The 112,221-nt window shown below is 71.5% G+C and carries 111 protein-coding genes, 1 tRNA gene and 2 pseudogenes (1 of these 114 cut by a window edge); 66 read left to right on the top strand and 48 right to left on the bottom strand.

The window, feature by feature from the left end; all coding sequences use genetic code 11:
* Nucleotides 1–456, bottom strand: a complete 456-nt coding sequence (locus ACGFIW_RS07080) for a gamma-glutamylcyclotransferase (RefSeq protein ID WP_130407236.1) — start codon at nt 454–456, stop codon at nt 1–3.
* A 106-nt stretch (nt 457–562) separates the two neighbouring features.
* Between ACGFIW_RS07080 and ACGFIW_RS07075 the strand changes: the two genes are divergently transcribed.
* Nucleotides 563–1,966 (top strand): NAD(P)H-quinone dehydrogenase, encoded by a 1,404-nt coding sequence (locus tag ACGFIW_RS07075; RefSeq protein WP_393311558.1) that lies wholly within the window; start codon nt 563–565, stop codon nt 1,964–1,966.
* On the opposite strand, the gene ACGFIW_RS07070 is transcribed toward ACGFIW_RS07075, so the two are convergent.
* Together ACGFIW_RS07070 and ACGFIW_RS07065 are read right to left on the bottom strand one after the other, a co-directional pair.
* The gene (locus ACGFIW_RS07070) at nt 1,944–2,573 is read right to left on the bottom strand and encodes a DUF998 domain-containing protein (RefSeq protein ID WP_393311556.1); all 630 of its coding nucleotides are present in this window, start codon (nt 2,571–2,573) and stop codon (nt 1,944–1,946) included. The two genes, ACGFIW_RS07075 and ACGFIW_RS07070, sit on opposite strands and share 23 nt — an antisense overlap.
* Nucleotides 2,574–2,764: 191 nt before the next feature.
* Nucleotides 2,765–3,379, bottom strand: a complete 615-nt coding sequence (locus ACGFIW_RS07065; protein ID WP_393311554.1) for a DedA family protein — start codon at nt 3,377–3,379, stop codon at nt 2,765–2,767.
* A gap of 520 nt (nt 3,380–3,899) precedes the next feature.
* Between ACGFIW_RS07065 and thrS the strand changes: the two genes are divergently transcribed.
* Nucleotides 3,900–5,117: a threonine--tRNA ligase gene (gene thrS / locus ACGFIW_RS07060; RefSeq protein ID WP_393311552.1), complete on the top strand. Its 1,218-nt coding sequence runs from the start codon at nt 3,900–3,902 to the stop codon at nt 5,115–5,117.
* A gap of 59 nt (nt 5,118–5,176) precedes the next feature.
* Here thrS and ACGFIW_RS07055 read toward each other — a convergent pair whose 3' ends face one another.
* From ACGFIW_RS07055 to ACGFIW_RS07040, 4 genes are read right to left on the bottom strand one after another with little or no spacing between them, the layout of a single operon-like run.
* The gene (locus ACGFIW_RS07055; RefSeq protein ID WP_393311550.1) at nt 5,177–7,261 is read right to left on the bottom strand and encodes an ABC transporter ATP-binding protein; all 2,085 of its coding nucleotides are present in this window, start codon (nt 7,259–7,261) and stop codon (nt 5,177–5,179) included.
* Entirely contained in the window at nt 7,258–8,991 is a 1,734-nt protein-coding gene (locus ACGFIW_RS07050; RefSeq protein WP_393311548.1) for an ABC transporter ATP-binding protein, read from the bottom strand. Before ACGFIW_RS07050 ends, ACGFIW_RS07055 begins: the two co-directional genes overlap by 4 nt.
* Nucleotides 8,985–9,467, bottom strand: coding sequence for a MarR family transcriptional regulator (locus tag ACGFIW_RS07045; RefSeq protein ID WP_357555644.1), 483 nt, complete (start codon nt 9,465–9,467; stop codon nt 8,985–8,987). Before ACGFIW_RS07045 ends, ACGFIW_RS07050 begins: the two co-directional genes overlap by 7 nt.
* 25 nt (nt 9,468–9,492) lie before the next feature.
* The gene (locus tag ACGFIW_RS07040; RefSeq protein ID WP_393311546.1) at nt 9,493–9,939 is read right to left on the bottom strand and encodes a DoxX family membrane protein; all 447 of its coding nucleotides are present in this window, start codon (nt 9,937–9,939) and stop codon (nt 9,493–9,495) included.
* A gap of 83 nt (nt 9,940–10,022) precedes the next feature.
* Between ACGFIW_RS07040 and ACGFIW_RS07035 the strand changes: the two genes are divergently transcribed.
* A complete protein-coding gene (locus ACGFIW_RS07035) occupies nt 10,023–10,616 on the top strand; it encodes a TetR/AcrR family transcriptional regulator (RefSeq protein ID WP_393311544.1) in 594 nt (197 codons plus the stop codon).
* 66 nt (nt 10,617–10,682) lie between these two features.
* Here the strand turns inward: ACGFIW_RS07035 and ACGFIW_RS07030 are convergent, their stop codons facing one another.
* Together ACGFIW_RS07030 and ACGFIW_RS07025 are read right to left on the bottom strand one after the other, a co-directional pair.
* Entirely contained in the window at nt 10,683–12,122 is a 1,440-nt protein-coding gene (locus ACGFIW_RS07030; protein WP_393311542.1) for a GuaB1 family IMP dehydrogenase-related protein, read from the bottom strand.
* A gap of 99 nt (nt 12,123–12,221) precedes the next feature.
* Nucleotides 12,222–13,973, bottom strand: a complete 1,752-nt coding sequence (locus tag ACGFIW_RS07025; RefSeq protein ID WP_393311540.1) for an acetyl/propionyl/methylcrotonyl-CoA carboxylase subunit alpha — start codon at nt 13,971–13,973, stop codon at nt 12,222–12,224.
* Between the two features lie 140 nt (nt 13,974–14,113).
* Here ACGFIW_RS07025 and ACGFIW_RS07020 point away from each other — a divergent pair, with 140 nt between their 5' ends.
* The 3 genes from ACGFIW_RS07020 (at nt 14,114) to ACGFIW_RS07010 (ending at nt 16,641) form a co-directional block, all read left to right on the top strand.
* Nucleotides 14,114–14,728 carry a PadR family transcriptional regulator gene (locus ACGFIW_RS07020; protein ID WP_393312732.1) on the top strand — a complete coding sequence of 205 codons (615 nt, stop codon included), beginning with the start codon at nt 14,114–14,116 and terminating at the stop codon, nt 14,726–14,728.
* Nucleotides 14,729–14,884: 156 nt separating this feature from the next.
* Nucleotides 14,885–15,844: an ATP-binding cassette domain-containing protein gene (locus tag ACGFIW_RS07015; RefSeq protein ID WP_393311538.1), complete on the top strand. Its 960-nt coding sequence runs from the start codon at nt 14,885–14,887 to the stop codon at nt 15,842–15,844.
* 41 nt (nt 15,845–15,885) lie between these two features.
* The gene (locus ACGFIW_RS07010; RefSeq protein WP_357076433.1) at nt 15,886–16,641 is read left to right on the top strand and encodes an ABC transporter permease; all 756 of its coding nucleotides are present in this window, start codon (nt 15,886–15,888) and stop codon (nt 16,639–16,641) included.
* Between the two features lie 256 nt (nt 16,642–16,897).
* Here ACGFIW_RS07010 and ACGFIW_RS07005 read toward each other — a convergent pair whose 3' ends face one another.
* The 3 genes from ACGFIW_RS07005 to mycP form a co-directional block, all read right to left on the bottom strand.
* Nucleotides 16,898–17,551: an O-methyltransferase gene (locus tag ACGFIW_RS07005; RefSeq protein ID WP_393311536.1), complete on the bottom strand. Its 654-nt coding sequence runs from the start codon at nt 17,549–17,551 to the stop codon at nt 16,898–16,900.
* A complete protein-coding gene (locus ACGFIW_RS07000; RefSeq protein ID WP_393311534.1) occupies nt 17,548–18,216 on the bottom strand; it encodes a Maf family protein in 669 nt (222 codons plus the stop codon). Before ACGFIW_RS07000 ends, ACGFIW_RS07005 begins: the two co-directional genes overlap by 4 nt.
* Nucleotides 18,217–18,406: 190 nt before the next feature.
* Nucleotides 18,407–19,555: a type VII secretion-associated serine protease mycosin gene (mycP, locus tag ACGFIW_RS06995; RefSeq protein ID WP_393312730.1), complete on the bottom strand. Its 1,149-nt coding sequence runs from the start codon at nt 19,553–19,555 to the stop codon at nt 18,407–18,409.
* Nucleotides 19,556–20,418: 863 nt separating this feature from the next.
* Between mycP and ACGFIW_RS06990 the strand changes: the two genes are divergently transcribed.
* Nucleotides 20,419–20,877, top strand: coding sequence for a hypothetical protein (locus ACGFIW_RS06990; protein ID WP_393311532.1), 459 nt, complete (start codon nt 20,419–20,421; stop codon nt 20,875–20,877).
* Between the two features lie 74 nt (nt 20,878–20,951).
* Here the strand turns inward: ACGFIW_RS06990 and ACGFIW_RS06985 are convergent, their stop codons facing one another.
* On the bottom strand, nt 20,952–21,416 hold the full coding sequence (locus tag ACGFIW_RS06985) for a hypothetical protein (RefSeq protein WP_393311530.1): 465 nt from the start codon (nt 21,414–21,416) through the stop codon (nt 20,952–20,954).
* An 88-nt stretch (nt 21,417–21,504) separates the two neighbouring features.
* The gene (locus ACGFIW_RS06980; protein WP_393311528.1) at nt 21,505–21,702 is read right to left on the bottom strand and encodes an acyl-CoA carboxylase subunit epsilon; all 198 of its coding nucleotides are present in this window, start codon (nt 21,700–21,702) and stop codon (nt 21,505–21,507) included.
* A 90-nt stretch (nt 21,703–21,792) separates the two neighbouring features.
* On the opposite strand from ACGFIW_RS06980, the gene ACGFIW_RS06975 reads away from it, so the two are divergent.
* Together ACGFIW_RS06975 and ACGFIW_RS06970 are read left to right on the top strand one after the other, a co-directional pair.
* The gene (locus ACGFIW_RS06975) at nt 21,793–23,805 is read left to right on the top strand and encodes a protein kinase (RefSeq protein WP_393311526.1); all 2,013 of its coding nucleotides are present in this window, start codon (nt 21,793–21,795) and stop codon (nt 23,803–23,805) included.
* A 65-nt stretch (nt 23,806–23,870) separates the two neighbouring features.
* Nucleotides 23,871–24,098, top strand: a complete 228-nt coding sequence (locus ACGFIW_RS06970) for a hypothetical protein (protein WP_393311524.1) — start codon at nt 23,871–23,873, stop codon at nt 24,096–24,098.
* An 82-nt stretch (nt 24,099–24,180) separates the two neighbouring features.
* Here the strand turns inward: ACGFIW_RS06970 and ACGFIW_RS06965 are convergent, their stop codons facing one another.
* A complete protein-coding gene (locus ACGFIW_RS06965) occupies nt 24,181–24,933 on the bottom strand; it encodes a GH25 family lysozyme (RefSeq protein ID WP_393311522.1) in 753 nt (250 codons plus the stop codon).
* A 126-nt stretch (nt 24,934–25,059) separates the two neighbouring features.
* Nucleotides 25,060–25,605: a Uma2 family endonuclease gene (locus tag ACGFIW_RS06960; RefSeq protein WP_393311520.1), complete on the bottom strand. Its 546-nt coding sequence runs from the start codon at nt 25,603–25,605 to the stop codon at nt 25,060–25,062.
* A 99-nt stretch (nt 25,606–25,704) separates the two neighbouring features.
* Between ACGFIW_RS06960 and ACGFIW_RS06955 the strand changes: the two genes are divergently transcribed.
* The 4 genes from ACGFIW_RS06955 to ACGFIW_RS06940 all read left to right on the top strand — a co-directional run bounded on the left by ACGFIW_RS06955 (nt 25,705) and on the right by ACGFIW_RS06940 (nt 29,029).
* Nucleotides 25,705–26,448, top strand: a complete 744-nt coding sequence (locus ACGFIW_RS06955) for a M50 family metallopeptidase (RefSeq protein ID WP_393311518.1) — start codon at nt 25,705–25,707, stop codon at nt 26,446–26,448.
* A gap of 160 nt (nt 26,449–26,608) precedes the next feature.
* The gene (locus ACGFIW_RS06950) at nt 26,609–27,592 is read left to right on the top strand and encodes a ketopantoate reductase family protein (RefSeq protein WP_393311516.1); all 984 of its coding nucleotides are present in this window, start codon (nt 26,609–26,611) and stop codon (nt 27,590–27,592) included.
* 62 nt (nt 27,593–27,654) lie between these two features.
* Complete coding sequence (locus tag ACGFIW_RS06945) at nt 27,655–28,155, top strand: SigE family RNA polymerase sigma factor (protein ID WP_393311514.1); 501 nt, start codon at nt 27,655–27,657, stop codon at nt 28,153–28,155.
* Nucleotides 28,148–29,029, top strand: a complete 882-nt coding sequence (locus tag ACGFIW_RS06940; protein ID WP_393311512.1) for a hypothetical protein — start codon at nt 28,148–28,150, stop codon at nt 29,027–29,029. Before ACGFIW_RS06945 ends, ACGFIW_RS06940 begins: the two co-directional genes overlap by 8 nt.
* 126 nt (nt 29,030–29,155) lie before the next feature.
* Here the strand turns inward: ACGFIW_RS06940 and ACGFIW_RS06935 are convergent, their stop codons facing one another.
* Entirely contained in the window at nt 29,156–30,739 is a 1,584-nt protein-coding gene (locus ACGFIW_RS06935) for an acyl-CoA carboxylase subunit beta (RefSeq protein WP_393311510.1), read from the bottom strand.
* Between the two features lie 84 nt (nt 30,740–30,823).
* Between ACGFIW_RS06935 and ACGFIW_RS06930 the strand changes: the two genes are divergently transcribed.
* Both ACGFIW_RS06930 and ACGFIW_RS06925 read left to right on the top strand, forming a co-directional pair.
* Complete coding sequence (locus ACGFIW_RS06930; protein ID WP_393311508.1) at nt 30,824–31,699, top strand: biotin--[acetyl-CoA-carboxylase] ligase; 876 nt, start codon at nt 30,824–30,826, stop codon at nt 31,697–31,699.
* A gap of 207 nt (nt 31,700–31,906) precedes the next feature.
* The gene (locus ACGFIW_RS06925) at nt 31,907–32,479 is read left to right on the top strand and encodes a PH domain-containing protein (RefSeq protein ID WP_393311506.1); all 573 of its coding nucleotides are present in this window, start codon (nt 31,907–31,909) and stop codon (nt 32,477–32,479) included.
* A 49-nt stretch (nt 32,480–32,528) separates the two neighbouring features.
* On the opposite strand, the gene ACGFIW_RS06920 is transcribed toward ACGFIW_RS06925, so the two are convergent.
* The 4 genes and pseudogenes from ACGFIW_RS06920 to ACGFIW_RS06905 form a co-directional block, all read right to left on the bottom strand.
* Nucleotides 32,529–33,371, bottom strand: a complete 843-nt coding sequence (locus ACGFIW_RS06920) for a MaoC/PaaZ C-terminal domain-containing protein (protein ID WP_393311504.1) — start codon at nt 33,369–33,371, stop codon at nt 32,529–32,531.
* Complete coding sequence (locus tag ACGFIW_RS06915) at nt 33,368–34,075, bottom strand: GtrA family protein (protein WP_393311502.1); 708 nt, start codon at nt 34,073–34,075, stop codon at nt 33,368–33,370. The genes ACGFIW_RS06920 and ACGFIW_RS06915 overlap by 4 nt, the downstream gene beginning before the upstream one ends.
* 63 nt (nt 34,076–34,138) lie before the next feature.
* A complete protein-coding gene (locus ACGFIW_RS06910) occupies nt 34,139–34,675 on the bottom strand; it encodes a GtrA family protein (RefSeq protein ID WP_393312728.1) in 537 nt (178 codons plus the stop codon).
* Between the two features lie 212 nt (nt 34,676–34,887).
* Nucleotides 34,888–34,977 (bottom strand): annotated as a pseudogene (locus ACGFIW_RS06905) (GtrA family protein); the annotation flags it as partial.
* Nucleotides 34,978–35,113: 136 nt separating this feature from the next.
* On the opposite strand from ACGFIW_RS06905, the gene ACGFIW_RS06900 reads away from it, so the two are divergent.
* From ACGFIW_RS06900 to ACGFIW_RS06870, 7 genes are all read left to right on the top strand, one after another.
* Nucleotides 35,114–36,958 (top strand): phosphoenolpyruvate carboxykinase (GTP), encoded by a 1,845-nt coding sequence (locus ACGFIW_RS06900; protein WP_393311500.1) that lies wholly within the window; start codon nt 35,114–35,116, stop codon nt 36,956–36,958.
* A 37-nt stretch (nt 36,959–36,995) separates the two neighbouring features.
* On the top strand, nt 36,996–37,841 hold the full coding sequence (locus ACGFIW_RS06895) for a hypothetical protein (protein WP_393311498.1): 846 nt from the start codon (nt 36,996–36,998) through the stop codon (nt 37,839–37,841).
* Nucleotides 37,842–38,088: 247 nt separating this feature from the next.
* On the top strand, nt 38,089–38,232 hold the full coding sequence (locus ACGFIW_RS06890; protein WP_393311496.1) for a hypothetical protein: 144 nt from the start codon (nt 38,089–38,091) through the stop codon (nt 38,230–38,232).
* A gap of 10 nt (nt 38,233–38,242) precedes the next feature.
* Nucleotides 38,243–39,397 (top strand): sensor histidine kinase, encoded by a 1,155-nt coding sequence (locus tag ACGFIW_RS06885; protein WP_393311494.1) that lies wholly within the window; start codon nt 38,243–38,245, stop codon nt 39,395–39,397.
* Nucleotides 39,394–39,999 (top strand): response regulator transcription factor, encoded by a 606-nt coding sequence (locus ACGFIW_RS06880; protein WP_393311492.1) that lies wholly within the window; start codon nt 39,394–39,396, stop codon nt 39,997–39,999. The genes ACGFIW_RS06885 and ACGFIW_RS06880 overlap by 4 nt, the downstream gene beginning before the upstream one ends.
* A gap of 300 nt (nt 40,000–40,299) precedes the next feature.
* On the top strand, nt 40,300–41,496 hold the full coding sequence (locus ACGFIW_RS06875) for an NAD(P)/FAD-dependent oxidoreductase (protein ID WP_393311490.1): 1,197 nt from the start codon (nt 40,300–40,302) through the stop codon (nt 41,494–41,496).
* Between the two features lie 31 nt (nt 41,497–41,527).
* A complete protein-coding gene (locus ACGFIW_RS06870; protein WP_030486708.1) occupies nt 41,528–42,298 on the top strand; it encodes an isoprenyl transferase in 771 nt (256 codons plus the stop codon).
* 25 nt (nt 42,299–42,323) lie between these two features.
* Here ACGFIW_RS06870 and otsB read toward each other — a convergent pair whose 3' ends face one another.
* The 3 genes from otsB to ACGFIW_RS06855 all read right to left on the bottom strand — a co-directional run bounded on the left by otsB (nt 42,324) and on the right by ACGFIW_RS06855 (nt 44,175).
* Nucleotides 42,324–43,148 (bottom strand): trehalose-phosphatase, encoded by an 825-nt coding sequence (gene otsB, locus ACGFIW_RS06865; RefSeq protein ID WP_393311487.1) that lies wholly within the window; start codon nt 43,146–43,148, stop codon nt 42,324–42,326.
* A 67-nt stretch (nt 43,149–43,215) separates the two neighbouring features.
* Entirely contained in the window at nt 43,216–43,569 is a 354-nt protein-coding gene (locus ACGFIW_RS06860; RefSeq protein ID WP_393311485.1) for a hypothetical protein, read from the bottom strand.
* A 162-nt stretch (nt 43,570–43,731) separates the two neighbouring features.
* Nucleotides 43,732–44,175, bottom strand: a complete 444-nt coding sequence (locus tag ACGFIW_RS06855; RefSeq protein ID WP_357076513.1) for an XRE family transcriptional regulator — start codon at nt 44,173–44,175, stop codon at nt 43,732–43,734.
* 264 nt (nt 44,176–44,439) lie between these two features.
* On the opposite strand from ACGFIW_RS06855, the gene ACGFIW_RS06850 reads away from it, so the two are divergent.
* The 7 genes from ACGFIW_RS06850 to ACGFIW_RS06820 all read left to right on the top strand — a co-directional run bounded on the left by ACGFIW_RS06850 (nt 44,440) and on the right by ACGFIW_RS06820 (nt 51,695).
* The gene (locus ACGFIW_RS06850) at nt 44,440–44,784 is read left to right on the top strand and encodes a hypothetical protein (RefSeq protein WP_354995764.1); all 345 of its coding nucleotides are present in this window, start codon (nt 44,440–44,442) and stop codon (nt 44,782–44,784) included.
* A gap of 31 nt (nt 44,785–44,815) precedes the next feature.
* Entirely contained in the window at nt 44,816–45,151 is a 336-nt protein-coding gene (locus tag ACGFIW_RS06845) for a hypothetical protein (RefSeq protein WP_393311483.1), read from the top strand.
* A gap of 387 nt (nt 45,152–45,538) precedes the next feature.
* A complete protein-coding gene (locus ACGFIW_RS06840) occupies nt 45,539–46,954 on the top strand; it encodes a PhoH family protein (protein ID WP_393311481.1) in 1,416 nt (471 codons plus the stop codon).
* A 276-nt stretch (nt 46,955–47,230) separates the two neighbouring features.
* Nucleotides 47,231–47,908, top strand: a complete 678-nt coding sequence (locus tag ACGFIW_RS06835) for a lytic transglycosylase domain-containing protein (protein ID WP_393311479.1) — start codon at nt 47,231–47,233, stop codon at nt 47,906–47,908.
* 107 nt (nt 47,909–48,015) lie between these two features.
* Complete coding sequence (locus tag ACGFIW_RS06830) at nt 48,016–48,669, top strand: rhomboid family intramembrane serine protease (protein WP_357076525.1); 654 nt, start codon at nt 48,016–48,018, stop codon at nt 48,667–48,669.
* Between the two features lie 105 nt (nt 48,670–48,774).
* The gene (locus ACGFIW_RS06825; protein ID WP_393311477.1) at nt 48,775–49,743 is read left to right on the top strand and encodes an NAD(P)/FAD-dependent oxidoreductase; all 969 of its coding nucleotides are present in this window, start codon (nt 48,775–48,777) and stop codon (nt 49,741–49,743) included.
* 65 nt (nt 49,744–49,808) lie between these two features.
* Nucleotides 49,809–51,695 carry a hypothetical protein gene (locus tag ACGFIW_RS06820; protein ID WP_393311475.1) on the top strand — a complete coding sequence of 629 codons (1,887 nt, stop codon included), beginning with the start codon at nt 49,809–49,811 and terminating at the stop codon, nt 51,693–51,695.
* Between the two features lie 106 nt (nt 51,696–51,801).
* Here ACGFIW_RS06820 and ACGFIW_RS06815 read toward each other — a convergent pair whose 3' ends face one another.
* Together ACGFIW_RS06815 and glpX are read right to left on the bottom strand one after the other, a co-directional pair.
* Nucleotides 51,802–52,791: a DMT family transporter gene (locus ACGFIW_RS06815; protein WP_393311473.1), complete on the bottom strand. Its 990-nt coding sequence runs from the start codon at nt 52,789–52,791 to the stop codon at nt 51,802–51,804.
* Nucleotides 52,788–53,819: a class II fructose-bisphosphatase gene (gene glpX, locus ACGFIW_RS06810; protein ID WP_393311471.1), complete on the bottom strand. Its 1,032-nt coding sequence runs from the start codon at nt 53,817–53,819 to the stop codon at nt 52,788–52,790. Before glpX ends, ACGFIW_RS06815 begins: the two co-directional genes overlap by 4 nt.
* A gap of 159 nt (nt 53,820–53,978) precedes the next feature.
* Between glpX and ACGFIW_RS06805 the strand changes: the two genes are divergently transcribed.
* Both ACGFIW_RS06805 and ACGFIW_RS06800 read left to right on the top strand, forming a co-directional pair.
* Nucleotides 53,979–54,626 carry a DUF4245 domain-containing protein gene (locus ACGFIW_RS06805; protein WP_393311469.1) on the top strand — a complete coding sequence of 216 codons (648 nt, stop codon included), beginning with the start codon at nt 53,979–53,981 and terminating at the stop codon, nt 54,624–54,626.
* Nucleotides 54,627–54,817: 191 nt separating this feature from the next.
* Complete coding sequence (locus ACGFIW_RS06800; protein ID WP_393311467.1) at nt 54,818–55,666, top strand: hypothetical protein; 849 nt, start codon at nt 54,818–54,820, stop codon at nt 55,664–55,666.
* Between the two features lie 43 nt (nt 55,667–55,709).
* Here ACGFIW_RS06800 and ACGFIW_RS06795 read toward each other — a convergent pair whose 3' ends face one another.
* Complete coding sequence (locus tag ACGFIW_RS06795) at nt 55,710–55,931, bottom strand: exodeoxyribonuclease VII small subunit (RefSeq protein WP_030328827.1); 222 nt, start codon at nt 55,929–55,931, stop codon at nt 55,710–55,712.
* 45 nt (nt 55,932–55,976) lie between these two features.
* Complete coding sequence (gene xseA, locus ACGFIW_RS06790) at nt 55,977–57,191, bottom strand: exodeoxyribonuclease VII large subunit (RefSeq protein WP_393311465.1); 1,215 nt, start codon at nt 57,189–57,191, stop codon at nt 55,977–55,979.
* Nucleotides 57,192–57,357: 166 nt separating this feature from the next.
* Here xseA and ACGFIW_RS06785 point away from each other — a divergent pair, with 166 nt between their 5' ends.
* Nucleotides 57,358–58,344, top strand: coding sequence for a 4-hydroxy-3-methylbut-2-enyl diphosphate reductase (locus ACGFIW_RS06785; RefSeq protein WP_393311463.1), 987 nt, complete (start codon nt 57,358–57,360; stop codon nt 58,342–58,344).
* 40 nt (nt 58,345–58,384) lie between these two features.
* Complete coding sequence (locus ACGFIW_RS06780) at nt 58,385–58,819, top strand: hypothetical protein (RefSeq protein ID WP_393311461.1); 435 nt, start codon at nt 58,385–58,387, stop codon at nt 58,817–58,819.
* 9 nt (nt 58,820–58,828) lie between these two features.
* Here ACGFIW_RS06780 and ACGFIW_RS06775 read toward each other — a convergent pair whose 3' ends face one another.
* Nucleotides 58,829–59,992, bottom strand: a complete 1,164-nt coding sequence (locus ACGFIW_RS06775) for a DNA recombination protein RmuC (RefSeq protein ID WP_393311459.1) — start codon at nt 59,990–59,992, stop codon at nt 58,829–58,831.
* A 54-nt stretch (nt 59,993–60,046) separates the two neighbouring features.
* Here ACGFIW_RS06775 and ACGFIW_RS06770 point away from each other — a divergent pair, with 54 nt between their 5' ends.
* Nucleotides 60,047–60,889, top strand: a complete 843-nt coding sequence (locus tag ACGFIW_RS06770; RefSeq protein ID WP_393311457.1) for a hypothetical protein — start codon at nt 60,047–60,049, stop codon at nt 60,887–60,889.
* Between the two features lie 67 nt (nt 60,890–60,956).
* Here the strand turns inward: ACGFIW_RS06770 and ppc are convergent, their stop codons facing one another.
* Nucleotides 60,957–63,743: a phosphoenolpyruvate carboxylase gene (ppc, locus tag ACGFIW_RS06765; RefSeq protein WP_393311455.1), complete on the bottom strand. Its 2,787-nt coding sequence runs from the start codon at nt 63,741–63,743 to the stop codon at nt 60,957–60,959.
* Between the two features lie 193 nt (nt 63,744–63,936).
* Nucleotides 63,937–64,848, bottom strand: a complete 912-nt coding sequence (locus tag ACGFIW_RS06760) for a cyclase family protein (RefSeq protein WP_393311453.1) — start codon at nt 64,846–64,848, stop codon at nt 63,937–63,939.
* 1,040 nt (nt 64,849–65,888) lie between these two features.
* On the opposite strand from ACGFIW_RS06760, the gene mfd reads away from it, so the two are divergent.
* The 4 genes from mfd to ACGFIW_RS06740 all read left to right on the top strand — a co-directional run bounded on the left by mfd (nt 65,889) and on the right by ACGFIW_RS06740 (nt 72,696).
* Nucleotides 65,889–69,056, top strand: a complete 3,168-nt coding sequence (gene mfd / locus ACGFIW_RS06755; RefSeq protein ID WP_393312726.1) for a transcription-repair coupling factor — start codon at nt 65,889–65,891, stop codon at nt 69,054–69,056.
* Nucleotides 69,057–69,207: 151 nt separating this feature from the next.
* Nucleotides 69,208–70,014: a hypothetical protein gene (locus ACGFIW_RS06750; RefSeq protein ID WP_393311451.1), complete on the top strand. Its 807-nt coding sequence runs from the start codon at nt 69,208–69,210 to the stop codon at nt 70,012–70,014.
* Between the two features lie 2 nt (nt 70,015–70,016).
* Nucleotides 70,017–70,982: a nucleoside triphosphate pyrophosphohydrolase gene (locus ACGFIW_RS06745; protein ID WP_393311450.1), complete on the top strand. Its 966-nt coding sequence runs from the start codon at nt 70,017–70,019 to the stop codon at nt 70,980–70,982.
* Nucleotides 70,983–71,076: 94 nt separating this feature from the next.
* Nucleotides 71,077–72,696, top strand: a complete 1,620-nt coding sequence (locus ACGFIW_RS06740) for a DUF885 domain-containing protein (protein WP_393311448.1) — start codon at nt 71,077–71,079, stop codon at nt 72,694–72,696.
* Between the two features lie 124 nt (nt 72,697–72,820).
* On the opposite strand, the gene nudC is transcribed toward ACGFIW_RS06740, so the two are convergent.
* Both nudC and ACGFIW_RS06730 read right to left on the bottom strand, forming a co-directional pair.
* Nucleotides 72,821–73,582, bottom strand: a complete 762-nt coding sequence (nudC, locus tag ACGFIW_RS06735; RefSeq protein WP_393311446.1) for an NAD(+) diphosphatase — start codon at nt 73,580–73,582, stop codon at nt 72,821–72,823.
* Between the two features lie 176 nt (nt 73,583–73,758).
* A complete protein-coding gene (locus ACGFIW_RS06730; protein ID WP_393311444.1) occupies nt 73,759–74,451 on the bottom strand; it encodes a hypothetical protein in 693 nt (230 codons plus the stop codon).
* Between the two features lie 213 nt (nt 74,452–74,664).
* On the opposite strand from ACGFIW_RS06730, the gene eno reads away from it, so the two are divergent.
* From eno to ACGFIW_RS06710, 4 genes are read left to right on the top strand one after another with little or no spacing between them, the layout of a single operon-like run.
* On the top strand, nt 74,665–75,948 hold the full coding sequence (gene eno / locus ACGFIW_RS06725) for a phosphopyruvate hydratase (protein ID WP_184181511.1): 1,284 nt from the start codon (nt 74,665–74,667) through the stop codon (nt 75,946–75,948).
* A gap of 31 nt (nt 75,949–75,979) precedes the next feature.
* Entirely contained in the window at nt 75,980–76,621 is a 642-nt protein-coding gene (locus tag ACGFIW_RS06720) for a septum formation initiator family protein (protein WP_393311442.1), read from the top strand.
* A 35-nt stretch (nt 76,622–76,656) separates the two neighbouring features.
* Entirely contained in the window at nt 76,657–77,214 is a 558-nt protein-coding gene (locus ACGFIW_RS06715) for a DUF501 domain-containing protein (RefSeq protein ID WP_393311440.1), read from the top strand.
* Nucleotides 77,211–77,747 (top strand): amino-acid N-acetyltransferase, encoded by a 537-nt coding sequence (locus ACGFIW_RS06710; RefSeq protein ID WP_393311438.1) that lies wholly within the window; start codon nt 77,211–77,213, stop codon nt 77,745–77,747. The genes ACGFIW_RS06715 and ACGFIW_RS06710 overlap by 4 nt, the downstream gene beginning before the upstream one ends.
* Before the next feature lies 1 nt (nt 77,748).
* Here ACGFIW_RS06710 and ACGFIW_RS06705 read toward each other — a convergent pair whose 3' ends face one another.
* Nucleotides 77,749–78,585: an alpha/beta hydrolase family esterase gene (locus tag ACGFIW_RS06705; RefSeq protein ID WP_393311436.1), complete on the bottom strand. Its 837-nt coding sequence runs from the start codon at nt 78,583–78,585 to the stop codon at nt 77,749–77,751.
* Nucleotides 78,586–78,727: 142 nt separating this feature from the next.
* On the opposite strand from ACGFIW_RS06705, the gene ACGFIW_RS06700 reads away from it, so the two are divergent.
* From ACGFIW_RS06700 to ACGFIW_RS06685, 4 genes are all read left to right on the top strand, one after another.
* On the top strand, nt 78,728–79,723 hold the full coding sequence (locus tag ACGFIW_RS06700) for an ArsR/SmtB family transcription factor (protein WP_393311434.1): 996 nt from the start codon (nt 78,728–78,730) through the stop codon (nt 79,721–79,723).
* A 52-nt stretch (nt 79,724–79,775) separates the two neighbouring features.
* Nucleotides 79,776–80,714: an exopolyphosphatase gene (locus ACGFIW_RS06695; protein WP_393312724.1), complete on the top strand. Its 939-nt coding sequence runs from the start codon at nt 79,776–79,778 to the stop codon at nt 80,712–80,714.
* Nucleotides 80,715–80,858: 144 nt separating this feature from the next.
* Nucleotides 80,859–81,191, top strand: a complete 333-nt coding sequence (locus ACGFIW_RS06690; protein WP_393311432.1) for a PadR family transcriptional regulator — start codon at nt 80,859–80,861, stop codon at nt 81,189–81,191.
* Nucleotides 81,188–82,246 (top strand): HAAS signaling domain-containing protein, encoded by a 1,059-nt coding sequence (locus ACGFIW_RS06685; protein WP_393311430.1) that lies wholly within the window; start codon nt 81,188–81,190, stop codon nt 82,244–82,246. The genes ACGFIW_RS06690 and ACGFIW_RS06685 overlap by 4 nt, the downstream gene beginning before the upstream one ends.
* A 78-nt stretch (nt 82,247–82,324) precedes the next feature.
* Here the strand turns inward: ACGFIW_RS06685 and ACGFIW_RS06680 are convergent, their stop codons facing one another.
* Nucleotides 82,325–82,885 carry a hypothetical protein gene (locus tag ACGFIW_RS06680; RefSeq protein ID WP_393311428.1) on the bottom strand — a complete coding sequence of 187 codons (561 nt, stop codon included), beginning with the start codon at nt 82,883–82,885 and terminating at the stop codon, nt 82,325–82,327.
* On the opposite strand from ACGFIW_RS06680, the gene ACGFIW_RS06675 reads away from it, so the two are divergent.
* The 9 genes from ACGFIW_RS06675 (at nt 82,869) to ACGFIW_RS06635 (ending at nt 90,691) form a co-directional block, all read left to right on the top strand.
* Nucleotides 82,869–83,246, top strand: a complete 378-nt coding sequence (locus ACGFIW_RS06675; RefSeq protein WP_393311426.1) for a porin — start codon at nt 82,869–82,871, stop codon at nt 83,244–83,246. The genes ACGFIW_RS06680 and ACGFIW_RS06675 overlap by 17 nt on opposite strands.
* A 197-nt stretch (nt 83,247–83,443) precedes the next feature.
* Nucleotides 83,444–84,130 (top strand): dienelactone hydrolase family protein, encoded by a 687-nt coding sequence (locus tag ACGFIW_RS06670; protein ID WP_393311424.1) that lies wholly within the window; start codon nt 83,444–83,446, stop codon nt 84,128–84,130.
* Nucleotides 84,123–84,863, top strand: coding sequence for a uracil-DNA glycosylase (locus tag ACGFIW_RS06665; RefSeq protein WP_393311422.1), 741 nt, complete (start codon nt 84,123–84,125; stop codon nt 84,861–84,863). Before ACGFIW_RS06670 ends, ACGFIW_RS06665 begins: the two co-directional genes overlap by 8 nt.
* A gap of 21 nt (nt 84,864–84,884) precedes the next feature.
* Complete coding sequence (locus ACGFIW_RS06660; protein ID WP_393311420.1) at nt 84,885–85,667, top strand: DUF4129 domain-containing protein; 783 nt, start codon at nt 84,885–84,887, stop codon at nt 85,665–85,667.
* Nucleotides 85,664–86,248 (top strand): hypothetical protein, encoded by a 585-nt coding sequence (locus ACGFIW_RS06655; RefSeq protein WP_393311418.1) that lies wholly within the window; start codon nt 85,664–85,666, stop codon nt 86,246–86,248. Before ACGFIW_RS06660 ends, ACGFIW_RS06655 begins: the two co-directional genes overlap by 4 nt.
* Entirely contained in the window at nt 86,248–87,255 is a 1,008-nt protein-coding gene (locus ACGFIW_RS06650; protein WP_393311416.1) for an AAA family ATPase, read from the top strand. The genes ACGFIW_RS06655 and ACGFIW_RS06650 overlap by 1 nt, the downstream gene beginning before the upstream one ends.
* Entirely contained in the window at nt 87,255–88,697 is a 1,443-nt protein-coding gene (locus ACGFIW_RS06645; protein WP_393311414.1) for a DUF58 domain-containing protein, read from the top strand. Before ACGFIW_RS06650 ends, ACGFIW_RS06645 begins: the two co-directional genes overlap by 1 nt.
* Complete coding sequence (locus ACGFIW_RS06640; RefSeq protein WP_393311412.1) at nt 88,694–89,257, top strand: hypothetical protein; 564 nt, start codon at nt 88,694–88,696, stop codon at nt 89,255–89,257. The genes ACGFIW_RS06645 and ACGFIW_RS06640 overlap by 4 nt, the downstream gene beginning before the upstream one ends.
* 102 nt (nt 89,258–89,359) lie before the next feature.
* The gene (locus tag ACGFIW_RS06635; RefSeq protein ID WP_393311410.1) at nt 89,360–90,691 is read left to right on the top strand and encodes an NAD(P)/FAD-dependent oxidoreductase; all 1,332 of its coding nucleotides are present in this window, start codon (nt 89,360–89,362) and stop codon (nt 90,689–90,691) included.
* A gap of 100 nt (nt 90,692–90,791) precedes the next feature.
* Here ACGFIW_RS06635 and ACGFIW_RS06630 read toward each other — a convergent pair whose 3' ends face one another.
* The gene (locus tag ACGFIW_RS06630; protein WP_393311408.1) at nt 90,792–92,651 is read right to left on the bottom strand and encodes a hypothetical protein; all 1,860 of its coding nucleotides are present in this window, start codon (nt 92,649–92,651) and stop codon (nt 90,792–90,794) included.
* A gap of 102 nt (nt 92,652–92,753) precedes the next feature.
* On the opposite strand from ACGFIW_RS06630, the gene ACGFIW_RS06625 reads away from it, so the two are divergent.
* The 4 genes from ACGFIW_RS06625 to ACGFIW_RS06610 all read left to right on the top strand — a co-directional run bounded on the left by ACGFIW_RS06625 (nt 92,754) and on the right by ACGFIW_RS06610 (nt 95,155).
* Nucleotides 92,754–92,837: transfer RNA gene (locus ACGFIW_RS06625), tRNA-Leu, on the top strand.
* 107 nt (nt 92,838–92,944) lie between these two features.
* Nucleotides 92,945–93,760 carry a Bax inhibitor-1/YccA family protein gene (locus tag ACGFIW_RS06620; protein ID WP_393311406.1) on the top strand — a complete coding sequence of 272 codons (816 nt, stop codon included), beginning with the start codon at nt 92,945–92,947 and terminating at the stop codon, nt 93,758–93,760.
* A 149-nt stretch (nt 93,761–93,909) separates the two neighbouring features.
* Nucleotides 93,910–94,668, top strand: coding sequence for a Bax inhibitor-1/YccA family protein (locus tag ACGFIW_RS06615; protein WP_393311404.1), 759 nt, complete (start codon nt 93,910–93,912; stop codon nt 94,666–94,668).
* A gap of 166 nt (nt 94,669–94,834) precedes the next feature.
* Nucleotides 94,835–95,155 carry a hypothetical protein gene (locus ACGFIW_RS06610; RefSeq protein WP_393311402.1) on the top strand — a complete coding sequence of 107 codons (321 nt, stop codon included), beginning with the start codon at nt 94,835–94,837 and terminating at the stop codon, nt 95,153–95,155.
* Between the two features lie 156 nt (nt 95,156–95,311).
* Here the strand turns inward: ACGFIW_RS06610 and ACGFIW_RS06605 are convergent, their stop codons facing one another.
* The 3 genes from ACGFIW_RS06605 to ACGFIW_RS06595 form a co-directional block, all read right to left on the bottom strand.
* A complete protein-coding gene (locus tag ACGFIW_RS06605) occupies nt 95,312–96,574 on the bottom strand; it encodes an acetyl-CoA C-acetyltransferase (RefSeq protein WP_393311400.1) in 1,263 nt (420 codons plus the stop codon).
* A 79-nt stretch (nt 96,575–96,653) separates the two neighbouring features.
* Nucleotides 96,654–97,466, bottom strand: coding sequence for an SGNH/GDSL hydrolase family protein (locus tag ACGFIW_RS06600; RefSeq protein WP_393311398.1), 813 nt, complete (start codon nt 97,464–97,466; stop codon nt 96,654–96,656).
* Nucleotides 97,463–98,512 (bottom strand): SGNH/GDSL hydrolase family protein, encoded by a 1,050-nt coding sequence (locus tag ACGFIW_RS06595; protein WP_393311396.1) that lies wholly within the window; start codon nt 98,510–98,512, stop codon nt 97,463–97,465. Before ACGFIW_RS06595 ends, ACGFIW_RS06600 begins: the two co-directional genes overlap by 4 nt.
* Before the next feature lie 150 nt (nt 98,513–98,662).
* On the opposite strand from ACGFIW_RS06595, the gene ACGFIW_RS06590 reads away from it, so the two are divergent.
* Nucleotides 98,663–99,019, top strand: a complete 357-nt coding sequence (locus tag ACGFIW_RS06590; protein ID WP_393239242.1) for a YkvA family protein — start codon at nt 98,663–98,665, stop codon at nt 99,017–99,019.
* 72 nt (nt 99,020–99,091) lie between these two features.
* Complete coding sequence (locus ACGFIW_RS06585; protein ID WP_393311394.1) at nt 99,092–100,462, top strand: cystathionine beta-synthase; 1,371 nt, start codon at nt 99,092–99,094, stop codon at nt 100,460–100,462.
* Nucleotides 100,463–100,604: 142 nt separating this feature from the next.
* On the opposite strand, the gene ACGFIW_RS06580 is transcribed toward ACGFIW_RS06585, so the two are convergent.
* From ACGFIW_RS06580 to ACGFIW_RS06550, 7 genes and pseudogenes are all read right to left on the bottom strand, one after another.
* Nucleotides 100,605–101,114 carry a GNAT family N-acetyltransferase gene (locus tag ACGFIW_RS06580; protein WP_393311392.1) on the bottom strand — a complete coding sequence of 170 codons (510 nt, stop codon included), beginning with the start codon at nt 101,112–101,114 and terminating at the stop codon, nt 100,605–100,607.
* Nucleotides 101,111–102,040 (bottom strand): ribonuclease Z, encoded by a 930-nt coding sequence (locus ACGFIW_RS06575; protein WP_393311390.1) that lies wholly within the window; start codon nt 102,038–102,040, stop codon nt 101,111–101,113. Before ACGFIW_RS06575 ends, ACGFIW_RS06580 begins: the two co-directional genes overlap by 4 nt.
* 295 nt (nt 102,041–102,335) lie before the next feature.
* Nucleotides 102,336–102,530 (bottom strand): annotated as a pseudogene (locus ACGFIW_RS06570) (peptide-methionine (S)-S-oxide reductase); the annotation flags it as partial.
* Nucleotides 102,488–103,141 (bottom strand): nucleotidyl transferase AbiEii/AbiGii toxin family protein, encoded by a 654-nt coding sequence (locus ACGFIW_RS06565; RefSeq protein ID WP_393311388.1) that lies wholly within the window; start codon nt 103,139–103,141, stop codon nt 102,488–102,490. The gene ACGFIW_RS06565 and the pseudogene ACGFIW_RS06570, both read right to left, overlap by 43 nt.
* 3 nt (nt 103,142–103,144) lie before the next feature.
* Nucleotides 103,145–103,486 (bottom strand): hypothetical protein, encoded by a 342-nt coding sequence (locus tag ACGFIW_RS06560; RefSeq protein WP_393311386.1) that lies wholly within the window; start codon nt 103,484–103,486, stop codon nt 103,145–103,147.
* A gap of 40 nt (nt 103,487–103,526) precedes the next feature.
* Nucleotides 103,527–104,189, bottom strand: coding sequence for a peptide-methionine (S)-S-oxide reductase MsrA (gene msrA, locus ACGFIW_RS06555; protein WP_393311384.1), 663 nt, complete (start codon nt 104,187–104,189; stop codon nt 103,527–103,529).
* 76 nt (nt 104,190–104,265) lie between these two features.
* Nucleotides 104,266–104,688 (bottom strand): HIT family protein, encoded by a 423-nt coding sequence (locus ACGFIW_RS06550; protein ID WP_393311382.1) that lies wholly within the window; start codon nt 104,686–104,688, stop codon nt 104,266–104,268.
* A gap of 250 nt (nt 104,689–104,938) precedes the next feature.
* Between ACGFIW_RS06550 and ACGFIW_RS06545 the strand changes: the two genes are divergently transcribed.
* From ACGFIW_RS06545 to ilvA, 5 genes are all read left to right on the top strand, one after another.
* Nucleotides 104,939–105,988, top strand: a complete 1,050-nt coding sequence (locus ACGFIW_RS06545) for a hypothetical protein (RefSeq protein ID WP_393311380.1) — start codon at nt 104,939–104,941, stop codon at nt 105,986–105,988.
* A gap of 112 nt (nt 105,989–106,100) precedes the next feature.
* Entirely contained in the window at nt 106,101–107,243 is a 1,143-nt protein-coding gene (locus ACGFIW_RS06540; protein ID WP_357078985.1) for a cystathionine gamma-synthase, read from the top strand.
* A gap of 12 nt (nt 107,244–107,255) precedes the next feature.
* The gene (locus ACGFIW_RS06535) at nt 107,256–108,665 is read left to right on the top strand and encodes an amidase (protein WP_393311378.1); all 1,410 of its coding nucleotides are present in this window, start codon (nt 107,256–107,258) and stop codon (nt 108,663–108,665) included.
* A gap of 45 nt (nt 108,666–108,710) precedes the next feature.
* Entirely contained in the window at nt 108,711–109,583 is an 873-nt protein-coding gene (locus ACGFIW_RS06530) for a DUF4328 domain-containing protein (RefSeq protein ID WP_393311376.1), read from the top strand.
* Nucleotides 109,584–109,738: 155 nt separating this feature from the next.
* Nucleotides 109,739–110,959, top strand: coding sequence for a threonine ammonia-lyase (ilvA, locus tag ACGFIW_RS06525; RefSeq protein ID WP_393311374.1), 1,221 nt, complete (start codon nt 109,739–109,741; stop codon nt 110,957–110,959).
* A gap of 226 nt (nt 110,960–111,185) precedes the next feature.
* On the opposite strand, the gene greA is transcribed toward ilvA, so the two are convergent.
* Entirely contained in the window at nt 111,186–111,683 is a 498-nt protein-coding gene (gene greA, locus ACGFIW_RS06520) for a transcription elongation factor GreA (protein WP_357555726.1), read from the bottom strand.
* Between the two features lie 156 nt (nt 111,684–111,839).
* Nucleotides 111,840–112,221, bottom strand: the 3' portion of a protein-coding gene (locus tag ACGFIW_RS06515) for a DUF4307 domain-containing protein (RefSeq protein WP_393312722.1). It continues 59 nt past the right edge of the window; only the last 382 of its 441 coding nucleotides appear in the window; its start codon lies beyond the right edge, outside the window; it ends in the stop codon at nt 111,840–111,842.

Here is a 112,221-nt window from a genome sequence, read left to right as displayed (position 1 = left end):
CTACGCCGACGCGGTGCCGGTGGGGCGGGACCGCAGTTCGGTGACGTAGTCGTCCGGGGCGCCCGCCTTCTCGGCGGCGTTCGCTATCTCGGACAGATACCACGAGGTCGGCAGGCCGCCCTCGTACCCGTTGAAGACGTAGATCCACGCGGTCACGTCGCCGTCGAGGGTGGAGACCCGCACGTGCAGCTTGCGGTACGTGCCGGCGGTCACTCCCTCGATCTCGTCGAGCTGCCCCGCGTCGTACGGGTGGATGTCGTAGAGCGCCACGAAGACCCGGTCACCGGGCGACTCGACGAGGGTGCTCACCGCGCCCTCCCAACCGATCACGTCCGCCCCGGCGAAGGTCAGCCGCCAGCCTTCCAGCCAGCCGGTGCCCACCATCGGCGAATGCGGGCAGTAGGCACGCATGCGGGCAGGGTCGAGATTTGAGCCGTAGGCGGCGTGATGACGCACGGCGATGACGATAGCCCGGCGGACGGGTGGGGGAGAATACGACAGTGCGTGTCGAATGCGCTCGGGAGAACAAAGTCACTGTGACCATGGACGAAGGGCGAACGCTGTGAGCCAGATCGTGATCATCGGCGGGGGGCCGGCCGGGTACGAGGCGGCCCTGGTCGCCGCCCAGCTGGACGCCGATGTCACCGTGGTCGAGGCCGACGGGGCGGGCGGAGCGTGTGTGCTCTCCGACTGCGTACCGTCGAAGACCTTCATCGCCAGCTCGGGGGTGGTCACCGGCTATCGGGACACCGAGGAGTTCGGGGTGCACTCGGACGGCCTGGAGGCGGTCACCGTCGACGCACGGGCCGTGCACGAGCGGGTCAAGCGGCTGGCGCTGGCGCAGTCCGCCGACATCCACGCCAAGCTGCTCAAGGCCGGCGTCACCGTCGTGGCCGGCACCGCGCGGCTCGGCGAGGACGCCCTCGGGCACACCCACCGGGTCGTCGTGACTCCCGCGGACGGCGGTGCGGAATACTCCATCGCGGCGACCACCGTGCTGGTGGCCACCGGCTCGACACCCCGCCAGTTGCCCACCGCCGTCCCGGACGGCGAGCGCATCCTGACCTGGCGCCAGGTGTACGACCTACCGGAGCTGCCCGAGCACCTGATCGTGGTCGGTTCCGGTGTCACGGGGGCGGAGTTCGCCAGCGCGTACCTGGCGATGGGGGTCCAGGTCACCCTGGTGTCCAGCCGGGACCGGGTGATGCCGCACGAGGACGCCGACGCCGCGTCCGCCATCGAGCGGGTCTTCCGCAACCGGGGCATGGAGATCCTCAACAACTCGCGGGCCGACGCGGTCCGTCGTACCGCGGACGGCGTCGAGGTGGAGCTTTCCGACGGCCGCAGGGTCACCGGCTCGCACGCGCTGATCACGGTCGGGTCCGTTCCGAACACGGCCAACCTGGGCCTGACCGAGTACGGCGTGGAGCTGGGCCGGGGCGGCTACGTGACGGTGGACCGGGTCTCCCGGACCAACGTGCCCGGCATCTACGCCGCCGGCGACTGCACGGGGGTGCTGCTGCTGGCAAGTGTCGCCGCGATGCAGGGTCGGATCGCCATGTGGCACGCCCTCGGTGAGGCGGTACGCCCGCTGCGGCTGCGTACCGTCGCCGCGAACGTCTTCACCGACCCGGAGTTGGCCACGGTGGGCGTCTCGCAGGACGAGGTGGACGCGGGCAGGACCCCGGCCCGGCAGGTGATGCTGCCGCTGTCCGGCAACGCCCGGGCGAAGATGGACGATCTCTCCGACGGGTTCGTGAAGTTGTTCTGCCGTCCGGCCAGCGGCCAGGTGATCGGCGGTGTGGTGGTCGCGCCGAAGGCCAGCGAGCTGATCCTGCCCATCACCATGGCCGTGGAGAACAACCTGACGGTCAACGAGCTGGCCCAGACCATCACCATCTATCCGTCGCTGTCCGGCTCGATCACCGAGGCGGCCCGCCAGCTCATGCTGCACGAGCTGGAGTAACCCGCTCTCCTTCCCGTCCGGTCTGGAGGACCGCCACCGTGGCCAGCACCGCTACCTCGGTGAGGATGAGCAGGCGTTCGGCCAGGCCGATGAGCACCCGGTCGCCGGGGTAGGCGGACCAGGCCATGGCCGCTGCCAGGGCCAGGCTGACCAGGACGAGGGTGCGTAGCGTCCGGGCGGCGGGGGCCAGTTCCGTCCGGCGGGCGAGCAGCCAACCGCCGATCGGCAGCGCCAGGAAGGCGACGACCGACGCGTACCGGTGGACGTACGCGGCGGTGGTCATGGCGGTGCCGGGCTCGTTCGTCGGCACCAGTGCGGCCAGCAGCAGCCCGCCCACCCACGCGCCGAGCAGCAGCTCGTCGGTCCCGGCGCGCGGTCGGGGCGGGCCGGTGCGACGCAGCCCGTACAGCAGCGCCACCGTGGCGAGCGCCAGCACCACCATGGCGGCGTCGATGGCGCCGCCCCGGTCGGAGACCGCGAAGTCGCTGATGGTCAGCGCCCACGGGTTGAGGTCGTCGTTGACTTCGAGGTGACCGATCAGGGTGAGCAGCGCCGCCAGGGCGATCCCGCCGAGGGCGAGCACGCCGGTGTTCCGGGTTCCAGGCATGACTCAGCCTGTCGCCGCGGACACCCGAGCCGGATCCGGGAAGCCCACCGAAATCGCCCCAGGGGACCACCCCTAGATGAATGGGTTGGGGCACACCTTCCGCGATCTTGCACTTGCGGTCGCCCTTATGTAGCTATACAACCCATTTGCGGGGACAGTAAGTGCAAGATCGCGGGGCGGGGCGGGGCGAGTTAGTCGATCGGGATGTTTGTGGCGGCGCGGGCGTGGCGGGCGCTCAGCAGGGTCATGGCCCAGCCGGCTGCGGCGAACCCGGCGGCGGCGGCGGTGGCGATGATGGCCAGCCGCCACGCCGACTCGGTGAGCGCGGTGCCGCCGAGGTGCCCGACCAGCGCGCCGTAGGTGGCCCAGCCCAGCGCGGCGACGGCCTCGTAGAGCACGAACAGCCGGTACGGGTAGCGACTGCGGCCGGCCGAGAAGCAGGCCGCCATCCGGCCGCCGGGCACGAACCGGCAGAGCAGGATGACCATCGGCCCGGGTTGGCGGAGACCCTTGGTGACCCGACTGGCCACCCGTCGGGCGCGGCTCAGCTCGGCGTGCCGGGGTGCCCGCCGGTCCGGTGCGTTTCGCCCGAGCAGGTAGCAGGCCAGGTCGCCGGCGAAGACGCCGAGCGCGCCGACGGCGATGGTGACCGGCAGGTTGAGCCCGCCGTAGACGGTGAGAGCACCACTGGTGATCATGACGATCTGGGTGGGGATCACCGGGACGAAGGCGTCCGCGACCAGCAGTGCGAGCAGCAGCAGGTACGCCCACGTCGGCGATGCGACGTCAGTCAGTAGTTCGGGCACGCCTGCCACCTCGCCGAATGCGGCCGATTGGGTGCCCTGAGCCTGACGGCGTGTCCGGCGTCACGGTGGACGGGCCCGGCCCGTCGTGACGGTCGACACGACAGGACCCACCCGGATACAACGAGGCGAGCCAGTCTCGGGTGACGGGTCCGGGGCCTGTCCCACCCGTCCCAGGCCGGTCGGCAGATCGGCTGACGTCGGCGTACCGTTGACGCGCGCGGCCCACGCCCGTCGGGTCCCCCGTTCCTGACGACTCGGGCCGCGAGGGCCGCCGGCGGGTCCCGCGCCGGCGGCCCACCTCTCCCCTCGCCGCCGTGAATCCGGGTGCGCCCCCGGTCGTCCGGGGAGTACGGTCGCCGTATGCGCAGCGCGGTAGTGGTGACCACGACGCCGGGAATCCCCGGCGCGCCGCTCTGACGTAACCACCGTCGACCAGGCCCCGGGGCGATCCGCCCCGGAGGGCCGCGCGCCGAACGGAGCCCAGGTCGTCTCCGGGTCCTCCCCGATCCAGGAGCCCGACATGATCGACCACCGTCAGCTCGGCCGCGAGCTGGACCTCTTCGTCTCCGATCCGTTGGCCGGGGCCGGCCTGCCGATCTGGTTGCCGGCCGGAGCCGCCGCCCGGCATGCCGTCGAGGAGTACGTCCGGGAGTTGGAACGCGGCTCCGGCCACCAGCACGTCTACTCGCCCCCGCTGGGCAAACGCCAACTGTTCGAACTCTCCGGGCACCTCGGCTACTTCGTCGACGACATGTTCCCGCCGATGCGACTGAGCGCGGACGACGAGTTCGTGCTCCGGCCGGCGCTCTGCCCACACCACGCCCTGGTCTTCCGTGCCCGGGGCCGCTCCTATCGCGAGCTGCCGCTGCGGATCGCGGAGTTGGGCGGAATGTACCGCTCGGAGCGTTCCGGGGTGCTCGGCGGGCTGTCCCGGGTACGCGCCATCTCGCTCAACGACGCGCACACCTTCTGCGCCCCCGAGCAGGTGGGCGGGGAGGTCGTCGAGATCCTCCGACTGATCCGCGCCGCGCACGCCGCGCTCGGCGTCCGCCCGGCCGGCTTCCGGCTGTCGCTGCGCGGACCGGGCGAGAAGTACGTCGGTGACGACGCGCAGTGGGCCGTCGCGGAGGACCTGCTCCGCGGCGCGCTGGCCGGGGTGGAGTACGTCGAGGCACCGGGGGAGGCGGCCTTCTACGGCCCGAAGATCGACATTCAGATCGTCGACGCCGCCGGCCGGGAGTCGACCATCTCCACCATTCAGCTGGACTTCGACAAGCCGGAACGGTTCGACCTGTCGTACACCGACTCGGACGGCAGCCGGCGTCGACCGGTGATGGTGCACCGCAGCCTGGTCGGCAGCATGGAGCGGCTCTTCGCGTACCTCATCGAGGTGCACGAGGGCGCCTTCCCGGCCTGGTACGCGCCGGTCCACCTGGTGCTGCTGCCGGTCGACGACGGGCAGGCCGACGCGGCGGCCGACCTGGCCCGGCGGGCCGTCGACGCCGGCCTGCGGGTCGAGGTGGACGTCGCCGGTTCGCTGGGCTCCCGGATCCGGGACGCGGCTCGCCGCCGCGTCCCGTACCTCGGGGTGTTGGGTGCCCGCGAGGCGGCCGACGGGCACCTCGCGCTGCGCCTGCGCGGCGGCCGGACCCTGGATCCGATGCCCGCGGACGCGGCGCTCGCCCTGATCGGCGGCCAGGTCGCCGCGCGCGCCGCCGAGCTGCTTCCGGCCGGCTGACCCACCCGCCGAGCTGGGGTGGGTCGCCGTCGCTCGCGTGGCGCGCACGGCGACCCGCCTCAGACCGCAGCGGGTTGGGCGGCCGGGTCGGCCGCTTCCTCGTCGGCGACGGCACCGGTGAACTGGGAGCGGTACAGCCGGTGGTACGCGCCATGGGCGGCGAGCAACTGCTCGTGGGTGCCCTGCTCGACGATCCGACCGTCCTCCATCATCAGGATCAGGTCGGCGTCGCGGATGGTGGAGAGCCGGTGGGCGATGACGAAGCTGGTCCGGTCCGAACGCAGCGCGGCCATCGCCCGTTGCAACAGCACCTCGGTGCGGGTGTCCACCGAGCTGGTGGCCTCGTCCAGGATCAGCAGCGACGGCTCGGCGAGGAACGCGCGGGCGATGGTGATGAGCTGCTTCTCACCGGCGCTGACGTTGCTGCCCTCCTCGTCGATGACCGTGTCGTAGCCGTCCGGCAGGCTGCGCACGAACCGGTCCACGAAGGTCGCCCGAGCCGCGGCGAGGATCTCCTCCTCGGTCGCGGCCGGTCGCCCGTAGGCGATGTTGTCGCGGATGGTGCCGCCGAACAGCCAGGTGTCCTGGAGCACCATGCCGATCCGACGGCGCAGGTCGTCGCGGCGCATCGTGGTGATGTCCACCCCGTCGAGCGTGATCCGGCCGGCGTCCAGCTCGTAGAAGCGCATGACCAGGTTGACAAGTGTGGTCTTGCCGGCGCCGGTCGGGCCGACGATCGCCACCGTGTGCCCCGGCTCGGCGACCAGCGACAGGTCGTCGATCAGCGGCTTGTCCGTCTCGTAGCGGAACGAGACGTGCTCGAACTCGACCCGACCGTGCGGGTCGGCCACCCGGGCCGGCTGGACCGGGTCGGGCGTCTGCTCGTCGGCGTCGAGCACCGCGAAGACCCGCTCGGCCGAGGCCACCCCGGACTGGAGCAGGTTGGCCATCGACGCGAGCTGGGTGAGCGGTTGGGTGAACTGTTGGGAGTACTGGATGAACGCCTGCACGTCACCGAGGCTCATCGTCCCGGAGGCGACCCGCAGCCCGCCGACCACGGCGATTGCCACGTAGCTCAGGTTTCCGATGAACATCATCGACGGCATGATGATCCCGGAGATGAACTGCGCCCCGAAGCTCGCCCGGAACAACTCCTCGTTCTTCGCGTGGAACGCGGCCTCCACCTCACGCTGCCGGCCGAAGACCTTCACCAGCTCATGACCGGTGTACGCCTCCTCGATCTGACCGTTCAGCTCGCCGGTGTGCGTCCACTGGGCGATGAACTGCTTCTGCGAGCGCTTGGCGATTCGCTGGGTGACAAGCACCGACAACGGCACGGCGACCAGGGCCACCAGGGCCAGCAGCGGTGAGATCCAGAACATCACGGCCAGCACGCCGACGACGGTCAGCAGCGAGGTGAGCAGCTGGCTCAGCGTCTGCTGGAGGCTCGTCGCGATGTTGTCGATGTCGTTGGTGACCCGGCTGAGCAGCTCGCCGCGCGGCTGCCTGTCGAAGTACGGCAGCGGCAGCCGGTTGATCTTCTCCTCCACCTCGGCGCGCAACCGCAGCACGGTGCGCTGGACCACCCCGCTGAGCAGCCAGCCCTGCCACCAGGACAGCACGCTCGCGGCCAGGTAGAGCCCGAGCGCCAGCAGCAGCACCCGACCCAGGGCGGTGAAGTCGATGCCCACACCGGGCACCACGTCCATCCGGGCGAGCATGTCGGCGAAGCTGTCGTTGCCGCTGGCCCGCGCCGCGGCGACGGCCTGGTCGGCGGTGGTGCCGGCGGGCAGTTCCCGGCCGATCACCCCGCTGAAGATCAGGTCGGTGGCGTGGCCGAGGATCTTCGGCCCGGCCACGCTGAACCCGACGCTCACCACGGCCAACGTGATGATCGCGGACAGGTGCACCCGGTGCGGGCGCAGCCGGCCGAGCAGCCGTCGGGCGGACGGCCCGAAGTTCATCGACTTCTCGGCGGGCATCCCGGCGCTCATCCAGCCCGGGCCACGGCCGGGCGGCAGCCGCTTCGGCGTCGCCCCGCCACCGCCGGGCTGCTGCGCGGCGTCGCCTCCCGGCGTCCGTCCGTCGGCGGCCGGCTTCTGACTGGGTACGGCCGCGCCGCGCGGCTCGTCGCGCTCGCTCATGCCGCCACCTCCGTGGTCTGCTGGGACGCCACGATCTCGGCGTACGTCGGGCAGGTCTCCAACAGGTCCGCGTGTCGTCCCACTCCGACGACACCTCCGTTCTCCAGAACGATGATCTGGTCGGCGTCGATGATCGTGGACACCCGCTGGGCCACGATGATCACCGCGGACTGCGCGGTGACCGGCCGCAGGGCGGCTCGCAGCCGCGCGTCCGTGCCCAGGTCCAGCGCCGAGAACGAGTCGTCGAAGAGGTAGATCTCCGGCTGCCGGACCAACGCCCTCGCGATGGCCAGGCGCTGTCGCTGCCCACCGGAGACGGTGGTGCCGCCCTGCGCGATCGGCGCCTCCAGGCCGCCGGGCATCTGGGCCACGAAGTCTCGCGCCTGGGCGATCTCCAACGCCGCCCACAGCTCCTCGTCGGTGGCGTCCGGGTTGCCGTAGCGCAGGTTGCTGGCGACAGTCCCGGTGAACAGGTACGGCCGCTGCGGCACGAGGCCGATCCGCCCCCACAGCTCGTCGGGCGCCAACTCGCGCACGTCCACCCCGTCGACGAGCACCGCGCCGGCGGTGACGTCGACCAGGCGGGGAATCAGCGACAGCAGTGTCGTCTTGCCCGCGCCGGTGCTGCCGATGATCGCCGTGGTGGTGCCCGGGGTGGCCCGGAAGGAGATGTCCCGCAGCACCGGCTCCACCGCGCCCGGGTACTGGAAGCGCACCCCGCGCAGCTCCAACTCGGCCCGGGCGGCCAGCTCGCTGACCGGCGCGGCGGCCGGGACCACCGAGGAGTCGGTGTCCAGCACCTCGACGATCCGCTCGGCGCAGACCGCGGCCCGGGGCACCATCATCAGCATGAAGGTGGCCATCATCACGGCCATCAGGATCTGCATCAGGTATTGCAGGAAGGCGATGAGCGCGCCGACCTGGATCGCGTTGGCGTCCACCCGCTGCGCACCGAACCAGAGCGCCGCCACGCTGGAGACGTTCAGCACCAGCATGACCACCGGGAAGATCAGCGCCAGTAGCCGGCCGGTCCGCAGCGCGGTGGCGGTCAGGTCGGCGTTGGCCACGCCGAAGCGGTCCGTCTCGTACGGCTCGCGGACGAACGCGCGGACCACCCGGATGCCGGTGATCTGCTCGCGCAGCACCCGGTTGACCGTGTCGATGCGGGTCTGCATCAGCCGGAAGCCCGGCACGATCCGGCGGATGATCGTGCCGAGCGTGATGGCCAGGACCGGCACGCTGACCAGCATCAGCCAGGAGAGCCCGACATCCTCACGCAGCGCCATCACCACGCCGCCGACGCTCATGATCGGCGCGGCGACCAGCATGGTGCAGCTCATCACGACGAGCATCTGCACCTGTTGCACGTCGTTGGTGTTGCGGGTGATCAGTGACGGCGCTCCGAACCGGGCCACCTCGCGGGCGGAGAAGCGGTTGACGTGCTCGAACAGCGTGGCCCGGACGTCTCGGCCGAAGCCCATCGCGACCCGCGCGCCCAGGTAGACCGCGGCGATCGAACAGACGATCTGAACCAGGCTGACCAGCAGCATCCACCCGCCGGTGTGCACGATGTAGTCGGTGTCGCCCCGGGCCACGCCCTTGTCGATGATGTCGGCGTTGAGACTGGGCAGGTAGAGCGAGGCCATGGTGCCCACGAACTGGAGCAGCACCAGAGCCAGCAACGGTCGTTGGTAGGTGCGCAGTTGGTTGCGCAACAGTCGGATCAGCACGCCGGGTCCTTCTGCTCGGTAGGGCGGCCGGTCATCCGCGGGTCGTCCCCGCTGCCGATGACCTCTAGCAGGAACTCGCGGATCACCTGTGCCTTCGCCGGATCGCTGTCGACCGAGGTGAGTGGGCGTCCGGCGTGCATCAGCGTGCTGAGCGTGGCCGCTCGCTCCCGCCCGGCGGGGGTGAGGACGATGCGTACGCTGCGTCGGTCACTGTCGTCGCGCTGCCGTTCGACAAGTCCGTCGCGGACCAGCGTGTCCACGATGCCGGTCAAGGTCGCCGGCCGGACGAAGCCCTTCTCGGCGACCTCACGGTGGGGCAGCTCGCCGTGTCGGGCGAGCGTCATCAGGGTGACCATGCCGGCTTGGGTGAGGCCGTGCTCCTCGGCGAGGTAGCGGTTCCACCGCTGCCCGACCAGGTGTCCGGCCACCACCAGCAGCCGGGCCAGCGGCACATCCTGGAGAGTGACGAGTTCCACGGGAAGCAGATTAGCTCCCTGATAGTCAGGGGCCAAACGAAATTGCCGCGGCAGTGGCCACGAACACGATCTGCAGGACGGTGCGCGGCCCGAGCGCGGTGACCGGACGCCCGCCCAGGGGCAGCCGCCGACGCGCGGCGGAGACGTTGGCCGGGAACATCGCGAGCATGAGCAGGCCGAGCCCGGCCGCGGCCAGTCGTGCGGTCGCCGGGATCAGCAGTCCGACGGCACCCGCCAGTTCGAGGACGCCGGTGAGCGTCACCAGCAGGGCCGGGTGGGGTAGGCGGGGCGGGACCATCGCGATCAGGTCGGCACGGCGCTGACCGGCGAAGTGCGCGAGACCGGTCAGCACGAACATCGTGGCCAGCCCGACCCGCAGCGCGGGGTGCCAGCCGTCCAGTGCGGAGCTGCCGGTCGCGCCGGCGAGGCGGGCCAGTGCGGTGCCGGCGATCAGGGCGATCAGGGGTGCCATCGGAATCCTCCTCGGAGAAACTTGTCAGTGACAAGATTGCGAGGCGGGATGGCATCTTGTCAATGACAAGATAGGATTCGGGTATGACCGGGACGCGCGCCTACCACCACGGCGACCTCCGCCGCGCCCTGCTCGCGGCGGCCCTGGAGGCCATCGAGGAGGTGGGACCCGCCACGCTGAGCCTGCGCGACCTGGCTCGTCGGGCCGGCGTCTCACACGCCGCGCCCGCACACCACTTCGGCGACAAGGCCGGCCTGCTCACCGCGCTCGCCGCTCAGGGCTTCGAGCTGCTGGCCCAGACGTTGGTTGCCGCGAAAGACGACTTCCTGGAGGCCGGTGTCGCGTACGTCGACTTCGCTGTCACGCACCGCGCGTACTTCGAGGTGATGTTCCGGCCCGAGCTCTACCGGGCCGACGACCCCGAGCTGATCGCGGCACGGGAGCGCTCCGGTGCCGCACTCCGCTCCGGAGTGGCCGCCCTGGCCGGCGACAGTGGTCCGGTCGACGCCGACCGGCACGCGCTCGCGGCCTGGTCGATCGCCCACGGCTTCGCGACCCTCTGGTTGTCGGGCGCCCTGCCGGACCGCGTCGGCGACCACCCGGGCGACGCGGCCCGAGCCGTGCTGAGCCGCCTGCCCACCCACCAGCAGGCCCCCGGCCCGGCCCCGGGCTCGTGAGGCTACTGCCACGACACGTCGACGCGGACGGCGACAACCTCATGATCAACAGAGGTTGGGCGGGGGTTACCAACTGGTGGGCAGGGGCATCCCCTCGGTGAAACCGGCGGCACTCTGGACGCCCACGATCGCCTGGTCGTGGAACTGCGTGAGGTTGCGTGCGCCGGCGTAGGTGAAGGCGCTGCGTACCCCGGCGATGATCTCGTCGATCAGGTCCTCGACGCCGGGCCGGGCCGGGTCCAGATACATCCGGGCCGAGGAGATGCCCTCCTCGAACACCGCCTTGCGGGCCCGGTCGTACGGGCTGTCGTCGGCGGTTCGGGCGCTGACCGCCCGAGCCGAGGCCATCCCGAAGCTCTCCTTGTACCGCCGGCCGTCCGGCTCGGTGTAGAGGTCACCGGGGGACTCGTAGGTGCCGGCGAACCACGAGCCGATCATCACGTTCGACGCCCCCGCGGCGAGTGCGAGCGCCACGTCCCGGGGGTGCCGCACCCCGCCGTCGGCCCAGACGTGTCGGCCCAGTTGCCGGGCCGCTGCCGCGCAGTCGAGGACGGCGGAGAACTGTGGTCGACCCACGCCGGTCATCATCCGGGTGGTGCACATCGCGCCCGGCCCGACGCCGACCTTGATGATGTCCGCTCCCGCCTCGACCAAGTCGCGTACCCCTTCGGCGGTGACCACGTTGCCGGCCGCCACGGGCACCCCCGGGTCCAGCTTGCGGACCGCCTGAAGGGCGGAGATCATCCGCGTCTGGTGGCCGTGCGCGGTGTCCACGACCAGCGTGTCCACCCCCGCCTCCAGCAGCGCGGCGGCCTTACCTGTCACGTCGCCGTTGATGCCGACGGCCGCGGCGATGCGCAGCCGGCCCCGGTCGTCCACGGCCGGCGTGTACAGGGTGGCGCGCAGCGCGCCCTGCCGGGTCAGCACCCCGACCAGCCGGCCGTCGGCGTCCACCACCGGAGCGAGCCGGCGACGACCCGCGGAGAGCAGGTCGAAGCCGGTACGCGGGTCCGCGTCCGCCGGGACGGTGTGCAACTCGGTGGACATCACGTGCCGGAGTTGGGCGAACCGGTCCACGCCCGTGGTGTCCGCCTCGGTGACCACGCCCATCGGCCGACCGGCGTCGTCGACCACGATCACCGCCGCGTGCGAGCGCTTGGGCAGCAGGTGGATGGCGTCACCCACGGTCTCGGTCGGGCCCAGGGTGATCGGCGTGTCGTAGACCAGGTGCCGCTGCTTGACCCAGGCGACGACGTTCGCGACGACCTCGATCGGGATGTCCTGCGGGATCACCGCGATCGCACCGCGCCGGGCCACCGTCTCGGCCATCCGCCGGCCGGCGACCGCCGTCATGTTGGACACCACAAGCGGGATGGTGGTGCCGGTGCCGTCACCGGTGGACAGGTCGACGTCCAGCCGGGAGCCGAGGTCGGAACGGGCCGGCGCCATGAAGACGTCGGTATAGGTCAGGTCGTGCGCGGGGGCCGCGCCGTGAAGGAACCGCACCCGACCATCATTCCCGCTCCCGGCCGCCGCCGCCGGGTCCGGTGCCGCAAACCACTCCCGCCGCGCGCCCAGCCCGCCTCCGCGCGGGGTGCCGTTCCGTCAGGCGATGGTGCAGATGGGGGCACCGGCGGTGAGCACCGCGCCGACCTCGGCGGTGAGCCCGCTCACCGTGCCCGACTTGTGGGCGTGCAGCGGCTGCTCCATCTTCATCGCCTCCAGCACCACCACCAGGTCCCCCTCGGCCACCGTGTCGCCGTCGGCTACCGCGATCTTGACGATGGTGCCCTGCATGGGTGAGGTGAGCGCGTCGCCGCTGACCGGTGCGCCCGCCTTGGCCGCGCCGCCGCGTCGAGCCGGCTTACGGGTGGCGGGTGCCGCGGTGGTCGTACTCCCGCCGAAGCCGGCGGGGAGGCTGACCTCCAGGCGCTTGCCGCCCACCTCGACCACGACGGTCTGGCGTTCCGCCGGCGCCTCGGCGGTGCCGGCGGCGGCGGCGAACGGCGGCACGGTGTTGTGGAACTCCGTCTCGATCCAGCGGGTGTGCACGGTGAACGGTTCGGCGGTGAACGCCTCGTCCCGCACGACCAGCCGGTGGAACGGCAGCGCGGTCGCCATCCCGTCGACGATCATCTCGTCCAGGGCCCGGCGGGCGCGCTCCAGTGCCTCGGCCCGCGTCTCACCGGTGATGATCAGCTTGGCCAGCAGTGAGTCGAAGTTGCCGCCGATCACGTCGCCGGCCGAGATGCCGGTGTCCACCCGCACACCCGGGCCGGTGGGCAGTCGCAGCGCGGTGACCGTGCCCGGGGCGGGCAGGAAGTTGCGGCCCGGATCCTCGCCGTTGATCCGGAACTCGATCGAGTGCCCGCGCGGCGTCGGGTCCTCGGTGCTCCGCAGCTTCGCGCCGTCGGCGATCCGGAACTGCTCGCGCACCAGGTCGATGCCGGCGGTCTCCTCGGTGACCGGGTGCTCGACCTGGAGTCGGGTGTTGACCTCCAGGAAGGAGATGGTGCCGTCCTTGCCGACGAGGTATTCGACAGTGCCGGCACCGTGGTAGCCGGCCTCGCGGCAGATCGCCTTGGCGCTGTCGTGGATCTGGGCCCGCTGGGCGTCGGTGAGGAACGGCGCGGGTGCCTCCTCCACGAGCTTCTGGTGTCGACGCTGCAACGAGCAGTCCCGGGTGCCGACCACGATCACGTTGCCGTGCTGGTCGGCGAGGACCTGCGCCTCGACGTGGCGGGGTTGGTCCAGGTAACGCTCGACGAAGCACTCGCCCCGCCCGAACGCGGCGACCGCCTCCCGGGTGGCCGACTCGAAGAGCTGGGGGATCTCCTCCATCGTCCGGGCGACCTTGAGGCCGCGCCCGCCGCCGCCGAAGGCGGCCTTGATGGCGACCGGCAGGCCGTGGTCGACGGCGAACGCCATCACCTCGTCCGGGCTGGCCACCGGGTCCGGGGTGCCGGGCACCAGCGGCGCGCCGGCACGCTGCGCGATGTGCCGGGCGGTGACCTTGTCGCCCAGGTCGCGGATCGCCTGCGGGGTGGGGCCGATCCAGGTCAGCCCGGCGTCGATGACCGCCTGGGCGAAGTCGGCGTTCTCACTGAGGAAGCCATAACCCGGGTGTACGGCGTCCGCGCCGGCGCGGGCGGCCACGTCGAGCAGTTTGTCGATGCGCAGGTAGGTCTCGGTCGCGCTGTCCCCGCCGAGTGCGTACGCCTCGTCCGCGAGGGTGGCGTGCAGGGCCTCGCGGTCGGAGTCCGCGTACACGGCGACGCTGCCCAGGCCGGCGTCGCGGCACGCACGGATCACCCGAACGGCGATCTCGCCGCGGTTGGCGATGAGTACCTTGCGCACCTTCGTGGCTCCTCCCCGGGCAGGTTACTGACGGGGAGTGTATCGGCCGCCCCGCTGACCCTAACGATCGCTCAGTGTGGAATGCGGCACTCATCATAGTCAAACTTGGCTATTACGCTTGCGGGGTGTCTGCGACTCGAATGATGATCCTCGGTCTGGTGCGGTGGATGCAGCCCGTGCACGGCTACGACGTGCGCCGCGAGCTGTTGAGCTGGAGCGCCGACAAGTGGGCGAACGTGCAGCCTGGCTCGATCTACCACGCCCTGCGCAAGCTCACCGAGGAGGGACTGCTCCGCGCCGTCGCCACCGAGCAGGTCGGAGCCCGTCCGGCCCGGACCACCTACGAGGTGACCGCCAAGGGTGAGGACGAGTTCGAGACCATGCTGCGCAACCTCTGGTGGAACCTCGTCGAGCCCTCGGACCCCTTCGCGGTGGCCTTCTCGTTCCTGCCGGCCATGCCGCGTGCCGAGGCCGCCGCGGCCCTGCGCAATCGGGCCAATCTGCTGCGTGCCGGCGTCGAGTCCATGCGGGCCTCCCTTGAGTCGGACTGGGTGCGTCATCGCAAGCCGGTGCACGTGGGCTGGATGTTCGAGCTGTGGGCGGCGCGGGCGGAGGCGGAGATGGGGTGGTGCGAGCGGATCGCCGAGCGGATCGACTCCGGCGTGTCGTACCTGCCCGCTGAACTGGAGAGCGTCGAGGGTTGGTCGGGGTGGAAGGAGCGCCGGGAGTCGGAGCCTCCGACACGAGCGGAATAATCAACGTTGACTACAAGAGTTATATCGCGTTAGCCTGCTGTCGGCACAGCGGGGGAGTGCGCCGTCCGGCGTTCGTCCCACTCGACGGCCGGCGCGCGGCCGGCCCGAACGACACTCGACGGCCGGCCCCGCCGGCCCGAACGACCAGGAGCAGAAATGATCGAGACCAGGGGGCTGCGGAAGTCGTTCCGCTCCCGCGCGGGTCGAGAGACAAAGACGGTGGACGCCGTACGCGGTGTCAACCTTGAGGTCGCCGAAGGCGAGATCTTCGGCTTCCTCGGCCCGAACGGCGCTGGCAAGACCACCACGCTGCGGATGCTCGCCACGCTCATCGAGCCGGACGGCGGTGACGCCACCATCGCCGGTGCCGACCTGCGTAAGGACCCAGCCGAGGTGCGTCGGCGGATCGGCTACGTCCCGCAGGGCGGCAGCACCTGGGACGAGTCCACCGCCCGCGACGAGCTGGTGCTGCACGCCCGCATGTACGGCATCAGCAAGGCCGACGCGCAGCGGCGCGCGGTCCGCGCGCTGGACGCCTTCCAGCTCACCGAGTACGCGGACCGCAAGTGCAAGACCTACTCGGGAGGCCAGCGCCGACGGGTCGAGATCGCGCTCGGCATCATCCACGAGCCGAAGATCGTCTTCCTGGACGAGCCGACCACCGGCCTCGACCCGCAGAGCCGCGCCCACATGTGGGACGAGATCCGGCGGCTGCGCAGCGACGGCATGACCGTCTTCATCACCACGCACTACCTGGACGAGGCCGACGCGCTCTGCGACCGGATCGCGATCATGGACAACGGCGAGGTGGTGGCCGAGGGCACGCCAGCCGAACTCAAGCGCGAGATCTCCGGCGACGTGGTGCTTGTCGGTCTCGACCTGGCCGCGACCCCGCAGGCCACCCAGGTGCTCGACGGCGAGCCCTACGTCAACAAGCTGGAGGCCATCGACGAGGGCGGCCTGCGCCTCTACGTCGACGAGGGCGCCACCGCCATCCCGCAGGTGCTGCGCAGGCTCGACCAGGCCGGGCTGGAGCTGCGCTCGATCGAGCTGCACCGACCCAGCCTGGACGACGTCTTCCTCACCAAGACCGGCCGCTCGCTGCGCGAGTCCTGACCACCACTCGCTGCGCGAGTCCCGACCACCGGAGACCACTCATGAAATTCGCCCGTGACACCTGGTTGATCTTCCAGCGCCAGACGCAACTCCTGCTGCGCAACCCGGTCTGGGTCTTCGTCGGCGTGTTCCAGCCGGTCATGTACCTGCTGCTCTTCGCCCCGCTGCTCAAACCGGCACTGAACGCGCCCACCCAGGCCGCCGCCTACAAGATCTTCGTTCCCGGCCTGTTGGTGCTGTTGGCGATCTTCGGGGGGCTGTTCCAGGGCTTCGGCCTGATCGCCGAACTGCGCGCCGGCGTCATCGAACGCTCCCGGGTCACCCCGATCAGCCGGCTCGCCCTGCTGCTCGGCCGCTCACTGCGTGACGTCGTGTCGCTCGTCGTGCAGGCGATCATCATCACCCTGCTGGCGCTCCTGTTCGACCTGCGGGTGTTCATCGGGGACCTGCTGCTGGCGTACCTGATGCTCGCCCTGATCGCCCTCATGACCTCGGCCGTCTCCTACGGCGTCGCGCTCAAGGTCAAGAGCGAGGACGCGCTGGCCCCCCTGATGAACACGGTGGCGCAGCCGGTACTGCTGCTGTCCGGCATCCTGCTGCCGCTCACCTTCGCCCCCGGCTGGTTGCAGGGCATCGCCAACTGGAACCCGTTCTCCTGGGCGGTCGACGGCACCCGTGCGCTGTTCGCCGGTGACCTCGCCAGCGACAAGGTCTGGCAGGGCCTCAGCATCACCGCGGTGCTCGCCGCGCTCGGCGTCTACTGGGCCGCCCGCCAGTTCGCCCGCAGCGTCCGCTGACGCGATCTGCCTGCGCGGCCCGGCCGCTCCGGTCGGCCAGGCGGCGCGGGCAAATCGACGGCGCGGGCGGTCGACGCGGGCGGTCGGCGCGGCGCGGGCGCTTGGCTCGGCGCCGCGCGGCGGTCGGCGCGGCGCGGGCGGTCGACGCGGCGGCGCGGGCTTGATCGACTCGGGTTCCTGGAAGTCGGGGTGTCCTACCGCTTGGGAGGCCGCGACCTTCAGGAACCCGAGTGGATCAAACGCCGGGCGTGGCCGCTCAGAGCACCCGGGCGAGGGTGAGGCCGTCCGCGATCGGCAGCATCACCGGGTCCACCCGTACGTCGGCCAACACCTCATCATTGAACGCGGCGATCGCCCGGTCGCCCTCGTTCTGCGGCGCGACGATCCGCCCGCCGCGCAGGACGTTGTCGACAGCGATCACCGCACCGGGCCGCATCCGGGGCACCAACTCGGCCCAGTAGACGGGGTAGCCCGTCTTGTCGGCGTCGATGAACGCAAAGTCCAGGTAGCGCTCGTGCGGCAACTCCCGCAACGTCTCCCCGGCCGGGCCGATGCGCAGCTCGATCCGGTCCTGCACGCCGGCCCGTTCCCAGTAGCGCCGGGCGATGCCGGTGAACTCCTCGGAGATGTCGAAGCAGGTCAGCCGCCCACCCTCGGGCAACCCGCGGGCGATCGCCAGCGACGAGAGCCCGGTGAACGTGCCGATCTCGACGGCCTGCCGTACGTCGAGCAGCCGCGTCAGGAACGTCAGAAAGGCGGCCTGCTCCGGTGCCACCTGCATGGTGGCGTGCTCCGGCAGCACCGACCGGGTTTCCTCGGCCAGGTCCAGAATGATTTCGTCGGGCGGGGAGCCGTGCGAGACCAGGTACGCGTGCAGTTCGTCAGTGAGCGGGATCGACTTGGTGGTCATGACCGGACGTTACCGAGTGGCTCGACCGATTGGCCGCCCGGCGCGACCTTCGTCCACAGGTCGGTGATCCGCAGATCCAACTCGGCGAGGAGGCGGCGCAGCAGCGGCATCGACAACCCGATAACCGTCCCCGGGTCACCCTCGATCCGTTCCACGAACGGCCCGCCCAACCCGTCGATGGTGAACGCGCCGGCCACCGCCAGCGGCTCGCCACTGCCCACGTACGCGGCGATCTCTTCGTCGCTGATATCGGCGAAGTGGACAGTGGTCGAGGCGACCGCCTCCGCGCGCCGCCCGGCGGCAACGTCGATCAGGCAGTGCCCACTGTGCAGGACGCCGCTGCGCCCCCGCATCCGCAGCCAACGCCCGGTGGCATCCGCCGGGTCCGCTGGCTTGCCGAGGATCTCCCCGTCGAACGCGAGCACGGAGTCGCACCCGATCACCAACGTCCGCTGGTCGGCACCAGGGCTCAGCCGGGTCAACACCGCCTGCGCCTTGAGGCGCGCCAACTCCAGGCACAACTCCTCGGCCCGCTCGGTCACCACCAACGACTCGTCCACCCCGCTGACCAGCACATCTGGCTCAATCCCAGCAGCCTGGAGCAACTTGCGACGGGCGGGGCTCGCCGAGGCGAGCACAAGGCGGAGCGGCAGAGTCTCAGACACCCACCCGACGTTACCGGCTAACCACCCACACAACGCCCCCCACCACGCAGCAACACCCGCGCCGGCCCAAGCGGCGTCGCCCGTGCAGCGTCGCCCGTGATCGACTCGCTTTCCTTGAAACCGCGGTGTCCCACCGCCCCCGACACCGCGACATCAAGGAACCCGAGTCGATCACGGCGCCGTCTGCCAATCAGCGACTGATCCTGGGCGGTGGATCATCGCCGCGCCGCCGCCGCCGCGCCACCACCGCCCATCCGACCCCCACAGCCAAGATCACCCCAAGGGTGACCACGCCACGCACCGTCGCATCGCCGTCATCACCCGGCTGGGCATCAACGGCCGTCTTCGGGCCAGCATCAGCCGGCGCGCTCACAGATTCAAACCCCAGCGGCGGTACGTCCGCAGTCAGCGCCGCCACAAGATCGATCACGCCATAGCCGTACTCGTCGTCACGCCCAGGCGGGCCCTTGTCCACAGCCGTCGCCGTGAGTCGATGCGCCACCTCCCGCGCTGGCAGATACGGGTACTTGGACCGGATCAACGCAGCCGCCCCCGCCACGATCGCCGTGGCGTCAGACGTGCCGGTGCCTTTGCGGTACTTGCCGTCGATACTCGTGCTGTAGATATCGACCGCCGGCGCAACCACGTCAATCTCCGGCCCGGTCACCGAAACGGCAGCGTGGTTGCCGTCCCGGTCGATTCCGCCGACAGCTATTACCCCCTCCTCGGATGCGGGATAACCAACTGCGGCGTCCTGGGGGTGGTTGCCAGCTGAGGCTACTACAACTACATCCGCCGCAAGTGCTGCCTTGATGGAACGCTGGAGTGGAATCCCGGCCCCGCCTACTGAAGATATGCTGATTATGTCAGCCCCATTGCGGATGGCGAAGTTGATGGCAGCAGCCAGATTGTCGGGTTCCTCTTTACCGTCAGCAGGTGTGTCACGAATTGGCAGTATACGCGCTTCTGGAGCTATTCCTAGCACGCCCAAGTTGGCGCCTTGGCCATGTGCAGCAATTAAGCCAGCCATTCCGGTGCCGTGACTGTGCTGGTCGCTCTGGCCGTTGCCATCACCTCCGGCGAGGATGTCGGTTCCTTGAAGAAGATTCCTGCGAAGGTCGGGGTGTGGTTGGACGCCGGTATCCGGGACTGCGACGATTACTCCCGCTCCTCGGCAAATTTGCTGGGCTTCGGAGGTTTTGAGGTAGGTTAGATGCCATTGATCAGACCGGACTCGTTCAATACCGCCGGGCTTATAATTCGTAGGTTGGGCACTAGTTTTGAGGGGATAAACCGTCGACAGCGTCACCAGCAGGCTGATCACTGATATCTTGGGGATTTGTCTGGCTAATGTCATTACCTGTTAAAGCCGATGGCCGGGCCAGGGTCATGCGGACCGTGTTCCTCTGAAGGTCGCACGACAGGATCTACTCCCTGCTCAGTTTCCCATGGATGGTCAGGGTCCCAGCCGTGCCGTCCTTCGTTCTGCCCCTGCCTGTTGGTGCGGCCGGGCGGGTAGTTTGCGCCTGGGCTCGTGGTGGCAGTGCCACCGAAGCCGGGGGCACCACCGATCGGTGGCAGGTGCTGTCCTCCGACCAAACTCCGACCTCCGCCTGGACGGGAGCCTGCTCCACCGGTTGGAGCAGTCCCGGCGCCGCCGCCGCCGATTACGCCGCCGATCGGATTTACTCTTCGTGTCGGGTTGGAGCCGGACCCAGGCTGTCCGAGTCCAGGGTTAGGCGCTCCACCAATAAGGCCACCTGGCGGCATCGGTCGTGTTGTTGGCGGCGGGGTATGCGGAGCGAAGTTGTTGCTCCCATTGAACGGCCGACCACTGGTTGCGGGATTTCCGTTTAAGGGCGAAGTTGGGGGATGAGCTATTGGTCCCGGCTGCAGCGGTGCTGGGCCGATGCCGGGCGCTTGAGCGGATATTCCAGCCACGGGTGCCGCAGCGCTCGTCGGAGGCGAGGCAACTCCGGCACTGGTGCCGCCAAGGACTGGCCCTATCACGGGGGCGGATTGGGTGGGTTGTGGGCCGCTCGGCGAACTGGGCCTGGGCGAAGGAGGGCTTGAGTCGACGGCTATTGGCACCGACAGGATTGGAGGGATTATCGGCGCGGCGGAGCCATAAGCGTCCGAGTCTGAGGGATCCCGTCTCGGGCGTGGAGGTGCTGCTGGTGGTTTTTGGAGGGTTGCTTGGGCTTGTTGGAGTTCGCCACTGAGGTTGAACATGGCCGTCCGTGCCTGAGTATTCAGTCGTTCCAGGTCCGCGTCAGTAACAGGCGCCTCGGCCATCCGGTTGCCCATTATCGCTTTCGGGTCGGTGGCCATCGACTCGTACGCCTGCTTCTGTTGGGACTTGGTCGCGTACTCCTCGTGGATCTTGCGGAGCGCGGCGCGGGTGGTGCCGATGGCCTGGGTGGCGGCGGCGAGCGCGGTGTAGTTCGCGGCGGCGGCGTCGTGGGTGCGCTGCACCTTGTCGATCAGTTCGTCGAGCTCGGCCAGATACGTGCTGGAGGCGGCGCTGGTCTCGGGGGGCCACGCCTCGGCGAGCCCGCGCCGGTATTCCCGGAGGCGGCTGAGGTGGGTTTGTGCCAGGTCGCAGACCTTGCGCCAGCCGGCGACCTGCTTCCAGTGGTTGGTGGTGTCGTGGTCCTGTAGGCAGGCCCACATGCTGTTGACGTCCATCAGGTGCCAGTCGGTGAGGGCGGAGGTGCGGCCGGTGCCTCGGTCGATCATGGCAGGACCACCGGCCCTCCGGCATCGGCGTCGGCGCCGGTCGGGTCGGTCAGCATCGGTGTCGGACCGCCGGGCAGCATGCTGGTGGGGTCGGCGAGGGCCTGTCGCACGTCCACCACTCGCGCGGCGGTGAAGGCGTCGCTGTCGGCGTATCGGCTGGCGACCTGGTCGGCGGCGGCGGCCAGGTGGCCGGTGGCGCCGCGGACGGCGTACACGATGTCGGCGGTGGCCTGCTGCGTCTCGTGGTGCGCGTGCAGGAACGTGACCAGCTCGACGAAGGCGTCGCACGGGTTGGGCAGCTTCGCGGACATGTCTTCGGCGATGTACGACAGGTGCGGCGCGTAGTTGCTCTCGACCTCGGCGGCGAGCCGGTCGGCGAACTCTCTGAGCTGGCTGATGTCGGCCTCGATGCCGCCGTAGCCGCGCAGCCAGGGCGCTGGCCGGTCCTCCTGAGGGATCACGGGTCCTCCCTAAGTGTCACCGCACCGTCTCCCTGAGTGAGGGTAACCGCTCCACGTGCCCCTGACAGCCCCCGCCCGGCCGGTCGGGTCAGCTGCGGGGCAGGCCGGAGGTACGCCACCCGCCGGAGGCGACCGGCCGACCGCTGCGAGCCCAGGCGGACGTGGTCGTCGGCGCGAGAGCGGCGGCGGGGCGGGATCGGGTGATGATCGCTCCCACCAGGGCGGCCAACTCCTCCGCGGTGGGCACGCCGCGAACGACCCGGAACAGCGGCTCTTCAGCAGACATGCCGCCAGGGTACGCGGCCGAAAGTTACGGGGACCGCACAGTGGCGTGCCGGCGGTGTGAGCGTCAGCGGGTCCGGGTACCGTCTCAGCGATGTCGAACGCGCTTCCCCAACTCGTCGCTGACCGATACCGGCTCCTGTCGCCGCTCGGCCAGGGCGGCATGGGCCGGGTGTGGAAGGCACGCGACGAGGTGCTGCACCGGGACGTCGCCATCAAGGAGTTGGTGCCGCCGCCCGGTCTCACCGATGAGGAGCGCCGCGAGATGCGCGAGCGCTCGCTGCGGGAGGCGCGGGCCATCGCCCGGCTCAACCACGCCAACGTCGTCCGCATCTTCGACGTGCTGCGCACCGACGGCGATCCGTGGATCGTGATGGAGTACGTGGCGTCGAAGTCGTTGCAGGACACTCTCGCCGAGGATGGCCCCGTCTCGGTGGCCCGCGCCGTGGAGATCGGCCTCGGCGTGCTGGGTGCGCTGAGTGCGGCGCACAAGGCGGGCGTGATGCACCGCGACGTGAAGCCCGGCAACGTGTTGCTGGGCGAGGACGGCCGGGTGGTGCTGACCGATTTCGGTCTCGCGACCATCCCGGGTGACCCCAACGTGACCCGCACCGGCATGGTGCTCGGCTCGCCTGCGTACATCTCGCCGGAGCGTGCCCGGGACGGCACCGCCGGCCCGGAGGCGGACCTGTGGTCGTTGGGCGCGACGCTCTACGCGGCGGTCGAGGGCAAGTCGCCGTACGCCCGGCCGTCGGCGATCGGGACCCTGGCCGCGTTGGCCACCGAGCCGATTCCGCCGCCGAAGAACGCCGGTCCGCTGAAGGCCGTCCTCAACGGGCTGCTGCGCAAGGACCCGAACGAGCGGATCACCGCCGAGGTGGCGGAACGCCTGCTGCGCCGCGCCGGTGGCAAGCGTGCGCGTGGCATCTCACTGCTTGATGGCGTACGCCGGCCGGGGCCGAACGGTCCGCGCGAGCCGCGTCCGCCGCACGTGCCGGCGCCGCGACCCGCCGAGAGTGTCGACCGGCCGGTGTCGCCGCCGGCCTCCGCTACCTCCGCCGCTGCCACGACCTCCGCCGCCGATGCCACGCCGACGGCCGTCGTTCCCTCCGGCGCGCACGGCGACCCGACCGCGCCGGTGACTGCCGACCCGACCGCGCCGGTGCCGGCCGAGCCGACCGCGCCGATCGACCGCCCGTCCGATGCCGCGCCGTCCGATGCCGACCCGACCGCGAAGGTCACGGCCGCGGCCGACACGACCGGCGACGGTACGACGAGCGCCGTCGACGGTACGACGAACGACGACGAGCCGACGGCGGTCGACGGCCCGCCGGTGGCTCCGGAACAGCGCAGGCCGACGACGCCGACGTCGCTCATGCCGCCGGTGAGTCCGGCGGGTCGCGCGTCGGTGCCGCCGTTCGACGGCACGAAGCCGAACAACACCCGACGTAACCTGCTGATCGGGGCCGTGGTCGCCCTGCTGCTGATCGGCCTCGTGGTGGTGGTGCCGATGCTCACCAAGGGCGACGACACGACCCCGCAGACCGAGCCGACCGGGGGTGGCGGGACGTCGGCAGCGGCGCCGAGTTCCGCTGCGCCGGCGCCCACCACCGGTGCCCCCAGCGCGACGCCGTCGGCCTCGCCCTCGGTCGACCCGAACGCGTTGCCGGCGGGCTGGAAGCTGCACCGGGACCCGGCCGGCTTCAGCCTGCCGATCCCCGACGGCTGGGTGCGCGAAGAGGCCAGCAGCGACACTGTCGTCTTCGACGATCCCGACGGCCCGGGTGAGCTGCTCGTGCAGTGGACGCCGAGGCCGGAGAAGGACGCCTACGCAAACTGGGTGCGGATCGAGCCGGACCGCGCGGGCATCGTCAAGAACTACCAGAAGCTCGGCATCGTGCGCTGCAACTTCTGGAAGACCTGCTCCGACTGGGAGTGGCTGGAGACCCGCGACGGCACCAGGATCCACGTCCGCAACCGTGGGTTCGTGACGGCCAGTAACCGGGGCTACGCCCTGCGGTGGGAGATCGCGGAGAAGGACTGGCAGGCCAACCTGCCGAACTTCGACCGGATCGCCAAGGGTTTCGTGCCCGACCGGCAGGACTGAAACTCATTCGCATGACCCTCCGTCGTCCGGGGTACTTGACCTTCGACGACGGAGGGAGGCACGACATGGGTTACCGACGGAGGGACACCCGGCCTCGGCTGGCACTGTGGATGCTCGTGGCGCTCGGCGACGCGATCCTGCTGCTTGTCACCATGGGGATTCCGGCGCTCATCGCACTGCTCAGCGTGGTGCTGGTTGTTGGTTCCGGGGTGGCCGCCTGGCGGTTGACCCGCCGGGGCGCGCTGGCCCGCGAGGAAACTGTGGTGTCGGCGTTGAGCCGGCGGCGGGCCTGACCCGTGACCGGTGGTGTGGCGGCAGCCGGACCGATTGTCGACCGTGTGGTGACAGTCGATCCCGCTGCCGCCAACGGCCCGGTCAGGTGTTGTTGGCCAACGCGGTAAGCCGACTGCGGTCACCGTTCCAGTAGTTGCGGTCCACGTTGCCGCTGATTCCGGAGACGACGCCGGAGCTGGTGTACTGCCAGAAGCTCCACACCGACGCGCCGGCCGGCAGGGCGCCGGGGGTGCTCGACCAGCGGGCCAGCCAGAGCGGGTGGTTCGCCCACGGGCCGGTCCAGCTGCCGGTGCACTGGTTCCACCAGCTCGTGGTGGTGTAGATGACGGCGTACCGGCCGGTGCGCGACCGGTAGGTGTTCAGGAAGTCCTGCACCCAGTTGCGCATCCCGGTGGTGCTCAGGCCGTAGCAGTAGCCGCCGCTGTACGGGTTGGCCTCGATGTCCAGCGCCGCCGGCAGGGTGCGGCTGTCCGCCGACCAGGCGCCGCCGTTGGAGGCCAGGTAGTTGGCCTGGGTGGAGCCGGCGGAGATGTTGGGCCGGGCGAAATGGTACGCCCCACGGATCACCCCGGCGTTGTACGCGTTGACGTAGTTGGCGTTGAAGTTCGGGTCCTTGTAGGTGGTGCCCTCGGTCGCCTTGATGAAGGCGAACTCGATGCCCGCGTTGCGGACGCTCGTCCAGTTGATGGTGCCCTGGTAACGGGACACGTCGATGCCGGCTGTGGTGGCCGCGGCCGCCGGTCCGGCGGTCGCGACCAGGGCCGCCGCCGCGGTGGCGAGGACGGTGAGGCCGGCCGCGAGCGCGCGGCGCAGCGTTGACGAGGTACGGGCCATGAGTGCCTCCAAGGACGTCGCTCTATCGACAACCATCTTTGGAGGTAAGTGCCCTAGATCACAAGGGCGACTGAAAAAAGCTTCATCGACGGGTGTGTGTCGCCCCGGTTGCGAGAGTCGAACGGATCAGCGCAGCGTGGCCGGGTCGAGCTGCCAGCGGAACGGCTCGACGACGGTCAGCGTCTCGCCCGGCTTGGCCACCTGGTCCTCGACGTAGTGCTCACCGTCGAGCCGGTAGAGCCGCAGCGAGTGACCGTCGCCGTCCTGCTCGACCAGCAGATACCAGGGGATTCGCGCGATGGCGTAGAGCTGCATCTTGACCAGCCGATCGGCAGCGGCGTTGCCGGGCGAGACGATCTCGCCGACGAGGACCACCCGGTCGGGGTCGAGGAAGGTGCCGTCGTCATCGACATCTGTCACGACGAGGTCCGGGATGACGACTCGATCGACGCCGAGCCGAACGTTGACCGCCCCGAAGACTGCGAGACCTTCTGCTGCGCGCTCGACCTGGTCTGCCAGCCGGCGCGACACCAACTGGTGACGCTTACTCGGGACCGGGCTCAGAAGCAGGCTCCCGTCGAGCAGTTCGATCCGGCCCGGAGTCTCACCCAGGGCGAAGTAGTCGGCCTCGGTCCAGAGCCCGACATGGTGTTCCAAGGGCAACGATGCCATCTGCAATCACCTCTACCCTCGATGGCCACCCGAAGTCTCAGGCATCACGAGGCGGTGCTCCGGGAGCGACACGGAACGCCGCCGGTAGGCTCGCGCCCCATGATGTCGATCGACGGGCTGGGCGAGACGTGGGACACGCTGTTCGGCGCGCAGCCGGACCCGCCCCCACTGCTGGTGCTGATCACCGCGGCCATCGCGCTGGTGGTGGTGTCCACGCGGCTGCCGTGGCGGATCGCCCGCAACGCCATCACCATCGCGCACGAGGGCGGGCACGCGCTCGTCGCCCTGCTCACCGGTCGCAAGCTGCGCGGCATCCGGCTGCACTCGGACACGTCGGGGCTGACGCTCTCCGCCGGCCGTCCCACCGGGCCCGGCATGATCCTCACCCTGCTCGCCGGTTACGTCGCCCCACCGCTGGTCGGGCTGGCCGGTGCCTGGCTGCTCGGCGGCAACCGGATCACGCTGCTGCTCTGGGTGGCGGTGGTGTTGCTGCTCGCCATGCTCATCATGATCCGCAACGCCTTCGGCGTGGTGTCGCTGCTGGTCACCGGCGCGCTGGTGTTCGCCGTCTCCTGGTACGCGACACCGCAGGTCCAGGCCGCGTTCGCGTACACCGGGGTGTGGTTCCTGCTGCTCGGCGGGGTGCGGCCGGTGGTGGAGCTGCAACGGCTGCGGTCGCGGGGCCGGATGCCCGCCTCCGACGCGGACCAGCTCGCCGGGCTCACCCCGTTCCCGGCGCTCTTCTGGGTGGGGCTCTTCGCCCTGGTCAACCTGGCCGCCCTGGTTGCCGGTGCCCTGCTGCTCGCCGGCCCGATCCTCACCGACGCCGGCCTGACGCTCTAACCCGCCTCAACCCCGCCTCCGCCCGGGTCGATCAAGGAGTTGTGGTGGGCCGCGAAAGCCGCGATACCCCCGCAGCCAGGCACCACAACTCCATGATCGACGGCGGAAGGGGCGGAAGGGGCGGAAGGGGCGGGAAACGCGCGGGCGGCAGAATGAGGCAATGCGATACGTGATCATCGGGGCGGGTGCGGTCGGCGGGACCATCGGCGTACGGCTGGCCCAGGCCGACCGGGACGTGACAGTGGTGGCCCGTGGTGCCCACCTGGAGGCGATCCGGGCGCGGGGATTGACCCTGCGGCAGCCCGACGGGGAGGCCACCGCCCGGCTCGCCGCCGTGGACGGGCCCGGCGAGCAGCCGCTGCCGGCGGACACCGTGCTGATCCTCACCGTCAAGTCGCAGGACACCGCCGGCGCGCTGGCCGCCTGGGTGGACGCGCCGGTGGTCGGCGGCGGTACGGCAGGTGAGCGGTTGCCGCTGGTGACCGCCCAGAACGGCGTGGCGAACGAGCGGGCCGCGCTGCGCCTCTTCGCCGACGTGCACCCGGTCTGCGTCTGGTTGCCGGCCACCCACCTGGACCCGGGCGTGGTGGTGGCCAACGGCCACCCGCACCCGGGCATGCTCCACATCGGGCGACACCCCGCAGGCGCCGACGACACCGACCGGGCGATCGCCGCCGATCTGAGCGCCGCCGGGTTCGTCGCACCGGTCCGCGAGGACGTGCTGCGCTGGAAGTACGGCAAGCTGCTCAGCAACCTCGGCAACGGCCTACAGGCGCTGCTCGGACAGGACATCCCGGACGTGTTGGTCGAGCGGGTGCGCGCCGAAGGTGTCGCCGCGCTCGCCGCCGCCGGGATCGCGCACACCTCACCGCAGGAGGAGAAGGCCGAACGCGGTGACCTGGTGCAGCAGCGCCCGGTCGACGGGGAGACCCGCTCCGGCGGCTCCACCTGGCAGAGCCTGGCCAGGGGCACCAGCTCGACCGAGGTCGACCACCTCAACGGCGAGATCGCGCTGCTCGGCCGGCTGCACGGCGTGCCGACGCCGGTCAACGTGGCCGTGCAGCGGGCCGTCCGCCGGGCGGCCCGGGAGCGGATCGGGGCGGGCGCGTTCCCGCTCGCCGAGCTGGAGAAGATGATTCCCTGATCCCGGCAACCGACGACCCTGCTCGGCGCGTGTTCCCTGCGACCGACACGGGGAGGTAACGGGTGCCGGACATCGACGGGTTCGACGAGTTCTACCGGGGGAGCCGACAACGGCTGCTCGGGTTCGTCTACGTCCTGACCGGCGACCGGGTCGAGGCTCAGGACGCCGTACAGGAGGCGTACATCCGGGCGTGGCAGCGCTGGTCGACGATCAGCGCGTACGACGACCCGGAGGCGTGGGTGCGGGTGGTGGCCAGCCGGATCGCGGTCAGCCGGTGGCGCAGCCTGCGCAGCCGTGCCCGCGCGTACCTGCGGCACGGTGCCAGCGAGACCGTTCCCGGCCCGGGCACCGACACCGTCGAGGTGGTCGCCGCGCTACGCCGGCTGCCCGAGGAGCAACGCGTCGCGATCGCCCTCTACTACCTGGTCGGCATGCCGGTCGCCGACGTGGCGCGGGAGACCGCAGCCCCGGTCGGCACCGTCAAGGCTCGACTCTCTCGGGGGCGCGCCGCGCTCGCCGGCCTGCTCGCCGTCTCTGATCTGGAGGAGGCCACCGATGCGTGACGACCCGACCTTCGTCGAACACATCCAGCGGGAACTGCGCGACGTGCACTGGCCCGGCCCGGAGGAGATCCGCGCCCGGGCCCGCCGCCGCAGCCAGCGCAGGATCGTGGCGGCCACCGTCGTCCTGGCCCTCGCCGGGGGCACCGCCGTTGCGCTCGTCGCAACCGGCGGGTCTCCGGCGCCGTCCACACCGGCCGCCTCGGCCGCGCCCGACGCCACGCCGACCCAGCACGAGATCACCACCGACGCCCTGCTCCAGCCGGCCGACCTGACGCGCCCGATCGAGGTGCAGTTCAGCCAGGCGGGCATGGGGGAGCCGGTCCGGGTCGACGCGATGCTCGAACAGTGCCGGGCGAACCTGGGGCTGCCGGCGGGGTGGCGGTTCTCCCGCCTGTCCCGCTCACAGACCCTGTTTCGGGCACGTCCCGCCGGAACCGAGCCCGGCAACGCCGACGTCCTCGTGATGCAGGACGTCTACCGGATGGCAACACAGGACGAGGCGACGTTGGCCCTCGTGACCCTCCGGGGTCTGGTGGACCCGTGCGACGAGTGGCGCAGCCGCGGGCCGTACGAGCGGAAGGGGCAGACCGGTACGGCGGAGGCGGTGCATCGGTGGCAGGTCCGGCCGCTGGACACAGGGGGGCAAGGCGGCGTCCTGCTGACCCACACGGTTTCCCGGGCCCGGGACGTGAACACCGGCGCGACGGTCAACGACGAGACGCGCCCGACCAACACTGCGGTGGTGCAGGTCGGCGATCTCGTCTCGGTGCTCAGCCTCGGTCGCGACGGCACCGAGGCGGAACTCCAACAGTTCGCCGTCGCGGCCGTGGCGCGCCTGTGCGCGAACGCCAACGCCCCACCCCCGAACTGTTGAGGGCGATGCGGTCCCGGTCGATCGCGAACCAGGGAGATCGCGCCACGTCAGGGAAAGTGTCCTCTCCGGACAGTGAGAGGCAAGTCTTCGCCTGACGTTGCGCGGATCGAGGGAACCGGACCCGCGTTACAGTGGGATGTTGCCGTGCTTCTTGGGCGGCAACGTCTCCCGCTTGGTACGCAGCACGCGCAGCGCCCGGACGATCTGGGTGCGCGTCTCGTGCGGCGCGATCACCGAGTCGACGTAACCGCGCTCCGCCGCCACGTACGGGTTGGCCAGGGTGTCCTCGTACTCGGCGATCTTCTCGGCGCGGACCGCCGCCGGGTCGTCCGCGTCGGCCAGCTCGGAGCGGTAGAGGATGTTCACCGCACCCTGTGCGCCCATCACGGCGATCTGGGCGGTCGGCCAGGCGAAGTTCAGGTCCGCGCCGAGGTGCTTGGAACCCATCACGTCGTACGCGCCGCCGTACGCCTTGCGGGTGATCACGGTGACCTTGGGGACGGTGGCCTCGGCGTACGCGTAGATGAGCTTGGCGCCCCGGCGGATGATGCCGTCCCACTCCTGGCCGGTGCCGGGCAGGAAGCCTGGCACGTCCACGAAGGTCAGCACCGGGATGTTGAACGCGTCGCAGGTGCGCACGAACCGGGCCGCCTTCTCGGAGGCGGCGATGTCCAGGGTGCCGGCGAAGTGCATCGGCTGGTTGGCGACCACACCGACCGGACGCCCCTCGACCCGGCCGTAGCCGACCACGATGTTCTGCGCGTAGAGCGGCTGGACCTCCAGGAACTCCCCGTCGTCGAGGACGTGCTCGATGACCGTGTGGATGTCGTACGGCTGGTTGGCCGAGTCCGGGATCAGCGTGTCCAACTCCCGGTCCTCGTCGCTGACCTCAAGCGAAGCGGGGGCCTCGAAGACGACCGGCTCGTCGAGGTTGTTCGACGGCAGGTACGACAGCAGCGCCTTGACGTAGTCGATCGCGTCGTCCTCGTCGCTGGCGAGGTAGTGGGCGTTGCCGCTGCGCGTGTTGTGCGTGCGCGCCCCGCCCAGCTCCTCCATGCCAACGTCCTCACCGGTCACCGTCTTGATCACGTCGGGGCCGGTGATGAACATGTGTGAGGTCTGGTCGACCATCACGGTGAAGTCGGTGACCGCCGGGGAGTAGACCGCGCCGCCCGCGCAGGGCCCCATCACCAGCGAGATCTGCGGGATGACCCCGGAGGCCCGCACGTTGCGGAAGAAGATCTCCCCGTAGAGGCCGAGCGACACCACGCCCTCCTGGATGCGGGCGCCACCGGAGTCGTTGATGCCGACCACCGGACAGCCGATCTTCATGGCCAGGTCCATCACCTTGACGATCTTTTCCCCGAAGACCTCACCGAGCGAGCCGCCGAAGACCGTGAAGTCCTGCGCGAACACGCACACCTGCCGGCCGTCCACCGTGCCGTAGCCGGTGACCACGCCATCACCGTACGGGCGGTTGCGCTCCAGCCCGAAGGCCGTGGAGCGGTGCCGGGCCAACTCGTCGAGCTCGACGAAGGAGCCCTCGTCGAGCAGCATCTCGATCCGCGCGCGGGCGGTCTTCTTGCCGCGTGCGTGCTGCTTCTCGACGGCACGGGCCGACCCGGCGTGCACCGCCTCGTCGACCCGGCGCTCCAGGTCCGCCAGCTTGCCCGCGGTGCTGTGGATGTTGGTCCCGGTCTCGGTAGTCACCCAGGAAATATAACGATGGTTCAGGTCGGTGCCGGCGTGCCGTACCCCTCAGTGTCGGCACCGCCACCGCCGTAGGCTGGCGGAATGTCGGGCTCCCCGTACACCGATCTGGACCGGCCGCCGCTGTCGGCGGCCCGGCTGCGCCGCGCGTTGGTCGCGCCGAACGGGCCGTGGGCCCGCCTGGAGTTGCGCACCGAGACCGGCTCCACGAACGCCGACGTGGCCGAGGCGGCCCGAGCCGACGAGCCCGAGGGCCTGGTCGTGGTCGCCGAGCGGCAGACCGCCGGGCGTGGCCGGCGCGGCCGGGTCTGGCAGTCGCCGCCCCGGGCGGGCATCGCGACGAGCGTGCTGCTGCGGCCCGGCGAGGCCGTGCCGGACCGCGGTTGGCTGCCGGCGACACCCGCGGGGTACGGGTGGCTGCCGTTGCTGGCCGGCGTGGCGCTTGTCGAGGCGGTGGCCCGGCTGGCCGAGCTGGAAGCCACCCTGAAGTGGCCCAACGACCTGCTGATCGGCGACGCGAAGTGCGCGGGCGTGCTGGCCGAGGCGGTGCCCGGGCGTTCGCCGGACCAACCGCCGGCCATCGTGCTCGGCATCGGGCTCAACGTGACGCTGCGCGCCGAGGAACTACCGGTGAATCCGACCGGGCTGCCGGCCACCTCGTTGCAGTTGGCCGGTGCGACGGCCACCGATCGGGACCCGCTGCTGCGGGCGCTGCTGCGCTCGGTGGCCGACTGGTACGACAGGTGGCGCTCCGCCGGCGGCGACGCGGTGACAAGCGGCCTGCGCGACGCCTACCTGGCGGCGTGCGCGACTGTCGGCCGCGAGGTACGCGTGCTGCTCCCCAACGGCGACTCCCTGACCGGCACGGCCACCGGAGTGGACCCGGACGGCCAACTGGTGGTCGCCACCCCCACCGGCCCCCGAACCCTGACCGCCGGAGACGTCCTCCACCTCCGCTAACCCACCCACCCCACCCCCTCGCCCCCGCCCCCGCCCCCGCCCCCGCGATCTTGCAGTTTCTGTCGGGGTAAATCGGGGTGAAAGTCGCGTAACGGCGACAGGAAGTGCAAGATCGCGGAGAACCGGGTGGGGCCGCGTGGCGGATGTTGTGGTGGGGCTTGGGGGGTTTACCGTCTGCGCGTCTAGAAAATCGCGATGGAGGTTCCCGTGGCGTTTCCTGAAGACGTGCTCACCGAGGACGAGCATGTCGTGCTGCACCTGCACCCGCACTGGAAGGCGTTGATCCAGCCGATCGCGGTGCTGGTGCTGGCCATCGCCGCGGTGGTGGTGGGGTTGCTCCTGCTGCCCGAGAGCGGCGGCGGCTCGGTCGCGCTGGCCGTTATCGGCGTGATCGCCCTGGTCGGGGTGCTCTGGCTCGGCCTGTGGCCGTTCCTGGTCTGGCGTACCACGCACTACCTGTTCACCAACGAGCGTGTGCTGATCCAGCAGGGTGTCTTCTCCCGTGACCGGCGGGACCTCCCGCTCACCCGGGTCAACGACCATTCGATGAACCAGCGCTTCGTCGAGCGCCTGCTCGGCTGCGGCACGCTCACCATCGAGTCGGCCGGCGAACGAGGCCAGTCGGTGCTCGCCGACGTGCCCGGTGTCGGAAGGGTGCAGACCACCCTCTACGAGCTGGTCGAGGCACAGCACGACAAGCATTCGCTCGGCGACGGGGAGATGCGCGACATCCTCGCCGACATGCAGGACGGCAAGCCGCTGCGCGACACCACGACCTGACCCGGGGTCGACCGAGGCCGTGGCCCGCCCCGGGCAGTGTCGGGGCGGGTCAGGCGTGTGGTTCGGCCCTGGGTGAGACGGTTTCGGGTCGTGCGGGACCCGGTGGGCTGGTCTCGGCCAGGTGGGCGTCGGGCGGCCCACTCTCCGGCTGATCGCTCCCGGCTGGGCCGCTCCCGGCTGCGCCGGCTTCGGATGGGCCGTGACCGGCTGGGCCGCTCCCGGCTGGGCCGACACTGGCTGGGCCGCTCCCGGCTGCGCCGGCTTCGGATGGGCCGTGACCGGCTGTGCCCCCTCCGGCCGGGCCGGAGGCGGCTATTCCGGGTCCGGTTCCGGCTTCGGACCCGGCTTCGGCGGAGTCTGCCTCGGCCGGGTCGGCCTCGCTGGGGTCGGCTTCGGCCGGTCGCAGGGCGAACCAGCCACGGAAGCGGGTGCGCAGCACCTCCTGCTCGGGCCTGTCGTCCGGGCCGAGGCGCAGCATGGTGCCGGTGAGGCTGACGGTGCCGAGCCCCGGGCGGGCCGTCGACGGTCGCGCGCCCATCACGTCGACCCGGACGGCGAGCCGGTCGCCGGCGCGCACGGGGGCGAGCCAGCGCAGCTCCTCCAGGCCGGGGGACGCGTCCGCGGCAGCCCGGGACAGCAGATGGTCGACGTACGCCCGCATGAACAGGCTGACCGTGTAGAAGCCGCTGGCGATCAGCCCACCGTGCCGACTGGCCCCGGCCAGTTCGGGGTCGACGTGATACCACTGCGGGTCGAAGCGGCGGGCGAAGGCGACCATCTCGTCGCCGTCCACGGTGACCACGCCGAGGTCGACGGTGAGCCCCGGAACGAGATCCTCGAAGAACAGCTCGGCGGGTTGCCCGGTGCCGGAGCGGGCGTCGGGTGTCGTCACCGGCGGGGCGCGCGGCGAGTGCTGACGTGCAACTCCGCGGCGAGCTCCGCGTCCAGGTCGGCAGCGGGGCTGACGCTCAGCCGGGTGGGCCGGCCCTGGGTGGGAGCGCCGGGTGGTGGGTCGGCGCGGTCCGCGGACTTCGCCTCCTCCTCCAGCTCCGACACGGTCTCGGCAAGCTCGGCGACCGGGTCCATCTCGGCCAGGGTGTCCCACTCGTCACGCGGGATGTCGTGCCAGGTGGGCTCGGGTTTCGTCTCGCCCTCGGCCGGCACGACCGGCTGGAAGACGAAGGTCCGGTAGGACCAGAACCGGAAGAGCGTGCCCAGCAGGACACCGACGGTCTTGGCCACGTTCAGTGCGAGGAGGCCGTGGACGCCGAGGCCGTACTTGGCCGCCGCCACGGCACCCAGCTCGATGAGCAGGCCAACCCCGTTGAACAGGAAGAACAGGACGTACTCGCGGCGCAGCGCCGACTTCGGGCGATCCCGGTACGTCCAGTGCCGATTCATCAGATACGACGTGATCGTGGCGACCAGGGTCGCGATCACGTTCGCCTTCAATTGACCATTGACGAAAACGGTCAGTGCAAGGGCATTGAACACCGCGTAATTGATGACGGTGTTGACGCCGCCAACGATGCCGAACTTGAGCGCCTCGTGGATGAACTTCTGCCAGCGCTCAGGCAGCAGACGGACAAGACGCATGCGAAACACCTTAGGGCAGTCGGTGCGGCCGGCGATCACCGGCCGAACGGGGTGAGCGGCAGGTCACGCCCTGCGATCGGGGTCGGGTCTTACCTGCGGAACGGTCCGGGTTCCCGCTTCGACGAAGACGAACCGCCGGTACGACCAGAATCGGAACAGTGTGCCGAGGCCCGTGCCGACGACGTAGCTGGCGACGTTGTCGGCCAGGCGCGTCTCGAACACGGCGGGCCAGATGCTGCCGAGCCCGTACCGGCTGATCGCGAGGCAGGCCACCGCGATGCCGAGGCCGACGATGTTGAAGAAGAAGAACAGCGCGTACTCGCGGGCCGGGTTGCTGCGCTGCCGGTGCCGCCAGGTCCAGAAGCGATTGCCCACGAAGGCGACGGAGGCCGCGATGATGGTGGAGATCGTCTTCGCCGTCAGCTCCTCGACGCCCCGCGTGCTCGTCAGATAGTTGAAGAGCGCGAAGTCGACGAGGAAGGCGGCGCCACCCACGGTGGCGAACTTGCTCATCTCGCGGACGAGGTGACCGAAGCGGTCCAGCAGCCTGCCGACCAGACCCCGTGGGGTCTGCCGGGGACCCGGTTGCTCCCCGGTCATCGTGGCGGCCACGGGGCGAGCCTACCGGCTGTCGACCAGTCAGAGGGGTAGCAACGGCGAGCGGGCGTGGTCTCCCGGAACGGCGGATCACCGTGTGCGGGGCCGTTGTACGCAGCGTAACCAATTGGGAGGACTGACGCGCCCCGGAACGGGAATCCACGCACCGGTCGGCGGGGCAGGTCACGGCCCGACCGCAACAAGCGTCCGCCGGGGTGCACAACAAGATTTGCGTGAAACTGCGCAGGAAAGCGGGTATCAGCTCGTGATACCGCAGCGTGGCCGTAGCTTGTGCAGTTCTTCACAACCAGTCCCACTGACTCGGAAGGCTGCCCGGTTTACGCTGAGGCCAATCCCAGGTTTCCACGAAGGCGACGCATCGCGCCGCTGAGTCTCGTGCATCCCATAGATCGGTCAGCGTCGACCACAAGGAGATGTGTCATGGTTGCTCCGGCTGTTGTGCGGGGTATTGATCAGGCCCCGACGTCCCATCCGAAACTGCTCGCCTGGGTCCGTGAGGTCGCGGAACTGACCACCCCCGACCGGGTCGTCTGGGTGGACGGGTCCGACGAGGAGTGGCGTCGCCTCACCGACGAGCTGGTCGAGGCCGGCACGCTGATCCGGCTGAACCCGGAGAAGAAGCCCAACTCGTTCTACGCGCGTACCGACCCGACGGACGTCGCCCGGGTCGAGGAACGCACCTTCATCTGTTCCGTCGACGAGGCGGACGCCGGCCCCACCAACAACTGGATGGCGCCGCCGGAGATGAAGCGGACGATGACCGAGCTGTACCGCGGCTCGATGCGCGGACGCACCATGTACGTCATCCCGTTCGTCATGGGCCCGGTCGAGGCCGAGAGCCCGATGTTCGGTGTCGAGATCACCGACAGCCCCTACGTGGTCGCCTCGATGCGCATCATGACCCGGATGGGCACCCGCGTCCTGGAGGCGATGGGCGACGACGCGAACTTCGTGCACGCGTTGCACTCGATCGGCGCCCCGCTCGCCCCTGGGCAGCAGGACGTCGCCTGGCCGTGCAACGAGACCAAGTACATCTCGCACTTCCCGGAGACCCGGGAGATCTGGTCGTACGGCTCCGGTTACGGCGGCAACTCGCTGCTCGGCAAGAAGTGCTACTCGCTGCGGATCGCCAGCGTGATGGGCCGGGACGAGGGCTGGCTCGCCGAGCACATGCTGATCCTCAAGATCACTTCGCCGGAGGGCAAGGTCCACCACATCGCCGGCGCCTTCCCGTCGGCCTGCGGCAAGACCAACCTGGCCATGGTGGAGCCCACCATCCCGGGTTGGAAGGTCGAGACCATCGGCGACGACATCGCCTGGATGCGGTTCGGCCCGGACGGCCGCCTCTACGCGGTAAACCCGGAGTACGGCCTGTTCGGTGTCGCGCCCGGCACCGACTGGAAGACCAACGCCAACGCCATGCGCACCCTGGACCGGGGCAACTCCGTCTTCACCAACGTGGGCCTCACCGACGACGGCGACATCTGGTGGGAGGGCATGGGTGAGCCTCCGGCGCACCTGATCGACTGGAAGGGCAACGACTGGACGCCGGAGAGCGAGGGCCTCTCCTCGCACGCGAACAGCCGGTTCTGCACCCCGATCACCCAGTGCCCGATCCTCGCCGACGAGTACTTCGACCCCAACGGGGTGCCGATCGACGCGATCCTCTTCGGTGGCCGGCGTAAGGACACCATCCCGTTGGTGACCGAGGCCCGCGACTGGGTGCACGGCGTCTACATGGGTGCCACGCTCTCCTCGGAGACCACGGCCGCCGCGTCCGGCGCGGTGGGCGTGGTCCGCCGCGACCCGATGGCGATGCTGCCGTTCATCGGCTACCACGCGGGCGACTACTTCCGGCACTGGATCGAGATGGGCAAGGGCACCGACGGCGACGAGGCCAAGCTGCCGAAGATCTACTACGTCAACTGGTTCCGCAAGGACCCCGACGGCTCGTTCCTCTGGCCGGGCTTCGGCGAGAACTCCCGGGTGCTCAAGTGGGTCGTCGAGCGGATCGAAGGCACGGCCGACGCGGTCGAGACCCCGGTGGGCATGGTTCCGACGCCCGAGTCGCTGGACGTCGAGGGCCTGGACATGACCCCGGAGGACGTCCGGATCGCGCTGAAGGTCGACCCCGACGAGTGGCGCGACGAGCTGCCGATGATCACCGAGTGGTTCGAGAAGTTCGGTGACAAGCTGCCCGGCGTGCTCTGGGCCGAGTTGGACGCGCTGCGCGCCCGCCTGGACGCCGCCCAGCCGCAGCGGTAGGTGTGAAGATCGCCCCGCGCGGGCATCATCTGATCCCATGAGGACGGCCGCCGAGACCCAGGTCCGGCGGCCGTCCGCCGTCCGGGTGCTCACCCTCCTGCTCGCGACGACGGCGGCGGCCACCGTCGTGGTCGAGCTGATCAATTGGTGGTACGCCCCGGAGCAGGGCTTCGGTCTGGCGGTGCGCACCGGCTGGGCGATGCTGCGCTCGTTCGGTTTCCTGCTGCTGATCGGGCACGTCCGCCGGGGCCGTACGGTGGCTCGTCCGTTCGGGCTGATCCTCGCGGTCACCACGGTCTTCGCCGTCGGCCGGTTGATCGTGCCCCGCGCGGGGGTGCCGCCGCTGCCCGGCCTGCTCGGCTTCGCCGTGCTCACCGCGCTCTGTGCGGCGGTGGTCTGGCTGCTGTACCGTTCGTCGGCGCTGGCCGGGCATCTCGTCCGGCACCGGCCACGGCTGGTCCTCGACCGGGCCGGCCTGTCCTGGCGGGAAACCCCACCACGCCGACCGGAGGCGAACGCCTGGCTGTTGACCAGTCGGGTGGCGGCGTTCACCTACAGCCCGCTGATGCTGGTGCCGGCCCTGGTGGCCGGTGGTGCCATCCTGGACGGTCGGCTGTCTGCGCTCCCGGCCGTCCTGTTCTGGTTCGGCGCCGGCATCGCGGCCAGCTACGCGGTGCTGTTCTGCACCGCGTTCCTGATGCGCGGCAAGGACTGGGCGCGGGGCCTGCTGGTCGGCGTCACCCTGGTCGTGCTCGCCGTGGACCTGCCGCTGTGCTGGTGGCTGCTGGGCGTGGACGGCCTGGTCCGTGACGGTGCCCCCCTGCTGGCCGCAGCCGGGCTGGCCCTGTACAGCCTGCGCCGCGCAACCCAAACCCCACCCTGACCCCCACCCCACCCCACCCCCACCCCCACCCCCACCCCCACCCTGACCACCCCGCCCCCACCCCACCCCACTCGCCGTCGATCTTGCACTTTCTGTCGCGACATAAGGGGGTGAAAGGTGTGAAGCGGCGACACAAAGTGCAAGATCGCGGGGGTTGGTGGTGGCGACGGTCCGGGACTTTTGTCACCGCGCACCGAGTACCGCTGGCGCTGTCCGGTGGCATCCGCCCTTTCGTAGCGTGGAGGGCATGGTGACTTCGCCGTGCGTCTCACTGGATTACGTCGACGTCGCTGCCCGACAGGAGTTCTGGGCTGTCCTGCAGCGGTACGCCGCCGAGGACCCGCGGCGGGGGCCGACCGGCGCGCGCCCGTACGCGGTCGACCACCACTAGCGTGTCCGTCGTGCCCGGTGCCAGCGAGGTGACCCGTACCGTCGACCGCAGCCTGCGGCGTCGCGGCCTCATGCTGGTGGCGGCCCACACGCTGTGGCTGTGGCTGCTGCTCCCGCCGGCTGCCACGATCGCGCGCGGGCAGGTCCACCCCGTGCCGGTGGCCATGGTTGGGCTGGCCGTCTTCGCGTCGCTCTACCTCGCGCTGGTGGCGGTGCCGGTGGCCGCACTGGCCGTTCGGCCGGCCGTGCACCACGCCGGGCTGGCACTGCTGGCGCTGCTCGGGGTTGCGCTCGCCGCAGCGTACGGCAACGCCACGACCGGCTGGCTGGCCCTGCTGATCTACGTGTGCTCCGCGGGCGCCGTGGGGCTGCTCCGGGTGAACCGGGCCTTCGCCTGGGTCGGTGGCAGCGTGGCGGCCGTGCTGGTGATCGGGGCGGCGCGACGCCTGCCCGCCGACGACACCGCCCAGATCGCACTGATCACGCTGCTCGCCGGTGCCATGACACTGGCGTTCGCGCGGGTGGCCCGCCTGGTCGACGAGTTGCGCCACACCCAGCGGGAGTTGGCCCGTTCGGTGGTGGAACGGGAACGGCTCCGGTTCGCCAAGGACCTGCACGACCTGCTCGGCCACACGCTGTCGCTGGTCGTGGTGAAAGCGGAGGTGGTCCGTCGGCTCGCCCAGACGGATCCACTCCGGGCGGCCGCCGAGGCGGCCGACATCGAGCGGATCGGCCGCACCGCCCTCACCGAGGTCCGCGAGGCGGTCACGGGCTACCGCGAGCACAGCTTCGCCCGGGAGCTGGACAACGCCCGGACCGTCCTGGGTGACGTCGGCATCACCGTCACCGTGCGGGGAACGGCGAATCTCGACGTCGAGGCCGACGACGCGTTCGGTTGGGTCCTCCGGGAGGGAGTGACGAACGTGCTGCGACACAGCCGGGCGTCGCGTTGCGACATCGACATCGACACCGATGCCGACGGATCGGTGCTGACCATCCGGGACGACGGGGTGGGCGGCCGACCGCGGTTCGGAAACGGCCTGCGGGGTCTCTCCGAGCGGCTTGAGCAGACGGGCGGCACCCTGCGGGTCGGTCCGGCGCACGGCGGTGGTCTGCTGCTCACGGTGCGGATTCCCACTCGCCCGCTGGCGACGGTGACCGAATGATCCGGCTGCTGCTCGCCGAGGACCAGGGCATGATGCGCGGGGCGCTGGCCCTGCTGCTGAACCTCGAACCCGACATCGAGGTGGTGGCGGAGGCCCGGACCGCCGCCGAGGCGTTGGAGGCGGCCCGGAGCAGTCGTCCGGACGTGGCGCTGCTGGACATCGAGATGCCCGATGGCAGTGGCCTGGACACCGCGGCGACGCTGCGGGAGCAGTTGCCGGACTGCCGGGTGCTGATCCTCACCACGTTCGGTCGGCCCGGCTACCTGCGTCAGGCGATGGAGGCTGGCGCGGCCGGTTTCCTGGTCAAGGACGGTCCGGTGGAGGAACTGGCGGTGGCCGTCCGGCGGGTGCTGGCCGGTGAGCGGGTGATCGATCCGACGCTCGCGGCGGCGGCCCTGTCGGCCGGCCCGAATCCGCTCACCGAACGGGAGCGGCATGTGCTGGCGGCCGCCGTGGACGGTGCGACCATCGCCGACATCGCCGCCCGTCTGCACCTGTCCGAGAGCACGGTGCGCAACTACCTGTCGTCCGCCATCGGCAAGACCGGTACCCGTAACCGGATCGAAGCCGCCCTCAGCGCCCGAAGCAACGGCTGGATCTGACGCTGCCGAGCTCCGCACGGCGTCGACGGAATGCGGGCCGTGCGGCGTCGCGCCGGGTGAGTGGCCGCGGGCAGGAATCCCGGCCGTGCGGCGTCGACCCGGCCGTGCGGACGGGGTAGCGAGATTCGGCCGTGCGGCGTCGCGCCGGGTGAGCGGCAGGGAAATTCGGGCCGTGCGGCATCGGCCTGGGCGGGCGGCCAGCGGGCAGGATGGGGTGGTGTCGGTCACAGTGATCGGCGCCGACGGCCCAGGGCCAGAGCAAGCCGGAACTGGCCGGCCGGCTGGATGCCGGTGCCGCGGATGGCCGGGCGGGTGGCGAACGGGCCGTGCCGCCGAGGGGGAGGGAGGCGCGCGGTGAGCGACGACTTCGATGTGGTGGTGGTGGGAGCGGGGCCGGCCGGGGCAGCCGCCGCGTTGACGGCGCGCCGGGCGGGTGCCAGCGTGCTGCTGCTGGACCGCGCCGACTTTCCCCGGGACAAGGCGTGTGGCGACGGGATCGCCGCGCACTCGGTGGACGTGCTCTCCGAACTGGGGGTGCCCGAGGCGGTGGCCGGCTACGCGCCGCTGCCCGCGTTACGCATGATCGCGCCGGGTGGTGGTGCCGTGGCCCGGGCGCTGCCCCGACCCGCGTACACCGTGCCCCGGGAGGTCTTCGACGCGCGTCTCGTGGCGGCTGCCGTGGCGGCCGGCGCGCAGTTGCGCCGGCACTCCGTGCGCCGGGTCGAGCCGCGCGCCGACCGGGTGGTGCTCGACGGGGAGGTGTCCGGTCGGGTGGTGGTGGGTGCCGACGGCGTCGGCTCGGTGGTGCGTCGGACGCTCGGCCACCCGCAGAATCCCGACCGGCACCTGGCGCTGGCCATCCGGGGGTACGCCCCGGCTCTGCCCGGCCCGTCCGAGCAGCTCATCGTCACCTCGAAGGCGCGCTGGCCGGCGTACGCCTGGTCGTTTCCGATCGGCGACGGACGGGCGAACGTCGGGTACGGGGAGGTGCTGCGCGGTGAGCCGCTGAGCCGGGCCTACCTGCTGGACCGGCTGGCCGCGTTGCTGCCCGGCACCGACCTCGCGACGGTGAGCGCGTTGCGTGCCCACCACCTGCCGCTGTCCACCCACCGGCCGGCACCGGGGCGTGGCCGCACGTTGCTGGCCGGGGACGCGCTGTCACTGATCAATCCGTTCACCGGGGAGGGCATCTTCTACGCGCTGCTCTCCGGTGCGCTCGCTGGTGCGGCAGCGGCCCAGGCGCCCGAGGCGGCCGCCGCCCGTTACGCCCACGGGTTGCGTCGCCGCCTCGGCACCCACCTGCGGCACAGTTCGTTCGCGGCCTGGTTGGCGCGGCGTGGCCGAGTGGTGGACGCGGCGGTCCGGGCCGCCCGGCGGGACGACCGGGTGTTCTACGACGTGGTGGAGTTGGGGCTGGGTGACGGACGCCTCACCGCCCGTACGCTGGCGATGATCGGCATCGGTCTGCCCGGCGGGGATGGGGCTCCGAGGCGGTGATCTGGCCGAAGGGTCGCTACGCTGCTAGGTGATGACGCTGCGGGACCTTATCTACTCCGTGTACGAGCGCCGGCTCACGGCGAAGCTCGCGGGTAAGCCGGTGCCCCGGCACGTCGGGGTGATGTGCGACGGCAACCGCCGATGGGCGAGGGAGATGGGCTTCGTCGACCCGAACGACGGCCATCGGGTCGGGGCGGCCAAGATCAAGCACGTGCTCGGCTGGTGTGACCAGGCCGGCGTCGGGCACGTCACCCTCTACCTGCTGGCCACCGACAACCTGCGCCGCCCGGCCAGTGAGCTGGACCCCCTCCTCAAGATCATTGAGGATCTGGTGGTGGAGCTGGCGGAGGAGGGCAACCCCTGGCGGCTGCGCATCGTCGGGGCTCTCGACCTGCTCCCGGCGCAGACCGCGGCGGCGCTGAAGGGTGCCGAGGAACGCACCCGCGAGCGCACCGGCGGCGCGGAGGTCAACATCGCGGTGGGCTACGGCGGTCGCCGGGAGATCACCGACGCGGTCCGCTCGCTGCTGTTGGAGCACGCCGCCTCCGGCGGCACGATCGAGGAGTTGGCCGAGGTGCTGGACGTCGAGCACATCGCCGAGCATCTCTACACCCGTGGCCAGCCCGATCCCGACCTGGTCATCCGCACCAGCGGGGAGCAGCGGCTGTCCGGCTTCATGCTCTGGCAGTCCGCGCACTCGGAGTTCTACTTCTGCGAGCTCAACTGGCCGGATTTCCGGCACATCGACTTCCTGCGGGCACTGCGCTCGTACGCGACGAGGCAACGCCGCTACGGCGCCTGACCCGGCGGTCTGCGACCGGCCGGGGTCAGGGCAGGTGGGTCAGTGCCTCGGTGAGGAAGTCACCCAGGGCTGCCGGGGACTCGATCGTCAGGTCGGCGGCGTTGGCGACCTCGTGGCCGGTCTCCGGGTTGGCCACCGCCACGCAGACGCCGAGGAAGTCCGGGTCGGCGGCGGCGCGGGCGCGCAGCGCCGCGAATGCCTTGATGTCCGAGACATCGTCACCGAAATACCAGGCACCGGTGGCGCCCTTGATCGCCTCGCCGATCACCATGCCCTTGTCCCTGTCGACGGGCGGTTTGAGCTCCAGCACCATCCGCCCGGCCTGCACCCGCAGGCCCAGCCGATCGGCCTGCGCCTGCCCCCACTGCTGCACGGTCGTGCCGAGCTGGGGGGCGGTCCGCCAGTGCAGTGCCACGGAGAGCCGCTTGTATTCCACGAGCGTGCCGGGCGGCAGCTCCGCCCGGGCCAGGTCGGCCAGCTCCACCATGGTCGGCACCCAGGGCAGCGCGGCCGGCTCGGTGACGGTCTCCCCACCGGAGTGGCTGTGCTCCAGCCCGTACAGGCCGTAGAGGTCCACGCCGGTGAGCCCGCCGAGCTGATCCCGTAGGAACTCGACGGGCCGGGCGGAGACGATCGCGACCCGCTGCACGACCGGGGCCAGCGCCTCGATCGCGGCCATCGCCTTGGGCGCCGGGCGGACCGCGGTCGGATCGTCGTCGACGGGCGCGAGCGTGCCGTCGAAGTCGAAGAAGAGCACTGTCCCGGCCGCCCGGCTGGCGGTGGTTCGCCAGGCCTGGTCGGCGTTCAACGGGGTTCTCGGCTGGTGGTTGCCCACATTCAACGACGGCACGCGCGTCAGCGTACCCCGGCGATGAAGGCTCATTCCTGGCCGAGCGGACCCGTTGCGCGGTGGGCGATCAGCGTTCGGCGGCTCCTCGTCCACGCCGACCGAACGGCACCACCGCCGCTTCCTGGCCGTGGCTCAACAGGTAACCCTCCACGAACCCGGTGTTGCGATCACCGGTGTGGGTCTCGATCTCGTTGAGCCGTGCCACCAGGAACTCGGTGAGTGCGCTGATCCGGTCGTTCAAGCGTTCGTGCAGCTCGGCGACGACGGCCAGGACGACCGCGGTGCCGGCGGTGATGAGCACGAAGAGGTTGACGAGCAGCGGCAGCTGCCCGCCGTCGACCGCGAGGGTCACTGTGTTACCGGTCGCCCACAGTGTCATCGACACCGTCGCGACCACGACTGCCAACCACTTCAGGGTCATGGACAGACCCCTCCTTTTGTCCCGCAGGGCTGGGTTCGGCCTTGTCCCGTCCCCCCGCCGATGACGAGCCCAAGCAGTACGAATAGGGACGCTAGCGTGCCCGTTCCGACCCCGGAGGCAAACGAATGAACCTGACCAGGCGTTCTTTCGCCATCTGAGGAACTACCCTGCTTGATTGCCTCTATTTCGGACATCGACCGGCAGCGTTGGGCGGTATGCGAGGTATCTAATGGTTTCCCGGATGTGGAACTTCTCCGCGTCCGAAACGTTCGGATCGACCAGCCGGCGCAGCAGAGCCTCCACGTCGGGGTCCATCGGAGGGGCGGGCTGGCCGCTGCGGGGGCCGCTCGCGGTGCGGTCCCAGCCGAGTGCGGCGAAGGCCGCCGCCGGGTTGAGCCCCAGGCCCTCGCAGAAGGCGACCACCCGTTCGGCCTCCGGGTCACTGGCCCAGTCGCCCCGGACCCACCGGTTGATGGTCTGTCGGGAGACGCCGGTGCGCCGGGACACCTCGGTGCCACTCCAGGCCCGGGTCGCCCGTGCCTCGTCCAGGGCGCGGCGGACGAAGGTGGCGAAGGCGATCTTCCGCGCATTGGCCGTCTCGGTCACCCCGTGACGGTACGGCCACGCGGCGCTGGGCGCGCGCCCCGGCTCGCCACTGTCACGCATACGTGACGGGAGCTTCGGATTTCCGGTAAACGATTCAGTGCCACTGTTGAGGGGTGTCACGCGGGCAGAATAGATGCCCGTAGTGGCAAACGTAAGCGGACGAAAAGCTGATACTGTCACGTCCATGGGACAATCTACGGTGTGTCACGTGCATGAGACGATTGGTGCTCACATGCGTCATACCCCCGACGCCAAGGGGGTGTGGTGACCGAGCTCGCCACCCGCGCCCAGGCCTTCGGGCTGATCGCCGAGGGGGTCGCCGCGGGGCTGACCGCCCCCTGGCGTCTCTACCTCGCCCGAGGCTGCCGCTACCTGTCGCTGAGCGTCGGCGACCGCGCCGAGTGGAACGCCTGGCGTACCCATCTCGGCTGCCCGGAATTGAGCGTCCGGGTCTACGACGCCGGAGGCGAGATCCGCCGCTCCTCGGTGGCCGAGATCGTGCTGGACGGCTGCCGGATCAGCGTCGAGCTGGTCGAGGAGGTCAGCACCGACGACCTGGACCGGCTGCTTGTCGCGGACCCCACCACGATCGAGCCGGAGGAGCGATGACCTGGCGTCCACGCTGGGCCGGTGTTGCCCGATGAGCCCGTTCCTCGCGGTGTTCCTCGTCCTGGTGCTCGGTGCGACAAGCTACGCGGCCGGTCGGTTGCACGGGCAGCTCAGCTACCGCATCGGCTACCGCTTCGGCTACCGGCAGGGCTACTTCGACGGTGACCGGGGCGCCTGGAACCGGCGTCGCCGCGACGCCCAGGCCGCGATCGCCTCCGCCCTGTCGGTCTCCCCGGCGGGCGTGGTCCGCTCGGCCAGCACCGTCGCCCGCCCCGGCACCACGTACACCGGCTCGTCGTTCAGCGCTCCGGCCGCCCCGACCACCGGGCGGCACCCGACCGGCACGCTCGTCCGACGCACCGGCTGAGGTCGGTCGGCGGGCGCAGGCCCGCCGACCGGCAGCATCGACGCGGTGCGTCGTCCGCGGCGGACACGCACCGACGGGGTCACGTCAGACCGGTGACGGTGACCCCAACCGGCCGGGGTGCGCGCAGGGGGCATGCATCCCGGCCGGTTCCGCCGTGCCCGTCGCGGGCCACTCCCGGCGAGGCACCCGTCCTGGGAGTTCCCCGCACGCACTAGCCGGAAGGGTTCGGCGCGGCTAGCGTCTAGGCATGGCGCGGGGTTCTCCCGAGCCAGCCGGTCCGCCCGGATCTGCGACCTCGCGCACGGGGTTCCGCATCCGACCCCGTGTCCCCGGGCACCGGAGGAGGCGGAACACGGGTGGCGGGTGCCCATCCGTCGGAGCAGGCCTGTGACGACTCGCCGTACCACCGCCGGTGCCGACCAGACCCCGGCCGCGACTGCCACGACCCGCCGAGCCAGCAGGAGCCGCCGCACGGCGGCCGCCGCGCCGGCCGACCCGAAGGAGCCACGACCAGCCGGCCAGGCCTTCGTCCTGGACACTTCCGTGCTGCTCTCCGATCCGGCGGCGTTCCACCGGTTCGCGGAGCACGAGGTGGTGCTGCCTCTGGTGGTCATCACCGAGCTGGAAGGCAAGCGGCACCATCCGGAGCTGGGCTGGTTCGCCCGGCAGTCGCTGCGAATGTTGGACGACCTACGGGTCCGGCATGGCCGACTCGACCGACCGGTGCCCGCCAACGAGGCCGGTGGCACCCTGCGGGTGGAGCTCAACCACACCGACGACGGCGTGCTGCCGCCCGGTTTCCGTACCGAGAGCAACGACGCCCGGATCCTCTCCGTCGCGCTCAACCTCGCCGCCGAGGGGCGGGAGGTGACCCTGGTCAGCAAGGACATGCCGCTGCGGGTCAAGGCGGCCTCGGTGGGCCTGCGTGCCGACGAGTACCGCCACGGCCAGGCCAGCGACCCGACCTGGACGGGCATGTCCGAGATGCAGCTCAGCGAGGAGCAGATCGGGTCGCTGTACGCCGGTGAGACGCTCGACCTCGACGAGGCGGCCGGCCTGCCCTGCCACACCGGTCTGGTGTTGCACTCGGGGCGGGGCTCCGCGCTCGGCCGGGTGCTGCCGGACAAGTCGGTCCGGTTGGTCCGGGGCGACCGGGAGGCGTTCGGCCTGCACGGCCGCTCCGCCGAGCAGCGCGTCGCCCTCGACCTGCTGCTCGACGAGGCGATCGGGATCGTCTCGCTCGGTGGCCGGGCCGGCACCGGCAAGTCGGCGTTGGCGCTCTGCGCGGGGCTGGAGGCGGTGATGGAGCGCCGCCGGCACAAGAAGGTGATCGTGTTCCGCCCGCTGTACGCCGTCGGTGGCCAGGAGCTGGGCTACCTGCCCGGTTCGGAGTCGGAGAAGATGTCGCCGTGGGCCCAGGCGGTCTTCGACACGCTCGGCGCGGTGGTGCACGAGAACGTGCTGGAGGAGGTCACCTCGCGGGGCATCCTGGAGGTGCTGCCGCTGACCCACATCCGGGGGCGCAGCCTGCACGACGCCTACGTGATCGTGGACGAGGCCCAGTCGCTGGAGCGCGGGGTGCTGTTGACCGTGCTGTCCCGGATCGGGCAGGGCTCCCGGGTGGTGCTCACGCACGACGTGGCCCAGCGGGACAACCTGCGGGTCGGCCGGCACGACGGGGTGACGGCGGTCATCGAGGCGCTCAAGGGCCATCCGCTCTTCGCCCACGTGACACTCAGCCGTTCGGAGCGGTCGCCGATCGCCGCGATGGTCACCGATCTCCTGGAGGACATTCCCATCTGATGGTGCTTATGCGGCTTTTGTCCACATAATTAATGTGGCAGAAGTCACAAACAGCGTGGTTGGTTTCCCATCAGCCTCACTGTGCGCAATCGTGTCCCACGAGCGCCCACGCACCATGGGGATCGTCGGTGATCGTTCGTCGCACGACGGAGGACATCGGCGGTGATCGGTGCGTCGGCGCGACCGGCAAGCGGTCGGGGCGCTCGTGGCACGGTTGACGGTCCACCTGTGACCGGCGCCGTGCCGCGTCCATGCCCCCGACGAAGGGACCACTTCGTGAGTCGGCTGTGGAGCCGGTTGGGTGCCCGTACGGCTGCTGTGGCGCTGCTCTCCGTGGGCGTTGCCGGTGGCTTCTACCTGGGCCAGGACCGGGAAACCCAGCAACAGGGGTTGGTCGAGCAGGCCAGCCTCGAGGTCGACCGGGCCGACCTCGCGTACCAGCGCGAGCGGCAGGCCGCCCACCAGGTGCAGTTCTCCAAGCAACGGGCCGCCGAATACCAGGCCAAGCTGCGTGCGGCACAGGCCGCCAAGGAGGCCGCCGAGCGAGCCCGCAAGGCCGAGGCCGCCGCGGCGTCCCGCAAGCGCGAGCGCGAGGCCGCCAACGCACCCGCCAAGCCGTACGACGGGCCGATCCCGGCGTCCTGCGAGGAGTTCAGCGGCAACCGCAAGACCGGCTGCGCCCTGATGATCGGCGCGGGCTTCGGCATCGCCGAGTTCCCCTGCCTGGAGAAGCTCTGGACCAAGGAGAGCGGCTGGAACCACAAGGCCGCCAACAACTCGTCCGGTGCGTACGGCATCCCGCAGGCCCTGCCGGGCAGCAAGATGGGCACGGTCGCCTCCGACTGGCGGAACAACCCGGCCACCCAGATCAAGTGGGGGCTGGGCTACATCAAGGGCAAGTACGACACGCCCTGCGGCGCCTGGACGTTCTTCCAGAACAACAACCACTACTGACGGCTTCCGAAGGCGGGGCGGGTGGCTCTCCACTCGCCCCGCCTTCGCGCGTACCCCGGACGGGACGTGAGTGGCGGCCGGCCGCTTTTGCTGATAGCAGTTGTCAGGTGACCCTGCACCCGTCAAGCGGCGACCCCTTCCGGTTCGGCACCGAGGCGTTCTACGCCGCCCTCGGCCGGGCGTTCGTCGCCATGTGCGCGGTGGTCCCGTTCCTCTTCCTCATCGAGGCCGTCGACCAGGGGCTCGCGTTCGGCCTGGACGCCAACGCCGGCATCATCCCGCAACGGATCGAAGGGCTGGACGGGGTCTTCTTCTCCCCGTTCCTGCACCACGGCTTCGACCACCTCTACAGCAACAGCATTCCGTTGATCCTGCTGGGCACGTTCGTGCTGGCCGCCGGTGCCCGCCGCTTCCTCTGGTCGACCCTGGTCATCATCCTGGTGAGCGGGCTCGGCGTCTGGTTCACCGGCTCGCCCAACTCGGTGGTGGTCGGCGCCAGCGGCGTCATCTTCGGCTACCTGGGCATCCTGCTCACCCGGGGCATCGTCGAACGCAGCTGGTGGAACTTCGCGGTCTTCCTGCTTGTCGGCCTGCTCTACGGCTGGCAGCTCGTCGGCATCCTCCCCACCGACGAGCGGATCTCCTGGCAGGGCCACCTGTTCGGGCTGCTCGGCGGGGTGGTCGCGGCGATCCTGTTCCGTCGTCGACGGCCGGCGGTGGACGGGCCGGACCACTTCGGGTCCACGCTCAGCCTGCCCTGACCAAATCCCCGGCGCGCCCCTGGGACGTGCTTGCCGGACCGCTGCCACCCGCCTACGGTCGAGATCAGCACGCGTTGATCCGTAAGCGGAAAGCGACGGTACGCCATGCGCGAGGTCGATGTCGCCGTGATCGGGGCCGGTCCGGCCGGTCTCTTCGCCGCGTACTACGCCGGGTTCCGAGGGTTGTCGGTGGCGGTCATCGACGCGCTGCCCGAGCCCGGCGGCCAGGTCACCGCCATGTACCCGGAAAAGTTGATCCTCGACGTGGCCGGCTTTCCCGCGGTCAAGGGCCGGGATCTGGTGGCCAACCTGGTGGCACAGGCCGCCCCATTCGCGCCTCAATACCTGCTCAACACCCGTGCCGAGAAACTGTCGTACGCCGACGGTCTTCCGGTGCTCGGCCTGGCCGGCGGCGAGCAGCTCGCGTGCGGGGCGGTCGTGGTCACCGGCGGGCTCGGCAGCTTCAGCCCTCGACCCCTGCCGTGCGCCGACGGCGCTCCCGGCACCGGGATCGTCTACTTCGTCACCGAGCCGACCGAGCTGGCCGACCACGACGTGCTGATCGTCGGTGGCGGCGACTCCGCCTTCGACTGGGCGTTGGCGCTGCAACCACTGGCCCGTTCGGTGACCCTCGTGCACCGCCGGGAGAAATTCCGGGCGCACGCCTCGACTGTCGCCCGGGTGCTCTCCCTGCCGGTGCGGGTGGTGGTCAACGCCGAGGTCACCAGGCTGTTCGGGGAGGGTGCCGTGACCGCCGCCGAGGTGCGGGTGCACGGCGGTGCCACCGAGACGCTGCCGGTGGACACCGTGGTCGCCGCGCTCGGCTTCACCGCCGACCTGGGCCCGCTCGCCGAGTGGGGGCTGCGGCTGGACCGCCGGCACATCCTGGTGGACAGCGCGATGGCGACAAACCTGCCCCGGGTCTTCGCGGCGGGTGACATCACCGAATACCCGGGCAAGGTGCGCCTGATCGCCACCGGCTTCGGCGAGGCGGCGACGGCGGTCAACAACGCGGCGGTGGCCATCGACCCGAGCGCCCACCTCTTCCCCGGGCACTCCTCGGACGCCGGCTGACCGTCGGTATCGGACCCGCATCGATCCGTGTCCGGATCGAGACGGGTCGACCCGACCCTGGGAGGATGACCGGTCCCGCGGCACGCCAGGACGGCGCATCGACCACCCTGCCCTGGCTCGGCCACCCCAGCACCCTGCTCGCCCTGGTGCTGCTGCTGGTCAACGACCACGTCCTGAAGCCGGCCTTCCCCGGCCCGCTGACCGGCAAGCTGAGCGACGTCGCCGGCCTGGTGCTCGCCCCGCCACTGGTCGCGGTGCTGCTGACCCTCCTGGTGCCGCGGTTGCCGGCCCGGGCCGCCGCGCTGGCCGGTCTGGTCGTGGTGGGCGCCGGGTTCGCGCTCGTCAAATCCAGCGGGTACGCCGCCGAACTGGCCTCGTCGGGCTGGACCGTGCTGGCCGGGCCGTCCCTCGTCCGAGCCGACCGGACCGACCTGCTGACCCTGCCGGCACTCGGCCTGGCCTGGTGGAGTTGGACGCGAGCGCGTCGCCGACCGGTGCGGCAACGGACCGCCCGGCTGGTCCGGCTGCTGGTGGTGCTGCCGCCGGCGGTGCTGGCGGTGGCCGCGACAAGCGTGGTGCGCTACCCCTACGCCGTGGGCACCGCCCTGCTCGATGGTCAGCCGGCGGCCTCGATCGGCTCGGGCTACGACGACCGATCCTGGCCGACCCAGCCAGCCGAGGGCCGGTGGTCGGTCAGTACGGACCGGGGGACCAGCTGGCGACCCGCCGACGACGGCGAGGAACAGCGGCTGTCCCGTCCGGGCGTCGGGCAGCGGCAGGCGTGCGTGCCGGCCGAGCCGCGGCGGTGCTACCGGGCGGTCCCCGACCACCTGCGGGTCGAACAGAGCGACGACGCCGGTGCGACGTGGCGGGTGGCCTGGGAGATGTCGGACGCGCGCCGCGAGGCGTTCGCCCGTCGGTTCGACAACCCGGGCGACATCCGTCGGCACTTCGCCTCCCGCGATCTGATCGTCTATCCCGTGGCCGACGGCGGCCACGAGGTGCTGGTCGCCAACGGTCGCGACGGCCTCCTGCGCCGAGGATCGGACGGCGGCTGGCGACGTGCCGGATTCCCCAGCGAGCAGACCACCCTGGACGTCCGCTCGGACGATCCACCCATGCTGGGCCCCGAGGGACCCGACGACCGCGACACCGACGTCTTCCTCGCCTTCGCGCTCTCGCTGACCCTGGCCGTCGCGGTCACCGTGCTCGCCGCCCACCTGGCGATCCGGCGCGGCGGAGGCCCACGCTGGTGGGGAGTCGCCGGCAGCGGGGTGATGCTGTCCGCCGGGATCGTGCTGGCCCTGGCCTGGGAGCGCAACGACGACTACTCGACGTTCAACGCCCTGCTGCTCGTCGTCCTGCCGGCGTGTCTCCTGACGGCGGTGAGTCTGATCGTCCGGGCCTCCTACCAGGGGGCGCTGGGCCGATGGATCACAGGGGCGCTGATCGGGCTCCTGCTCACCGCCTTCCTGGCCTGGCTGCCGCTCATCGGTTGGCTGCACGGCACCCCACCACAGACCCGGATCGCGGTGCCGCTCGCCCTGTTGGGCACGGTGCCGGGCGTGCTGCTGGCCATCCGGATCGCCGGGCTTGTCGACCCGACCCGCGCGTACGAGCGCCGGCATCCGCCGCGTCCGCCCTACCCGCCCGGGCCGCACGGGCCCTATCCGCCCGCGCCGCAAGGGTGGCCCTATCCGCCCGCGCCGTACGGCCGGCCCTGTCCGCCCGCGCCCTACCCTCCGGGCCCGCCCGCGGTGCCTGACCCGACCTACCCGAATGCACCCGACCCTTCGCGACCGCTGGCGGTGCCTGATCCTTCGCGCCCGCTGGCGGTGCCCGACCCTTCGCGCCCGCTGGCGGTGCCTGATCCGCCCGCGCCGGCGCAGTTCCCGCCGCCCGCGCCGGCCCAACTCCGGCCGCCCTACCCGTTGCAGCTCCCGCCGGACTGAGCGTTCCGCGCGGAGCCGCGAGCGCGGGGGTTGGTCGGCGTGCCGGGTGCCCAGGGCACGGGTTGGTCGGCGCGTGAGGCGTTCGGCGCGGGGGGGCGTGGGGCGTTCAGCGCGCGGGTTGGTCGGCGCGGGGGGCCGGTGGCGCCAGCGCGGCGATCAGCACCGCCACCATGGTCAGTGCTGCACCGAGCAGGGTGTTCACACCGGGGTGGGAGGCCGCGGTGGGCAGCACCAGGTCCAGCAGGACCGCCCCCACGATCTGGCCGGCGATGGTGGCCAGGCCGAGCAGCAGCACCCCGGTGAACCGTACGATCGCGGCGGCGATCGCGATGAACACGATGCCGATCGGGCCGCCCAGGTAGAGCCACGGCTCGCTGGGTAGGTGGCCGGTCGGCCAACCGCGTACCGCGATGTCGATGGCGAACGCGACGAGCAGGGTGGCCGTGCCGACGGCGAAGTTGACGAGTGTGGCGGTCAACGCGCTCTCGGCCGCCGCCCGGACCCGCCCGTTGACGGCCTGCTGCCAGGCGGTGCCCACCCCGGCGACCAGCGGCAGCAGGGCCAGCGCCAGCGTGCCCGGAGCGCCGAGCCGGTCACCGACGGCCAGGCCGACCGCGAGCACGGTGAGCACCGCGCCGGCCAGCCGCTGCCGGGTGACCGGCTGCCGGCCGGTCGGACCGATGCCGGCCCGGTCCACGGCGAGGCTGCTGCCGGACTGGCCGGCTACCACGGCCACGGTGAACACCGCCACGCCCAACGTGCCGATGGTGAGGCCCTGGGAAGCCACCAGGAAAGCCCCGCACATGCCACCGAGGCACTGCCACGGCCGCAGCGTGCCCGTCGCGAGCGCGCGCCGCACCCCGACCAGGCCACGTCGCCCGCCGGGGGTGGCGGGCACCAGCACCAGGAGCACCAGCAGACCCAGCCCGAACGAGACCACCGCGGCGGCGAACCCGTCGGCCAGGCGTACCCCCAACTCGCCGTTGATCCGCGACTGCACCGCCACCGCGACCCCGGAGGCCGACGCCAACGCGACACCGGCGATTCGGCGGGTCGCGGAGATGGCCTGCGGTGTCGCGGCGCCGGTGGTGATCACTCCTGCTCGGCCAGCGGCCGACCGTCGAAGTCGACAGCGGAGTAGAGCGCCAGCTTCTCCAGCCGGTGGTACGAGTCGATCACCCGGATCGTGCCGCTCTTCGACCGCATCACGATCGACTGGGTGTACGCGCCGCCGGCCCGGTACCGCACTCCGCGCAGCAGATCTCCGGAGGTGACCCCGGTCGCCACGAAGAAGCAGTTGTCGCCGGTGACCAGGTCGTCGGTGGACAGCACCCGGTCCAGGTCGTGCCCGGCGGCGAGCGCCTTCTCCCGTTCCTGCTCGTCGCGGGGCCAGAGCTTGGCCTGCATCGCACCGCCCATGCACTTCAGCGCGCAGGCGGAGATGATGCCCTCCGGGGTGCCGCCGATGCCCATCAGCACGTCGACCTCGGACTCGCCCCGGGCGGCCGCGATGGTGCCCGCGATGTCGCCGTCGGAGATGAACCTGATGCCCGCCCCGGTCCGGCGGATCTGGGTGACCAGGTCGTCGTGGCGGCTGCGGTCCAGCACGCAGACCGTCACCTCGGACACGTCGGTGCCCTTGACCTTCGCGATCCGGCGCAGATTTTCGGCCACCCCGGCGTTGATGTCGATCACATCGGCGTACGCCGGCCCGACGGCGAGCTTCTCCATGTAGAAAACGGCGCTGGGGTCGAACATCGCACCCCGCTCGGAGACGGCGAGCACGGCGACGGCGTTCGGCATGCCCTTGCTCATGAGGGTGGTGCCGTCGACCGGGTCGACGGCGACGTCCACCTCGGGGCCGGTGCCGTCGCCGACGTGTTCGCCGTTGAAGAGCATCGGGGCGTTGTCCTTCTCGCCCTCGCCGATCACCACCACGCCGCGCATCTGGATCGAGTTGATCAGCTTGCGCATGGCGTCGACGGCGGCTCCGTCGCCGCCCTCCTTGTCGCCCCGGCCCACCCACCGGCCGGCGGCCATCGCGGCTGCCTCGGTGACCCGGACCAGGTCGAGGGCGAGGTTTCGGTCGAGATCCTGTGGGATCCGCGTCCTGGTGTTGGTCATGACGGCTGCTCCTCCTCGCGACGGTGCGGGGACGACCGGCGGCGGGGCGGTCCCCACTGCCGGCTCTGTCGCTGATCCTCACACGATGGCCGACCCGGGGTTGGCGCGGGGCGGTGATGGCCTGGATACCGCCGGTCGGGCGGCTGCGAAGATGGAGGGGTGGAGCCCGCACAGCCAGCCGACCGCGTACCCGCCGACCGCACGCCGCCCGACGGTCAGCCGCCGGCCGACGTCCCCGTCGGCCCCGGTGGTGACCCCGCCCGCGATGAGCCGACGCCACCGCCGGGAGTACGACCCGCCAAATCCGAGCGGTCGCCGAAGGACATGGCGATCTCCTTGCTGGTGCTGCTCGTCCCGATCGCGCTGCTGCTGGCGTTCTATCGCGGCTTCCTCGGCGGTGACCAGGCCACGACAGTCGATCCAGCCCCGGCCATCGAGCAGGCCCGGTCGGCGAACGTGTTTCCGGTGAGCCAGCCGGAGGGGCTCAGCCCCGAATGGTCGACGGTGAGCGCCCGCTACCAGAGCGTCGACGGCGGCGCGAACCTGCGTATCGGCTATCTCACACCGGAGGGGCGGGGCCTGCAACTCTTGCAGAGCAGTGTGCCGGCGGAGCGGCTGCTCCCCGCCGAGCTGACCGACCAGGGGCAGCCCCGGGGCCCGACCGAGCTGGCCGGGCGCACCTGGCAGCTCTACACGGCCCGGGGCAACCAGCAGGCGCTGGTCCTCCTGGAGCCGTCCCGCACGGTGATCGTCATCGGCGACGCCCGGGACAACGAACTACGCGAGTTGGCCGGCTCGCTGCGCTGACCAGGCCCGGTGGTGGTCGCGGAGGGCAACCGGACAGAAGGGTGATTGTCCGACCCGTCAACAGGGAACAGAGAGGGAGTGATCCGGGTGCGCTGCTCGGCCCGGATCGCGCGGCGCGGCCGACGGTGCTGCCGCGTCGCCCGGTTTCCGGCGCCGTCCAGGCCGTCGGGTGACCCCCTTGGGAGACACGTATGACTGTCCGACGATTCGGCGCCGGCCTGGTAGCCGCTGCCCTGATCACGCCCGCACTGGCCGCCTGCGGCGACGGTGGGACCGGCACCGCCGGATCGACCGCCACCCCGACGGTGACCGCGTCCGGCACGGCGAGCGCGTCCGGCGCTCCGGCGGCGGGCGACGCCAAGCAGGCCCTGCTCGACTCCACCAAGGAGATCAGCAGCGGCAACTTCCGGTTCACTCTCGCTGGCGCCGGCTCGACAGCCGAGGGCCAGGTGCACCAGCCGAGCCAGAGCGCGGCGATGAAGTTCGCCATCGGCGGCCCCTCGTCCGACCTGGCCATGAAGCTCGACGTGATCCACTACAAGCCGGACAGCTGGGTGAAGCTGGAACTGACCGGCCCCACCGCCGACAGCCTGCCCGCCATCAAGCAGCTCAACCTCGGCAAGTACCAGCACCTGGACCAGGCCCGGATCAAGGGCAACCGCAATCTCGGCTTCGACTTCGACAAGGTCGACCCGGCCGGCAGCGCGGTGCTGACCCAGGGCATCACCGAGGTACGCAGCACCGGCACCGGCGCGTACGCGGGCACCATCGACGTCAGCAAGGCCGCCGAGGCGGGCTCGTTGAACGCCGCCACGATCGCCGCGCTGGGTACCCAGGCGAAGACCGTTCCCTTCACCGCGAAGGTGGACGCGCAGGGCCGCCTCAGTGAGCTGGTGTTGCAGTTGCCGGCAGCCGGGCAGACCGCCGCCCAGGAGATCAAGATGACGTACTCCGACTACGGTGCCGCCACCGCCGCCCAGAAGCCGCCGGCGGACCAGGTCGTGGAAGCGCCGGCCGAGCTGTACAGCCTGTTCAACTGACGTACGCGTGTGGGGCGGCTCCGGCCGCCCCACCGGCGGTCGGTCAGGAAGCGGGCTCCTGCCGGGCGGCGTCGATCCGTGCCCGCGCGCCGTCCAGCCAGCGTTGACAGATCACCGCCAGCGCCTCACCGCGCTCCCAGAGCGCCAGCGACTCCTCCAGCGACGTGCCGCCGGCCTCCAGCCGTTCCACCACCGAGGCCAGCTCGGCGCGGGCCTGCTCGTAACTGAGCCGCTCGTCCGGCCCGGCCTTCGTGTCGTCAGTCATCGCACCCATCTCAGCACACCCCTCGCCGGGTCACCGCGTCGCCACTCAGCCGTCGACCGTGGCGGCCAGTTCGCCGTCGGCCAGTCGTACCCGCAACGGGTCGCCCTTGCCGACGTCGGACGCCGCGCGGACGACGTGGCCGTCCGCACGTTGCACGATCGCGTACCCCCGGTCGAGGGTGGCGGCGGGGGAGAGCGCACGCAGCCGGGCGAGGGTGTGCCGCAGGTCGTCGTCGGCGGCGGTGAGCCGGTGCTCCAGGCAGCGGCCGGCCCGCTGGCGCAACGCGCTCAGGTCGGTCGCTCGATGCTCCACCATCACCTGCGGTCGGGCCAACACCGGCCGGGACCGCAACCCGTCGAGCCGGTGCGTCTCCCGGTCGACCAGGTTGCGCACCGCCCGTTCCAGGCGGTGCCGGGCCTGACCGATGAGGCGTACCTCCTCGGTGAGGTCGGGGACGACACGCTTGGCCGCGTCGGTCGGGGTGGAGGCGCGGACGTCGGCGACGTAGTCGACCAGCGGCGCGTCCGTCTCGTGGCCGATCGCGCTGACCACCGGGGTACGGCAACCGAACACCGCGCGGCAGAGCGCCTCGTCGGAGAAGGGCAGCAGGTCCTCGATGCCGCCGCCGCCCCGAGCGATGATGATCACGTCGATGCTCGGGTCGGCGTCCAGGACCTTGAGCGCGTCGACGATCTGCGGCACCGCGGACGGGCCCTGCACGGCCACGTTCACCGTGCGGAACTGCACCGCCGGCCACCGTCGCCGGGCGTTGGTCAACACGTCCCGCTCCGCCGCCGACGCGCGACCGGTGATGAGCCCGACCCGGCCGGGCAGGAACGGCAGCCGGCGCTTGCGGGCGCGGTCGAAGAGCCCTTCGGCGGCGAGTAGCTTCTTGAGCTTCTCCAGCCGGGCCAGCAGCTCCCCGAGCCCCACCTGACGGATCTCGTCGGCGCGCAGGCTCAGCGTGCCCCGGGCGGCGTAGAACTCCGGCTTGGCGTGCAGCACCACCCGGGCGCCCTCGCGCAGCTCCGGCGCCCCGGCGTCCAGCACGTCCCGGTTGGTGGTGACGGTCAGGCTCAGGTCGGCCGACGGGTCACGCAGGGTGAGGAAGACAGTGCTGGCCCCGGGTCGGCGGCTGATCTGCGCCACCTGCCCGTCGACCCACACCCAGCCGAGCTTGGCGATCCACGCCCCCACCTTCTGGCTGACCACCCGCACCGGCCAAGGCTCCTCCGCGCTGCTCCGCGCCCCCTCAGTCACCCGCCCACCCTACGGACCCCACCCACCAGCCCCGTCGATCATGAAGTTATCGCGCTGTTCGACGGCGTGTCGCGCCGCTAACTTCATGATCATCGAGGGCTTGGGGCAGGGTTGCGCGGGATTTGGCGGAAGTGGCGGCGGGAGGGCCGGCACGTACGATGGGGGGGTGACTGAGGCTGAGGCGACTCCCCGGACCGGCAAGCGCGTGCTCCTGGCGAAGCCCCGCGGCTACTGCGCCGGCGTCGACCGCGCGGTGCAGACCGTCGAGGAGGCACTGAAGCTCTACGGTGCCCCGATCTACGTGCGCAAGCAGATCGTGCACAACAAGCACGTCGTGCAGACCCTGGAGGCGCAGGGCGCGATCTTCGTGGAGGAGAACGAGGAGGTGCCGGAGGGAGCCACCGTCATCTTCTCCGCGCACGGCGTCGCTCCCGAGGTCTACGAGCAGGCCAGGGCGCGCTCGCTGAAGGCGATCGACGCGACCTGCCCGCTTGTCACCAAGGTGCACCACGAGGCGAAGCGGTTCGCCGCCGAGGACTACGACATCCTGCTCATCGGCCACGAGGGGCACGAGGAGGTCATCGGTACCGCCGGCGAGGCCCCCGCGCACATCCAACTCGTCGACGGCCCGGACGGCGCCGACAAGATCACCGTCCGTGATCCGGAGAAGGTCGTCTGGCTCTCCCAGACCACGCTCTCGGTCGACGAGACGCTGGAGACGGTGGCCCGGCTCAAGCAGCGACTGCCGCTGTTGCAGTCCCCGCCCAGCGACGACATCTGCTACGCCACGTCCAACCGGCAGCACGTGGTCAAGGAGATCGCCCCCGACTGCGACGTGGTGATCGTGGTCGGCTCGACCAACTCCTCCAACTCGGTCCGCCTGGTCGAGGTCGCCCTGGACGCGGGCGCCCGCGCCGGCCACCTGGTCGACTTCGCCCACGAGATCGACGACGCCTGGCTGGAGGGGGCCACCACGGTCGGCCTGACCTCCGGCGCGAGCGTCCCGGACGACCTGGTCCAGGAGGTGCTGGCCTACCTCGCGGCGCGGGGCTTCGCCGACGTCGAGGAGATCACCACCGCCAACGAGCGGCTCACGTTCTCCCTCCCGCAGGAGCTGAAGCGGGACATGAAGGCCGCGGCGGCACGCGGCTGAACACGGGAACGAACCCGGCCCGGCGTACGTCAGATTCGGCATGAGGACCTTTCGGCTCGCCGTCTCCGCGCTGACCGTCTGCGTGGCGCTGAGCGCCTGCGGCAGCCAGGACGCCGGACGCGGCAACCCCCCGCCGACGCCGACCGGCACGCCGTCGGCGACCGGCCAGCCCACGCCCGACCCGTCCGGCACGCCGTCGATCGTCGACCCCGCACCGACCGGCGTGCCGTCGCGCCCGAAACCGGGCGGTCCGAGCACGCCCCCGGGGGTCCGGGCCACCACCCTGTCCGGGGTGGTGCAGGGCGGGGTGGAGCCCAACTGCGTACTGCTCGACGGCTACCTGCTCCTCGGCGGGCCGCGGGACGTGCTGACCCCCGGTGCGCGGGTGGAGGTCACCGGCCGGGCCGAGCCCGGCATGATGACCACCTGCCAGCAGGGCACCCCATTCGTCGTGTCGAACGCCAACCGGTCCTGAACACCCGCGCTAGCGGGTCGTGACCTCGTCGTCGGCCGGATCGGCCAGCTCGGGTGCCTGCGGCTGCCGGGGCGTCAACTCGACCTGCGCGGGCGTGGCCAACTCGTCGTCCGAGACGCCCAACTCGGCGAGCTTGCGCGCGCTGACCAGCACCCGGGCCTCCAACGACCCGACCGCCCGGTTGTACGCGGTCACCGCCCCGGCCAGCGACGACCCGAGCTTGCCCACGTGGTCGCCGAGCGTGGAGAGCCGACCGTACAGCTCCCGCGCGAGGGTGTGCACCGCGAGCGCGTTGCGGGCCAGCGCCTCCTGCCGCCAGGAGTAGGCGACGGTCCGGAGCAGTGCGACAAGCGTGGCCGGCGTGGCCAGCACCACGTTGCGGGTGAACGCGTGCTCCAGCAGCGTCGGGTCACGTTGGAGCGCGACGTCGAGGAACGTGTCGGCCGGAATGAACAGCACCACGAACTCGGGTGAGTTGTCGAACGCCGACCAGTAGGACTTGGCGGCCAGCGCGTCGACGTGCCCCCGCAGGTGCCGGGCGTGCGCGTCGAGGTGGGTGTCCCGGCCGCGTTCGTCGCGGGCCTCCATGGCCGTCAGGTACGCGTCGAACGGCGCCTTGGCGTCCACCACGACGGAACGGCCGCCGTGCAGCCGGACCACCAGATCCGGTCGGACGACCTGCTGGTCGGTGGCGGCGGTGACCTGCTCGGAGAAGTCGCAGTGCTCCAACATCCCGGCCGCCTCGACGATCCGGCGCAGTTGGTGCTCGCCCCAGCGGCCCCGCACCTGCGGCGCGCGCAACGCCGCCACCAGTTGCTTGGTCTCGGTGCGCAGCTCACCGGAGACCGTGGTCATCGAACGGACCTGCTCACGCAGCTCGGCGTACGCGTCGACCCGGTCGTGCTCCAGCTCGGCCACCCGCAGCTCGTAGCGGCGCAGGGTGTCGTGCAGCGGCGCGACAGCCCGGGCCACCGCCTCCTGGGACTGCGCGGTGGCCTCGTAGCTCAGAGCCCGCATCGACTGCTCCAGCCGGCCCTCGCCCTCCCGGGTGGCGGCCAGGGTGGCGTCCAGGCGGGCGATGTCGGCCGCCGAGCGGGACCGGGCCGCGAGCCAGCCCACCGCCCCGCCGGCACCGAGGCACACGATCACCAGGAGCAGGGTCGAGACGTCCATCACCGGAGCTTGCCAGACCGGTACGACGTGCGGGCCGGGGGTACGTTCGTTGTCATGGAACTTGTGCTCTGCCTCGCCGTCGTGGTGGTCGGCGCGTTGGGCGCCGCGGCGCTCGTCCGCGCCCAGGCCGGCGCCCGCCAACGCACCGCGCTCGGCGACGCCCGCGCGGAGGCGCAGCGGTGGTACGAGCGTCTCGGCGGCCAGTTGATGAACCTGCAGGGCGACGATCCAGCGGTACGCCAGGCGCTGGCCGATGCCGGTGAGCGCTACAACGCGGCCGGCTCGCAGTTGGAGCAGGCGCGTACGCCGCACCAGTTCGGGTTGGCGCGGGAGACTGCGCTGGAGGGGCTGGCGTACATCCGGGCGGCGCGTACCGCGCTGGGCATCGATCCTGGTCCGGAGGTGCCGACGCTGGCCGCCGCACGCGGCGTCGGGCAGCTCACCAAGGAGCGCGAGGTCGACGTGCAGGGGCAGACCTTCCGGGCCGGGCCGCAACCCGGCCGGGAAACGCCCTACTACTACCCCGGTGGGCGTTACCAGGGTCGGCCGGTGCCGGCCGGTTGGTATTCGACGCCGTGGTGGAAGACGGCGCTGGGCGCCGGCGCCGGTGTGCTCGGCGGCATCCTGATCGCCGACGCGCTGTTCTCGCCCGCCTTCGCCGACCCCGGGTACGGCTACGACGCCGGCTACCAGGAGGGCTTCGGCGACGGAGTCGACCAGGGCAGCGACGACCAGGACTTCGGCGGCGACGGCGGCGGCGACTTCGCCGGCGGTGACCAGGGCGGCGACTTCGGTGGGGACTACGCTGGTGGGGACTTCGGCGGCGGCGGCTTCGGTGGCGGTGACTTCGGTGGCGGTGACTTCGGGGGTGGGGACTTCGGCGGCGGCGACTTCTGACCGTCGTTCACACCTACGGAAACGGGCCCCGGTCGCAGCGACCGGGGCCCGTTCTCGTACCTGTTGATCAGCCGGTGTTGCGCATTCCGGCGGCGATGCCGTTGACCGTGGTGAGCAGTGCGCGTTCCAGGGCGGTGCCGTCGCTCGGTGCGCGTCGGCCACCCGGGGCGGTGGCGATCGCCCGCCCGGCGGCACCGGACTCCCGGTACTGCCGCAGCAGCGCCACCTGGAGATGGTGCAGCGGTTCCAGGTAGGTGTCGCGCACGGCGAGGGTGCGCTGGAGCACCGGCGAGTTTTCCAACAGGGCGGGTGAGGCGGTCACCGCCAGCACCTCCCGCTTGGTCAGCTCGTACTCCTGCTCGATCTGTTCGAAGATCGGGTGCAGATTCTTCGGGACCAGGGTCTCGACGTACCGGCGGGCGATGCTCAGGTCGGTCTTGGTCACCATCATCTCGACGTTCGACAGGAACGTGCGGAAGAAGTGCCAGTTGCGGTGCATCTCGGCGAGCACGTCCGCCAGACCGGCCTCGCGGGCGGCGGCCAGCCCGGAGCCGACGCCGAACCAGCCCGGCACGATCTGCCGGGTCTGCGTCCAGCCGAACACCCACGGGATGGCCCGCAGGCCGGACAGCCCCGCGCCGGTGTTCGGGCGCTTCGCCGGCCGGGAGCCGATGTTCAGGGCGCCGAGCAACTCGGTGGGGGTGGACGCCCAGAAGTACGCCGGCAGGTCCGGGTCCTCGACGAGCGAGCGGTAGGACCGGTACGCCGACTCGGACACCACATCCATCGTGGCGTCCCAGCGTTCCAGCATCTCGGCTGGCTGCCGCGGCGCGGTGTGCAGCAGCGTCGCCTGGAGCACCGCGGCGAGGGTGAGCTCCAGATTCTCCCGGGCCAGGGACGGCAGGGTGTACTTGTCGGAGATCACCTCACCCTGCTCGGTCACCTTGATCGCGCCGTCCAACGTGCCGTACGGCTGAGCGAGGATCGCCTCGTGCGTCGGCCCGCCGCCACGCCCGACCGTGCCGCCCCGGCCGTGGAACAGCCGCAGGTGCACCCCGTGCCGGGCGGCCACGTCGCGCAGCGCGCGCTGCGCCCGGTGGATCGACCACTGGCTGGTGGTGATCCCGGCTTCCTTGTTGGAGTCGGAGTAGCCGAGCATGACCTCCTGCACGTCGCCCCGGGCCCGCACCAGCGCCCGGTACGCGGGCAGCGACAGCAGGTCGTCGAGGAGTTCGCCGCCGGCGTTGAGCTCGGCCGGGGTCTCCAACAGCGGCACGAACCCGATCCGGGCGCGCCCGCTGTGCACGTCCACCAGGCCGGCCTCGCGGGCCAGCACCACCGCGGCCAGCACGTCGTCGATGCCCATGGTCATCGAGATGATGTACGACTCGATGACCTCGTTGCCGAACCGGTCCTGAGCCTCCCGGATCGTGCTGAACACGTCGAACGTCTTGCGGGCGGGCTCGGAGAGCGGGGTGTCGAGGGTGGACAGCGGTCGCCGCCCGGTCAGCTCGTCGGCGAGCAGCTTGGTGCGTTCCAGCCGGCTCAGCGCCGGATAGTCGGAGACCTCGCCAACGGCCTCGTAGAGCTGGGCGAGCACCGCGTGGTGCGCCTCGGCGTGCTCCCGGACGTCCATGGTGGCCAGGTGCAGGCCGAACGCGGAGACGGTACGAATGGTCGAGGCCAGCCGGCCGACGGCGGTGAGCTGCCCGGAGTTGCGGGCCAGCGAGGCACGCAGCAGGTCCAGGTCGGCGATCAGCTCGGCGGAGCCCCGGTAGTCCCGGCCCGGCACGTGCGCGGTGCCCTGCCGCAGGCGTTGCCGGGTGTTGGCGAGCTTCGCCTTCACGCAGCGCGCCTTGAGCCGGTACGGCTCCTCGGCGTTGACCCGCCGGAACCGCGTCGCCACCTCGGGCAGGGCGTCCAGGTCGGCGGCGAGGCTGGCGGAGAGGTCCAGCGACACCCCGCGCAGTCGGCGGGAGACCGAGACCTCGTTGATCAGGTGGTCCATCGCCTTCTCGGTGGCCGCGATGCCGTGCTCGTGCTGGATGGCCAGCACCTCGCGGGTGACCGCCGGGGTGACGAACGGGTTGCCGTCGCGGTCGCCGCCGATCCAGGTGCCGAAGCTCAGCGGCCGGGCCGTCGGTGACGTCTCCACGCCGAGGGTGCGCAGCGTGTCGGCCAGATCGTCGAGCACCTGCGGGGCGGCCTCGGCGTAGAGGTCGCGCAGGTAGTAGATGGCGTTGCGGGCCTCGTCGGTCGGGTCCGGTCGGTCGAGGCGCAGCTCGTCGGTCTGCCACATCAGGTCCAGCAGCTCGGCGAGGCGGCGGTTGGCCGGGCCCTCGTCGCTGGCACCGTAGAGGATCGCGTTGGCGGTCTCGGTGTCCAACTCGTCGGCGATCGCCCGCAGCTTGGACAGGATCGAGCGGCGGGCCGCCTCGGTCGGGTGGGCGGTGAAGACCGGGCGGACCGCCAGCCGGCGAGCCGCGTTGGCGATCTCCTCGGCCGGCACCCCACGCTCGGCGATCATCTTGGCCGCCTGGTCCAGCCAGCCGCCCTGCACCGCGCGACGGCGGCGCAGGTCCCGTGCGCGGTGCACCTGCTCGGTGATGTTGGCCAGGTGGAAGTAGGTGGAGAACGCGCGGGCCAGCTTGGTGCCGGTGGTCACGTCGAGCCCGCCGAGGCGCTGGGCGGCCGCCGGGGCGTCGGTGCGGACCTGGGCGCGGATCTCCTCGACGAGGTCGAGCAGCGGGCGACCCTCCTGGCGGGCCAGGGTCTGACCGAGCAGGGTGCCGAGCCGGCGGATGTCGGCACGCAGCGCGGCGTCGGGGCCGTCGTGGTCGTGCTGGTCAGTCACGGTGCGCTCCCTCACGTGGATGCGAAGGACAGCGCTGTCCGACTCACTGGATGGTATCCGCGCCCACCGTATGTCTGGAGACCCCCGGGTGATCCACTGCCCCCGGGGCGGTGTTTTCGGGCGTGATCTCAACCACCGTTTCGGGCTGCTCGCCGCGTGGGTGGGTGATCGCCGGGCTCAGCGGTTGGCGGGTTCAGCGGTTGACGATGGCGAAGGCGCGGACCGGGAAGGTGCCCATGCCGGCCACTCTCGGTGGGGCCGCCGTGAACCGGAACCCGCTTGGCGGGAGCGCGTCCAGGCCGGTCAGGTGCTCCACGATCGGGATGCCGGCGGCGAGCAGGGTGCTGTGCGCGGGGCGTACGCCGCCGGCCGTCGGACTCATGTCGTCGATGTTGATCGAGTCGATGCCGACCAGTGCGGCACCAGCGTCGGCCAGCGCCTGGGCGGCGTCCCCGGTCAGGTAGGGCGCCTCCGGAGCGCCGTACCGTTCGGTGCCGAAGTGCACGTCCCACCCCGTGTGCAGCAGCACCGCGCATCCCGCGACCTCGTACGGCGCCAGCATCAGCCGGTCCACGGCCCGCGTCCCGGCCGGCACCCGAACGACCACACCGGGCAGGTCGGCGAGGCGGCTCAGTGACACCCCGGCCAGGTCGTCGCCCCCGGCCCAGCGGTGGGCGGGGGTGTCCAGGTACGTGCCGGTGTTGGCGATCATGTCGATCCGGGCCACGTGGAACTCGGTGCCCGGCGCGTAGTTCGCCCGGGACGCCGCGAAGGTCAGCCAGTCACTGATCCGCGGTGCCGGCCAGCCGGGCAGGGTGATCATCCCGTCGCTGATCACGTGGCTCAACTCGACAAGCCGACGATCGGAGCCGCGCTCCTCGACGGCGACGCCCCGGCCACCCTTGTGCGGCTCTTCGATGATCGTCTTCGCGCTGATCCGGACCTCGGCGACCATCAGCAGCCCGAGGTGCCGGACGAACAACGCCGCCAGGTCCTCGTCGCTGATCTCCGGACCCGGAATGTCCAGCCGGAACTCCTCGGTACGCAGCCCGCCGCCGTTGGCGAAACTCACCTGCGCGTCGAACTGTGCCCGCCACTGCCGCATCACGAAACCCGACCACAGACACCACCCACCGGTCAAGATCCACGCTTCCGCTGGCGGGGGTTCGCGCCGCCCGATCGGAAAAGGTCGCGCTCGATCCAGGAAAGAGTGGGTTCCCTAGCCCTGGAGGCCACTAGATCCTGGATCGAGCACGATCTTGAGGCGGCTCGCGAGGGCGGCAGTGCGAGCGCCCCTCCCGCCTCCTTCCCGGGGCGGTCACGTGCGCGCTCGCCCCCAAGATCCGCACAACATCGGGGAAACTGCTGCCTCCCGCGCCCCGGAAGCAGCAGTTTCCGAGAAGTTGCGCGGATCTTGGGGCGGTGAGGGGTGAGGGGCGAAGGGCGTGGCGCGGACCTGGGCGGGGGTGCGCGGGCGGGTGGGGTGTCGAGCGCGACGCGACGCGGACCTCGACGGAAGGGGTTGTGTGTCGGTGCGCGGGGATAGGCTTGTCGTCGTGCACCCCTCGTCCGGCTGGACGCGGGGCCGCCGTCGTGTGCGTCGACTCCCCTGGAAGGTTTCCCTTGCTCACCGGTCTGTTCTCCGCCGCCCTGGCCGACCCGGGGCTGACCCGCGCGCGTGACCTGGCGCGCTCCGGTGCCGCCCAGGTCGACGGCCTCGACATCACCGCCCCCGCCGCGCTGCGCCCCTTCGCCGTCGCGGCGGTCGCCGCGGACAACGACGGTGCCGGGCGGCCGGTGCTCGCCGTGACCGCCACCACCCGCGAGGCCGACGACCTGGCCGCCGCGTTGGGTGGGCTGCTGCCTGCGGAGCAGGTGGTGGTCTTCCCATCGTGGGAGACGCTGCCGCACGAGCGGCTCTCCCCACGCTCGGACACGGTGGGTCGGCGGCTGGCCGTGCTGCGCCGGCTGGCGCACCCGGAGGCGACCGACGCGCACGGTGGCACCGGGCCGCTGCGGGTGGTCGTGGCCCCGGTCCGTTCGCTGCTCCAACCGCAGCTCAAGGGGCTCGGTGACCTGGAGCCGGTGCAGCTCGCCGCGGGTGAGGAGGCGGACCTGGAGGAGGTCGCCCACCGTCTGGTCGACATGGCGTACGCCCGGGTCGACCTGGTCACCAAGCGCGGCGAGTTCGCGGTGCGCGGCGGCATCCTGGACGTCTTCCCGCCCACCGACGAGCACCCGTCCCGGGTCGAGTTCTGGGGCGACGAGGTGGAGGAGATCCGCACCTTCGCCGTCGCCGACCAGCGGACCATCGAGCAGGTCCCGCTGCTCTGGGCACCGCCCTGCCGTGAGCTGCTGCTCACCCCGGCGGTCCGCGACCGGGCCGCCGCGCTCGCCGAGCAGCACCCCGAGCTGGCCGAGATCCTCGACAAGCTGGCCGAGGGCATCCCGGTGGAGGGCATGGAGTCGCTGGCGCCGGTGCTGGTCGGCCCCGACTCGCTGGAGCTGCTGCTGGACGCCATGCCGGCCGGCACCCACGTGTTGCTCTGTGATCCGGAACGCATCCGCACGAGGGCGCACGACCTGGTGCGTACCTCGGAGGAGTTTTTGCAGGCCAGTTGGGCCGCCGCCGCGGTCGGCGGCCAGGCCCCGGTGGACGTCGGCGCCGCTGCCTTCCGGACCCTCGGTGAGGTGCGCGCCACCGCCGGCCAGCTCGGCCAGCCGTGGTGGACGCTGTCCCCGTTCGGCCTGGTCGACGACCCTCATTCGGTCCGGAGTGCCGGCTCCCGGCGCGGAGGCCGAATTATGGTCGAGGGGGAGACGGCGACCGAGACGCGGCAGCCCTGGGAGGACGCACCGGAAGAGGCCACCGTCACCCCGGATGACGCCATCGCGGTGACCCTGTCCGCCCAGCCGGCCCCGCTCTACCACGGTGAGACCACGCGGCTGGTCGACGACCTCAAGCGTTGGGCTGGTGAGGGCTGGTCGATCGCGCTGGTCTTCGAGGGGCACGGCCCGGCCCAGCGGGCGGTGGAGGTGCTGCGCGACGCCGGCCTGGGTGCCCGGTTGACCGAGGAGGTGCCGACCGCGCCCGCCCCCGGCGAGGTGGTGGTGGCCTGCGGCGCGCTGACCAGCGGGTTCGTCGACGAGGCGTCCCGCTTCGTGCTGCTCACCGGCAACGACGTGACAGGTGGTCGGGGCACCTCGACGCGGGACATGCGCAAGATGCCGAGCCGGCGGCGCAACACCATCGACCCGCTGGAGCTCAAGGCCGGCGACCACGTGGTGCACGAGCAGCACGGCATCGGCCGCTACGTCGAGCTGGTGCAGCGCACCGTCAACGGCGCCAGCCGCGAATACCTGGTCATCGAGTATGCGGCAAGCAAGCGGGGCCAGCCCGGCGACCGCCTGTTCGTGCCGACCGACCAGCTCGACCAGCTCTCCCGCTACGTGGGCGGCGAGCAGCCGACCCTGCACAAGATGGGCGGCTCGGACTGGCAGAAGTCCAAGGCGCGGGCCCGCAAGGCGGTCCGGGAGATCGCCGCGCAGCTCATCCAGCTCTACGCCGCGCGCAAGGCGTCCAAGGGCCACTCGTTCGGCCCGGACACGCCCTGGCAGCGAGAGCTGGAGGACGCCTTCCCCTGGCAGGAGACGCCGGACCAGCTCGCCGCGATCGACGAGGTCAAGCGGGACATGGAGCAGACCGTCCCGATGGACCGGCTGATCTGCGGCGACGTCGGCTACGGCAAGACCGAGATCGCGGTACGAGCGGCGTTCAAGGCCGTGCAGGACGGCAAGCAGGTGGCGGTGCTGGTGCCGACGACGTTGCTGGTGCAGCAGCACTACAACACGTTCGCCGAGCGGATGAGCCAGTTCCCGGTGCAGATCCGGCAGTTGTCGCGGTTCCAGACCCCGAAGGAGACCGAGCGGACGTTGGAGATGGTCGCCGACGGCACCGTCGACATCGTGATCGGCACCCACCGGCTGCTGCAGACGGCCACCCGGTTCAAGCAGCTCGGCCTGGTGATCGTCGACGAGGAGCAGCGCTTCGGTGTCGAGCACAAGGAGCACCTGAAGACGCTGCGCGCCTCGGTCGACGTGCTGAGCATGTCGGCCACCCCGATCCCGCGGACCCTGGAGATGGCGATCACCGGCATCCGGGAGATGTCCACGATCGCCACCCCGCCGGAGGAGCGGCACCCGGTGCTCACCTTCGTCGGGGCGCAGGACGACCGGCAGGTGGCCGCGTCCATCCACCGTGAGTTGCTGCGCGACGGGCAGGTCTTCTACCTGCACAACCGGGTCGAGTCGATCGACCGGGCGGCGCGGCGGCTGCGGGAGTTGGTGCCCGAGGCGCGGGTCGCGGTGGCGCACGGCCAGATGGGTGAGGATGCCCTGGAGAAGGTCATGGTCGGCTTCTGGGAGAAGGAGTTCGACGTCCTGGTCTGCACCACGATCGTCGAGTCGGGCATCGACATCCCGAACGCCAACACCCTGATCGTGGAGCGGGCCGACCTGCTCGGCCTGGCCCAGTTGCACCAGATCCGTGGCCGGGTCGGCCGGGGCCGCGAGCGGGCGTACGCGTACTTCCTCTACCCGCCGGAGAAGCCGCTCACCGAGCACGCCCACGAGCGGTTGGCGACCATCGCCCAGCACACCGAGCTGGGCGCCGGCATGTACGTGGCGATGAAGGACCTGGAGATCCGGGGCGCCGGCAACCTGCTCGGCGGCGAGCAGTCCGGGCACATCGAGGGGGTCGGGTTCGACCTGTACGTGCGGATGGTCGGCGAGGCGGTCTCCGCGTTCAAGGGTGAGCGGTCGGAGGAGGAGCCGGACGTCAAGATCGACCTGCCGATCGACGCGCACCTGCCGCACGACTACGTGAGCGTGGAACGGCTGCGCCTGGAGATGTACCGCAAGCTGGCCGAGGCACGCGACGAGGAGCGGCTGACCGAGGTCGTCGCCGAGATGACCGACCGGTACGGCGAGCCGCCGGCACCGGTGCAGAACCTGGTGGAGGTGGCCCGGTTCCGCCTGCTGGCCCGCCGGTACGGCCTGACCGACGTGTCCATGCAGGGCAAGCACGTGCGGTTCGGCCCGCTGCCCCTGCCGGATTCCAAGCAGATGCGGCTCAAGCGCTACCACCCGGACGCGGTCTACAAGCAGGCCACCGACCAGGTCAGCGTGCCCCGACCGAGCACCCGTCGGGTCGGTGGCGAGCCGTTGCGTGATCAGGCGCTGCTCCAGTGGTGCGCGCAGCTGCTCTCCGATGTGCTGGGTGCTCCCGCCCCGCTCGCCGTCGCGGCGGGGTGAGGCGGGAGCCAACGTGGGGCGGGGCCAACGCGGGGCGGGGGCCAACGTGAGGCGGAAGCCAACGTGAGGCGGGGACCAGCAGCGTGCGGCGGGGGCCGGTGTGCGGTGGGGGCCGTCACCGCACGGACGGGGGCATGAGAGAGTGACGGGCATGCGTGCTCGCCGTGTGATCGCCGCCGCCAGCGTCGCGGCCCTGGCTGTCCTTTCCCTCGCTGCCTGCGGCCGGTCCGCGCCGGACGTCGCCGCGTACGTCGGTGACACCACCTACTCGTTGGACCGGGTCGACGCGATCTACGCCGATGTGCAGGCGAAGTACGGCGAGGCGGTCCGGCAGCAGGCGGTCCAGGCGGGTGCGTCGCCGTCGCCGGAGCAGTTGCGCTCCAAGATCACTCGCCAGGACGTGGTCGACCTGCTGGTCAGCCTGGATCTGGGCAAGCGGGTCGTGGCGGCGAAGAACGTGCAGGTGCCCGACGAGATCACCCCGCAGCAACTCGAACAGAACCTGCGGGTGCCGGCCAGCACCGAGTACGCCACGCTCTGGGGCGAGTGGATCGACATGCTTCAGGTGCTCAACCAGCAGCTCCCCCCGGCCGACCTGAGCGACGACTCGCTGATGGCCGTCTACAACGCCCTCGCGAAGGCCGGGGCGATCGACGGCGGCATGTCGGTGGCCGACGTTCGTAAGGCGTTCGGCGACGGTGGCTTCGTGCGCAGCGCCACCGCTCTCAGCACCGCTCTGGAGGCGGAGGCGGATCGGGTCGACGTGTCGATCAACCCGCGCTACCGGGCGGTCGGGGTGCCGTCGGTGGTGAGTAACGGTCAGTCGCTGATCTTCTATTCGCTGCCGTTCATCAACGAGGACGGCCCGGTCACCGACATCTCCACCCCGGAGCCCGTGCCGTCGACCGGCTCCCCGAACGTCGATGGCCCAGCGCCGGACCAGGGCACGGCCAGCTGAGCATGACGGCACGGATCGTCCTCCTGGTCACCTCGCCTCGGCTCCCGGCCGGCCTGCTGACCTCCGCGGCCTGGGACGTCGTACGCCGGCACCCGGTGTTGACCGGTGCGGAGAGCGAGATGACCACGGCCGTGCGTCAGGCGGGCGCCGAGGTGACAGTTGTGGACGGTCCGGCGACCCAGCCGCTGCTGGATGCGGTGGCGACGCACGGCACGGTGGTGTGGCTGGCCGGCCCGGCCGGCGACGAGGCGTTGGCCCGGGAGTTGGGTCTGCGGCTGGCCCGGCAGCCAGGGCTGGCCGAGATGGAGCTGATGTACGGCTCGTGGGACCCACCGGGTGCGCGACTGCTCGACGCGGTGGCCGTGTTGGACCGACTGGCCTCGCCGGGTGGTGACCCGTGGAAGAGGGCCCAGACGCACCGCAGCCTCGCGGGTTATCTGCTGGAGGAGAGCTACGAGGCGTACGACGCGATAAGCGCCGACGACACCGACGCGCTGCGCGAGGAGTTGGGTGACGTCCTGTTGCAGGTGGTCCTGCACGCGCGGCTCGCTGAGGAGTTGCCCGAGGACGAGCGGTGGACCATCGACGACGTGGCGGGTGGCCTGGTCGACAAGATGATCCGGCGCAACCCGCATGTCTTCGCCGGGGCGGAGGTGGGCACGCTGGAGGAGATCACCGAGAACTGGGAGCGGATCAAGCGCGCGGAGAAGGCCCGCAGTTCGGTGCTGGACGGGGTGGCCCTGAGCCAGCCCGCGCTGGCCCTGGCCGCGCAGATCCTGGACCGTGCCGCCCGTGCCGGCCGAGCGGTCCCGCCGCCACTCGCCGACACCCAGGTGGGCCCGGAGGCGCGGTTGGGTGCCAGCCTTCTGGCAACTGTCGCGGCAGCCCGCGAGGCGGGAATCGACCCGGAGGCGGCGCTTCGCCGCGCCACCCTCGCCTATGCCGAGGCCATCCGCGCCGCCGAGTGACGAGGGTGCTGCCCCAGCCCCGCTCGCGGCTCGACCGGGCGGGCCAGGGGTCGGCGTGGCTGATCGGGTCAGGGGTGCCGTCTAGGGTCGGGGCATGGAGTCCTTCGTGCCATTGGCTGAGCGGATCGTCGACGCGGTGTTGGAGAGCCAGCCCGGGCTCGCCACCTCGGTGGGGGACCACCGTTACGACGACCGCCTGCCGGACCTCTCCGCCAGCGCGGTCGCCGCCGACCGGGCGATGTTCAAGGAGGCCGCCGACGCGCTCTCCGACATCGATCCAGCTGCTCTGGATCTTCCGGAGCAGGTCGACCACGCGCTGCTCAGCTCACTGGTGGACCGCAGGTTGTTCGAGTCGACCGAGATGCGGACCCACGAATGGGACCCGCTCGTGCACAATCCCGGTCCGCTGCTGCACGCCCTGCTCGCCCGCCCGTTCGCTCCGGCGGATGTCCGGCTGGCCAGCCTCGCCGGCCGGCTCGCCGCCGTACCGGACGCTCTCGCCACCGCCCGCGCGACGCTGCGGGACATGCCGCGGATCCACGCGGAGACGGCGGTCGGGCAGTTCACCGGCACGGCGGCGCTGATCCGCGACGAGCTGCCGGCGCTGCTCGCTCAGGCGCCGAGCCAGCTCGACCGGGTCGAGCCGGCGGCGACTGCGGCGATCGCCGCGCTTGAGGAGTTCGTCGCCTGGCTGCGGGTCGGCCTGGCCGCCGACGCCGGCCCCGGCCGTGACCCGCGACTGGGCCGGCGCCGCTGGGAGGCCCGCCTGTGGCACACCCTGGACACCGAGCTGGGCGCCGCCGAGATCCAGCGCCGCGCCTGGGCCAACCTGGACCGGGTCACCGCCGAGATCCGCGAGGCGGCCGTCGAGCTGGTCGGTGGTCGGGCCGACGACGCGGCGGTACGTCAGGCGCTGGACCTGCTCGCCGCCGAGCACCCGAACGACGGGACCATCGTCGAGCTGGCCGGTGTGACCCTGGACGACGCCACCGACTTCGTCCGCGCACACGACCTGGTCACGCTCGTCGACGACAGGTGCGTGATCCAGGAGATGCCGGAGTTCGCGCGTGGTGTGGCGGTGGCCTACTGCGACGCACCCGGCCCACTGGAGACCGCGGAGGTGCCCACCTTCTACTGCATCGCGCCCACCCCTTCGGACTGGCCGGCGCACAGGGTCGAGTCGTTCTACCGCGAATACAACGACCACATGATCCGCAACCTGACCGTGCACGAGGCGATGCCGGGGCACTTCCTCCAGCTCGCGCACGCCCGCCGCTACGTCGGCGGCACCCGGGTCCGGGCCCTGGCCGAGTCCGGCCCGTTCATCGAGGGCTGGGCGGTGTACGCGGAGGAGCTGATGGTGAGGCTCGGCTTCGGCGGCCTACCGGTGCGGTTGCAGCAGCTCAAGATGCAACTGCGGATGACCATCAACGCGCTGCTCGACCAACTGGTGCACGCCGAGGACCTGTCCGAGACCGAGGCGATGGCGCTGATGACCGGGCGCGGCTTCCAGGAGGAGGGCGAGGCCGCCGGCAAGTGGCGCCGGGCGTTGCTCACCTCCACCCAGCTCTCCACCTACTTCGTCGGCTACAGCGAGGTCGCCGAGATCGCCGCTGCCCGCCGGGACGGCGTGTCCGTCCGCGACTGGCACGACGCCATGCTCGCCCACGACTGCCCGCCCCCGCGCCACCTGAGAACCCTCCTGGAGATCTAGACCCCGTGCCGGGGCGCGCCCGCCAAGATCCGCGCAACGTCGCTGATGTTGCTGCCTCCGGCGCCGCCGGAGGCAGCAACATCCCTGAAGCTGCCCGGATCCTGTTCGGCGCGCAGCGCGCGGGTCAGCGCCGTTGGGCGGTCACCGTCGCGTCGATCAGCCAGCGCGAGATGGAGTACGCGGGCGGCAGTTCCGCCGGCAGCGCGTCCAGGCCGAACCACCGAGCCTGGGTCAGTTCCTCGCCGTCGACCACCGGCTCGGCGTGCGGGTCCGCGGCACGGGCGGTGAACCCGGCGAGCAGCACACCGGGGCCGGAGATCGCCCACGGCTGGCTGCCGAAGTAGGCCAGGTCGTCCACGGACAACCGGACCTCCTCGCCGACCTCCCGGTGCACCGCCGCCTCCAGGGTCTCGCCGGCCTCGACGAAGCCAGCCACCAGTGCCCACAGGCCGGTCGGCCCGGTCGCGTGCCGGACCAGCAGCAGCTCGTCGGCGTGACCGGCCGCTCCCGGCCGGGTGATCGCCACCAGCACCGCGGCGGAGAGCTGCATCGGCACGTACAGGTCGCAGCCGGGGCATCGTCGGGCGGTCTCGCCGGGCAGGTCGGTCAGCTCGGCACGGCAGGCGCCGCACCACCGGTGGGTACGCCGCCACGTCGTCACCGCCAACGCACGGCCGGCGAGCGTGGCGTGTGGCTCCGGCACCTCGGCGGCGAGCGAGGCCCAGCCGCGCGCCCGGCCGGGCAGATCGTCGGCGGTGGACAACTCGGTGGCCCACGCGGGTGTTCCGTCGAGGGTGCCCAGCGGCACCCAGTCGGTGTCGGCGGGCAGGTCGACCACCCGCAGTGGTCGGCCGTCGGTGCCGGTCAGCAGCTTCGCCCCGGTCACCGGCAGGGCCAGGTCACCGGGGGCCGGCGGCCGGCTCCGGTCGGCCCCCGGCCGAAACCCGCCGGGGGGTGCGTTGGACGTGGGCCCGCCGGCTGGTGTGGTGGCCGTCGGCCCGCCGTGCGGTGCCGCGGACGTGGCCGCGCCGCGCCCTGGCGTGGGCCCAGCCGTCCGGTCGGTCACGACCCGCCGGGGCGACGGTCCACGACACCGGCGCCGGCGGGCGGATCGAACGCGCCCGTGTCGACTGTCGCGGAGTAGCGGCTCAGCGCCAGGTCCACCGGCTTGCCGTCGACCGGCCCGACGAAGCTGCCGAGCACGCCCTCGGTGGTCACGCAGGCGGTGAAGTCGCCGGAAGAGCTCTGCACCTCGACGCAGGCGGCGTGGTGCCCGGCGACTGTGGTGTCGCTCTGCTTGATGACCGCCTGCGGGTCGAGCGCGGCGGCGGTCAGCAGCCCGACCACCACCGGCGGGGTGACGAGGCCCTGGCGGTTGGCCTCGCCGAAGAGCGTCACCGTGGGTTTGCTGCCCGGGGTGGGCGGGGCGAGCACCGTGCACTCGGGGTGGGCGCCGGTGGTCGTACACCGGGTGATGGCCTCCGGGGTGACGGTGAGTCGACCGCCCGGGTAGGTGTAGGCGGACCTGGCCGGGTCCTGCGCCTGCACGATGGCGGCGTTCTGGCCGCCCGGGAGTTGGTAGTCGGCCGAGTAGGTCAACTCCAGCGCCCGGTCGAGCCGGGCGGCGAGGTCGTTGACGAGTTCCGAGCGACCCATGGCGACTCCGGCGTCCTCGAATGTCTGACAGCCGGTGACCGTGAGCGACGCGATGACCGACACGGCGAGCATGCGGAGGGTGGTCGAGGCGGCGGGCATGGCGACCAGCCTGGTGGATCTGGTCCGCACAGCGCAAACCCGTTGCCGGTTGACGCCCGGAAATCCGGGAATGTCCGTCAACGCGGGGCGACTCGGGTGCGCGGGCGACGCCGTACCCGTTCGCGCGGCCCGATACGCTGCGTTCAACACCTGCCTCAGCCGCACCGTCGCGGCCCACCCACGGACCGGATCACAACAACGAGGAGCGACTTAGTGGCAACCATCGAGGGAATCGTCGCCCGGGAGATTCTCGACTCGCGGGGCAACCCCACGGTCGAGGTCGAGGTCGGCCTGGACGACGGCACGGTCGCCCGCGCCGCCGTGCCCTCCGGCGCCTCCACCGGCGCCTTCGAGGCGATCGAGCTGCGCGACGGTGACGCCGACCGCTACCAGGGCAAGGGCGTGGAGAAGGCGGTCTCCAACGTCGAAGACAAGATCGTCGACCAGATCATCGGGTACGAGGCCAGCGAGCAGCGGCTGATCGACCAGAAGATGCTCGACATCGACGGCACCGACAGCAAGTCGGAGCTGGGCGCGAACGCCATCCTCGGGGTCTCCCTGGCGGTGGCGAAGGCCGCTGCCGGCAGCGCCGAGCTGAGCCTCTTCCGTTACCTGGGCGGCCCGAACGCGCACCTCCTGCCGGTGCCGATGATGAACATCCTCAACGGTGGCGCGCACGCCGACTCGAACGTCGACATCCAGGAGTTCATGGTCGCGCCGATCGGCGCGCCCACCTTCCGGGAGGCGCTGCGCTCGGGCGCGGAGGTCTACCACGCGCTGAAGTCGGTGCTGAAGAAGAAGGGCCTGTCGACCGGGCTCGGCGACGAGGGTGGCTTCGCACCGAACCTGCCGACCAACGCGGCAGCCCTGGACCTGATCGCCGAGGCGGTCGAGAAGGCCGGTTACCGGCTCGGCACCGACATCGTGTTCGCGCTCGACGTGGCGGCCACGGAGTTCTTCGACAACGGCACCTACACGTTCGAGGGCGCCGCGAAGTCCGCCGAGGAGATGAGCAACTACTACACCAAGCTGGCCGGTGACTACCCGATCGTGTCGATCGAGGACCCGTTGGCGGAGGACGACTGGAGTGGCTGGCAGACGCTGACCGCCTCGATCGGCGACCGGGTGCAGATCGTCGGTGACGACCTGTTCGTGACCAACCCGCAGCGCATCGCCCGCGGCATCGCGGAGAAGTCGGCGAACGCGGTCCTGGTCAAGGTCAACCAGATCGGTTCGCTGACCGAGACCCTGGACGCGGTGGACCTGGCCCACCGGGCCGGTTTCAAGTGCATGATGAGCCACCGCTCCGGCGAGACCGAGGACACCACCATCGCCGACCTGGCGGTGGCCACCGGCTGCGGTCAGATCAAGACCGGCGCTCCGGCCCGCTCGGACCGCGTCGCGAAGTACAACCAGTTGCTCCGGATCGAGGAGGAGCTGGCCGACGCGGCGCGCTACGCCGGCGCCGGCGCGTTCCCGCGCTACCGTTCGGCCTGAGCACGGAAAGCCTCGGGGGAGGGGTGTGACGATGCAGCAGCGCCGCACACCGGGTGGTCAGCGTCCCGCCCGCCGGCCGGGTCAGTCCGGCCGGCCGGGTGGTGCCCGGGCCGCGCGGGGATCGGTCCGTGAGGCCGGCGTACGCGCCGAGCCGCGCGGCACCGCTGGTCGGGCTCCGGGCGCGTCCCGGGGCGCCGACGGCGTGCGGTCCGCGAACCGTCCGGCCGCCGCTCGGCGGACCGCCGCCGGTGGTTCCGTCAAGCGGCTCGCCGCACCCCACCCCCGTCGCTTCACCGGTCGGGCCACCGTGCTCTTCGCGGTCCTGATCGCGCTCGCGTTGGCCTACACGTACCCGGTACGGGTCTACCTGGACCAGCAGGCCGACATCGAGCGGATGGAGGCGTCCCAGGCGGCACAGGAGGCGGAGATCGCCAAGCTCGCCGCCGAGGCCGCCAACTGGAACGACGAGGAGTACATCAAGACGCAGGCCCGGGAGCGGTTCTTCATGGGCCCCCCGGGCGAGAAGATGATGGTGGTGCTGCACGACGCGCAGGGTGCCGCCCGGGACGCCGGGAAGTCGGCCGGAGCGGCCGCCCCGACCGGGCCGGCGACCTGGTATGACACGCTCTGGTCGAGCGTGCGGGCGGCGGACAGCCAGCAACCGGGTAAATGATCCACCGAACAAGCGCACCAGGAGAGATGGGCACCGTGACTGTCGTACCACCGTCGAAGCCGGCGGCGGATTCCGTACCTCCGCCGCAGCGCGAGCCGGCCACCGAGGCCGACCTGGCCGCGGTGGCCGCGCAGCTCGGCCGCACGCCCCGGGGCACCCGGGCGGTGGCCCACCGGTGCCCGTGCGGGCTCCCGGACGTGGTGGAGACGACTCCCCGTCTGTCCGACGGCACGCCGTTCCCGACGCTCTACTACCTGACCTGCCCCCGGGCCACGGCGGCTTGCAGCCGGCTGGAGTCGGCGGGGCTGATGAAGGAGATGGCGGACCGGCTGACGACGGATCCCGAGTTGGCCGCTCACTACCGTGCCGCGCACGAGGACTACCTCGCCCGCCGCGAGGCCATCGGGGAGGTGCCGGAGATCGCCGGTATCTCGGCCGGCGGGATGCCGGGTCGGGTGAAGTGCCTGCACGTGCACCTGGGGCACGCGCTGGGCGCCGGCCCCGGGGTCAATCCGTTCGGTGACGAGACGTTGGAGCTGGTCGAGCCCTGGTGGGCGGCCGGTCCGTGCGTGGACGTCCCGGCGGGCGAATGAGCGCGCCGGCCGGGTCCTCGGCACCCGAGAGTCAGATCGTGGTGCGGCGGGCCCGCACCGGGGACGTGCGCGGCATCCGGCGGCTTGTCGACACCTACACCAACGACCGGCGGCTGCTGAGCAAGGCGACGGTCACCCTCTACGAGCAGGTGCAGGAGTTTCGGGTGGCGGTCCACCCCGACGACGGCACGGTGGTGGGCTGCGGCGCGCTGCACGTCATGTGGGAGGACCTGGCCGAGATCCGCACCGTCGCGGTGGATCCGGTCTGTCGGGGCCGGCGTATCGGGCACCGGCTGGTGGGCGAGCTGATCGACGCGGCCCGGGAGTTGGGGGTGGCCCGGATCTTCGTGCTCACCTTCGAGACCCGGTTCTTCGGCGCGTTCGGTTTTCAGGAGATCGACGGCGCACCGGTGCCACAACCGGTGTACGAGCAGTTGCTGCGCTCGTACGACGAGGGTGTCGCGGAGTTCCTGGACCTGGAGCGGGTCAAGCCGAACACGCTGGGCAACACCCGGATGCTGCTGCGGTTGTAGGTCAGGCCCTGCGGGGGTGCGCGGCGAAGAACTCCCACATCAGGTCGGTGGCCGACAGGCCCGCGGAGGAGGCGGCGAGCGAGCCGATCGTCGCCCCCGGCCAACTGTGGCCCATCTCGGGCAGGGTGTAGACGCTGACCTCGCTGCCGTCCGCGCAGCTCGCCACCGTGTGCGTCACGCCCGGCACCCCGGACGCCTTCGGGCTCGGCCGGCAGGAGAGCCGCTGCTGCCAGGTCTTGATGCCGGTCTGGAACGTCGAAGCGTACTGGTCCTGGCCGCCGATGAAGGTGATCACGGAGACCGGGCTCTTCGGCACGTAACTCTCGGCCGTGGTCAGTTTTCCGCTGTAACCACCGCTGACCACCCCGATCGCGGCGAAGGTGCCGGTGCTCTCCACCGCCGCCCGGAAGCTCATGTCGCCGCCGTTCGAGATGCCGGTGAGGAAGACCCGGTTCGGGTCCACCCGCCAGGTCCGCACCAGGTGGTCGGTGAGGGCGGTGAGGAAACCGACGTCGTCCGCGCTGCCGCAGCAGACCAGCGCGTTGAAGCCGCCGCTCACCCCGTCGGGGTAGGCGACCAGCACGTTGTCCTTGTCGGCCTTCGCGTCCAGGCCGGCCAGCTCCTGCACGCCGGTGGCGCTTCCGGGATAGAAGTGCAGCGCGATGACCAGCGCGGGCGACCGGCTCGGGTCGTACCCGGATGGTGCGTGCAGCAGGTAGGTGCGGTCCTGCCCGTTGTGGGTCAGGGTGAGGTCGTGGTTGCCCGCGGTCAGGGGTTCGCTGGACGCGGCGGGCGGGGTCGGCGCGGGCCGCCCCCGCTCACCGCAAGCCGCAACCATGACAATGAGGCAGAGCCCCGTTAACGCCGCCATCATTCGTCGCACTTCGGCCACCCCCCGTAGACCTGCGGTCCATGCTGGAGGCGGCCCGCCCACGGATCAACCCTTTCGGCCCTGGGCGAAGGGAGGCAGGCTGTCCTTCATGCTTCGTCTCCAGCTCGGGCCGGCGGACCTCTGCCGGGTGCGGTTCGCCGACCGGCTGCACCCGGTCGGCACCGCGCTGCTGGCCGGCCAGTGGCTGCGCGACCCGACGGTCGCGGCGATGGCACCGACACTGGCCGAGCGGGCGGCGGCGGCGGAGAGCACGGGCGACGCACAGGCCGCCACCGCGACGCTGCGGCACCTGCTGCCCGCCCGGGGGCGACTGCCGGATTTCGTCACCCCACTGTCCGGCCTGGAGTCGGTCGAGGCCGGCCTGGAGGCGATCCGGGCCACCCCCGCACAGCGGATCCGCGTCGAGAGCACCGAGGCGTACGCGCACGTGGCCAGCTCCCCGCTGCGGCGGCGGTTCGCGGCTGCCGACCCGGAGGTGTTGGACCTGTTCGGCGGGGCCGTCCGCACCTGGTTCGACACGGTCCTGGCGCCGCTCTGGTCGGATCTGACGTCCGCGTACCGCCAGCAGGTGACTTGTGCCAGCCAACGGCTGGCGCAGCATGGCCTGGACGGCCTCTTCGCGGGGTTGCACCCGGCGATCCGGTGGCGGGAGCCGGTGCTGGAGGTGCGGACGTGGTGGAGTGGGGAGCTGCCCGGCACCGGCCACGGGCTGATCCTGCTGCCCTCCCCGCTGGCCGGGCCCCGCCCCCGGGTGCTGGTGCAGCCCGGTCACCCGATCCTGCTCGTCTATCCGACGGTGGTGCCCGCGCTCGGGATCAGCGCCGGGGGCGACTCCCTCGGCCGGCTGCTCGGCGCCACCCGGGCGCTGGTGCTGCGTCGGCTGGCGGCCGAAGGCGGGTTGACCACGACCGTGCTGTCCCGCGCCGTCGGGATCAGCCTGTCCTCCGCCTCGGAGCACGCCACCGCGCTGCGCTCGGCCGGCCTGGTGGCCAGCGAGCGGGACGGCGGGGCGGTGCGGCACCACCTGACCGCGCTCGGGGCGGAGTTGTCGAGAGGCTCACCCGGCGACCCGGCCGCCGGCTAGACGGCGGGATGCCGGCCCGTCCTGCCGTATGGTTGCTGCCGTGACGACGCGTGTGGCGGCCATCGACTGCGGGACCAACTCGATCCGACTGCTTGTTGCCGACCTGCCCGAAGAGTCCACCGGGTCGCCGGCGACGCTTGTCGACCTGACCCGGCGGATGGAGATCGTCCGGCTCGGCCAGGGTGTGGACCGCACCGGCCGGTTGGCGCCGGAGGCGATCGAACGGACCCGGGTGGCGCTGTCGTCGTACGCGGCGGACATCGAGAAGCTTGGCGCACAGCGGGTTCGCATGTGTGCCACCTCGGCCTCCCGGGATGCCGCCAACGCCGACGACTTCACCGAGATGGTGCGGAGCACCCTCGGCGTCGCGCCCGAGGTCGTCACCGGCGACGAGGAGGCCCGGCTGTCGTTCACCGGCGCGGTGCGCGGCCTGCCGGCCGACGCGAAGGAGCCGTTCCTGGTCGTGGACATCGGCGGCGGCTCGACCGAGTTCGTGGTCGGTGACCGGGCCGAGGGGGTGCGCGCGGCGATCTCGGTGGACATCGGCTGTGTCCGGATGACCGAGCGGCACCTGCCCGGCGACCCGCCGACGCCCGAGCAGGTCGCGGCGGCGCAGGCCGACGTGGCGGCCGCGGTGGACCGGGCGCTCGCCGTGGTGCCCGGCCGCGAGGCGGCCACCCTGGTCGGCCTCGCCGGGTCGGTCACCACGGTGGTGGCCATCGCGCAGGGCCTGCGGGAGTACGACCCGGAGCGCATCCACCACGCCCGGGTGTCGTACGAGGCGGTCGCCCAGGTGACAGCGGACCTGCTGGGCCAGACCCGTGCGCAGCGGTTGGCGATCCCGGTGATGCATCCGGGTCGGGCCGACGTGATCGGCGCGGGGGCCCTCGTGCTCCGCGTGATCATGGAGCGGGCCGGGATGCCGTCGGTGGTCGCCTCGGAGCACGACATCCTCGACGGCATCGCCTGGAGTCTCCAGCCAGCCGCGTGATCGACTCGTCTTCCTGAAAGTCGCGGTGTCCGGGTCGCGCGGATGGCCCGACTTTCAGGAACCCGAGTCGATCACGCGTGCTCGTGCTGCGTGTCGGGGCGAGATCATTGACGGTACTTCGCAATGCACAGTAGTGTGCATTGCGTGGACACCACACAGTTGCTGAAGGGCGTGCTCGATATGGCCGTCCTGGCCGTGCTCCGGGAGGAGGACGGTTATGGTTACGACATCCTGCGCCGGTTGCGTGAGGCCGGCCTGGAAGAGGTCGGCGACGCCTCGGTCTACGGGACGCTGCGCCGCCTCTTCGCCGCCGGCCTGCTGACCACCTACGTGGTGCCGAGCGAATCCGGGCCGCACCGCAAGTACTACTCACTCAACGCCGCGGGGCGTGACCAGTTGACCCGCTCCGGCAAGCTCTGGCGCTCGTTCGCCACCACCATGGACACTCTGCTCGACGAACGGGGGTTGGCGGCATGACCGTCACGGAGCAGGAGATCACCGACTACGTGGCGCGGGTCCGGGCCGCTCTCGCCGACCTGCCGGCCACGCAACGCGACGAGCTGACCGAGGACCTCGCCGACCACCTCACCGAGGTCGCCGCCGAGGCCGAGGGCACCCTCGTCGAGCGGCTGGGCGAGCCCGAGACGTACGCGGCCGAGCTGCGCGCCGCGGCCGGCGCCGCCCCGGGCGGCGGTGGGCGCAATCTCGACCAGCGGGTCGCCGCCGCGCTGGTCCGGGTCCGCAGCCGCCTGCGCGCGGTCGACACGCAGTTCGGCCCACCCCTGGGGTACGCGCACGCCAGCGACTTCCTCCGCCTCCTGCGCCCCGGCTGGTGGGTGCTGCGCGGCTACCTGGCGGCGATGCTGGTCACCGTGATCAGCACCGGCGGCAGCTTCGGTCTGCTGCCCCGCTTCGGTGGCGAGCTACTGGCTGGCCTGATCATGCTGGTCGGCTTCGTCCTCGCCTCGATCTGGCTCGGTCGCCGGTCGGCCCAGCTGACCCGTTGGCCACGATCGGCCGTGCAGGTGGGCAGCGCGGTGCTTGTGGTCTTCGCGCTCGTCGGGCTTGTCGACGCCGAGGGTCGGCACGCCAACGACTACTACTACGACCAGACCTCGGTCGACAGCCAGTACAGCCGGGTCCGGGACGTCTTCGTCTACGACAGTGAGGGCCGGCTGGTGGAGAACGCCCGGCTCTTCGACCAGGACGGCAACCCGATTCGCCTCGGCTACCCGGACTGTGCGAGTTCGGTCAACGACTACGGCGCCCCCCTGCTGCGGCCGTACCCGTACTGCGTGGGCCGGGCGCCCTTCGGCCCTCGCGCTCCGGCCGGGTCCGACCCCATCCCGACGCCGCCCGCGTCCAGCTCGCCGCCGGCGGAGCCGACCAGCACCCCGCCGACGGAGCCGACCGGCACGCCGACGGCCGGGCCGACCAGCACGCCGACGGCGGGCGCAACGGCGACCGGCGAGCCCTCGGCGGACCCGACCGCGACCCCGGCCGGCACGCCGAGCCCCACCCCGACGAGCTGAGTAACGGTGTGAACTGGATCATGCGGGCCGGGGTGGGAAATAACTGAACGGACGAGGCGGGCGGGACGACACCGGAAATCAATGATCGTTACGGTGTCGTCTGCTCATCCACCCCTCGGAAGGAACCCCCGTGCCAGAGCAGGTCGCAACGCCCCCCGCCTCCGATGGTGCACCAGCCGAGCCGGCCAACGCGACGCCGGAGCCGGCCGTCGAGACGCCCCAGTCGGCCGAGCCGCAGGCGGGGGTGTCGCGTCCCGCCGAGCCGAAGTCGACCGGATCCGAGCTGACCGGGTCCCGTCCCGCCGAGTCACAGTCGGCCGAGCCGAAGTCGGGCGAGTCGCGCCCCGCCGAGCCGAAGTCGAAGTCGGAGTCGAAGTCGACCGGATCCGAGCTGACCGAGTCGACGTCGGCCGAGTCGACGTCGGCCGAGTCGACGTCGACCGAGCCGGGTCCGGCCGAGCCCAGGCCGACCGGGCCGGAGTCGGGGTCGGGGTCGGGGTCGGGGGCGTCGCGTCCGGCCGAGCCGGAGCCGGGCGAGCCGCGTGCGGCCGGGTCGGAGTCGACCGGGTCGGAGCCGGCCGAGTCGGAGGCTGCCGAGCCGGAGCCGCAGAAGTCCGGTGCGTTGAAGGCCCTCGGCATCGTGGGCGCGATCCTCGCGGTACTCGTCGTCGCCGGCCTGAAGTTCGGCGTCGTCTCGGCGATCGGCAACCTGGTGAACAGGGACGAGACGGCGGACGCCAAGGCCGGTGACTGCATCGCCAAGCTGCCCGAGGTCACCGGCACCAAGCAGGAGAAGGTCACGAACGCCAGGATCGTCGAGTGCACCTCCACCGAGGCGGCGTACAACGTGGTCGGTCGGGTCGACGGCCAGACCGAGGCCCAGGCCAAAGCCCCGACCGCCTGTGAGCAGTTCTTCAAGCCGGCCGAAGAGGGGTACATCTACTCCAGCATCAAGCCCGGCAAGACGGGCTACGTGCTCTGCCTGACCAAGAGGGCCTGACCGCGGCCGTAGATCAGCGTTGACGGCGGCGGGAGCCTACCCGCCGCCGTCGGCGTACCCGGAGTCATCGGCGGGCGAACGGGAGGTGAATGCCACTGTTCCGGCGTCTTCCCGGCGGCGGCGCGGCATGGCAGGCTACCGGCACTAGGACCACTGGGCGACCAGCCAACGATGACTGACCGCTAGGAGGACGGCCCATGGGCGAAATGGTGACCTACCGCAGCAACGGGGGTACGAGCGAGGGGTATCTCGCGATACCCGCGAGTGGCACGGCCAGCCCCGCCGTCATCGTCATCCAGGAGTGGTGGGGCCTGGTTCCGCACATCCGGTCGGTTGCGGAGCGGTTCGCCGAGGCCGGGTTCGTCGCCCTCGCCCCGGACTTCTACCACGGTGAGACGACGAGCGAGCCGGACGAGGCGCAGCGGTTGCTGATGGCGATGCGGATGGACGAGGCGGCGAAGGACATCGCCGGCGCGGCCGACTATCTCGCCGGGCGGCCGGAGGTCACCGGCAAGGTCGGCGCTGTCGGCTTCTGCGCCGGTGGCAGCCTCGCCCTCTGGTCGGCCACCATCTCCGAGCGGATCGTCGCCACCGTCGGCTTCTATCCCGTGCTGCCGTGGGAGTCGATGCGCCCCGACTGGGCCGACTACGCCGGCAAGGCCGCGGTCATCCACTGCTCCGAAGAGGACGGCACCTCGGCCACCGAGGGCGTGCAGACCGCCCGCCGGGCCATCGAGGAGGCCGGCGGCGACTGCCATCTCTACGACTACCCGGGCACCTCGCACGCCTTCTTCAACGACGACCGTCCGGAGGCGTTCGACCAGCGCGCCGCGTCCAGCGCCTGGGCCCGCACCCTGGAACTCTTCCGGGCCAAGCTTGGCTGAGTCGCGTACCCCCGAGCAGGTGGTCGCCCGCGCGGCGCGGGCGACCGACCTGGCCGACCTGGACGCGGCGGTGAGCGACTGTTTCGCCTGTCCCCGGCTGGTCCAGTGGCGGGAGGAGGTGGCCCGCACCCGACGGGCCGTCTTCCGCGACCAGGAGTACTGGGGTCGACCGGTGCCGGGCTTCGGCACCGGCGACGCCCGGATCGGCATTCTCGGGCTGGCGCCCGCCGCGCACGGCGGCAACCGCACGGGCCGGATCTTCACCGGTGACCGGTCCGGTGACGTGTTGTTCGCCGCGCTGCACCGGGCCGGGCTGGCCAACCAGCCGACAAGTGTCGCCGCCGACGACGGGCTCGCCCTGCGGGACCTGCGGATCTTCTCGGCCGTGCGGTGTGCGCCTCCGGACAACAAGCCGACCCCGGCGGAACGGGACACCTGCGCACCCTGGCTGCACCGCGAGGTCACGCTCATCCGGCCCACGCTGCGCGTCGTCGTCGCGCTTGGCGCGTTCGCCTGGGCCGCGTGGTGGCCGGTGCTTCGCCAGGTGTACGGGCAGCGCCCGCCCAGCCCGCGACCGGCGTTCGGTCATGGGGCACACTGGTCCGGCACGGACGCTCCGGACTTGCTGGGCTGCTACCACGTCAGCCAGCAGAACACCTTCACCGGGCGGCTGACACCAGAGATGCTGGACGACGTCTTCGGCCAGGCTAAGCAGCTGGCCGGGGTGGACTGAGACACGCGTGGGGCGGTGGCGATGACAGACCGGACACAGCCCCCCACGCCGTTCGGGTCCGCCGAGCCGGGGGTGTTGCGCCCGGTGCTCGGTCTGCTCCGCCGGTGGTGGCCGGTCGCCGCGATCGCCGCACTGCTCGCCGGTGCCGCGTTGGCTTCCGCCCACTCGTCGATCGGGGCCAGCCGGATCCCGCCGGCCGCGGAGAACGTCCCGTGGGTGCCCGAGTACCCGACCGCCGAGCCGTCGCCGTCCATTCGGGTCGAGCCGCGTGACGCCGGTGAGGCCACCCAGGCGCACATACCGGAGTGGGTCGCCAAGGTGGCGATGGTCCTGCTCGGGCTGGCTCTGCTCGCCGCCCTCGGTTACCTGACCTGGGTGCTGGTCCGGGGCGCACTACGCCGCACCACGCGGGCACTGCCGGCGCAGCGGGCCCGACGTACCGCCGAGGGCACCGCCCGCGAGGTGGCCGCCGCCCTCGACGCCGGCCTGGTGGAACTCGACGACCGGGACACCGATCCCCGGGTGGCGGTGATCGCCTGCTGGGTGCGCCTGGAGGAGGCCGCCGCCGCGGCCGGTGTGCCACGGCTCGCCGGGGACACCCCCACCGACCTGGTCAGCCGGCTGCTGCGTGGCGACCCGGCGGCGGGTATTCCGGCGATCGTCAGCGCCGACGTGCTGGCCGAGTTCGCGCACGTCTACCGGGAGGCCCGCTACGCGACCCGACCGGTCGACGAACGCACCCGCGACCAGGCCCGCGCCGCACTTCGCCGGCTGCGTGGGGAGCTGACGGTGGTGGCCCCATGAGCAGCACCAGCATCGACGACCTGCTCGCGTTCGAGGAGGAGGCGGCGCCCAGAGGCCCGCAGGAGCCCCGGTCCCGGACCGGCCCGGTGGTGCGCGCGATCGCGGGGGCCGCCGCGGTGGTCGCGGTGCTGCTCGTCGGCCTCCGCGCGGTTGGCCTCCAGGTCTCGCTGCCGGTACTCGTCGCCGGGGTGCTCGCCGTGCTGGCGATCCGCAGGGTCACCGCCCTGCTCGCGCCGCCACCTCCGCCGCCGGCGGGTGGCCGGGCCGGGCCGGGTGAAGACGACGGCAGCTACCACTGGGGTGCCCGGGACGCGTTGCGCACCGCGATCAACCGCTGGGAATGGCCACTGGACTGGTCCATGACCCGACCCGAACGATTCACCGGGGTGGTCCTGCCCCGGATCGGCGAACTGGCCGACGAGCGGATGCGCCTGAAGCACGGCGTCACCCGCGAGTCGGACCCGGCCCGCGCCCGTGTCCTGCTGGGTGACCGGCTGTGGACGTTCCTGGAGACCCCGCCTCACCGCACCCCGTCGCCGCGCGACCTCGCGGTGATCGTCGCCGAACTGGAGAAAATCTGATGAACGACGTGGACCGGAGCATTGCCCCCGCCGAGGTTGGTCACCTGGCTCGGGCGGTCCTGGACGCGGTCGGCACCGTCGTGGTCGGCAAGCGGGACGCGTTGGAGCTGGTCCTCGCCGGCATCCTGGCGGGCGGTCACGTGTTGCTCGAAGATCTGCCCGGGCTGGGCAAGACGCTCACCGCCCGCTCGTTCGCCCAGGCGCTGGGGCTGGACTTCCGTCGGTTGCAGTTCACCCCCGACCTGCTCCCCGCCGACGTCACCGGCTCGTTCCTCTACGACCAGCGCAACGGCGACTTCACCTTCCGGGCCGGGCCGGTCTTCACCAACCTGCTGCTCGCCGACGAGATCAACCGGACGCCGCCGAAGACCCAGTCCGCGCTGCTCGAGGCGATGCAGGAGAAGCAGGTCTCGGTGGAGGGGGTGACCTACAAACTGGACGAACCGTTCCACGTGCTGGCCACCGCCAACCCCATCGAGTACGAGGGCACGTACCCGTTGCCCGAGGCACAGCTGGACAGGTTCCTCCTGCGGGTCTCCTTCGGTTATCCGCAGCACGAGGAGGAGTGGGAGGTGCTCCGCCGCCGGATGGGCCGTCGCCGCGAGGAGGCGGACATCACGGCGGTGGTCGACGCGGCCACGCTGCGGGCCATGCAGGCCGCCCTGGAGGACGTGGTGGTGGAGGATTCCATCGGCCGCTACATCGTGTCCCTCACCGCGGCCACCCGTGAGCACCCGTCGGTGCTGGTCGGCGCCTCACCGCGTGGCTCGCTGGCGCTCCTGCTGCTGGCCCGGGTCCGCGCGGTGTTCGGCGGACGGGACTACGTGGTGCCGGAGGACGTCAAGGAGGTGGCGGCTCCCGCCCTGGCCCACCGGATCACCCTGCGCCCGGAGATGTGGTTGCGCCGGGTCGACCCGGCGTTCGTGGTCGGTGAGGTGCTGGAGTCCACTCCCGCCCCGGCGAGTGGCGCGCTGCCCAGCTACGCCGCGGGCGGGCCTCGGCGCTGATGACCGGACCGACCGTGCCGATGGCCACCGAGCCGGAACCGGCTGCCGGCTGGGCCCCCACCCGGGCGCTCGGTCGGGCGGTGCTGCTCGCCGGGCTGCTGCTGGTGGCAGGGGTGCTGCTGGGCCGGGTCGACCTGATCGTGCTGGCCGCCCCGTTGGCGCTGGGCACCGCGTACGCGCTGCGCCGGCGGCCCACCGCGCTGCCGCAGGTGTGGGTCACCCAGGGTGAGGGCGGGCCGCTTGTCGAGGGCGGCGACGTGACGGCGGCGGTGAGCGTCGGCAACCCGGACACGGTCGACTACGACCTGGTGGTGGTGCGTTCCCGGGTGTCGCCGTGGCTGCGCATCGTCCGGGCCGGCTTCGCCCGGAACGAGGCTGTCCAGGACGTGTCGCCGAGCACCACTCCGGCGACCGGTGCGACGGCTCCGGCCAACGGCACGGGCCGTTCCGTCGCCGACCGGCCGTTCGTGACGTCGGTGCCCACCGGCGCCGTGGTGGACCTCGAACTCGCCGGCAACGCCCTGCGCTGGGGCCGTCATCCGGTGGGCCCGGCCGGTGCCCGGGTCGCCACGGCCGGTGGCCTGCTGGTCTCCCGGGCGGTGATCACCGAGCCGGTCCGGGTGCGGGTCTACCCGCGTACCGAGCCGTTCGAGGCGGTCGAGGCGATGCCCCGCGCCGCCGGTCTGGTCGGAGCGCACCACTCCCGCCGGCCCGGCGAGGGCGGCGAGTTGGCCGGCGTACGGCGCTTCGGCCCCGGGGACCGGCTGCGTCGCATCGACTGGCGGGTGTCGTTGCGGGCCCGGCAGTTGCACGTGGCCGCCACGCTCTCCGACCGCGACGCCGAGGTGGTGCTGCTGCTCGACGTGTTGGCCGAGGCGGGCCGCTCCGGCGGGGTGAGCGGCGCCGCCTCGGTGCTGGACACCACGGTCCGGGCCACGGCCGCGATCGCCGAGCACTACCTGCACCGTGGCGACCGGGTCTCGCTGCTGGAGTACGGGCCGGGCGCTCGCCGGCTGCGTCCGGCCGCCGGGCGTCGGCAGTACCTGACCGTCCTGGAGTGGCTGCTCGACGTCCGGGTCCACCCGTCCTCGCACGAGCCGTACGACCAGGTCTTCGGTCCGCAACTGCTCTCCTCGGACGCGTTGGTGGTGGTGCTGACTCCGTTGCTGGACGAACGGTCGGCGCAGATGCTCGCCCGGCTGGCCCGCGCCGGGCGGTTCGTGGTGGCCGTCGACACACTGCCGACCGATCTGCCGTCGCCAAAGGACCGGGGCTGGGCCGAGGTGGCGTACCGGCTGTGGCGCCTGGATCGTGACGTCATGATCGGGCAGCTCCGGGAGCACGGCGTACCTGTGGTGCGCTGGGCCGGTGCCGGCAGCCTGGACCTGGTGCTGCGGGACGTGGCCCGGTTGGCGACCGCTCCGAGGGTTGGTGGCAGATGATCGACGTGGTGACCGGGCGGGTCCGGGCGGCCAAGAACGCCGTGGCCCGCGTCAGCATCGCCCCGCTGCTGGTCCGGGCCGGGATCTTCGTCATCGTGTTCGTCGGGTTCGCCCTGGCGTTTCCCGCCGAGGTGCTGTCCGGCCGGCCGCTCCTCTTTCTGGCGGTCGCCGCGCTGTTGCCCGCCTTCGGTCCGCGCCGGATCTGGGCGACCTTCACGGCCCTGGTCACCGTCGGCGGCTGGCTGCTCGCCACCGACGGGTACGGCCGCCCGGTCGCCCTCTGGCGACTACTCGCCGTCGCCGCCCTGCTCTACCTGGGGCACACCCTCTGTGCGCTCGCCGCACTGTTGCCCTACGACGCGATGGTGGACCCCGAGCTGATCACCAGGTGGTTCCTGCGGGCGGCTGCCGTCCTGCTGGGCAGCGCGGTGCTGGGGGTCCTGTTGTTGCAGGCCGCGGGCATGGGTGGGGACAGCGGCTACCAGTGGGTGACACTGCTGGGGCTGGTGGTGGCCGTGGGGACCGCCGGGTTACTGGGCTGGCTCCTGCGACGCCGGTGACCGCTGGGACACGAGGGTTACGCAGGTCACATGGGTTGTGCTCCGTCACAGATGGGGGGCGCGAGCGGGATTACCCGAGCCGGCCGGGGAAAGATAGACAACGTGAATCCGAAGCGGATCCTTGTGGTTGGTGCCGGGCACGTCGGTCTCTACGCGGCGCTGCGCCTGTCGAAGAAGCTCAGCTCCCGTGAGGCTGAGGTCATGGTGGTGGACCCCCAGCCACACATGACCTATCAGCCGTTCCTGCCCGAGGCCGCGGCGGGCAACATCTCCCCACGGCACTCCGTGGTGCCGCTGCGCCGCGAGTTGCGGCGGTGCAAGATGGTGGCCGGCACGGTCACGCGGATCGAGCACGACCGCAAGGTGGCCACCGTCCAGCCGATCAGCGGCCCGCCCCGGGAGATCCCGTACGACCACGTGGTCGTCGCCCCGGGGTCGGTCTCCCGCACCCTGCCGATCCCCGGCCTGCACGAGCAGGGCATCGGGTTCAAGACCATCGGCGAGGCGATCTACCTGCGCAACCACGTACTGGACCGGCTCGACGTGGCGGCCGCCACGCCGGATCCGGAGGTCCGTCGTTCCGCGCTGACCTTCACCTTCGTGGGCGGTGGGTACGCCGGCATCGAGGCGCTCGCCGAGATGGAGGACATGGCTCGCGACGCCCTGCGCTACTACCCGGAGCTGAAGCAGGACGAGGTGCGCTGGGTGCTGGTCGAGGCGACCCAGCGGGTGCTGCCCGAGGTCGACCGGGACATGGGCGCCTACACCGTCCAGCAGTTGCTGAAGCGCAACATGGACATCCGGTTGGACACCCGGCTCGAGTCCTGCGTCGACGGGCTGGTCAAGCTCTCCGACGGTGACAGCTTCCGGTCCGACACGATCGTCTGGACGGCCGGCGTGAAGCCGTCGCCGATGCTTGACGCGACGGACTTCCCGCGCGACGACCGTCGGCGGATCACCTGCCTGCCCACCCTCCAGGTGGTCGACGGCGACCGGCTGGTCGAGGGCGCGTGGAGCGCCGGTGACTGCGCCGCCGTGCCGGACCTCACCAAGGAGCCGGGTAACTTCTGCTCGCCGAGCGCGCAGCACGCGGTGCGCCAGGCCGCCCGGATGGCCGACAACATCGTGGCCGTGATCCGTGGCCGCGAGCCGGTCAACTACAAGCACAAGCACGTCGGCAGCGTCGCGAGCCTCGGCCTGCACAAGGGCGTCGCCCAGGTGTACGGGATCAAGATGACCGGCTGGCCGGCGTGGGTCATGCACCGGACGTACCACATGAGCCGGATCCCGTCGTTCAACCGCAAGGTCCGGGTCGTGGTGGACTGGTCGTTGGCGTTCTTCCTCAAGCGTGAGGTTGTCGCCCTGGGGCAGTTGCACGACCCGCGCGAGGAGTTCGTCGAGGCGTCCCAGCCGGTCGGCGCCCCCCGCGTCTGACCCGCCCGCGGTCCCCACCCCGTCGATCTTGCACTTTCGGACGCCGTAACGCACCTTTTGGTGCATCTTGTCCGGGCAGAAAGTGCAAGATCGGCGGGGGTCAGACGCGCCAGATCCACACGTCGGCCACCCGGGTCGCGGGGCCGTAGAGCTGCTCCAGGGTTCCTCGCAGGCTCTCCGCGTGCGGGGCATCGTCGGCGAGGGCCACGCAGGAGGCGCCCCAGAAGTCCGCGTCCCGGGCGGCCTGGCGGCGTTGCTCGTCGCCGATGGCCGGCTGGTCGCCCCGCCGGGCCACGTCCGCCAGCAGAGCCGAGGTCGGCTGCTTGAACGTCCCCATCGCCGCGGTGCCACCCCGCCCGTACGGGCCGATGAAGAATCCCTCGGGCAGACCGAAGGCGGCGTTGGCGGCGGTCGGCCAGCGCATCGGCCCCGGTTCCCTGGGCGTGGGCAGCGGCACCGGAACCAACACCCCGCCGGGGGGTACGCACTGCCGCCAGTGGCCGCCGGTGACGAACTCCGGCACGGCAGCCCGTGCGACCGTCGGCAGGGGAGTCGGGAAGATCGGCAGCAGCGCCGCGCCGACGGCCAGCGGCACCAGCCGCCGCGTGCGACCGGTGCCGCGCAGGGCCCGGTCGACCGCCAGCACCAGCAGCGTCGCGACGATCGGCAGCACCGCCAGCGCGAACCGCATCGGCAACGCGCCATCCACCACCGGCAACCCGCCGATCAGGGCGTACGGGCCGGGAATCGCCGTCCGGGTGCCGTCGAGCACCACCTCGGGGCCGAGCGAGAGCGTGCCCATCACCAGGCCCGCCACCACGCAGGCGAAGACCAGCCGGCGTCGCCCGACCCAGACCGCGCACGCCACGGCGGCCAGCAGGAGGGGCCAACCGAGGAAGGTGTTGTACTCGGCCGGACCGGTGGTCAGCCGGGCGGACTCGACGCCGCCGGCCACCGACAGTGGGGAGACCGCCCACCAGCTGCGCAGGTCGGCGGAGAAGTTCGCCGGCCTGAACAGTCCGTCGGCAACACCCTGCGGCCCGGCGAACTGGAACCACAACGGATAGGCGAGCACCAGCAGGGCGAGCCCGGCGGCGATCGCCAGCCCACCGGCGAAGCCGGGTAGCGCGCGCCGCGTCAGCTCCCGGTCCGTCACGGCGTAGGCGATCGCCATCAGCAGCAGCGTGAGCGCGGTGAGGAACAGCACCTCCTCGCCGATGAGGACCTGCGCGCTGACCACCCCGGCCAGCCCCGCCGCCGAGGTGAACATCCGCCGGCGATCCGGCCCCTCGGGTCGGGCCAGAACGCTCTCGTCGGGTGCCGCCGGACCCGGATCGGCTGCCCGCAGCAGGCGGACCACCAGCCAGACGATCACCGGCACCAGCCACTGGGCGGTCATGTGCAGGTGGCTGTTGGTCTGCGAGACCATGCCGGGGCCGAACCCGCACAGCCCGCCGCCCAGCGCGGCAGCGAGCCGGCGGGCGCGCAGCGTCCGGTGGAACAGCAGGTACCAGGCGAGCGCGGTGCCGGCGAGGTTGGCGGCGGCGAGCAGTGCGAAGCTGACCGGTGCGCCCAGCAACAGGGTGACCGGCGCGACGGCGACGCCAAGCGCGATCACCGTGGTGTTGGCCATCAGGTTGACGCCGTCGGGCGCGTTGAGTCGGTCGGTGAGCAGGTGGAAATCGCCGAGCAACGCGCGGGCGTCAACCGCCAGGAACCACTCGTAGAGGGTCTGGTCCTCCGGGTTGAGCGCCAGGGTGCGGCCGGCCGGATCGGGCCACAACCCGTGGGTGAGCCAGCCGGCGAGCACCACGCAGACCAGAGCGACGAGTAGATCCGCACGGTGCCGCTTGACGGCGGCCGGCAGCCGGGCGACCCGGGACCGACGGTCGATCCGACCAGCGAGGCGGAGGGCCTGCTCAGGGGCGGCGTCGGGGGCCGTGGGGGCTGCGCTGCTCACGGCCTCGACCCTAATGTGGCAAGCCCTGCTGGGTACGTCGGGACGCCGCTAACCCGCTACGGTGACACTGCACGGTGCGTGTCGGCGCGCCGGTGCCACCCCGCCCGGGTGGTGGAAAGGCAGACACGGCCGCCTTAAAAGCGGCTGCCGCAAGGCGTGCGGGTTCGACCCCCGCCCCGGGCACCAACCAGCTCGACCCCCAATCCCGTTCGCGATCACCGGTACTTGGCTGCGCCGTTTACTCTTGGAGGGCACGTTCCACGTGCAAACGACCCCCTGAGGGAGGCCAGACAGTGAAGACCTCGAACCCGGTGCTCGCCCGGCTCGGCCAAGCGGCCGAGCGGGAGCGCTCCGCCGGGTACGCCCCGGCCGGGCCGTACGGACAGCCCGGCATTCCCCAGCAGTACCCGTCCCAGGCCGGCTACCCGGCCGCGCCGCCCACCGTGGCGCCGATGACTGTTGACGACGTCGTCGTCAAGACCGTCGCTCTCCTCGGCATCCTCGGCATCACCGCCGCGGCGGCCTGGGTGCTCGTGCCCGACACGTTGGTCGGTACCGCCTGGATCGGCGCGGCAGTGGTCGGTCTCGTCCTCGGCCTGATCATCTCGTTCTCCCGGATGGCCAACCCGGCGCTCGTCATCGCGTACGCGGTGGTCGAGGGCGTCTTCGTCGGCATGGTCAGCAAGGCGTTCGAGACGGCGTACGACGGCATCGTGCTCCAGGCCGCCGCCGCCAGCTTCGGCATCTTCTTCCTGATGGCGATGCTCTACCGGGCGAAGGTCATCCGGGCCACCCCGGCGTTCGTCAAGGGCATGATCGCGGTGATGGTCGGCCTCTTCGCCGTCATGCTGATCAACCTGGTGCTCGCGCTGTTCGGCGTCAACACGGGCCTGCGCGACGGCAGCCCGCTGGCCATCGGCTTCAGCCTGGTCTGCATCGTGGTCGCCTCGCTGAGCTTCGTGCTCAGCTTCAAGGAGATCGAGGACGGCGTCCGGATGGGCCTGCCGCAGCGATACTCCTGGACTGCCGCGTTCGGCATCCTGGTCAGCCTGGTCTGGCTCTACATCGAGATCCTGCGCCTGCTGAGCTACTTCCAGGGCGACGACTGACCTCGTCCGCACCGTCGACCGGCGCCCGCTCCCGCTTCGGTGGGGGCGGGCGCCGTCGTCAGCGCCGTTTCCCCGCCGCCGCCGGTCCGTCCGGGGCAGAGTGACTGCGAGGGCACCTGCCCTGGGGTACGCGGGCGGAGGAGGCGGCGGTGCGCAGCAACAACCCGGTGCTCAACCGGCTGGACGAGACCGGCCGGGTGGAGGCCCGGGTGCTCGGCGCCCGCGACGTCGAGCCCATGACCGTCGACGACGTGGTGACCCGTACCGTCGGACTGTTGCTGGTCACCGGCGTGGCCGCGGCGGTGTCCTGGGCGGTGATCCCCGACGCGGCCTGGCTCGGCGCCGCGCTGGCCGGCAGCGCGCTCGCCTCGATCGCGCTGGTTCTGGTCATCTCGTTGCGGGGCATCACCAACCCGGTGCCGATCGTCGGCTACGCCGTGCTCCAGGGCCTGCTGCTCGGGGTGGCGAGCCGCACCTTCGAGCAGGTCTACCCGGGCATCGTGGTGCAGGCGGTGGCGGGCACGTTCGGTGTCTTCCTCGGCATGGCGGCGCTCTACCGGGCCCGGGTGATCCGGGCGACGCCCCGGCTGGCCCGCCTGGTGATCGGGACGTTGCTCGGGATCGCCGTGCTCAGCGTGGTCAACCTGGTGTCGTATCTGGTGTCCGGCCGGCCGGGTCTGGAGGTCTACAGCGTCAGTGGGCAGGTGGGCTGGCTCCCGTACGCCTTCTCGGTGGTGGCCATCATCGCCGGGGCGTTCAGCTTCATCCTCGACTTCGACCTCGTCGAGCGGTCGGTGCGCGACGGTCGACCCCGCCGGTACGCGTGGCTGAGCGCGTTCGGCCTGCTCACCGGGCTGGTCTTCCTGTACTGGCAGCTACTACGACTGCTCAGCTACCTACGCCGCTGACCGGCCCGACCGGCGGACCCGGCCCTGCCCCGGCCCGGCGGGGCCCGGCGGCATGATCGACTCGGCTTTCATGAAGTCGGGGTGTCCGGGTCGCGGTGATGCCGCGACTTTCAGGAAATCGAGTCGATCTCGGGGGACGCGTCGGCCGGCCGTAGACTCGGTGCCGATGAGCGCAGCAGAGTTGGACCAGGCCGTACGGCTGCTGGTCGGTCAGGTCGGGCACTGGCAGCAGCGACGGTGGGCGGCGGTCGCGACCACCGGCAACGTGCCCCGCGCCGACCTGGTGCATCGTCTGGTGCAGGAGGTCGCCAACCTGGCCGCCGACGCCGAAGGGCAGCCACGCCGGGTGGTGCCCCGGCTCGACAACGACCTGGCCCTGCCCGATCAGCTCCGGGTGGTGGCGGCCGACCTGATGGCCGCCGGAGCCGACGACGAGGTGCTGGCGCGGGCCGCCGCCGAGGTTACGGCGACCCGCGGCGTGCTCTGAGGATCACCCGCGACCTGCGGCGCGCTCACCCGCGACCTGCGGCGCGCTCACCCGCGACCTGCGGCGCGCTCACCCGCGACCTGCGGCGCGCTCACCCGCGGCCTGCGGCGCGCTATGTCGCCTACTCCACGAGGGTGAGGCAGTCCGGGCGTCGGCTCAGTTGAGCCGTTCGAGCACCATGGCCATGCCCTGGCCGCCGCCCACGCACATGGTCTCCAGACCGATGGTCCTGTCGTGCCACTCCAGGGCGTTGAGCAGGGTGCCGGTGATCCGGGCACCGGTCATGCCGAACGGGTGACCGACCGCGATCGCGCCGCCCATCACGTTCAGCTTCTCCTCCGGGATGCCCAACTGGCGGTAGGAGGGGATGACCTGCGCGGCGAACGCCTCGTTGATCTCGACGAGGTCGACGTCGTCGATGGTCATGCCGGCGCGGCGTAGCGCCTGCCGGGACGCCTCGACCGGCCCGAGGCCCATGATCTCCGGCGACAGGGCGGTCACGCCTGTCGAGACGATCCGGGCGAGAGGGGTCAGCCCCAACTCCTCGGCCCGCTGGGCGCTCATCACCACCACGGCGGCCGCGCCGTCGTTGAGTGGGCAGCAGTTGCCCGCGGTGATCCGACCGTCCGGGCGGAACACCGGCTTCAGGCCGGAGACCGCGTCGAGCGTGACACCGGCGCGAGGCCCGTCGTCGGTGCTCACCACTGTGCCGTCCGGCGTGGTGACCGGGGTGATCTCCCGCGCCCAGAAACCGTCGGCGATGGCCTTCTCGGCGAGGTTCTGGCTGCGTACGCCGAACTCGTCCATGTCGGCGCGGGTCACGTCGTACACCTGGGCCAGGTTTTCCGCGGTCTGTCCCATGGTCAGGTAGATGTCGGGCAGTTCACCTGCCGCACGCGGGTCGGTCCAGACCTCGGCACCGCCCTGGGCGCGGCGCTTCGAGCGCTCGGCGGCCGGGCCAAAGCGCGGGTTTTCCCAGCGGCCACCGACCAGGGCCTGCGCCTCGGGAGGCAACCCGTCGGAGCTGCCCCGGGCGTAACGGGAAACGATCTCCACACCGGCGGAGACGAAGACGTCACCCTCGCCGGCTCGGATCGCGTGCATCGCCATCCGGGTGGTCTGCAACGACGACGCGCAGTAACGGGTGAGCGTGGCACCGGGCACAGTGTCCAGACCGAGCAGGGTGGACACCACCCGGGCCATGTTGAAGCCCTGTTCGCCGCCGGGCAGGCCGCAGCCGAGGTAGAGGTCGTCGATCGTTGTCGGATCGAGCGCGGGGATCTTGTCCAGCGCGGCCTGGACGATTGTCGCGGCGAGGTCGTCGGAGCGGACGTCGCGCAGCGACCCCTTGTGCGCCCGGCCGATGGGGGAGCGGGCGGTGGCGACGATGACGGCGTCGCGGGACGACTCAATCGGCATGAGCCAACGTTAACCCGCCAGTAACATCGTGCGGAAGAAGCCGGCACGGCGGGAAATGTCACCCCTGACCGGGGACGATCTAGCGTCGGGTCGTGGCCGCCGCCGCGGCGGCGATGGCGGGCAGCAACGCGTGCGCCCACACCCGGTAGCCGTCGGCCGAGGGGTGGAAGCCGTCGTGGCAGAGCGTCCCCGCGTCGGCCCGGAACACCGGCCCGGTCTCGGTGGCGAGGTCGACCACCGCGCCGCCGGCGTCCAGCACGGCTGCGGTCTGCGCACGGGCCATCCGACGCCCCGACCAGCCGACCACCTGGCGCAGCGGGGGTGCGATGGCACGCGCCGCCCCGAGGTCGGGGCAGGTGCCCACCACCACCTCGACCCGCGCCTCACGCAGCCGGTGCACCGCCGCGGCGAGATAGGCCGAGGCGTCCGCGGGTCGGCGCAGCCCGGTGGCGTCGTTCGCGCCGATCAGGATCAGCGCCACGTCGGGCCGTTCACCGAGCAGAGCCCGAGCCACCTGGGTGGCCAGGTCGGTCGAGCGGGAACCGGAGACGCCGACGCTGGACAGGTGCACGCGCCGGCCGGTCGGGCCCTCGGCGAGCAGGTGGGCCAACTGCCCACCGATGGTGTCCTCCAGGCGGTCGACACCCACCCCCAGTGCGGACGAGTCGCCGAGCAGCACCAGCCGCAGCGGCGGGGCACCCGCCCGGCCGATCGTGGCCCGTAGGGCCAACCCCAGCTCCGGTTGGGCGTAGCGCCGGTGCCGGGCGACGAACGCCTCACCGGCAAGGACGGCGGCCCCACCGACGGTGCCGGCGAGCAGCGAGAACGCCGCCGCCCGACCCAGCCGGCCGGCGAGGCCGGTGATCACGCCCCGCTCGCTGCGCTCGTTCATGCCAGTCCCTCCACTGTCGAGGTGTCCGGGGCGGACCCGTGCTGCGGCACCGCGCCGACACCGAAGAACGCCCGGCGGCGCAACTGCGCCCACCGGCCGGCCGGCCCCCGTTCACGGCCCCGGACCTGGGTGCCGCTGACCTCGGTGCCGGCGTGCCGGGCCGCCTCCTGCGCGGCCTCCGGCAGCGACCGTACGCCCTCTCCCCACGTCGGCGTGGTCCGTCGTTCCTGCCCTGTGCCGAGCGCGGACAGCATCGTCGGCAGGAGTGCGGCGGCGGCCATCGCGTACCCCTCGGCGGAGGGATGGAAGCGGTCCCAGGCGAACATCCGGGTCGGCTCCGCCACGAACCGGGGACCGAGGAGATCACCGAGGGAGACCGTCCAACCGCCCGCCTCGACCACCGCGACCGTCTGGGCGGCGGCGAGTTGGCGGCTCCACCGGTGCGCCAACCACCGCAGCGGAGGCTGGATCGGGCGAATCGCACCCAGGTCGGGGCAGGTGCCGACGACCACCTCGCACCCGGCGGCGCGCAGCGTGCGCACCGCCTCGACCAGATAGCGCACCGCCAGCCCGCGCGGCGTCCGGTTGGTGATGTCGTTGCCGCCGATGAGGATCACCGCGATGTCGGGTCGGCAGTCCAGTGCCGCCTCGACCTGGTGGCGCAGCGCTGCGGAGATGGCGCCGACCACCGCGAAGCGGTGCAGTTGCACCGGCCGGTGCAGTCGACGCGACAGGCCGGTGGCGAGCAGCGCACCGGGCGTCTCCCGACGGCGGTGCACCCCGTAGCCGGCAGCCGACGAGTCGCCGAGGACGACCATGGTGAGTGCCGGGCCGGGGAACTTCGCGCCGTAGAGCCCGTCGCAGCGCGGTGGCGGCGCCTCGGCCATCGGGATGGTGCGGCGGGCCTGTCGGGCCTGGCCGAGCAGCACCCCGCCGGTCGCCACCGCGGCCGCCGCGGTGGCGCCCGTCCCGATCGCGGCCAGGCGGGCGAACCGCCTGGCCTGCCGCCAGCGCTCACCGGGTACGACGGAATCAGCCACCCCCATACCGCGACATTATCGCGCCGCCCCGACACGCCGCTGTCGTCGTGACGGCACCCGGGTGCCTGGAAACCGACGCGGCGGGGTATCTCTGCGGCAGAGGCCGGCCGATTTGCGCCGACCCGCCACGCTGATCCGGCGGAGAGGAGCGCGACGATGGGGAAGACACTGAAGCGCAGCGCGGCGTTCACGGCCCTGGCGCGGGCACTGATGGCCGGGGCGCGGGGAGGGCCGTCGCTGGGCACCCGGTTGGCCGCCCTGCCCCGGATGATCCGGGCCACCACCAGGGGGGAGTACGACGGCGGCCTACGGCTCGCCCTGATGACGGCGGCGACGGCGTACATCGTCTCGCCCATCGACCTGCTCCCGGAGATCCCGCTGGCGATCTTCGGGCTGGCCGACGACGCGGTCATGATCACCTGGTTGGCGGGCAGCGTGCTCGCCGAGACCGACAGGTTCCTGGAGTGGGAGGCGGCCCGCAGCTCGGTCATCCCCGGAGGGCTGGTGCCCTGACGACACGTACGCTGGGCGACGAGGAAACGTCTGCCCGGCCGCCGTTGCCGGCGCCGCAACGAAGGGCACACCGTGCAGTACTACGACAACGTCGTCGACATGATCGGCAACACCCCGCTGGTGCGTCTGCGTAACGTCACCGAGGGCATCCAGGCCACCGTGCTGGCCAAGGTGGAGTACGTCAACCCGGGCGGCTCGGTCAAGGACCGGATCGCCCTGCGGATGGTGGAGGACGCCGAGGCCGCCGGCCTGCTCCGGCCCGGCGGCACCATCGTCGAGCCGACAAGCGGCAACACCGGCGTCGGGCTGGCCCTGGTGGCCCAGCTCAAGGGCTACAAGTGCGTCTTCGTCTGCCCCGACAAGGTCAGCCAGGACAAGCAGGACGTGCTCCGGGCGTACGGCGCCGAGGTGGTGGTCTGCCCGACCGCCGTCGCCCCGGAGGACCCGCGCTCGTACTACAACGTCTCCGACCGGCTGACCCGGGAGATCCCCGGCGCCTGGAAGCCCAACCAGTACAGCAACCCGGCCAACCCGCGCTCGCACTACGAGACCACGGGCCCGGAGCTGTGGAAGCAGACCGAGGGCGGGCTCACCCACTTCGTGGCCGGCGTCGGCACCGGCGGCACCATCTCCGGCATCGGCCGTTACCTGAAGGAGGCGTCCGAGGGGCGGGTGCGCATCGTCGGCGCCGACCCGGAGGGCTCGGTCTACTCCGGCGGCACCGGCCGTCCGTACCTGGTGGAGGGCGTCGGCGAGGACTTCTGGCCGGAGACGTACGACCGGGATGTCGCCGACGAGATCGTCGAGGTCTCCGACAAGGCGTCCTTCGAGATGACCCGGCGGCTGGCCCGCGAGGAGGGGCTGCTGGTCGGCGGCTCCTGCGGGATGGCGGTGGTCGCCGCGCTGGAGGTCGCCCGCCGGGCCGGCCCGGACGACGTGGTGGTGGTGCTGCTGCCCGACGGCGGCCGGGGCTACCTTTCCAAGATTTTCAACGACTCGTGGATGGCCCGGTACGGCTTCCTCGACAACTCCGGCGCCGAGCCGACGGTGGCCGACGCCCTGGCCAGCAAGCCGGGCGGCCTGCCCGAGCTGGTGCACGTGCACCCCACCGAGACGGTCCGCGACGCGATCGACTACATGCGCGAGTACGGCGTCTCGCAGCTGCCGGTGCTCAAGGCCGAGCCGCCGGTGGTGACCGGTGAGGTGGCCGGCTCGATCGCCGAGCGGGACCTGCTCGACGCGCTGTTCACCGGCCAGGCCCACCTGCACGACACCATCGAGCGGCACATGGGCGACCCGCTGCCGATGATCGGTGGCGGCCAGCCGGTGAGCGAGGCGGTCGGCATGCTGGAGAAGTCCGACGCCGCCCTGGTCCTCGTCGACGGCAAGCCCAAGGGCGTCCTAACCCGCCAAGACCTCCTGGCCCACCTAGGAGCCCACTAACCCCACCCCCATCCCGCGCGCCCCCGCCCCCGCCGATCTTGCACTTACTGTCGCCTGAATGTCGTTGTTGCGGCGTTTCGTCCCGACAGAAAGTGCAAGATCGGCGAGGTGGGGTGGGGCGAGGACGGGTGGGGTGGGGCGCTTAGAGGGGGCGGGTGTAGCGGAGTTGTCGGGTTGGGGCCGATCCGATTGCCTCGTCCCGTTCGTCGCCCGTGGGGGTCCAGCCGCCCCGCTCGTAGAACTCGCGGGCGTGGGCGTTGTCGCGCAGCACCCAGAGCACGGCACGCCGCCAGCCCAGCGCGCGCATGGCGTCCAGGGCGTCGATCATCAGCGCACGGCCGGTGCCGCGGCCCTGCTCGGCCGGGTCCAGGTGGATCGCGTTGAGCAGCCCGGTGGCGGGGTCGTCCTCGTCGTCCGGGCCCAGGTGGCTGAACCCGGCCAACGCCCCGGCCCGCTCGGCCACGGTCATCCGGTGGGTGTCCCGCTCCCACTGCCAGCGTTCCGCCCAGTACCGCCCCATCGCCTCCGGTGTCGGGTCGGCCAACGCGTCGGCGGGCAGGAATGCGGAGTAGGCGGCGACCCGGGAGCGCTGGTGCAGGGCGCCCACCGCCATCATGTCGGCAGCGGTCGCGGGGCGCAGCGTGACGGTCACCCGGCCGAGGCTACCCGGCGAGGTGGGAGCTGCACCGTGGTCAGATCCTCGGCGATGATCAGATCACCGTCGAAGTGTGCGCGCGCCTCGTCGTGAAACCGGCGCGGGTCCGGGTAGCGCTGGGAGAAGTGGGTGAGCACGAGCCGGCGTACCCCGGACTCGGTGGCCACCCGCGCGGCCTGCGCCGCGGTCAGGTGGCCGACCTCGGCGGCGAGCGCGACCTCCGACTCCAGGAAGGTCGACTCGATGACCAGCAGGTCGGCGTGCTCGGCGAGGGCGTAGACCCCGTCGCACAGGCCGGTGTCCATCACGAACGCGAACCGCTGCCCCGGTCGGGGCACGCTCACCTCGTCGCGGGTGACGCGACGCCCGTCGAGGTCGAGGTGCCCGACGCGGATCAGCTCCCCGACGGCCGGCCCACTGATGCCGTACGCGGACAGCCGCTCCGGCAGCATCCGGTGGCCGTCCGGCTCGACAAGCCGATAGCCGTACGTCTCGATGGGGTGCCGCAGCCGGCGTGCCTCCAGCGTGCCGCAGCGCAGGGCGATCCGCTGCCCATCCTCCTCGATCGGGGTGACCTGAAGCTCGGCGGTCTCGTAGAAGGAGGTCGCGTGCCGGAGCCGGGCGAAGTATTCGGCGCCGCCGGCCGGGAAGTGCACGGCGACCGGGTGCGGCACCCGGTCCAGGGAGAGTCGCTGGATGGTGCCGGGCAGGCCGAGGCAGTGGTCGCCGTGGAAGTGGGTGACGCAGATCCGGGTCAGGTCGCTGGCCGTGACCGTGGTGTGGAGAAACTGGCGTTGGGTGCCCTCGCCCGGGTCGAAGAGGATCACCTCGTCGTCCCAGCGCAGCACGTACCCGTTGTGGTTGCGCTGTCGGGTCGGCGCCTGGCTGGCCGTTCCGAGGATCACCAGCTCGCGCATGGACATCGCCGCTCCCCCGGATATGGAGCGACCCCCGGGGCGCTCCGCGCTGGTGCGCGGGCCGGCTGGACTTGGCCGGCACCCCGGGGGTCGGGTGGCTGTCGTGGATTCGCCGCACCGCTGCCACACGGTCTCGACGATGGTGCTGATTGCCCGCCTTGAGGCGGACCGATCACTGTCGAGGACAGCGGCTAGCTGACAGCCACCTCACGAGTCCGATTGCTATACAAGTCTGGACCACCTCCTTTCACGTGTACGGCCACGTTATCGAGTCTCCGGCGGGGTCTGCAACGGATTTCGATCACACGGCCAAACGGGAATGCCCGGCCGCCCTTTCGGCGACCGGGCAGCAGTAGCCGTTCGGGTTCTTCGTCGGGGCGAGGTACTGCTGGTGGTAGTCCTCGGCGAAGTAGTAGCTGCCGAACGGGGCGGACGAGGCCTCAGCCACTGTGCCTACGAAGCTTCGGTGAGCTCGCGTCGCCAGTGCGCGAAACGCTCGCGGACAGCGGGTAGTTCGGCGGCTGGTATCCCGTAGCAGTCGAAGTCGGCGTCCGTGATCTGCGTCAACGCGCCCAGTGCGTCTGCGAAGGCGCGCGGCTCGAAGCCGGGATCCGCAGCCGCGGCCAACTCGAGCAGGCGTTGCCTCGTGTATCGGCCGCTCAGGAGGGCGGCGTCCACGTCGAGGAAGTCCCGGGCTTCGGCGCGGCCGAAGAGCGCACACATCTTGTTGGCGACGGCGTCGTCGGGATGGAGGACAGGGCCGACGGTGGACATCACGGGGGCGTGCGCGCGCCAGTCCGCCGACATCTCCAGCTTGTCCGGCTCCCCGTCTGGCTTATTGCGGTCCGCGACGAGCAGACGGGCGAACGTGTCATTCCGAATCAGGGCGGTGACCGCGTATTGGTGCTCTTCCAGAGCGAAGATGACGTTGTCGACCGCTTCCGGGAACGATGCGCGCAGGTGCCAGGCCGTGAAGAGATCCACATCACCGCTGAGTCGACTACCCATGCCGTGCGCGCTCACCGCGTAGCCACCCGCCAGGGCGAAGCCAAATCGACCGGCAGCCGCGAGTGCGACCCGGGTGATCTTGATGTGGCTCGGCAGCATCGTTCAGGCAGCGCGTCGAGGGGCGCTGCGGAGGGCGGGGAAGCGTTCTTCCCATGCGCGGCGCACGGCTCGGGGCAACCACATCGACGGCCAGAGCTGGATCAGCGAGTCGCGGCTGATGTAGGTGTAGAGGTCGGTCGGACTCGCAGCCTCGTTGAGGACCGTCCGGTACAGGTCGCCGATGCGTCCGGGTTGCGTGAGGTCGTAACGGGAGTTGCCGGACCACTTCAAGTGGCGTGGCAGATCTACCACCCCGGACGTGGGCCCACGAAGCTGATCAAGGGTTTCGGGCACGACGACCGGCTTGGCGTAACCGTGTGGACGGCTAGCGCTGTCGCCGCTCATCGTGCCCTCCCATGCGTCTGAATCAGGCTAACGCCTCGATTCAGCCGGCGGTACGGGCCACGCCGACCGGGCAGCTCAGCCCGTTCGGGCCGTGGTTGCAGTAACCGTTCGGGTTCTTCGTCGGGGCCAAGTACTGCTGGTGGTAGTCCTCGGCGAAGTAGTAGCTGCCGAGCGGGGCGATCTCCGTGGTGATCTCACCCTTGCCGGCCCGCGTGACGATCGGCTGGAACGCGTCCCGGGACGACTCGGCGATGGTCCGCTGCTCGTCGGTGGTCGTGTAGATCGCCGACCGGTACTGGGTGCCCACGTCGTTGCCCTGGCGCATGCCCTGGGTCGGGTCGTGGTTCTCCCAGAAGACCTTCAGCAGATCCTCGTAGGTGATCTTGCTGGGGTCGTACACCACCTGGACGACCTCGGCGTGCCCGGTGCGACCGGAACACGTCTCCTCGTACGTCGGGTTCTTGGTGCTGCCGCCCGCGTAGCCGGCGGAGGTGGTGTAGACGCCGGGCAGCGTCCAGAACAGCCGCTCGGCCCCCCAGAAACAGCCCATGCCGAAGACCGCGACCTGTAGGCCCTCCGGGAACGGGCCCTTCAACGGGGTGCCCAGCACCTCGTGGCGATCAGCGACCGGCATGGCGATCGAGCGACCAGGCAGGGCCTGGTCGGGTGAAACCATCTCGGCGTTCATGCGACGCAAAAACACGGTGGGGATCTCCTCTCGTACCTCTCCCAGCGTGTAACACCGGTGGGTCTTCCTTCCTTACCCGCGTCGCCGTGACTCAGGCCCCACCTCGGAGGGCGGCGGCGACCCGGTCGGCGTACGTCTGGGCCTCGGTGTCGTCGTCGTACCGGGTGCGTGGCCAGAAGAAGCCCCGCAGTCCGTCGCCCTTCGTCCGCGGCACGACGTGTGTGTGCAGGTGGGGCACCGATTGGGACACCTTGTTGTTCGTCGCCACGAACGTCCCACCGGCGCCGAGACCGGTCTCCACCGCCACCGTCAGTCGCTGGACCAGCGCGAAGTAGCCGGGCAGCAGGTCCGCCGGCAGCTCGGCAAGGGTCACCAGGTGCACTCGCGGCACCACCAGCACGTGCCCCTTGAACACCGGCCGGGTGTCCAGGAACGCCACCCCGTCCGGGGTGTCGGCGACCCGGAACGCCGGCACGTCACCCGCCACGATCCCGCAGAACACGCAACCGCTCATCGGCTCAGGCTATGCCGAGGGGCTGACGAATCTCGGTGCCCCCCACGCGGGCATCGACTGTGATAGTCATTGACCGGTCTGGATAAGCACACGGGGGCAACGTGCTGTCGCGACAGCGACGCCCGGCCGGTCGGCCGAGGCGGGCTGTCGCCTGGACGGCGCCCTCACGGCGACGATCTGATTCCTTGCTGCGGCCTCAGGACCCCGGGCCGTCGTGGTTCGGGTCGTCGACACTCCGAAAGGACGCACCTTGCAGATCAGAAGAGGTCCGACGCTGGCGCTGGCCGCCCTGACCGTCGGGCTGCTGACCGCCGCGATCTCGACCCCCGCCCAGGCGGCCCCCGCGCAGACGGCCACCCCGCTGTCGCTGCCGGGCGTGGCCGACGTGGTGTCGGCCGGCGACCGGGTCTTCGTCAGCGGTGGCTACTCCTCGACCGAGGTCGTGGTGACCAGCGCGACAGGCACGGTGGTCGGCACCCTGTCGGGGCTGCCCGGCCCCAGCGACCTGCTGCTCAGCGCCGACCGGCAGACGCTCTACGTGGCGCTGCCCAGCGCCAACGCCATCGCCGCCTTCAACACCGGGTCGCTGACCGAGTCGGCCCGCTACGACACCGGCGCGGGGGAGTGCCCGTCGTCGCTCGCGCTGACCGGGCGGTACCTGTGGTTCGGCTACGGCTGTGACCAGTGGGGCGGCAACATCGGCCGGATCGACCTGGGCCGGCAACCGGCAGTGGTGACCACCGGGGTGGCCACCGGTCAGGACTTCTACGACGCCCCGCTGCTGGCCGCCGCCAGCCAGAACCGTTCGGTGCTGCTGGCCGGGCAGCCCGGGCTGAGCCCCGCTTCGGTGTACGCGTACACGATCGGCACCGGGGGCGCACTGAGCGCGCCCAGGGAGAACGACTTCATGGCGGTCGGCAGCTACCTGCGAGACGTCGCGCTCGACCCCACCGGCACCACCGTTTTCACCGCCTCCGGTGCCCCGTACGTGGTGCAGGCGTTCCCGTTCGCCGACATCAGCACCCCGTCGGTGACCTACCCCACCGGTTCGTACCCGAACGCGGTCGAGGTGTCCCGCGACGGCACCAGGATCGCCGGCGGGGCGGACGCCGCCTATGACCCGGACGTGTTCGTCTTCCGGGCCGACGGCACCGAGCTGGCCCACTTCGAGCTGAACGACGACCTCAGCCCGGGCGCGCTGGCCTGGGCACCGAACGGCGCCCGGGTCTACGCGGTCTCCTACGACTGGACCGGGGAACACCCGGTCACCCTGCACGTCCTGCCCGTTCCGGCCGGCTGACCGGCCCGCCGACCCCTGGTCGGCCAGCGCGGGGCCGGGCCGGACGGTCCGGCCCCGCCGGGGAGCGCGGGTTCCGTTCCGGCCATCCCGGACGGGCACTAGCCTCACCAGCATGAACCACGGCTTCGAGACGCTCGCCATCCACGCCGGTCAGGACCCCGAGGCGCGGACCGGCGCGGTGATCCCACCGATCTACCAGACCAGCACGTACGCCCAGGACGCCGTCGGCGCGCCCCGGCTCGGCTACGAGTACAGCCGTTCCGGCAACCCGACCCGGGACGCCCTCCAGGAGTGCCTGGCGGCGCTGGAGGGCGGGTCGGTGGGGCTCGCCTTCGCCAGCGGCCTGGCGGCGGAGGACGCCCTGCTGCGGGCCGTGTGCCAACCGGGCGACCACGTGGTGATCCCGGACGACGCGTACGGCGGCACGTACCGGCTCTTCGCCCGTGTCGCCCAGCGCTGGGGCCTGGAGTTCACCCCGGCCAAGGTCTCCGACGCGGCCGCGATCCGGGCCGCCGTGCAGCCCGGCCGCACGAAGATCGTCTGGTTGGAGACGCCGACCAACCCGCTGCTCGGCATCGCCGACATCGCCGCCCTGGCCGCCGTGGCACACGACGCGGGCGCACTGCTGGTGGTGGACAACACCTTCGCCTCGCCGTACCTGCAACAGCCGATCGCCTTCGGCGCGGACGTGGTGGTGCACTCGACCACCAAGTACATCGGTGGGCACTCCGACGTGGTCGGGGGTGCGCTGGTCGTCGCGGACGCCGCGCTCGGCGAGGAGCTGCGTTACCACCAGAACGCGATGGGCGCGATCAACGGCCCCTTCGACGCCTGGCTCACCCTGCGGGGCATCAAGACCCTCGGCGTACGCATGGACCGGCACTGCGACAACGCCGAGCGGCTCGCCGCGTACCTCGACGGGCACGCCGAGGTGGCCCAGGTGCTCTACCCCGGGTTGCCGTCGCACCCCGGTCACGAGGTGGCCGCCAAGCAGATGCGCCGGTTCGGCGGCATGATCTCGTTCCGTGCCGCCGGTGGGGAGGAGCACGCGGTCGACATCTGCAACCGCACGAAGCTCTTCGTGCTCGCCGAGTCGCTGGGCGGCGTCGAATCGCTGATCGAGCACCCGGGTCGGATGACACACGCAAGTGCTGCCGGCTCGCCGCTTGAAGTTCCCGGCGATCTCGTGCGACTGTCTGTCGGCATCGAGACGGTCGACGACCTACTCGCCGATCTGGAGCAGGCGCTGGGCTGACCGCTGGGAAGGATGGCCGTGCAGGACATCATGGCGACCTGGGTCGGAGCGACCGCCAAGCAGATCGCCCGGGGCGTACGCCGAGGTGACGTGTCGGCCACGCAGGTCGTCGCCGACCACCTCGAATACATCTCCCGTGCCGACCATGAGCTGGCGGCGTTCCGCGCCGTTCGCGGCGGCGAGGCGATCACCGAGGCGGAGAAGGTCGACGAGCAGGAGGATCTGGCCAACCTGCCACTGGCCGGGGTGCCGGTGGCGGTCAAGGAGAACACTCCGGTCGCCGGTCTGCCCACCTGGAACGGGTCGGCGGCGGCACGCACCGACGTCGCGGAGGCCGACCACGAGGTGGTGCGCCGGCTCCGCGGCGCCGGCGCGGTGATCCTCGGTGTGACCCGGATGCCGGAGCTGGGGCTGTGGGCGGTCACCGACGACGACAACGCGGTGACCCGCAATCCGTGGGACAGCACGCGTACCCCCGGCGGTTCCTCCGGCGGCGCGGCCGCCGCGGTGGCCGCCGGGCTGGTGCCGATCGCGCACGCCAACGACGGTCTCGGCTCGATCCGGATCCCGGCGGCCTGTTGCGGCCTGGTCGGGCTCAAGCCCGGCCGGGGTGTGGTGCCCTGCCAGCTCGGCGCGGACGACTGGTTCGGCCTCACCGAGCACGGTGTGCTGACCAGCACGGTCGCCGACGCCGCGGTGGGCTTCTCGGTGCTCGCCGGTCGGCGGCCCGAGAAGCTGGTCCCGCCGCAGCGGCTGCGGGTGGGTGTCTCGCTGCGTTCGCCGGTGCGGGGCGTCGCACCGGACGCGCCCAACCGGGACGCGGTCGCCGCCGCCGGTCGGCTGCTCGCCGCCGCAGGGCACGACACGGTGCCGGCCGATCCGGTCTACCCCACCGCGCTGGGTCTACAGGGCATCGCCACCTGGCTCGCCGCCGCCGCCACCGACGTGCGGGCCGCCGGGTTGGACCGCCGTGGCCTGCAACGGCGTACCCGGCGGCACGTCGCGTTGGGTGAGTGGGCGCAGCGTCGCGGCTACGTGCGGGAGTCGGACCGGGCCGCGTGGCGGCAGCGGTCCGTCGACTTCTTCACCGACCACTCGGTCGACCTGCTGCTCACCCCGGCGTTGGCCACCGCGCCCCCGGAGGCGGCACGCTGGTCGGAGCGGTCCTGGCGGGCGAACATGACAACCAACATCCGGTACGCCCCGTACGCCGCACCGTGGAACATCGCCGGCCTGCCGGCGATCGTGGTGCCGGTCGGTCGCCGCCCGGACGGCCTGCCGGTCGCCGTGCAGATCGTCGGTCCGCCCGGCTCGGAGTTACTGCTGCTCGGTGTGGCCGGCCAGTTCGAGATGGCCGCCCCGTGGGCCCGCCACGCCCCTGGTTACCCCCGGGTCGGAACGGGGTCGCCGGCGGTCGCATGATCGTCTACGGTGTGCGCGCATCGTCGCGCTGACCGGGAGACACCCATGCGTTGCCAGACCTGCGGGGCCACCACGTCCTCCGCACACCACGAGTGTCAGCGTTGCCACACGCCGCTCGGCCAACCCGCCGTCACCCCGGGGCTGCCGACCTACTCCGTACGCGGCATCGGGCTTGCCGCCCGCATCGCGGTCGGCGCGACAGCCGTGCTGTACCTCCTGGTGGCACTCTCCCCGCTGCTCGGGATGGCGATCGCCCGGCGCGCACAGACCGACACCGATCCTGACCTGCTGCTCGGTGCGGTGGTCATCGAGCTGCTGGTGGCGCTGCCCATGGTGGTGGCGTACCTCACCGCAGCCGTGCTGGTGATCATCTGGACGTGGCGGGCGCGGAAGAACACCGACGCGTTCCCGGGTGCGCTGCCGACGCTCGGCGCCGGCTGGGCGATCGCCGGTTGGCTGGTGCCGTTCGCGAACTTCGTGGTGCCGGCCCGCGTGGTCGCCAACGTGGCGCGGGACAGCCTCTGGCGGCGGGTCACCCCGCCCCTGGTGGCCGTCTGGTGGAGTTCCTGGCTGGTGTTCAGCGTCGGCGAACGGTTGGCCAGTCGCCTCGACGGCCGAGCCGCCGACGCGCTGCCGGAGAACCCCGCCACCGCTGGCGACTACCAGGCGTACGCCGACTACTACCGGGACTCGCTCCTTCGCAACGCGGTGCCGGCGGTGGCCTGTGTGCTCGCCGCAGTGACGTTCTATCTGCTGATCCAGCGGATCTCCGCCGCACAGGAGGCCCGCATCGCCCACGCGCAGCCCGCGTGGCCGACCGCCTCCGGCTGGCCGGCTGCCCCGCCCGTGGGTCCGGAGGCCCTGCCCGTGGGTCCGGAGGCGCCGCCCGTGGGTCCGGAGGCGCCGCACCGGGCATGATCGACACGGGATTGCCGAAACCGCGCTGGCACACCCCGAGGTTGATACCGCGGTTTCGGTGAAGTCGAGTGGATCAAGCGCTGAACAGGGACGGGGTCTTCGTCGGAAGCGGTGTCGCCGCAGAGGGCCCCGGAGGCGGGTGGCACGATCGGGGCATGACGGAACTGGTCGGTCTCGACGACGTGCGGGCCGCACGGGAGTTGCTCGCCGGTGTCATCCGGACCACCCCGCTGGAGCCCTCCCGTCCGCTCAGCGCGGCACTGGGCGGGCCGACCTGGCTCAAGTGCGAGAACGTGCAGCGCGCCGGCTCGTACAAGGTGCGCGGCGCGTACGTGCGGATCTCCCGGTTGTCGGCGGCGGAGCGGGCGCGCGGCGTGGTCGCGGCGAGCGCGGGCAACCACGCGCAGGGTGTCGCCCTCGCCGCGGGCCTGGTCGGCACGCACGCCACAGTCTTCATGCCGGTCAACGCGCCGCTGCCGAAGGTGGCCGCCACGAAGGGGTACGGCGCGCAGGTGGAGTTGGCCGGCAACACCGTCGACGAGTCACTGGTCGCCGCGCACACGTACGCCGAGCGCACCGGCGCGGTGCTGATCCACCCGTTCGACCACCCGGACGTGATCGCCGGCCAGGGCACGGTGGCGCTGGAGATCCTCGAACAGTGTCCGGACGTCAAGACGATCATCACCGGGGTCGGTGGCGGCGGTCTCATCTCCGGCATGGCGGTCGCCGTGAAGGCGTTGCGGCCGGACGTCCGGATCATCGGCGTCCAGGCGGCCGGCGCGGCGGCGTTCCCTCCCTCGCTGGTGGCCGGCGAGCCGGTCCGACTGCCCGCCTTCTTCACCATCGCCGACGGCATCGCGGTCGGTCGGCCCGGCGAGATCACCTTCAACCACGTGCGCAAGCTCGTCGACGAGATCGTCACGGTCTCCGAGGAGGACATCTCCCGGGCTCTGCTGATGCTGTTGGAGCGGGGTAAGCAGGTGGTCGAGCCGGCCGGTTCGGTCGGCGTCGCCGCGCTGCTGGCCGGTGTGGTCGAGGTGCAGACGCCGGTCGTCGCGGTGCTCTCCGGCGGCAACATCGACCCGCTGCTGATGCTCCGGGTGATCGAGCACGGTCTGGCCGCCGCGGGTCGCTACCTGCGGGTGACCGTGCGCTGCTCGGACCGACCGGGACAGCTCGCGTCGCTGCTCAGTCAGATCGCCGAGCACCGGGCCAACGTGGTGGACGTGGAGCACCAGCGGGCCAACCCGCACCTCAGTCTCGGCGAGGTCGAGGTGGCGCTGTCGGTCGAGACCCGGGGCGTGGAGCACTCGGACACACTGATCAGTGCGTTACGGGCCAGCGGCTACCAGGTGGTCTTCGCCGCCGAGGCGTGACACCTGTGGGGTGCCACGCCTCGGAAGCGGTGCTTGGCGCGCGCCGCACGGGCGGCGCCGGGGTCCGCGCGTCGCGCGGCGGTGCTGGGATCAGTGCCTCGTGCGGGCGGTGCCGGGGTCGGCGCGTCGCGCGGCGGTGCTGGGATCAGTGCCTCGTGCGGGCGGTGACGGGGTCAGCGCGTCGCGCGGCGGTGACGGGGTCGGCGGCTCGCGCGGGCGGTGCCGGTCAGCCGGAGAACGGCTCGAAGCTGACCACTGTCACCTTGATGTCGGCACCGCTCGGGGCCGTGTAGGTGCAGGTCTGCCCCGGCCGGCCGCCCAGGATCGCCTTGCCGAGTGCGGACTCGGGGCTGTAGACGGTCAGGTCGGTGGTGGCCGCGATCTCCCGCGAGCCGAGCAGGAATGTCTCGGTGTCGTCGGCGTCGTCGTCGAAGTAGATCGTCACGACCATGCCGGGTGACACCGCGTCCGCCGCCGGCGCCTCGCCGACCTTCGCGGTGCGCAGCAGCTCCTGCAGGTAGCGGATGCGCCCCTCGGCCTTGCCCTGCTCCTCGCGGGCGGCGTGGTAGCCGCCGTTCTCCCGCAGGTCGCCCTCCTCACGCCGAGCGTTGATCTCGGCTGCGATCACCGGACGGTTGGCGATGTGCTCGTCGAGCTCGGCCTGGAGACGGTCGTGCGCGTCCTGGGACAGCCAGGTGGCGGGCGCCTCGTTGCCAGTGGACACAGGCGTTCTCCTCAGTTGTGCGTGGCTGGCTGACAGGTGAACTACCAAGTTACCAGTGCGGTACGACACAGCGTGTCGGCCATCACCACGGGTGTCCGGATCCGACACCCCGGGTAGGCGTCCTCCGGGCCGGCTGGCGAATGCTGTTTGGGCAGCTCAGGATGGGGGTCGACAGCGCAGAACCTCGCCGATGAACGGCCGCGCGGTGGTGGTGAGGCGGTGTCGGGTCGTCACGTGCCGGTTGCCGGGGCGCGCGGTCACGGTGATCTGGTCACGGGCCACCTCGGCACCCGCGCGGTCGCGGGCGCGCAGCACGCAGACCGCCGACCTGCCCGTCGGCACGGTGACCCGAAAGTCGACCACCACCTGCGTGTCCGTGATGTCGGTGTACGTGATCACCTGGGCGTCGTACACCGGATCGCCGTACTGGCGGTAGAGCCGCACCGAGATCACGGTCAGCGTTCCCACGAGCGCCAGCAGCACCAGCGCGGCCAGCAGGCTGCGGCGGCGTTCTCCGCCGGGTGCCCGGCGCCGGCCG

Source organism: Micromonospora sp. NPDC048935 (assembly GCF_043197875.1).
Classification (GTDB): Bacteria; Actinomycetota; Actinomycetes; order Mycobacteriales; family Micromonosporaceae; genus Micromonospora.
Note: the sequence above shows the minus strand (reverse complement) of the source record. Positions and strands in the feature narration are given on the sequence as shown.

Coding starts and splice junctions, on each gene's coding strand:
- ACGFIW_RS07070 (WP_393311556.1), bottom strand. CDS start 2,573: ATGCCTGGAACCCGGAACACCGGCGTGCTCGCCCTCGGCGGGATCGCC.
- thrS (WP_393311552.1), top strand. CDS start 3,900: ATGATCGACCACCGTCAGCTCGGCCGCGAGCTGGACCTCTTCGTCTCC.
- ACGFIW_RS07055 (WP_393311550.1), bottom strand. CDS start 7,261: ATGAGCGAGCGCGACGAGCCGCGCGGCGCGGCCGTACCCAGTCAGAAG.
- ACGFIW_RS07040 (WP_393311546.1), bottom strand. CDS start 9,939: ATGGCACCCCTGATCGCCCTGATCGCCGGCACCGCACTGGCCCGCCTC.
- ACGFIW_RS07035 (WP_393311544.1), top strand. CDS start 10,023: ATGACCGGGACGCGCGCCTACCACCACGGCGACCTCCGCCGCGCCCTG.
- ACGFIW_RS07020 (WP_393312732.1), top strand. CDS start 14,114: ATGATGATCCTCGGTCTGGTGCGGTGGATGCAGCCCGTGCACGGCTAC.
- ACGFIW_RS07015 (WP_393311538.1), top strand. CDS start 14,885: ATGATCGAGACCAGGGGGCTGCGGAAGTCGTTCCGCTCCCGCGCGGGT.
- ACGFIW_RS07010 (WP_357076433.1), top strand. CDS start 15,886: ATGAAATTCGCCCGTGACACCTGGTTGATCTTCCAGCGCCAGACGCAA.
- ACGFIW_RS07005 (WP_393311536.1), bottom strand. CDS start 17,551: ATGACCACCAAGTCGATCCCGCTCACTGACGAACTGCACGCGTACCTG.
- ACGFIW_RS06980 (WP_393311528.1), bottom strand. CDS start 21,702: ATGTCTGCTGAAGAGCCGCTGTTCCGGGTCGTTCGCGGCGTGCCCACC.
- ACGFIW_RS06975 (WP_393311526.1), top strand. CDS start 21,793: ATGTCGAACGCGCTTCCCCAACTCGTCGCTGACCGATACCGGCTCCTG.
- ACGFIW_RS06970 (WP_393311524.1), top strand. CDS start 23,871: ATGGGTTACCGACGGAGGGACACCCGGCCTCGGCTGGCACTGTGGATG.
- ACGFIW_RS06965 (WP_393311522.1), bottom strand. CDS start 24,933: ATGGCCCGTACCTCGTCAACGCTGCGCCGCGCGCTCGCGGCCGGCCTC.
- ACGFIW_RS06960 (WP_393311520.1), bottom strand. CDS start 25,605: ATGGCATCGTTGCCCTTGGAACACCATGTCGGGCTCTGGACCGAGGCC.
- ACGFIW_RS06955 (WP_393311518.1), top strand. CDS start 25,705: ATGATGTCGATCGACGGGCTGGGCGAGACGTGGGACACGCTGTTCGGC.
- ACGFIW_RS06950 (WP_393311516.1), top strand. CDS start 26,609: ATGCGATACGTGATCATCGGGGCGGGTGCGGTCGGCGGGACCATCGGC.
- ACGFIW_RS06940 (WP_393311512.1), top strand. CDS start 28,148: ATGCGTGACGACCCGACCTTCGTCGAACACATCCAGCGGGAACTGCGC.
- ACGFIW_RS06930 (WP_393311508.1), top strand. CDS start 30,824: ATGTCGGGCTCCCCGTACACCGATCTGGACCGGCCGCCGCTGTCGGCG.
- ACGFIW_RS06915 (WP_393311502.1), bottom strand. CDS start 34,075: ATGCGTCTTGTCCGTCTGCTGCCTGAGCGCTGGCAGAAGTTCATCCAC.
- ACGFIW_RS06910 (WP_393312728.1), bottom strand. CDS start 34,675: ATGACCGGGGAGCAACCGGGTCCCCGGCAGACCCCACGGGGTCTGGTC.
- ACGFIW_RS06900 (WP_393311500.1), top strand. CDS start 35,114: ATGGTTGCTCCGGCTGTTGTGCGGGGTATTGATCAGGCCCCGACGTCC.
- ACGFIW_RS06895 (WP_393311498.1), top strand. CDS start 36,996: ATGAGGACGGCCGCCGAGACCCAGGTCCGGCGGCCGTCCGCCGTCCGG.
- ACGFIW_RS06890 (WP_393311496.1), top strand. CDS start 38,089: ATGGTGACTTCGCCGTGCGTCTCACTGGATTACGTCGACGTCGCTGCC.
- ACGFIW_RS06880 (WP_393311492.1), top strand. CDS start 39,394: ATGATCCGGCTGCTGCTCGCCGAGGACCAGGGCATGATGCGCGGGGCG.
- ACGFIW_RS06875 (WP_393311490.1), top strand. CDS start 40,300: ATGGCCGGGCGGGTGGCGAACGGGCCGTGCCGCCGAGGGGGAGGGAGG.
- ACGFIW_RS06870 (WP_030486708.1), top strand. CDS start 41,528: ATGACGCTGCGGGACCTTATCTACTCCGTGTACGAGCGCCGGCTCACG.
- ACGFIW_RS06860 (WP_393311485.1), bottom strand. CDS start 43,569: ATGACCCTGAAGTGGTTGGCAGTCGTGGTCGCGACGGTGTCGATGACA.
- ACGFIW_RS06845 (WP_393311483.1), top strand. CDS start 44,816: ATGAGCCCGTTCCTCGCGGTGTTCCTCGTCCTGGTGCTCGGTGCGACA.
- ACGFIW_RS06825 (WP_393311477.1), top strand. CDS start 48,775: ATGCGCGAGGTCGATGTCGCCGTGATCGGGGCCGGTCCGGCCGGTCTC.
- ACGFIW_RS06820 (WP_393311475.1), top strand. CDS start 49,809: ATGACCGGTCCCGCGGCACGCCAGGACGGCGCATCGACCACCCTGCCC.
- glpX (WP_393311471.1), bottom strand. CDS start 53,819: ATGACCAACACCAGGACGCGGATCCCACAGGATCTCGACCGAAACCTC.
- ACGFIW_RS06800 (WP_393311467.1), top strand. CDS start 54,818: ATGACTGTCCGACGATTCGGCGCCGGCCTGGTAGCCGCTGCCCTGATC.
- ACGFIW_RS06795 (WP_030328827.1), bottom strand. CDS start 55,931: ATGACTGACGACACGAAGGCCGGGCCGGACGAGCGGCTCAGTTACGAG.
- ACGFIW_RS06780 (WP_393311461.1), top strand. CDS start 58,385: ATGAGGACCTTTCGGCTCGCCGTCTCCGCGCTGACCGTCTGCGTGGCG.
- ACGFIW_RS06775 (WP_393311459.1), bottom strand. CDS start 59,992: ATGGACGTCTCGACCCTGCTCCTGGTGATCGTGTGCCTCGGTGCCGGC.
- ACGFIW_RS06770 (WP_393311457.1), top strand. CDS start 60,047: ATGGAACTTGTGCTCTGCCTCGCCGTCGTGGTGGTCGGCGCGTTGGGC.
- ACGFIW_RS06760 (WP_393311453.1), bottom strand. CDS start 64,848: ATGCGGCAGTGGCGGGCACAGTTCGACGCGCAGGTGAGTTTCGCCAAC.
- mfd (WP_393312726.1), top strand. CDS start 65,889: ATGGCGTACGCCCGGGTCGACCTGGTCACCAAGCGCGGCGAGTTCGCG.
- ACGFIW_RS06750 (WP_393311451.1), top strand. CDS start 69,208: ATGCGTGCTCGCCGTGTGATCGCCGCCGCCAGCGTCGCGGCCCTGGCT.
- ACGFIW_RS06745 (WP_393311450.1), top strand. CDS start 70,017: ATGACGGCACGGATCGTCCTCCTGGTCACCTCGCCTCGGCTCCCGGCC.
- ACGFIW_RS06740 (WP_393311448.1), top strand. CDS start 71,077: ATGGAGTCCTTCGTGCCATTGGCTGAGCGGATCGTCGACGCGGTGTTG.
- ACGFIW_RS06730 (WP_393311444.1), bottom strand. CDS start 74,451: ATGCCCGCCGCCTCGACCACCCTCCGCATGCTCGCCGTGTCGGTCATC.
- ACGFIW_RS06720 (WP_393311442.1), top strand. CDS start 75,980: ATGCAGCAGCGCCGCACACCGGGTGGTCAGCGTCCCGCCCGCCGGCCG.
- ACGFIW_RS06710 (WP_393311438.1), top strand. CDS start 77,211: ATGAGCGCGCCGGCCGGGTCCTCGGCACCCGAGAGTCAGATCGTGGTG.
- ACGFIW_RS06705 (WP_393311436.1), bottom strand. CDS start 78,585: ATGGTTGCGGCTTGCGGTGAGCGGGGGCGGCCCGCGCCGACCCCGCCC.
- ACGFIW_RS06700 (WP_393311434.1), top strand. CDS start 78,728: ATGCTTCGTCTCCAGCTCGGGCCGGCGGACCTCTGCCGGGTGCGGTTC.
- ACGFIW_RS06685 (WP_393311430.1), top strand. CDS start 81,188: ATGACCGTCACGGAGCAGGAGATCACCGACTACGTGGCGCGGGTCCGG.
- ACGFIW_RS06680 (WP_393311428.1), bottom strand. CDS start 82,885: ATGCCGAGGGCCTTCAACGCACCGGACTTCTGCGGCTCCGGCTCGGCA.
- ACGFIW_RS06670 (WP_393311424.1), top strand. CDS start 83,444: ATGGGCGAAATGGTGACCTACCGCAGCAACGGGGGTACGAGCGAGGGG.
- ACGFIW_RS06660 (WP_393311420.1), top strand. CDS start 84,885: ATGACAGACCGGACACAGCCCCCCACGCCGTTCGGGTCCGCCGAGCCG.
- ACGFIW_RS06655 (WP_393311418.1), top strand. CDS start 85,664: ATGAGCAGCACCAGCATCGACGACCTGCTCGCGTTCGAGGAGGAGGCG.
- ACGFIW_RS06650 (WP_393311416.1), top strand. CDS start 86,248: ATGAACGACGTGGACCGGAGCATTGCCCCCGCCGAGGTTGGTCACCTG.
- ACGFIW_RS06645 (WP_393311414.1), top strand. CDS start 87,255: ATGACCGGACCGACCGTGCCGATGGCCACCGAGCCGGAACCGGCTGCC.
- ACGFIW_RS06640 (WP_393311412.1), top strand. CDS start 88,694: ATGATCGACGTGGTGACCGGGCGGGTCCGGGCGGCCAAGAACGCCGTG.
- ACGFIW_RS06610 (WP_393311402.1), top strand. CDS start 94,835: ATGAGCGCAGCAGAGTTGGACCAGGCCGTACGGCTGCTGGTCGGTCAG.
- ACGFIW_RS06605 (WP_393311400.1), bottom strand. CDS start 96,574: ATGCCGATTGAGTCGTCCCGCGACGCCGTCATCGTCGCCACCGCCCGC.
- ACGFIW_RS06600 (WP_393311398.1), bottom strand. CDS start 97,466: ATGAACGAGCGCAGCGAGCGGGGCGTGATCACCGGCCTCGCCGGCCGG.
- ACGFIW_RS06595 (WP_393311396.1), bottom strand. CDS start 98,512: ATGGGGGTGGCTGATTCCGTCGTACCCGGTGAGCGCTGGCGGCAGGCC.
- ACGFIW_RS06590 (WP_393239242.1), top strand. CDS start 98,663: ATGGGGAAGACACTGAAGCGCAGCGCGGCGTTCACGGCCCTGGCGCGG.
- ACGFIW_RS06575 (WP_393311390.1), bottom strand. CDS start 102,040: ATGTCCATGCGCGAGCTGGTGATCCTCGGAACGGCCAGCCAGGCGCCG.
- ACGFIW_RS06565 (WP_393311388.1), bottom strand. CDS start 103,141: ATGCTGCCGAGCCACATCAAGATCACCCGGGTCGCACTCGCGGCTGCC.
- ACGFIW_RS06560 (WP_393311386.1), bottom strand. CDS start 103,486: ATGAGCGGCGACAGCGCTAGCCGTCCACACGGTTACGCCAAGCCGGTC.
- ACGFIW_RS06550 (WP_393311382.1), bottom strand. CDS start 104,688: ATGAGCGGTTGCGTGTTCTGCGGGATCGTGGCGGGTGACGTGCCGGCG.
- ACGFIW_RS06540 (WP_357078985.1), top strand. CDS start 106,101: ATGAACCACGGCTTCGAGACGCTCGCCATCCACGCCGGTCAGGACCCC.
- ACGFIW_RS06535 (WP_393311378.1), top strand. CDS start 107,256: ATGGCCGTGCAGGACATCATGGCGACCTGGGTCGGAGCGACCGCCAAG.
- ACGFIW_RS06530 (WP_393311376.1), top strand. CDS start 108,711: ATGCGTTGCCAGACCTGCGGGGCCACCACGTCCTCCGCACACCACGAG.
- ilvA (WP_393311374.1), top strand. CDS start 109,739: ATGACGGAACTGGTCGGTCTCGACGACGTGCGGGCCGCACGGGAGTTG.